104 protein-coding genes and 1 tRNA gene (2 of these 105 running past the window's edge) are annotated in these 113,027 nt (G+C 62.7%); 47 read left to right on the plus strand and 58 right to left on the minus strand.

The features are described 5' to 3' along the window. Together N6L27_RS05285 and N6L27_RS05290 are read left to right on the plus strand one after the other, a co-directional pair. Positions 1–486, plus strand: partial view of a TRAP transporter large permease gene (locus N6L27_RS05285; protein WP_271906066.1) — the 3' end only. The gene continues 825 nt to the left of window position 1, outside the view; only the last 486 of its 1,311 coding nucleotides appear in the window; the start codon falls outside the window, past its left edge; its stop codon occupies positions 484–486. Positions 487–490: 4 nt separating this feature from the next. Then, positions 491–1,429, plus strand: a complete 939-nt coding sequence (locus N6L27_RS05290; protein ID WP_271906067.1) for a hypothetical protein — start codon at positions 491–493, stop codon at positions 1,427–1,429. Here N6L27_RS05290 and N6L27_RS05295 read toward each other — a convergent pair. The 4 genes from N6L27_RS05295 to N6L27_RS05310 all read right to left on the minus strand — a co-directional run bounded on the left by N6L27_RS05295 (position 1,413) and on the right by N6L27_RS05310 (position 7,829). Continuing rightward, entirely contained in the window at positions 1,413–2,315 is a 903-nt protein-coding gene (locus N6L27_RS05295) for a hypothetical protein (protein ID WP_271906068.1), read from the minus strand. The two genes, N6L27_RS05290 and N6L27_RS05295, sit on opposite strands and share 17 nt — an antisense overlap. Before the next feature lie 73 nt (positions 2,316–2,388). After that, entirely contained in the window at positions 2,389–3,762 is a 1,374-nt protein-coding gene (locus N6L27_RS05300; protein WP_271906069.1) for a hypothetical protein, read from the minus strand. 119 nt (positions 3,763–3,881) lie between these two features. Further along, positions 3,882–5,450, minus strand: coding sequence for a class I SAM-dependent methyltransferase (locus tag N6L27_RS05305; protein ID WP_271906070.1), 1,569 nt, complete (start codon positions 5,448–5,450; stop codon positions 3,882–3,884). Positions 5,451–5,561: 111 nt separating this feature from the next. Further along, positions 5,562–7,829, minus strand: a complete 2,268-nt coding sequence (locus N6L27_RS05310) for a glycosyltransferase family 2 protein (RefSeq protein WP_271906071.1) — start codon at positions 7,827–7,829, stop codon at positions 5,562–5,564. 365 nt (positions 7,830–8,194) lie between these two features. On the opposite strand from N6L27_RS05310, the gene N6L27_RS05315 reads away from it, so the two are divergent. Next, a complete protein-coding gene (locus N6L27_RS05315; protein ID WP_271906072.1) occupies positions 8,195–9,373 on the plus strand; it encodes a tyrosine-type recombinase/integrase in 1,179 nt (392 codons plus the stop codon). A 384-nt stretch (positions 9,374–9,757) separates the two neighbouring features. On the opposite strand, the gene N6L27_RS05320 is transcribed toward N6L27_RS05315, so the two are convergent. Next, a complete protein-coding gene (locus N6L27_RS05320) occupies positions 9,758–10,699 on the minus strand; it encodes a plasmid recombination protein (RefSeq protein WP_271906073.1) in 942 nt (313 codons plus the stop codon). A gap of 406 nt (positions 10,700–11,105) precedes the next feature. On the opposite strand from N6L27_RS05320, the gene N6L27_RS05325 reads away from it, so the two are divergent. The 3 genes from N6L27_RS05325 to N6L27_RS05335 all read left to right on the plus strand — a co-directional run bounded on the left by N6L27_RS05325 (position 11,106) and on the right by N6L27_RS05335 (position 15,190). Next, the gene (locus N6L27_RS05325; protein ID WP_271906074.1) at positions 11,106–11,714 is read left to right on the plus strand and encodes a recombinase family protein; all 609 of its coding nucleotides are present in this window, start codon (positions 11,106–11,108) and stop codon (positions 11,712–11,714) included. A 222-nt stretch (positions 11,715–11,936) separates the two neighbouring features. Continuing rightward, a complete protein-coding gene (locus tag N6L27_RS05330; RefSeq protein ID WP_271906075.1) occupies positions 11,937–14,297 on the plus strand; it encodes a sensor histidine kinase in 2,361 nt (786 codons plus the stop codon). Then, complete coding sequence (locus tag N6L27_RS05335; protein ID WP_271906076.1) at positions 14,294–15,190, plus strand: response regulator; 897 nt, start codon at positions 14,294–14,296, stop codon at positions 15,188–15,190. Before N6L27_RS05330 ends, N6L27_RS05335 begins: the two co-directional genes overlap by 4 nt. On the opposite strand, the gene N6L27_RS05340 is transcribed toward N6L27_RS05335, so the two are convergent. Continuing rightward, positions 15,150–16,442: a DNA cytosine methyltransferase gene (locus tag N6L27_RS05340; protein WP_271906077.1), complete on the minus strand. Its 1,293-nt coding sequence runs from the start codon at positions 16,440–16,442 to the stop codon at positions 15,150–15,152. The two genes, N6L27_RS05335 and N6L27_RS05340, sit on opposite strands and share 41 nt — an antisense overlap. A gap of 102 nt (positions 16,443–16,544) precedes the next feature. Next, complete coding sequence (locus N6L27_RS05345) at positions 16,545–17,984, minus strand: hypothetical protein (RefSeq protein ID WP_271906078.1); 1,440 nt, start codon at positions 17,982–17,984, stop codon at positions 16,545–16,547. A gap of 462 nt (positions 17,985–18,446) precedes the next feature. Between N6L27_RS05345 and N6L27_RS05350 the strand changes: the two genes are divergently transcribed. Next, positions 18,447–18,713, plus strand: coding sequence for a hypothetical protein (locus N6L27_RS05350; protein ID WP_271906080.1), 267 nt, complete (start codon positions 18,447–18,449; stop codon positions 18,711–18,713). Positions 18,714–18,793: 80 nt separating this feature from the next. Here N6L27_RS05350 and N6L27_RS05355 read toward each other — a convergent pair. The 3 genes from N6L27_RS05355 to N6L27_RS05365 all read right to left on the minus strand — a co-directional run bounded on the left by N6L27_RS05355 (position 18,794) and on the right by N6L27_RS05365 (position 21,074). Next, positions 18,794–18,880 (minus strand) — tRNA-Leu (locus tag N6L27_RS05355). Between the two features lie 170 nt (positions 18,881–19,050). Next, positions 19,051–19,197, minus strand: a complete 147-nt coding sequence (locus N6L27_RS05360; protein ID WP_271906082.1) for a hypothetical protein — start codon at positions 19,195–19,197, stop codon at positions 19,051–19,053. 263 nt (positions 19,198–19,460) lie between these two features. After that, positions 19,461–21,074 carry a peptidoglycan-binding domain-containing protein gene (locus tag N6L27_RS05365; protein WP_271906084.1) on the minus strand — a complete coding sequence of 538 codons (1,614 nt, stop codon included), beginning with the start codon at positions 21,072–21,074 and terminating at the stop codon, positions 19,461–19,463. A gap of 96 nt (positions 21,075–21,170) precedes the next feature. Here N6L27_RS05365 and lipB point away from each other — a divergent pair, with 96 nt between their 5' ends. Then, positions 21,171–21,851 carry a lipoyl(octanoyl) transferase LipB gene (lipB, locus tag N6L27_RS05370; RefSeq protein WP_271906260.1) on the plus strand — a complete coding sequence of 227 codons (681 nt, stop codon included), beginning with the start codon at positions 21,171–21,173 and terminating at the stop codon, positions 21,849–21,851. A gap of 2 nt (positions 21,852–21,853) precedes the next feature. Here lipB and N6L27_RS05375 read toward each other — a convergent pair whose 3' ends face one another. Together N6L27_RS05375 and N6L27_RS05380 are read right to left on the minus strand one after the other, a co-directional pair. Continuing rightward, positions 21,854–23,533, minus strand: coding sequence for an alpha/beta fold hydrolase (locus tag N6L27_RS05375; protein WP_271906086.1), 1,680 nt, complete (start codon positions 23,531–23,533; stop codon positions 21,854–21,856). 375 nt (positions 23,534–23,908) lie between these two features. Beyond that, entirely contained in the window at positions 23,909–24,328 is a 420-nt protein-coding gene (locus N6L27_RS05380; RefSeq protein WP_271906088.1) for an HIT family protein, read from the minus strand. Between the two features lie 234 nt (positions 24,329–24,562). On the opposite strand from N6L27_RS05380, the gene ctaD reads away from it, so the two are divergent. Both ctaD and N6L27_RS05390 read left to right on the plus strand, forming a co-directional pair. Continuing rightward, positions 24,563–26,236 (plus strand): cytochrome c oxidase subunit I, encoded by a 1,674-nt coding sequence (gene ctaD / locus N6L27_RS05385; protein WP_271906090.1) that lies wholly within the window; start codon positions 24,563–24,565, stop codon positions 26,234–26,236. 154 nt (positions 26,237–26,390) lie between these two features. Next, the gene (locus N6L27_RS05390) at positions 26,391–26,882 is read left to right on the plus strand and encodes a DUF2244 domain-containing protein (protein WP_271906092.1); all 492 of its coding nucleotides are present in this window, start codon (positions 26,391–26,393) and stop codon (positions 26,880–26,882) included. A 91-nt stretch (positions 26,883–26,973) separates the two neighbouring features. Here the strand turns inward: N6L27_RS05390 and N6L27_RS05395 are convergent, their stop codons facing one another. Next, complete coding sequence (locus N6L27_RS05395) at positions 26,974–27,447, minus strand: GatB/YqeY domain-containing protein (RefSeq protein ID WP_039184175.1); 474 nt, start codon at positions 27,445–27,447, stop codon at positions 26,974–26,976. Between the two features lie 182 nt (positions 27,448–27,629). Between N6L27_RS05395 and carA the strand changes: the two genes are divergently transcribed. Beyond that, positions 27,630–28,790 carry a glutamine-hydrolyzing carbamoyl-phosphate synthase small subunit gene (gene carA / locus N6L27_RS05400; protein WP_271906262.1) on the plus strand — a complete coding sequence of 387 codons (1,161 nt, stop codon included), beginning with the start codon at positions 27,630–27,632 and terminating at the stop codon, positions 28,788–28,790. 110 nt (positions 28,791–28,900) lie between these two features. Continuing rightward, positions 28,901–30,832, plus strand: a complete 1,932-nt coding sequence (locus N6L27_RS05405; protein ID WP_271906096.1) for a glycosyltransferase — start codon at positions 28,901–28,903, stop codon at positions 30,830–30,832. Here the strand turns inward: N6L27_RS05405 and N6L27_RS05410 are convergent. Next, the gene (locus N6L27_RS05410) at positions 30,792–31,436 is read right to left on the minus strand and encodes a GntR family transcriptional regulator (protein WP_039184023.1); all 645 of its coding nucleotides are present in this window, start codon (positions 31,434–31,436) and stop codon (positions 30,792–30,794) included. The genes N6L27_RS05405 and N6L27_RS05410 overlap by 41 nt on opposite strands. Positions 31,437–31,578: 142 nt before the next feature. Between N6L27_RS05410 and N6L27_RS05415 the strand changes: the two genes are divergently transcribed. The 4 genes from N6L27_RS05415 (at position 31,579) to N6L27_RS05430 (ending at position 34,631) form a co-directional block, all read left to right on the plus strand. Next, positions 31,579–32,223 (plus strand): pyrimidine 5'-nucleotidase, encoded by a 645-nt coding sequence (locus N6L27_RS05415; RefSeq protein ID WP_271906098.1) that lies wholly within the window; start codon positions 31,579–31,581, stop codon positions 32,221–32,223. Between the two features lie 164 nt (positions 32,224–32,387). After that, the gene (locus N6L27_RS05420) at positions 32,388–32,636 is read left to right on the plus strand and encodes a hypothetical protein (RefSeq protein WP_039184022.1); all 249 of its coding nucleotides are present in this window, start codon (positions 32,388–32,390) and stop codon (positions 32,634–32,636) included. Positions 32,637–32,714: 78 nt separating this feature from the next. Further along, positions 32,715–33,911 carry a UbiH/UbiF family hydroxylase gene (locus N6L27_RS05425; RefSeq protein WP_271906100.1) on the plus strand — a complete coding sequence of 399 codons (1,197 nt, stop codon included), beginning with the start codon at positions 32,715–32,717 and terminating at the stop codon, positions 33,909–33,911. Positions 33,912–33,926: 15 nt separating this feature from the next. Continuing rightward, positions 33,927–34,631, plus strand: coding sequence for a M50 family metallopeptidase (locus tag N6L27_RS05430; RefSeq protein ID WP_271906102.1), 705 nt, complete (start codon positions 33,927–33,929; stop codon positions 34,629–34,631). Here N6L27_RS05430 and N6L27_RS05435 read toward each other — a convergent pair. The 4 genes from N6L27_RS05435 to N6L27_RS05450 form a co-directional block, all read right to left on the minus strand. Continuing rightward, positions 34,628–35,752, minus strand: a complete 1,125-nt coding sequence (locus N6L27_RS05435; protein ID WP_271906104.1) for an aminotransferase class V-fold PLP-dependent enzyme — start codon at positions 35,750–35,752, stop codon at positions 34,628–34,630. The two genes, N6L27_RS05430 and N6L27_RS05435, sit on opposite strands and share 4 nt — an antisense overlap. A 227-nt stretch (positions 35,753–35,979) precedes the next feature. Beyond that, on the minus strand, positions 35,980–36,756 hold the full coding sequence (locus N6L27_RS05440; protein WP_271906106.1) for a hypothetical protein: 777 nt from the start codon (positions 36,754–36,756) through the stop codon (positions 35,980–35,982). After that, the gene (locus N6L27_RS05445) at positions 36,756–37,214 is read right to left on the minus strand and encodes an Lrp/AsnC family transcriptional regulator (RefSeq protein ID WP_271906107.1); all 459 of its coding nucleotides are present in this window, start codon (positions 37,212–37,214) and stop codon (positions 36,756–36,758) included. The genes N6L27_RS05440 and N6L27_RS05445 overlap by 1 nt, the downstream gene beginning before the upstream one ends. Further along, the gene (locus N6L27_RS05450) at positions 37,211–37,666 is read right to left on the minus strand and encodes an Lrp/AsnC family transcriptional regulator (RefSeq protein WP_174145420.1); all 456 of its coding nucleotides are present in this window, start codon (positions 37,664–37,666) and stop codon (positions 37,211–37,213) included. Before N6L27_RS05450 ends, N6L27_RS05445 begins: the two co-directional genes overlap by 4 nt. A 132-nt stretch (positions 37,667–37,798) precedes the next feature. Between N6L27_RS05450 and ilvC the strand changes: the two genes are divergently transcribed. From ilvC to N6L27_RS05465, 3 genes are all read left to right on the plus strand, one after another. Next, positions 37,799–38,821, plus strand: coding sequence for a ketol-acid reductoisomerase (ilvC, locus tag N6L27_RS05455; protein WP_019298383.1), 1,023 nt, complete (start codon positions 37,799–37,801; stop codon positions 38,819–38,821). An 89-nt stretch (positions 38,822–38,910) separates the two neighbouring features. Further along, the gene (locus N6L27_RS05460; protein ID WP_039184014.1) at positions 38,911–39,819 is read left to right on the plus strand and encodes a DMT family transporter; all 909 of its coding nucleotides are present in this window, start codon (positions 38,911–38,913) and stop codon (positions 39,817–39,819) included. 93 nt (positions 39,820–39,912) lie between these two features. Further along, positions 39,913–40,818 carry a DMT family transporter gene (locus N6L27_RS05465; protein WP_271906111.1) on the plus strand — a complete coding sequence of 302 codons (906 nt, stop codon included), beginning with the start codon at positions 39,913–39,915 and terminating at the stop codon, positions 40,816–40,818. A 15-nt stretch (positions 40,819–40,833) separates the two neighbouring features. Here N6L27_RS05465 and glmM read toward each other — a convergent pair whose 3' ends face one another. From glmM to N6L27_RS05505, 8 genes are all read right to left on the minus strand, one after another. Continuing rightward, positions 40,834–42,180, minus strand: a complete 1,347-nt coding sequence (gene glmM, locus N6L27_RS05470; protein ID WP_271906112.1) for a phosphoglucosamine mutase — start codon at positions 42,178–42,180, stop codon at positions 40,834–40,836. A 23-nt stretch (positions 42,181–42,203) separates the two neighbouring features. Then, positions 42,204–43,199, minus strand: a complete 996-nt coding sequence (folP, locus tag N6L27_RS05475) for a dihydropteroate synthase (protein WP_271906113.1) — start codon at positions 43,197–43,199, stop codon at positions 42,204–42,206. After that, entirely contained in the window at positions 43,196–44,116 is a 921-nt protein-coding gene (locus tag N6L27_RS05480) for a dihydroneopterin aldolase (protein ID WP_271906114.1), read from the minus strand. Before N6L27_RS05480 ends, folP begins: the two co-directional genes overlap by 4 nt. 128 nt (positions 44,117–44,244) lie before the next feature. Continuing rightward, complete coding sequence (locus tag N6L27_RS05485) at positions 44,245–44,901, minus strand: cell wall hydrolase (RefSeq protein ID WP_271906115.1); 657 nt, start codon at positions 44,899–44,901, stop codon at positions 44,245–44,247. A 172-nt stretch (positions 44,902–45,073) separates the two neighbouring features. Next, positions 45,074–47,650: a putative PEP-binding protein gene (locus N6L27_RS05490; protein WP_271906116.1), complete on the minus strand. Its 2,577-nt coding sequence runs from the start codon at positions 47,648–47,650 to the stop codon at positions 45,074–45,076. A 177-nt stretch (positions 47,651–47,827) separates the two neighbouring features. Beyond that, on the minus strand, positions 47,828–50,017 hold the full coding sequence (gene glyS, locus N6L27_RS05495; protein ID WP_271906117.1) for a glycine--tRNA ligase subunit beta: 2,190 nt from the start codon (positions 50,015–50,017) through the stop codon (positions 47,828–47,830). Between the two features lie 73 nt (positions 50,018–50,090). Then, positions 50,091–50,627 carry a DUF6446 family protein gene (locus N6L27_RS05500; RefSeq protein ID WP_271906119.1) on the minus strand — a complete coding sequence of 179 codons (537 nt, stop codon included), beginning with the start codon at positions 50,625–50,627 and terminating at the stop codon, positions 50,091–50,093. Positions 50,628–50,644: 17 nt separating this feature from the next. Further along, entirely contained in the window at positions 50,645–51,586 is a 942-nt protein-coding gene (locus N6L27_RS05505) for a glycine--tRNA ligase subunit alpha (protein ID WP_271906120.1), read from the minus strand. A gap of 256 nt (positions 51,587–51,842) precedes the next feature. On the opposite strand from N6L27_RS05505, the gene N6L27_RS05510 reads away from it, so the two are divergent. Next, on the plus strand, positions 51,843–53,615 hold the full coding sequence (locus N6L27_RS05510; protein WP_271906121.1) for a trypsin-like peptidase domain-containing protein: 1,773 nt from the start codon (positions 51,843–51,845) through the stop codon (positions 53,613–53,615). A gap of 286 nt (positions 53,616–53,901) precedes the next feature. Here N6L27_RS05510 and N6L27_RS05515 read toward each other — a convergent pair whose 3' ends face one another. The 4 genes from N6L27_RS05515 to N6L27_RS05530 form a co-directional block, all read right to left on the minus strand. Further along, positions 53,902–54,543 carry an SDR family oxidoreductase gene (locus N6L27_RS05515; RefSeq protein WP_271906123.1) on the minus strand — a complete coding sequence of 214 codons (642 nt, stop codon included), beginning with the start codon at positions 54,541–54,543 and terminating at the stop codon, positions 53,902–53,904. A gap of 28 nt (positions 54,544–54,571) precedes the next feature. Further along, complete coding sequence (locus tag N6L27_RS05520) at positions 54,572–55,087, minus strand: DUF1178 family protein (protein ID WP_271906125.1); 516 nt, start codon at positions 55,085–55,087, stop codon at positions 54,572–54,574. 78 nt (positions 55,088–55,165) lie between these two features. Continuing rightward, positions 55,166–55,939 (minus strand): EcsC family protein, encoded by a 774-nt coding sequence (locus N6L27_RS05525; protein WP_271906127.1) that lies wholly within the window; start codon positions 55,937–55,939, stop codon positions 55,166–55,168. Between the two features lie 47 nt (positions 55,940–55,986). Continuing rightward, positions 55,987–56,475, minus strand: a complete 489-nt coding sequence (locus N6L27_RS05530; protein WP_271906128.1) for a GNAT family N-acetyltransferase — start codon at positions 56,473–56,475, stop codon at positions 55,987–55,989. A 98-nt stretch (positions 56,476–56,573) separates the two neighbouring features. On the opposite strand from N6L27_RS05530, the gene N6L27_RS05535 reads away from it, so the two are divergent. Next, positions 56,574–57,179: a flavin reductase family protein gene (locus tag N6L27_RS05535; protein WP_271906131.1), complete on the plus strand. Its 606-nt coding sequence runs from the start codon at positions 56,574–56,576 to the stop codon at positions 57,177–57,179. 10 nt (positions 57,180–57,189) lie between these two features. After that, positions 57,190–57,831: a CatB-related O-acetyltransferase gene (locus N6L27_RS05540; RefSeq protein WP_271906132.1), complete on the plus strand. Its 642-nt coding sequence runs from the start codon at positions 57,190–57,192 to the stop codon at positions 57,829–57,831. Positions 57,832–58,110: 279 nt separating this feature from the next. On the opposite strand, the gene N6L27_RS05545 is transcribed toward N6L27_RS05540, so the two are convergent. Further along, a complete protein-coding gene (locus tag N6L27_RS05545; RefSeq protein ID WP_271906133.1) occupies positions 58,111–59,757 on the minus strand; it encodes a SulP family inorganic anion transporter in 1,647 nt (548 codons plus the stop codon). 292 nt (positions 59,758–60,049) lie between these two features. Here N6L27_RS05545 and N6L27_RS05550 point away from each other — a divergent pair, with 292 nt between their 5' ends. The 4 genes from N6L27_RS05550 to N6L27_RS05565 all read left to right on the plus strand — a co-directional run bounded on the left by N6L27_RS05550 (position 60,050) and on the right by N6L27_RS05565 (position 63,624). Next, positions 60,050–60,682 carry a hypothetical protein gene (locus N6L27_RS05550; protein WP_271906135.1) on the plus strand — a complete coding sequence of 211 codons (633 nt, stop codon included), beginning with the start codon at positions 60,050–60,052 and terminating at the stop codon, positions 60,680–60,682. Between the two features lie 259 nt (positions 60,683–60,941). After that, positions 60,942–61,820, plus strand: coding sequence for an S-methyl-5'-thioadenosine phosphorylase (locus N6L27_RS05555; RefSeq protein WP_271906137.1), 879 nt, complete (start codon positions 60,942–60,944; stop codon positions 61,818–61,820). Between the two features lie 129 nt (positions 61,821–61,949). Beyond that, positions 61,950–62,960: a DUF418 domain-containing protein gene (locus N6L27_RS05560; RefSeq protein WP_271906138.1), complete on the plus strand. Its 1,011-nt coding sequence runs from the start codon at positions 61,950–61,952 to the stop codon at positions 62,958–62,960. A gap of 124 nt (positions 62,961–63,084) precedes the next feature. Continuing rightward, on the plus strand, positions 63,085–63,624 hold the full coding sequence (locus tag N6L27_RS05565) for an adenine phosphoribosyltransferase (RefSeq protein ID WP_271906139.1): 540 nt from the start codon (positions 63,085–63,087) through the stop codon (positions 63,622–63,624). Between the two features lie 215 nt (positions 63,625–63,839). Here the strand turns inward: N6L27_RS05565 and N6L27_RS05570 are convergent, their stop codons facing one another. The 11 genes from N6L27_RS05570 to coxB form a co-directional block, all read right to left on the minus strand. Further along, positions 63,840–65,258: an FAD-binding oxidoreductase gene (locus tag N6L27_RS05570; protein ID WP_271906140.1), complete on the minus strand. Its 1,419-nt coding sequence runs from the start codon at positions 65,256–65,258 to the stop codon at positions 63,840–63,842. 41 nt (positions 65,259–65,299) lie between these two features. Further along, positions 65,300–66,124: an MBL fold metallo-hydrolase gene (locus N6L27_RS05575; RefSeq protein WP_271906142.1), complete on the minus strand. Its 825-nt coding sequence runs from the start codon at positions 66,122–66,124 to the stop codon at positions 65,300–65,302. 272 nt (positions 66,125–66,396) lie between these two features. Then, the gene (locus N6L27_RS05580) at positions 66,397–66,987 is read right to left on the minus strand and encodes a GNAT family N-acetyltransferase (RefSeq protein WP_039180457.1); all 591 of its coding nucleotides are present in this window, start codon (positions 66,985–66,987) and stop codon (positions 66,397–66,399) included. Then, positions 66,987–68,249: a M16 family metallopeptidase gene (locus tag N6L27_RS05585; protein WP_271906144.1), complete on the minus strand. Its 1,263-nt coding sequence runs from the start codon at positions 68,247–68,249 to the stop codon at positions 66,987–66,989. The genes N6L27_RS05580 and N6L27_RS05585 overlap by 1 nt, the downstream gene beginning before the upstream one ends. Continuing rightward, on the minus strand, positions 68,246–69,634 hold the full coding sequence (thrC, locus tag N6L27_RS05590; protein ID WP_271906145.1) for a threonine synthase: 1,389 nt from the start codon (positions 69,632–69,634) through the stop codon (positions 68,246–68,248). The genes N6L27_RS05585 and thrC overlap by 4 nt, the downstream gene beginning before the upstream one ends. 20 nt (positions 69,635–69,654) lie before the next feature. Continuing rightward, on the minus strand, positions 69,655–70,317 hold the full coding sequence (locus tag N6L27_RS05595) for an SURF1 family protein (RefSeq protein WP_271906146.1): 663 nt from the start codon (positions 70,315–70,317) through the stop codon (positions 69,655–69,657). 101 nt (positions 70,318–70,418) lie between these two features. Continuing rightward, positions 70,419–71,228: a cytochrome c oxidase subunit 3 gene (locus N6L27_RS05600; RefSeq protein WP_271906147.1), complete on the minus strand. Its 810-nt coding sequence runs from the start codon at positions 71,226–71,228 to the stop codon at positions 70,419–70,421. 23 nt (positions 71,229–71,251) lie between these two features. Continuing rightward, a complete protein-coding gene (locus N6L27_RS05605; RefSeq protein ID WP_039180467.1) occupies positions 71,252–71,839 on the minus strand; it encodes a cytochrome c oxidase assembly protein in 588 nt (195 codons plus the stop codon). Beyond that, positions 71,839–72,018 (minus strand): hypothetical protein, encoded by a 180-nt coding sequence (locus N6L27_RS05610; RefSeq protein WP_019298350.1) that lies wholly within the window; start codon positions 72,016–72,018, stop codon positions 71,839–71,841. The genes N6L27_RS05605 and N6L27_RS05610 overlap by 1 nt, the downstream gene beginning before the upstream one ends. Position 72,019: 1 nt before the next feature. Further along, the gene (gene cyoE / locus N6L27_RS05615) at positions 72,020–72,961 is read right to left on the minus strand and encodes a heme o synthase (protein WP_271906148.1); all 942 of its coding nucleotides are present in this window, start codon (positions 72,959–72,961) and stop codon (positions 72,020–72,022) included. A 98-nt stretch (positions 72,962–73,059) separates the two neighbouring features. Continuing rightward, on the minus strand, positions 73,060–73,905 hold the full coding sequence (gene coxB / locus N6L27_RS05620; protein ID WP_271906149.1) for a cytochrome c oxidase subunit II: 846 nt from the start codon (positions 73,903–73,905) through the stop codon (positions 73,060–73,062). A 195-nt stretch (positions 73,906–74,100) separates the two neighbouring features. On the opposite strand from coxB, the gene tldD reads away from it, so the two are divergent. The 5 genes from tldD (at position 74,101) to N6L27_RS05645 (ending at position 81,529) form a co-directional block, all read left to right on the plus strand. After that, complete coding sequence (gene tldD, locus N6L27_RS05625) at positions 74,101–75,522, plus strand: metalloprotease TldD (RefSeq protein ID WP_271906150.1); 1,422 nt, start codon at positions 74,101–74,103, stop codon at positions 75,520–75,522. Positions 75,523–75,753: 231 nt separating this feature from the next. Continuing rightward, complete coding sequence (dprA, locus tag N6L27_RS05630; RefSeq protein ID WP_271906152.1) at positions 75,754–76,926, plus strand: DNA-processing protein DprA; 1,173 nt, start codon at positions 75,754–75,756, stop codon at positions 76,924–76,926. Between the two features lie 169 nt (positions 76,927–77,095). Next, the gene (topA, locus tag N6L27_RS05635) at positions 77,096–79,744 is read left to right on the plus strand and encodes a type I DNA topoisomerase (protein WP_271906153.1); all 2,649 of its coding nucleotides are present in this window, start codon (positions 77,096–77,098) and stop codon (positions 79,742–79,744) included. A 430-nt stretch (positions 79,745–80,174) separates the two neighbouring features. Beyond that, on the plus strand, positions 80,175–80,900 hold the full coding sequence (locus tag N6L27_RS05640) for a CoA transferase subunit A (RefSeq protein ID WP_271906155.1): 726 nt from the start codon (positions 80,175–80,177) through the stop codon (positions 80,898–80,900). Continuing rightward, the gene (locus tag N6L27_RS05645) at positions 80,900–81,529 is read left to right on the plus strand and encodes a 3-oxoacid CoA-transferase subunit B (RefSeq protein ID WP_271906156.1); all 630 of its coding nucleotides are present in this window, start codon (positions 80,900–80,902) and stop codon (positions 81,527–81,529) included. The genes N6L27_RS05640 and N6L27_RS05645 overlap by 1 nt, the downstream gene beginning before the upstream one ends. 489 nt (positions 81,530–82,018) lie before the next feature. Here the strand turns inward: N6L27_RS05645 and N6L27_RS05650 are convergent, their stop codons facing one another. Next, entirely contained in the window at positions 82,019–82,834 is an 816-nt protein-coding gene (locus N6L27_RS05650) for a lytic transglycosylase domain-containing protein (protein ID WP_271906158.1), read from the minus strand. A 357-nt stretch (positions 82,835–83,191) separates the two neighbouring features. On the opposite strand from N6L27_RS05650, the gene N6L27_RS05655 reads away from it, so the two are divergent. From N6L27_RS05655 to N6L27_RS05730, 16 genes are all read left to right on the plus strand, one after another. Next, positions 83,192–83,407, plus strand: coding sequence for a hypothetical protein (locus N6L27_RS05655; RefSeq protein ID WP_039180491.1), 216 nt, complete (start codon positions 83,192–83,194; stop codon positions 83,405–83,407). A gap of 98 nt (positions 83,408–83,505) precedes the next feature. Next, a complete protein-coding gene (locus tag N6L27_RS05660) occupies positions 83,506–83,715 on the plus strand; it encodes a hypothetical protein (protein WP_271906160.1) in 210 nt (69 codons plus the stop codon). Positions 83,716–83,842: 127 nt separating this feature from the next. Beyond that, positions 83,843–84,700, plus strand: a complete 858-nt coding sequence (gene cpaB, locus N6L27_RS05665) for a Flp pilus assembly protein CpaB (RefSeq protein ID WP_039180498.1) — start codon at positions 83,843–83,845, stop codon at positions 84,698–84,700. 214 nt (positions 84,701–84,914) lie between these two features. Continuing rightward, positions 84,915–86,306: a type II and III secretion system protein family protein gene (locus tag N6L27_RS05670; protein WP_271906161.1), complete on the plus strand. Its 1,392-nt coding sequence runs from the start codon at positions 84,915–84,917 to the stop codon at positions 86,304–86,306. Positions 86,307–86,324: 18 nt separating this feature from the next. Then, a complete protein-coding gene (locus N6L27_RS05675) occupies positions 86,325–86,945 on the plus strand; it encodes an OmpA family protein (protein ID WP_271906162.1) in 621 nt (206 codons plus the stop codon). A gap of 159 nt (positions 86,946–87,104) precedes the next feature. After that, positions 87,105–88,340, plus strand: coding sequence for an AAA family ATPase (locus N6L27_RS05680; RefSeq protein ID WP_271906163.1), 1,236 nt, complete (start codon positions 87,105–87,107; stop codon positions 88,338–88,340). A 24-nt stretch (positions 88,341–88,364) separates the two neighbouring features. Continuing rightward, the gene (locus tag N6L27_RS05685; protein WP_271906164.1) at positions 88,365–89,801 is read left to right on the plus strand and encodes a CpaF family protein; all 1,437 of its coding nucleotides are present in this window, start codon (positions 88,365–88,367) and stop codon (positions 89,799–89,801) included. Next, complete coding sequence (locus N6L27_RS05690) at positions 89,801–90,769, plus strand: type II secretion system F family protein (RefSeq protein WP_271906166.1); 969 nt, start codon at positions 89,801–89,803, stop codon at positions 90,767–90,769. Before N6L27_RS05685 ends, N6L27_RS05690 begins: the two co-directional genes overlap by 1 nt. 10 nt (positions 90,770–90,779) lie before the next feature. Then, positions 90,780–91,763: a type II secretion system F family protein gene (locus N6L27_RS05695; protein ID WP_039180511.1), complete on the plus strand. Its 984-nt coding sequence runs from the start codon at positions 90,780–90,782 to the stop codon at positions 91,761–91,763. Beyond that, entirely contained in the window at positions 91,763–92,353 is a 591-nt protein-coding gene (locus tag N6L27_RS05700) for a tetratricopeptide repeat protein (RefSeq protein ID WP_039180513.1), read from the plus strand. The genes N6L27_RS05695 and N6L27_RS05700 overlap by 1 nt, the downstream gene beginning before the upstream one ends. 30 nt (positions 92,354–92,383) lie before the next feature. Beyond that, on the plus strand, positions 92,384–93,232 hold the full coding sequence (locus N6L27_RS05705) for a tetratricopeptide repeat protein (protein ID WP_271906168.1): 849 nt from the start codon (positions 92,384–92,386) through the stop codon (positions 93,230–93,232). 3 nt (positions 93,233–93,235) lie between these two features. Next, positions 93,236–93,733: a prepilin peptidase gene (locus tag N6L27_RS05710; RefSeq protein WP_271906171.1), complete on the plus strand. Its 498-nt coding sequence runs from the start codon at positions 93,236–93,238 to the stop codon at positions 93,731–93,733. A gap of 177 nt (positions 93,734–93,910) precedes the next feature. Then, positions 93,911–95,218 (plus strand): ATPase, encoded by a 1,308-nt coding sequence (locus tag N6L27_RS05715; RefSeq protein WP_271906174.1) that lies wholly within the window; start codon positions 93,911–93,913, stop codon positions 95,216–95,218. A gap of 91 nt (positions 95,219–95,309) precedes the next feature. Further along, complete coding sequence (locus N6L27_RS05720) at positions 95,310–97,727, plus strand: ligase-associated DNA damage response DEXH box helicase (RefSeq protein ID WP_271906175.1); 2,418 nt, start codon at positions 95,310–95,312, stop codon at positions 97,725–97,727. 37 nt (positions 97,728–97,764) lie between these two features. Beyond that, positions 97,765–98,415 carry a ligase-associated DNA damage response endonuclease PdeM gene (gene pdeM, locus N6L27_RS05725; protein ID WP_271906176.1) on the plus strand — a complete coding sequence of 217 codons (651 nt, stop codon included), beginning with the start codon at positions 97,765–97,767 and terminating at the stop codon, positions 98,413–98,415. 75 nt (positions 98,416–98,490) lie between these two features. Next, positions 98,491–98,898, plus strand: a complete 408-nt coding sequence (locus N6L27_RS05730) for a PaaI family thioesterase (RefSeq protein WP_271906177.1) — start codon at positions 98,491–98,493, stop codon at positions 98,896–98,898. 91 nt (positions 98,899–98,989) lie between these two features. On the opposite strand, the gene folD is transcribed toward N6L27_RS05730, so the two are convergent. The 15 genes from folD to N6L27_RS05805 all read right to left on the minus strand — a co-directional run. After that, a complete protein-coding gene (gene folD / locus N6L27_RS05735) occupies positions 98,990–99,880 on the minus strand; it encodes a bifunctional methylenetetrahydrofolate dehydrogenase/methenyltetrahydrofolate cyclohydrolase FolD (protein WP_271906178.1) in 891 nt (296 codons plus the stop codon). A gap of 37 nt (positions 99,881–99,917) precedes the next feature. Beyond that, a complete protein-coding gene (locus tag N6L27_RS05740) occupies positions 99,918–100,223 on the minus strand; it encodes a chorismate mutase (protein WP_271906179.1) in 306 nt (101 codons plus the stop codon). 163 nt (positions 100,224–100,386) lie between these two features. Then, a complete protein-coding gene (locus N6L27_RS05745) occupies positions 100,387–102,063 on the minus strand; it encodes a formate--tetrahydrofolate ligase (protein ID WP_271906181.1) in 1,677 nt (558 codons plus the stop codon). Between the two features lie 188 nt (positions 102,064–102,251). Continuing rightward, positions 102,252–102,827: an MOSC domain-containing protein gene (locus tag N6L27_RS05750; protein ID WP_271906183.1), complete on the minus strand. Its 576-nt coding sequence runs from the start codon at positions 102,825–102,827 to the stop codon at positions 102,252–102,254. Between the two features lie 162 nt (positions 102,828–102,989). Continuing rightward, positions 102,990–104,903, minus strand: coding sequence for an ATP-dependent zinc metalloprotease FtsH (gene ftsH, locus N6L27_RS05755; protein ID WP_271906185.1), 1,914 nt, complete (start codon positions 104,901–104,903; stop codon positions 102,990–102,992). Between the two features lie 78 nt (positions 104,904–104,981). Beyond that, complete coding sequence (gene tilS / locus N6L27_RS05760; RefSeq protein ID WP_271906187.1) at positions 104,982–106,235, minus strand: tRNA lysidine(34) synthetase TilS; 1,254 nt, start codon at positions 106,233–106,235, stop codon at positions 104,982–104,984. Then, complete coding sequence (ybgF, locus tag N6L27_RS05765; RefSeq protein WP_442915725.1) at positions 106,232–107,086, minus strand: tol-pal system protein YbgF; 855 nt, start codon at positions 107,084–107,086, stop codon at positions 106,232–106,234. Before ybgF ends, tilS begins: the two co-directional genes overlap by 4 nt. Before the next feature lie 4 nt (positions 107,087–107,090). Then, positions 107,091–107,597 (minus strand): peptidoglycan-associated lipoprotein Pal, encoded by a 507-nt coding sequence (gene pal / locus N6L27_RS05770; RefSeq protein ID WP_271906188.1) that lies wholly within the window; start codon positions 107,595–107,597, stop codon positions 107,091–107,093. 91 nt (positions 107,598–107,688) lie between these two features. After that, on the minus strand, positions 107,689–109,014 hold the full coding sequence (gene tolB / locus N6L27_RS05775; protein ID WP_271906190.1) for a Tol-Pal system beta propeller repeat protein TolB: 1,326 nt from the start codon (positions 109,012–109,014) through the stop codon (positions 107,689–107,691). Beyond that, the gene (locus tag N6L27_RS05780) at positions 109,011–110,138 is read right to left on the minus strand and encodes an energy transducer TonB (RefSeq protein ID WP_271906191.1); all 1,128 of its coding nucleotides are present in this window, start codon (positions 110,136–110,138) and stop codon (positions 109,011–109,013) included. Before N6L27_RS05780 ends, tolB begins: the two co-directional genes overlap by 4 nt. Before the next feature lie 15 nt (positions 110,139–110,153). Beyond that, positions 110,154–110,645, minus strand: a complete 492-nt coding sequence (gene tolR / locus N6L27_RS05785; RefSeq protein WP_271906193.1) for a protein TolR — start codon at positions 110,643–110,645, stop codon at positions 110,154–110,156. A 4-nt stretch (positions 110,646–110,649) separates the two neighbouring features. Beyond that, the gene (tolQ, locus tag N6L27_RS05790; protein WP_039183467.1) at positions 110,650–111,345 is read right to left on the minus strand and encodes a protein TolQ; all 696 of its coding nucleotides are present in this window, start codon (positions 111,343–111,345) and stop codon (positions 110,650–110,652) included. Between the two features lie 108 nt (positions 111,346–111,453). Beyond that, a complete protein-coding gene (ybgC, locus tag N6L27_RS05795) occupies positions 111,454–111,837 on the minus strand; it encodes a tol-pal system-associated acyl-CoA thioesterase (RefSeq protein ID WP_271906196.1) in 384 nt (127 codons plus the stop codon). 58 nt (positions 111,838–111,895) lie between these two features. Then, positions 111,896–112,438, minus strand: coding sequence for an RNA 2',3'-cyclic phosphodiesterase (thpR, locus tag N6L27_RS05800; RefSeq protein ID WP_271906198.1), 543 nt, complete (start codon positions 112,436–112,438; stop codon positions 111,896–111,898). Further along, positions 112,438–113,027, minus strand: the 3' portion of a protein-coding gene (locus N6L27_RS05805; RefSeq protein ID WP_271906199.1) for a hypothetical protein. Its footprint extends 79 nt past the window's final position; the window shows 590 of its 669 coding nt (coding positions 80–669); its start codon lies beyond the right edge, outside the window — the gene reads right to left on this strand; the stop codon is at positions 112,438–112,440. Before N6L27_RS05805 ends, thpR begins: the two co-directional genes overlap by 1 nt.

Raw genomic sequence — 113,027 nt, forward strand, 5'->3', positions numbered from 1 at the left:
ATGGGCGCCACCCGCACCAGCGCGATGATTGCCCTGATCCTGGCAGGCGCCGCCTTCCTGTCCTTGTCGATGGGTTTTACCGGCCTGCCGCGGGGCCTCGCCGACCTGATTGCCGGCTGGGAGCTGTCGCGCCTGGAGCTGTTGATGGTCCTGCTGGTCTTCTACATCATCCTGGGCTGCTTCCTCGACGGCATCTCCTCGGTGGTGCTGACCATGGCGGTGGTAGAGCCGATGATCCGCCAGGCGGGCATTGACCTGATCTGGTTCGGCATCTTCATTGTGGTTGTGGTCGAGATGGCGCAGATCACCCCGCCGATCGGCTTCAACCTGTTTGTGATGCAGGGCATGACCAACCACGAGATGAGCTATATCGCCCGGGCCGCGATCCCGATGTTCCTGATCATGGTGCTGATGGTGTTTGTGCTGATCGCCTTCCCGGAGCTGGCGACATACCTGCCCAACAATCTCAGGCCGGGGCCGGTCTGACTTCATGCTTCGCGCGCTCGCCTTTGCCGCCCGGCACGGGCGGGCCGGTTTGGTCCTGGGGCTCTTGGCCGGGCTGCTCCTGCCCGGCCTCGCCGCCACCCTTCAGCCCTGGCTGCCGCAGATGGTGGCCGGGCTTTTGTTTCTGAACGCCTACCGGATCGGGCTGCGCAAAGCGGCTGGCGGGCTGGCGGACGGAATTGGCACACTGAAGGCCATCGCCCTGCTGCAAGTCGCCCTGCCGCTGCTGGCGCTGGGGCTTGCCGCGCTGTTCGGCGTTGCGCAGACCCCTGCCGCTGTGGCCCTGATCCTGATGCTGAGCGCGCCATCGGTGACCGGCAGCCCCAATATCACCGCGCTGATGGGGCACGCGCCGGAACCGGCTTTCCGCCTGCTGATTACCGGCACCGCGCTGATGCCAATGACAGTGCTTCCGGTGTTCCTGCTGGCGCCAAGCCTTGGCGATCTGGGAGAGGTGCTGCGCGCCGCCGGGCGGCTGATCGGCGCAATAGGCCTGACGGTTTCAGCAGCTTTTCTGCTGCGGCGCCTGTCCCTGCCGCAGATGCGCGAAGACCAGGCCAGGGCTATCGACGGGCTGACCGTGATTGCGCTGGCGGTCATTGTGATCGGGCTGATGGCCGCGCTCGGGCCTGCGCTGCGGACAAACCCAATGCTGGTCCTGCAGTGGCTGGGCTTTGCCCTGGCGGCCAACCTGGGCCTGCAGGCACTGGTGTTTGCCGTATTGCGCCGCCGCGCGGGCAGTGGCGCGGTGCCGGTTTCCGTTGTCGCCGGCAACCGAAACTTCGCTCTCTTCCTGATCGCCCTGCCCGCAGCCACGACCGATCCGCTGCTGATCTTCCTCGGCTGCTACCAGATCCCGATGTATCTGACGGCGATCCTGATGAAACCGCTCTACAACCGGGCGGCCCTCAGGACAGAAAGGTAACGCCCGGCATCCGGCGGATCAGTTCGGCATCGGCCTGATATGACTCGCTCATGTCGTCCACCAGCGCCTGCGACCAGCCGGGGAGATCGATTTCCTCCTCGATCTCCGCCGCGTCATGATAATAGCTCAGGAACAGGGCGCGCACCCTCTCCCGCTGGTCTTCGGACAGCCCGGGGCGGCCTGCCAGATAGGCTTCCAGCCGCTCATAACCTGCCTCGGAAATGATTCCGCGGGTGATGTCCAGCTCACCGCTGAACCGGAAGTTGTCCCCCAGGCCGGACACACGGCCCAGGATGCTGGGCCAGATCACCGGCGTTTCCTCGTTGCACCAGACGGTGATGCGGCAATCCGGATTGCGCTCCTGGATATCCTCAACCACTTCCGACCAGTGCAGGTTCAAAAAATCGGTATCCGCCGCGAACTCGCGCCAGGTTCTGCCGGACTGCGACTTGAACACCGGACCGATCAGGGTGGCCGGGTTGCGCAGGCCCAGGAAGAACTCGCAAGGATTGCCGGGAAACAGACCGCGCAGGGCTGCAGTATTGCTTCCTGCGTTGCGGTACAGCCGCCCGCCCTGCAGCATCCAGCCCGGCATCCCCAGAAAGCCGGAATTGGTCAGGATGATCCGCGATACCGCCTGGTCCTTGACCAGCCCTGCCAGCAGCGCCTCCCGCTCCTGATCGGTCACAAATTCCTTGTTCTGCTTGCGGATCAGCTGGTTCAGTGCCGTCAAATAGGTGCCGGGCCGGCGGATCATGACACCACGGTCCAGCAGCGGCTGCGCATCCTTGCGCAGCGACCAGATCAACTGGCCGTTGTCGGTATTGGGCGCCCCGATATGGAAGGCCAGGGAGATGTCCCGTATGTCCGTGTTCGACTGGCTCATTTTCCTGTCCGGCCTCTGCCCCGGTAACACTCAGCGGCGCGATTGCAGCCTGCCGTATGGGCTTCTGCGCATCTCATAGCCGTTCCTTCATCCGGCGGAAAAACCGGTCGTCCCTCTGACGCAAGATATAGGCGCAAACCTGTTTCGCAAGACCCGGATGGCCGCGATCCAGTGCCAGATTGGCAAGCTCGCGCTGGAACCGGGGAAAGCCGTGCCGCTTGCGCAGCAGGCGGTGGAAGCGATGCGGCGTCAGGTCCCCGGCAATGGCGCCGCGGGCAACCTCCTGCAGCACGCCCATCTGCTGCAGCGAAGACCCCAGCCGGTGCCCCAAAAGCGGGCACCGCCAGAACGTCACATTGGAGCCGGTGAACCGGGCCGCATGCGCCGCATCCGCCGCCAAGTATGGGTCGAACATGATATGCACGTCTCCTGCCCCCTGGCTGGCTTGTGCCGCGTCGCCGAAGGGGCCGGAGAAATCCCGGTCCCAAACCTTCTTGTAGCGCATTTCCCAGGGCACGAGGGACTTGTCGAGGGTGGATTGCGGGCTGATGGCAAACACCGTTGAGCCGGGCGCAGCCGCGGCAAAGGCCGCCGCCGCATAGCCGCCCATAGAGGCCCCATAGAACACCACCCGGGAAAACTGCTGGAAGAATCCGCTGTCGCGCAGCTCCTCGAACTTGCGCGAGACTTCCTGGTGGCGGAACCAGGTCCAGCCATTGGCCATCACCCCGAGCATCGACCAGCCCTGCGCCTCAATGAAGCTGAAGCCCCAGGGCCGCCGGTCATCCCGCTTGGTCATCGCGATGTCGAGGTTGTCGAAGGTGACAACCAGCGTCTCCCCGCGCGGCATGAACAGAAAGGAATGCTCCTCCAGCTCGTCAAAGAACCCTTCTTTGCCGGCCAGCCCGCGGGCCAGCTTGGACCACTCGCCGGAGGGGGGGAGAAACTCCTGAGGTTCAGCAGACAGGATTGCCAGCCCGTTGCCGTCCGGCCCGGGCGCCAGCAGCGTATTGCAGCCGCCATAGGACTTGAGAAACGGGTAACTGCCCGACCCCTTGCGGATCTCGATCACGACCCGGCTCAGCGGGTGCAGCGCGCTGTCCAGCAACGGTCTGATGTTCTGGATCTTGTGGCGCACGCCAAAGCTGTTCAGCGCAAGGATCACGTCGTACTGGCGGGCTTCATCTCCGCCCTCAGCAATTTCGATGGCCTCCCTGTCCACCCCGCCCTGTTCGAGCCGGGAAAGCCAGGTTTGCAGCTCCGATGCTTCGGGCGTTCTGGACCTGCCCTTGCGGTCAAGGCAGACCAGATCGATGCGGCAGCCGAACCTGTGATGCAGCAGGATACACAGTTCCGGCGCCTGCCCGTTGATATCTGCAACACTGCCGACGTCGTCGGCATCCAGCTCCGGCAGCACCGTCCTGAAGTCGAATTCACTGGTCAGCATGTGTCTTCATCCGCCTTCCTGTGCCCTCCAGATGCCCGTTCGCCCCTGCCTGCTGCCCGCCGCAAAACAATGCACCGCTGCCGTCTCATAACAGCAATTGGTTAACGCTCCCGTACCTTTCACACGGCCTGCCCGGCCCGGGTCAGGACCGTGGAGTATTTGCCATGTTTTGCAAGCACTTCGACCGCACCGTAGGTTTTCATCGCGCCAATGCCGCCGGATCCCTTGCGGATATCCAGAACAATGCCGCCGCCGTCATTGATCTGGCTGCGGAACAGGCTGTCATAGGTGCCGACCGGATAGTGGAACCCGCAGGAGGCAAGGCTGATCACAAGATCGAAACCGCCCAGCGCCGCCGTATCTTGCGACTTGGGATTGATGCAAGTGATCTGTTCCGCCGACACGCCGTTGCCTTCCAGGAAGGCCCGCGCGGTTTCCAGGCTGGTGTATCCCGCGCCTTCTCCCTCAAACCCGAAATGGCGGCTGTTGCCCTCTTCGATATCAATCAGGACAACGTCGCAGCCGTAACGCCGGTGCAGCACAAGGCTGGCAAAGGCGTATCCGCAGCCGATGTCTGCCGAGCGCTTCGGCGCTATGGCGTCGGCGGACTTCAGAAAGAACTGGCACTCACGCTCTGCGATGCGGATCGACTCATGCAGGATATGCTCCCGCTGCGTTCTGGCTTCTTCCAGCAGCAGCTGCTCATCGCCCGCAAGCCAGTCCCGGATGGTCTGCCCCGAACTGGCAAGCTCGCTTCGCTGCAACAGGATGTTGGCCACATCCTGGTCGCTGAACATGGAGAAATCCAGCGTTGCGGGATCGATTTCGTGTGTCATGGATACCTCAGTTCCCGGTGCGGGCTGCAGCAGATGGCGGGTTTCTTCCGCATTGATCCCGTGTTTCGCCAGCAGCTCATGCACATAGCAGCCTTCCGGCGGCACGCCGCCGTACTTGGCGGCGATATTGCGGAACCGCCGCCCCCAGAAATGGATCGACAGGGTGTCGCTGCGGATATGCTTGGCGGCCTGATTGCGGCGGTTCGGGTTCAGCACCACCCCGGCCTGTTTGAACGGCACAGGATAGATCACATGACCGGGCTTCGAGTTTGAAATCTCCCCGGTTTCCTGCAGGAACCAGGTCAGCGCATCCGGCCCCCAGACGCCCCAGGGCAGCAGCGACACATGCACCCCCTGCCCGGCATCCTTCAGCGCCTGCAGCTCTGCCTGCTTCTCAGCACTGTACCAGGGCGGGATGGGGTATTCGTCACTGGTGAACTTCAGCATCGCCTGCAGCGTCTTGGAGGTCTTTGGCAACCGCAGCACGCCATTGTTGACCATCGGTTTCTTGTCCGAGATCCAGCCATGGAAATGCTTGCCCTTGATCTCCCAGGGCTGGCAGCAATAGGCATCCGTGTCGGCCCAGACATAATCCGTCTGGCGCAGCATGTGCAGGCGGAACACATCCGCATGGTAGGCCGGGCTGCCGGTTTTGGCATGGCGGATGATGCGATCCGCAGGCAGGATATCATTGGCATCCGCAACCCGCACACCTTCCGGCACGCCCTTGACCTCATCATAAGTGAACAGAACCACCTCGTGGCCGTTGTCGGCAAAAGACTTCAGGCAAAGCTGTTCCAGCCAGCTGAGCTCAGCGCCCACCCAAAGTGATGCGATGACCGGAAGTGCCATGATACCTGCCCTTTGTTATCCTCGTTACGTCTACCGCCTGAATGCGTTATTTTGTTGGCGCAAATTAGCCTTCGACTCAAAATCCTGTCAAATTGCCCAGGGCCGGAGGCCCTAGTGCGTGGTCTCGCCGCGCGCCACCGTGAACCAGAAATCGCTGCCCGGCTCTTTCTCGGCAACTTCGTCCGGGATCACGCCCGGACCGCTAAGAAAAACATTGGCGCCAAAATGCGCATGCATCCGGGACAGTTTGCACAGCTTTTCGCTGGTCAGGTCACGGAACAGGTTCAGCATGTCATCGCGGGGTTTCAGCTCTTCGATCTTCTCGCGGTGCTTGCGGCAGGAATATTCATGCGCCGCGGCAATCTCCGGATCCGCCAGCAGCCGCGCCATTTCGGCTTCCAGCGCCGGGATCATCCGCTGGATCGAGCGCTCCTCCTCGGCGTTGTTGTTCATGCGGAACCAGTAAGACAAGCCCTGATCGCGGTCGACGTGATTGACCCGGCCGCGGTCGCGCTTGACCAGAAAGCTTTCGGCGCTGCGCACGGCGTAGTGGTTGAGCTGCACCAGGTCATATCCATAGGTGCTCATCGAAGACCGCCAGCCATTGCGGAACATCTCCCGCGGCATGTCCCGGCCGGAGCCGTTGACCCAGCGGATGTCTTCCCACAGCTGCGGCTTCAGCCCCTTAGGCCGGTGCACGCCCAGTTTCTTGAAGATGCCATTGTTGCGGAACAGCGTCTTGAAGCCCCAGGCCTGATGCGGCTTGCGGGTGACCTCATGCGCGCAGCGGGTAAACTCCCGGGTGATCAGACCGCCGCTGAAATCGCGCACGTCGTTGTTGCCGAACAGCCGCCAGGTCATCGAGATCATGTTGGCATCACCTACCGCCTCGAACAGATCCGCCAGCCGCCCTTCACCGCATTTGATGTTGATGAACTCATCCACATCCATGCAGACCAGCCAATCGGCGTTGCGGATCAACGGTTCTTCCTCCGCCGCCTGCAGCGCTGCGTGCTGCGGCTTCAGATCAGTGCCCCGGAACGGGTTTTCGCGGTGCTGCACGATCCCCTTCTCCTGCAGCATCTGCAGCATGGTATCGGTGCCATCGGAACAATCGTTGGTATAGACGAGGAAATCATCCACCCCAATCGCCCGGTGATAGGCCAGCCACTCCAGGATGAACGGCCCCTCGTTCTTCATCGTAGTGACAATCGCGGTTCTCGCCTTGCCGCCAGGGCGCTGAACCGCCTGCTCTTCGGGAATGCGGACCGGTTTGGCGTTGAAATACCCTGTTGCCAGTTCCAGCAGTTCCGGGGTCTCCACCAGGCTTGTTTTCGGCACGATCCTGGAAACCGTATCCGCCGGGTGGCGCAGCGCCATGCAGCGGTAGAACCGGGCGACGTGTTCGGGATCCGGCTCCGCGCCAACCACACGGATCAGGCGCCAGATGCAATTTGCCCCTGCCTTGGCAGGCGCCAAACACCAGCGCGGCCGCAGGCCCGCAGCGTCGAACTGGGTGCAGATATGGTCCGCAAAAGCGGGTTCATCGCCATTGCGCACCCGCCAGGGATAGGCCTGCACCCCGCCCAGGCGCAGGCAGCCGGAAGAGGCGCCCACGGCGCGATCAAACACATTCGGCCCGTCAGACGCAGCCAGCAGGTCGAAGAGATCGATGTTTGCCACCGCACGGGCCCGCGCCAGGAACCGCGCCCGCAGGATCTCGTAGATCAGGAATTCCCCCAGCGGTGCCTGCCAGGGATCCGCGGGCGGGATTTCCATCCGGTCCTTGCCCGGCGCGCCCGGCACGTTGAAAGGATGCGCCTCTGGCGGCAGCCCCGCTTTGCCCAAGGGCAGCTTGGAATGGATGACAACAACCTTGCCCAGCCCCGGGATACTGCCGGCGTGCTCGCTCAGATCCCGGATGAAACGGCGGCTGTCCTGCGGCCACGCCCGGTCAAGGATAACGGCCCCCTGCATGCCGTGCTGAGAGACATGAAAGCGCAGCCAATCCGCGGCCGTTTCAGCATTTTCCCCGTTGCGGACCGCGGCAAGGACATTCTGCCCGGCAAACAGGCCGGTCTCGTCCGGATGGAGCGGTATCGGAAGCTCCTCCCCGTCAGCAGCGAGACTTACCGCACTGCCGGCCGGAACATCCAGAACCGGAGCGCCGCCGAAATTATGCAGCACCGCTTCGGTGCGCGAGGACAAGGCTGCAACGATTTCCCGCGGCGTTCCGGACCGGAAAAACAGCCGGGCCGCGCTTGCTGCCGGACCTGCGATTTGCACAGCATCCAGCAGATCCGCTCCGGCCACTGACAGCGCGCTGAATTCACGTTCAAGGACTTGACCGCTGCACTTCCCGGGATCTGGACTGGACATACTGCTGCTTCACATCGCGATTTTCTTGGCCCCGCCCACAGATGAAGGGGCGGCTTCCTTATACTCTGCGAACCCGGGTGCCGGAACCGTCAAACGCCCCAGGCGGACTGCAAGAGACCGCATGGCTGATATAAGGGCAACAGGCATACCCCCGCAAAACACAGGGCGCCGATATACAGCAAAACATTTCAGGAAGATGATGGTGCGGTCGAGAAGACACACTCACTGTTGCAGCTTGTAGCTAGCCGCCGCAACATCTTTTTATTTTCAATGCATTAGAGTGTGAATTGTTGCTCATAGCTGCGAAGTGCTGCAGAGAAACGCATGCCCAATGTGGGGCTGATTGTGGGGCCAGAAGAGCACGAATGAGCAGAGCAAGACACAAACTAACCGCTACCAAAGTTAAGAATTGGGAAGCAGGAACCATTTACGACGGTGGCGGCTTACAACTTCAAAAGCAATCGAAGAGCCATGGCAGGTGGATCTTCCGTTACAGCTTCTTTGGTAGACGGCGAGATATGGGTCTTGGCACCTACCCCGTTGTTAGCCTTGCCGGAGCCAGAATTTCACGCGACCACTGGGAAGAAGTTAAACTCGCGGATCGCGACCCAATCGAAGTAAGGAACCAGGAGCGCGCAAAACTACTCGAGGATCGGAGCGCCTATGACCCAACATTAGAAGAGGCCGTAACAGCGTGCCTGGAGCACCGCAAGTCCACATTGAAGAAGGGCGGTTTGGCGGGCCGTTGGAGGTCTCCACTGGACATGCATGCCGTGCCTCTGTTGGGAAAAAGGCGTGTTTCAACCCTCACTACAAATGACATAAAACGTGTGATCGAACCACTTTGGGTCGATCATCATCCAACCGCAGAAAAACTGTATCAGAGGTTACGCCTGATATTGAAGCATTGCGTTGCGCACGAAATCAATGTGGATCCAGAAATCGTAGACAAAGCTCTGGGGCAACTGCCAGCAGTGGCTCACCAGACCGAAAGCATCAAAGCCACTCCCTGGCAAGACGTTCCAGCACTCTATCAAAAACTGTCTAAACCCACGTCAAGTCATATGGCTTTACGTCTCTTAATACTTACCGTTGTGCGCGCAGACAGCGTCTGCGGAGCTCGTTTCGAGGAGATTGATGGGAATGTTTGGATTGTGCCTCCTCTGCGAGTGAAGGGCAAAGAAGGTAAAACTGAGGAGTTCCGTGTACCGCTGGCTCTAGAAGCAATGAGGATTGTGGATAATTGCAGCAAGCGCAGCCGGAACAGCTATTTGTTCCCAGGTCATCGAAATAAACCTATTTGCGGCAACGCTTTACTTGAAGCGTTGAACGATCTGGATGAACCCGGTCGACCCCACGGGTTTCGAAGCAGTTTTAAAGATTGGTCGAGGGAGAATCACCCTGGACTGTATGAGATCTCAGAAACCAGCCTTGCTCACAAAATCGGAAATAAAACTGAAAGATCGTACCAAAGATCGGACCTTCTAGAGCCTCGAAGAGCACTGATGAAAGCCTGGGCAGACTACGTGACAGGCAGTAGCTAGATATCTTTGCACTCTTCAGCGCAATAGCTCCATCGACAATAACGTCTCCAGAAATGCCTTCTTTATCTTCCAAGCACACATCACTTACCCAACCAGAGAAATGGAAAAATCATGAAACCTGCATCAGGACGAAAGCCCCGCAAGATTTACAATCGCCCCATACGCGACAGCATACTAATGCGTTGCAGAATAGAACAAAGAGAACCCTTCGCAACAGAGCTCCAGCAGATTTCACAGGAACGTATAAAGATGGCTAAGTTGGGATACCATCAAAGCAGTCTACTCGAGGAAGACCACGACCTTATCGAAGGCCTTAAAGAGCCGGCAGATGGAGACGATGATGAGGATGGAGATGACGGAGCTACTTTTCCACTTAGACCTTAGTCAAAGCTTGGGAGTCGGCACGGTCGGCTCCAGCCCCTTTCCGCTTCTCTTGGTTTGAGATTTCGGTGCAGCCGGCGGGCTCTTTTCCGGTCCGCTCAGAAATTTCTTTAGATATCCAATCTGTGCCTTTAGTCGGCCTGACACTAGCTCACTTAGCGGCCAAATTTCCTTGACTACCTCCTGCATCCAAGAGTTAATCATGGTCTCACGCGCCCTCAGGTCATCTTCCCGCTTTTTGATCTGCCGCCAAACCGCAGTGAGGCGCTTATAGATATCGCCATCCGGTCGAAAATGCCGGGCACGTGTAACTTGGACAGGTCGGCCGCGCTGCACGTCAAAACCTCTAGTTTGGAGTCCATCTGCAGCCCACCGTTGAAGCCTGCTCAGATCATCGGGGCCACCGAATACTTTGTTGTGCGAGACAGCACGGCGCGGCGCGCGTTTCGTTTGTCTCTTTTTTCCCGAGTAGCTTTTTTCGTAAACTGGGATGATGAAGACGGACAAGTGCGGCGTCGTTTCATCCAAATCGAGCCTTGCTGCAACGCACATACCAGGCCAGCGTTTCTGCGCGAGCCCCAGGCACGCTTCTGCCCACGCTTTCGCCTGATCAAGGTCGATTGCCCCGCCAGCGGTCAGAAACAGTGATGGAGAAGCCGTAAACATTACTTCTGTTCCAAAGGCTCCGTTCTTCGCCCTCTTTGCCCTGAGCTGATCTCTGCGTATCTCTAACGCCTCTCTATAGTCAGGACACTCTTCCACCGATTCCAAATCTTGCGTGTCTGGGTCAAAGGACCAATGGCAATTCAAGTGCGTTCGGTCGAGGTCTATTGCCGACTTGCCGAAACTTCTCCGAGCGCGTCGGCCATGTCGGGTGGCGTTACGCGCATCCGCTGCCGTTCGGATTTTCTGCACCCGAACGCAAGAGTAAGGAACTCGTCTCATCCCACATATATTTCTGCGTCAGCGCAAAAAACAATGCGCATTCCAAAAGAAAAATGAAAATCCATAACCTACTATAGATTTTGGGGCCCACCGCTACGCGGGTCCTCCCAAAATCCCGCAACGTTCACCACATGGAGATTATGTCGGTAATACGCCTAGACACTAGTAACACCCCCCCTCTCCAGCAGAAGTTACTTTTCTCACCTCACCTACCAGTCTACAAAAACACAAACATTCACATTACTCCGAAACCCTTACTAACTTTGCAGTTCAATAAGAGTGGACGCCTACACAACAAATCCAGCTCCAAGAAAAAGCCTTCGAACGCGCCAAATTAAGGTGGGCTATACGTCTACTTAACACACTTTCGCATACTTCTAGATTCATACTGAACGGAAGAATTTTTATGTCGAGAACAATTGGATACAGGCGTGTCAGCTCAGAAGATCAAAATTTAGATCGGCAAGACTTAGCTTCATGTGACAGAGTTTTTGAAGAGAAACTTAGTGGCGGTTCCGCAAAAAGACCGGCCTTAGAACGCATGCTTGAGTTCCTATGGACCGGAGATGAAGTCCAGGTTTGGAGCATTGACCGGCTCGCCAGGTCAATGACCGACCTCTTAGCTATTGTACAGCGCATCCACGACGCTGGGGCATCAATTAGGTTCCTCAGTGAGAACCTTTCATTCACGGGCCAACCCGACAAAGACGACCCTATAATGACCTTGCAAATGCATATGCTAGGTGCATTCGCAGAGTTTGAAAGGTCAATCATCCGCAAGAGGCAAAAAGAGGGCATCGAAAAGGCAAGAGCCGCTGGAAAGTACAAGGGACGACAACCTTCAATAAATCGCGATGACGTAAGCCGACGATTAGACCTGGGGCTTCCTGTTAGCCAAATCGCAAGGGAAATGAGCATCTCCAGAACAACCGTATATAGCATAGCAAGGGAGCTTGGCTTTGCACCTGCCCCGCGGATGACGCGAAGAGGTTTTCACAAAAGCACTAGCAGGTAAGAAAACTAGCCTTCCAACGTGCTGGGAGCATGCCGTAGGACAGTTTCGGAACTACAGGGATTGAGATATAAGCTATCAGCGCCCTAAGCCATCTCTCGGGCTTAAGACAACAATGTCTTTCGCCCTCACTTTAGGTAGCACCCGAAAGCTGGTGACTCGCCTTGCCAAGGCGAGAAGAAGCTGCAAGTTTGTCCGGGGCGTTCAACTCAAGGAATACTTCGCGTGTCGACTACACAGCTCAACTTTGATGTAAGCACTGGCTTAAAAAGTGTTCTCGGCAGCGAACTGATCACAGACGATGAAGTAGCAATCTTCGAGCTTGTGAAGAACTCTTTCGATGCCGGCGCTACAGACGTAGGGCTCTACTTCTCGAAGGACAAGATTGTCGTATCGGACAATGGCTCGGGGATGAGCTATGACGACATTCAGAATAAGTGGCTTTTTGTCGCATACTCATCAAAACGCATCAGAAGCAAGGGCAAGGACTTCAGAGACATTGTTGCTGACCGTAAGCACTATGCAGGCAGCAAAGGCATTGGTCGCTTTTCTTCTGACCGGTTAGGCCGCTTTGTCAATCTTCAGACCCGCTCAAAAGACTCGCTTAGTTCAGAGGTTCATGCAGTAACAATTGACTGGGATAAGTTCGACGACGACCATAAACAAAAGTTTGAGAAAATCCCGGTGACCTACGAAGAACGCCCTTCGGCCTTCGAAGTGCCAGAACATCTATTTAGAAGTGACCTTGGCACAGTTATCACAGTAACAACTCTAAGAAAGCCATGGACTAGGGACGCACTAAAGAGCCTGAAGTCAGCGCTAGCGAAGCTAATCAATCCTTTCGGAGCAACGACTGATGACTTTCAGATTACTATGTGGGCACCGGAGGAAATAGAAGCCGACAAGAAAGAGGAAAAACGAGCGCCCAACAAAGATGAATTTAATCCAAATCTCCTTGTAAATGGAAAAGTCGGAAATTTTATCTTCGAAACACTGAAGGAGAAAACCACCTTCATAGAAGTGTATATGGATGAAAAAAATGACCTCATCGAGAGCAAACTTACGGATCGCGGTGAACTCATTTACCACATTCGGGAAGCCAACCCCTACCCCAAGCTAAGAGGATCAGGTTTTCGCTGTCAGATTTTTTTCCTGAACCACTCGGCAAAAATGACATTCGCGCGCAGAGTTGGCGTGCCGTCGGTCCAATTTGGATCGGTCTTCTTGTTTCGAAATGGCTTTCGCGTCTTTCCAATCGGTGAAAGCGGCGATGACTGGTTCGGCATGGAGCGTCGAAAGGGACAAGGTTATGCTAGGTTCCTTGGCAACCGGGATGTGATTGGGCGTCTGGATGTCTCTGGGGATGACGAAGACTTCCAGGAGGCATCTAGCCGAAACTCAGGACTTATTGCAACCGCCGCAGTTCGCGAGCTCCGTGAATGCTTTTGGGAACACTGCTTAAAAAGACTGGAAAAGTATGTCGTACCAGTCACATTCAAGGACAAAGAGGACAAAAATACTAGCGACATCTCTCGCTTATTGACTGATCCAGGCCGCGCTCGCGTGGCCAATGCGGTGGCAAAACTGGTTGACGATGATGGCATTGAACTAATCGGCTACAGTGAACGGCTTATAGGAATTCTGAGTGAACGTTCTGCACAGTTCGAAGCTTCTCTTACAAGTCTAAGAGCCATTGCGAGAAAATCCCAAGACCGGGATTTATTTGCCTCTATTGAACATGCAGAAAGGCGTTTTAAGGAGCTTCGAAAATCCGAGGAAGCAGCCAGGAAACAGGCCGATGAAGAGCGAAAGGCCAAAGAAGCTGCACAAGCAAAAGCCGAAGCTGCTCAACAGAAGGCGGTATTATACTCGGAGCAACTTGAAGAAGAAAAAAAGAGGAACCTGTTTCTCACATCTATTTCAAACCTAGATACCGACACCATTCTCAATCTTCACCATCAAGTAACTATTTACTCCGTTGATATACAGCAAAGAATCGAGAACCTCCTTGTGAGCATTGCGGGTAAAGAGGTAGTCCCCACCTCAGAAATCGTGGATGCATTGGATGGCGTATCTCTTCTAAACCGTAAAATTTCTGGGATTGCGAAGTTTGCAACAAAGGCAAACTTCCGGCTTGAGTCAGAAAAGATTGAGGCAAATCTCGCTGAGTACGTCGAGCAATATGTCAATGATGTTGCTCGTGACTTCCTTGTGGGTCCCTTCACATTGTCAGTTGAGAGAGATGGGGAAGGAGTTGTTCAACGCTTCAAGCCGATTGACGTAGCCGTGATAGTTGACAATTTGATTGCAAACGCCCGAAAGGCCCGTGCGACCAGGGTTGCGTTTGAAATCTCCCACCCTTCCAAATCATCGACACATATTCGTGTGTCTGACAATGGACGAGGATTCAGCAAGACTATAGATGAATTGACGCGAGTTTTTGAGAAGGGTTATACGACCACAGATGGATCAGGCTTGGGACTTTATCATGTCAAACAGGTTCTGGGTGAAATGAACGGTACAATTGAAGCCATGAAGAGCGAAGCGAAGCGTGGCGCAACCTTCTTGATTAGGATTTCGAAGTGAGGCTGGAATTTAACGTACTTTGGGTCGAGGACCAACAAGACCAAGTAATCGCTCAAAAAGAACGCATCTCCACGTTACTACGAAAGGAAGGATTTCGCTTCCAAGTTCAATTTGCAAATAGCGTAGAGCAGGCGTCCAGCTTCCTGAGTGATGACGTCTATGGAGATCACATCGACCTTGTTCTGATGGACTATGATCTTGGCACGGGTAAACGCGGCGATGAGGGCCTCGAAATTGTTCGTCAAGAGTTTCCTTATAAAGACATTGTCTTCTACTCTGGGCAACGTACGGCAGACCTTGCTCAAATGGTTTCAGACAAACACGTTCAAGGGGTCTTTGTTTGCCATCGCCCCGAACTGCCTGACACAGTTCACGGAGTGTTTGAGAATCTGGTTCGCAAAGTCTTGGACATCGACCATGCCAGGGGCATCGTCATGGGAGCAACCAGCGACATTGACAACGTTATAGTTGGCCTCCTTCAAAAACGATTTGACGACAGCCATGGCGAAGAGCAGGCAGCACTTCTTTCCGAGATCCCTAAACGGCTCGATCAAAAAAAGAAGGCCTTTGGGGAGAACCTAGAAACGATCCTTCAAGCCCAGCACCCAAATGACCTTCTGTCGCATCACTCAGTTTTCACGAGCGATGATAGGCTTCGCCTACTAGGCAAGCTGCTTAAAATAACTGGAAAAGATACTGAGAAATTGAAGTCCTTCACAGACTATCGAGAAAATGTTGTTCCGAAAAGAAATGATCTGGCCCATGTTACAGTTAAAGTAGAAGGCTTTTCTCGCAAACTGATTGACAGAAAGGGAATAGAATTCACCTCCGAGCAAATGAACGCACTGCGCCTTAAGCTGCTTGAATTCCAAGAGAAACTGTCGGAGCTTTAACTTCCTTCATTAAATCAGCTTCTTGAAGCAGGGATATTAGAGTTCGCCCCAGAGCTTCCGCCATAATCGGCGGAACAGCATTCGCGACCTGCGTGAATCGGGGCACCTCACTTCTTCTACGCAATCCACCTGAGGTATATTTCCCCCTGAACTCAAACCAGTCTGGAAAACTCTGTAGCCTTGCGTTTTCTCTAACCGTCAAGGTGCGAGGCTCCGAATAATGGATCAAGTCATCGGGCATACTTGTAATGGTCGGAGACGGACTATCGGGGTCCAATACACGGATTGCAGACTTTTTTAAGCCTAGGCTAGCCCTGTATTCAGAAGACAACGAAACATTGAGACGCCCTTCTGCGTGGCATCGTTCGATGATTTTGGAGAACCGCTCGACTATGTGGTCCTGGTGCCGCGCAAGACGTGTGTCAGTGAGCCGTTCGCCAACACCCTCGCGCATAAGCCTTTGGAATGTCGTCTTCGGCTGAATATATGAGATCTCCTGAAATCCCTTACTCTCCTGGCTTGGCACGGTTCCATTTCTAGAAACTTCGAGGTCGGAAATAGCCTCGCGGCTCGTTACCGGAACGCCAGGTATGCCTTTTTCACTCAGGAAAGCCTGCCTTGATTTTTCAAGCGCTACCAGAGGGTTAACTACCCCAGAAGAAACATCCCTGCGGATGCCTACGATGAAAAGCCTCATCCTCCTTTGTGGAACGCCAAAGCGGCTGACATCAATTAGCTCGTGTGAAACATCATAGTCTTCACTCAAGCGTTCGACGATCCAGTTCGCGTAGTTTCTCGTTCCTGACGGTTCAGTAGAGTCCTTGAAATCGCTCGACATTCCCCTGACGTTCTCAATCAGAACCGCCCTAGGCTGGAGAGTCTCGATGAAGCGAAGGTACTGAGACACGAGCTGATTTCGAGGATCGGCAGGGTTTCTCTTACCTGCCGACGAAAACCCCTGACATGGTGGGCCGCCAACAATGAGATCCACACTACCGCTAAGTGAGCCCAGCTTTTGTTGATACTTTTCGTTGACGTCCCCTAAGCAAGCAGCCTCCTTTGGCAACCAATCGGGCCAGTTGTAACCTAGATTACGCTCACCTGATCCCAAGTTGTGCTGAAGAGTTTCAAAAGCGAAATCATCTTTCTCAACTGCAAACAGACCACGAAATCCGGCCTGCATCAGGCCAAGGCTTAGTCCTCCGCATCCTGCAAACAGATCAATAAAACAAGGTTGGTTCGATGATTGCATCTTCCAGTGCCAATATATGCTTTTGAGACCTAGGTACACATTCATCACAGAAGTGCCAGGCAAATTTCAAGTTCAACCATAACTAAAGCCATAGATATCCATCTATGTGTGCTTTGCTGCCGATGCTAAGACACTGTCCTGCGACTTGACGGCCTCCTTGCCCGCCAGAATCTTTGAGATGGCCGCTCTCACGCCCTCACTACAAGTTATCGTGCAATATTGAACGTTACTTCGCCCCAGCATTGCCTCAGAAAGTTGCTGAGCGAATGGCTCCAGAAGCTCTAGAATATCGAACCTGCGTCCAGTGTTCCGCTCCCAAGCCACGACTGCTTCAGATTGAGCCACGTTCAAAACACTAACCGGCTGGCCTTCCATGCAACCTGTCTCACCGAGGGGTTTGAAGCCCTTCACAATCGCCCAAGCTGCAAGTTTGTCGCCCGGGATGGGTACCACATCTGAGATCCCACAAAAAACATTTGCCTGGGTAGTGACGCCGCCCTCTCGCTCACGATCAAGCTTCGGCACATCTGAGCAGATATCGTGAGGTCCCGCTCGAAGTTGCCCACTTACGACTTCAGCACCCTCAGCTCGACCAGTGCCTTTCCCACCCCCCTCCTCCATAGAGAGAAGACGATAGACAATTTGGCCCTTGTGAATAATCCTCCGGGGCTTCTGCCGCTTGCTGTCCGCTTGTTTTCGAAATTCTTGAAATCGGCCTTTGCATCTCAAGAGGCGCTTCTTCTTACCACCAATCATGAACGCTACAAATACTTCTGAGTGATCAGCGGAAGCAATCTGAAAGGCTGCGTGTGACGGCTTTACGCAGTAGTGTGCCGCCGCAGAAAAACTACTCCGAGCCACGCGCTTCAATTCGATGCTTGCCCGCTGGTAGCCGAAACGTTTTGCATGACGAAGAAGGGCGTCCATCATTTTCCCCTCAGCCATGGCACCCGCCTCGACTTTCAGCAATCCGTGAAAATGCAAAAAAAACGTCCTGTCGTCGGCCCGGTAAGGAGTTTCCATTTTCCAGATAACCGGCTCTACAGCGCCTCCTGCCGCCTGCCCCAGCTCTTCTTCGAGGTTTCTTAAGCGGCGAAAGCCTTCGTCGACTGACGCAAACAGCCCATCTATGCTAGTTCGTGATCCCACCGCGGGAACGGTAATCATCCAAAACGTCGCCCCTTGCCTGAACTCCATTTCTGCAAAGCAGTTCAAGAAGCCAGCCAACTTCGAAGCCCCAGACATTGCCACTGATGGCAAATTTTTGTCATTCCGGTAGGAAAACTTGTCTGTAATGGCCAAGAACTCGCCGGGCGGCAAGGGCATTAGAAGCTGGCTCAAGGGCTCACTGCTAGAACGCAACAAGTTGATTCCATGCTTTTGCCCATAGTCAGCGACAACCCAACTCATTTTTCTATAGTTGAGCCCTCCGTCGGAAAGTTTGAAGCCACCCCTAAACTCTGCCTGTTGACCGATCTTTTTTAACTTTGGAAAAACCCATTCCTCAGCAACTTCGCTCGTTACTTTCTCGTTTCTTGCCAATTAGTAATCCTTTCCCTGAACAAAGGATCGACAAGCAGATGAATGGTTGCGCAGCTATCAGCTGCTCCTTCTGCTTCAGGCTCTCGATCCTACTTCAATGCAGCAGCTTCGACTCGCCAAACGAAACTGAAGCCGAAGACAGCCTTGTCGAGGATCTTGCAAATGTTGGTTTCACTGAGTTTAAGTCCTCAACTCCTTGCCAGATCCAACACCTGAGATGAGGCAAGGAAGTCCCTCTTCTCGCGCATACTACGCAGAACAATTCGCCAATGTGGCGCTGCAACAGGTGCCGACAACCTATCCGGTCTGAGCGAAACTTCGCCGATCTCAATGTTGACACACCACTGATTTTATTACATAAATTGCGCACCATCGTGATTCGACTGTATTCACTCGACATGCGCTTGCTGGAGCCAAAGCTCCGAGCGGCGGCTTTCGAGAAACAGGATCAGGACGAAACACTTGCCTCACCAGAACAACATCGAGCTAGAGCAGCCTGTCGACGACAGTGACGTAACCTTCATTCGCGACGCAGCGAAAGAATGGCCTGACTTCAAACCGATTTACGTTCCGCTTATCGAAGCTCCGAAATGGTTTGGGGTTTCCCGCGACACTATTTATCGCGCCAGTAAAGCTGGTGACCTTGAAATCTACAAAGCCGGCAGCCGCTCCATCCTCAAAGTGACGGAAGTTCAAAGATGGGTAGAACGATCTGGAAGAAGCGCTTGACGATTGTGGGGCTGAATGTGGGGACAGCACATTTTCTGCCCCTTTCAACTCAATGAAATCAAGACTTTAAGTCTTGACAATGGTGCGGTCGAGAAGACTCGAACTTCCACTCCGGTTAAGGAACAGCGACCTCAACGCTGCGCGTCTACCAATTCCGCCACGACCGCACTGTCTTAGGCTTGGTGTAGCGGCGTATAGACCAGCCCGGATGCGATGTGAAGCCGAAAATCGTGTTTTTTGCGCAGAATATCGCAGCTGCGGTTTTGGGTTGCCAACTGGCGGAGAACAGCCGGTTTTTCGGGTTACCCTCCAGCTTGCAGAAGATCAAAGGGCGCACTCAGTTGCCCCGGGAAGCCATCCGGCGGCGCAGCACAATCTCGCCTGGCATCTGGTCACAACAGGCGGGGAACTGATCGTGATCCACATATGCTGCCAGATCCTGCACATCCCGGCTTGCCTGCTTGGCCAGCTGGTGCAGGGTCATGCCCGGCCCGCTCAGCCGGGGCAGCCGGACGCAGGCAAAGCGGTTTTTAATCGCAAACCCCTAATGAAACACACCCATAAACTGCATGGGGAGCACATCAAATCATGCTTTGAGGAATATCCGCAGCAAGCGGGTAGCGTCTAAAACCGCACTGCACCAAACAAACACTTGAAAATTCCGGGGGGGGGGGGTGGTGAGGCAGCACTGAAAAGGCCGGCAGAATTGCCGGCCTTCCTATCTTTTCACAATGTCAGCCCTGGCGCTCACTCGCTGTTGAAAGAGGGCAATGCAGCGGCCCCGCCAGAGGCCTGAACCGGCTGCACCCGGCCGCCGGCCAGCTCTGTTGAGGCTGCCCTGATCAGTTCCGCGCGGCCCGGCTGGCCGGGCGCGAACACAGGTTCGGCGCCGCTCTCAAGCGCAATCACCGCCATGCTGTACCATTCCTGCGCCTTCTTCACCGCATTCGGCGCGCCAAAGCCCAGCGCCAGGTGATGGCCGATCAGTTCGGCATAGGGGCGCTGGCCGGTTCCCGCCAGAATCAAGGCTGACCCCAGCGCCACATCCATGTCATCACGCCGGTACCCGGAGAACAGGCAGATCCCGGCCGTATTGGACAGCTGATCCAGCGACATGCCCGATTGCAGGACGAACTTCTGCACATCCCCCATCACTTCACCGCTGCCTGCAGTGCCCAGTTTGGCCAGATAGGGTTTCAGGGCAGGACCAAAAGCATCGCACTGGCTGTCGATCTGCGACTGCGACGCGCCTGCGACCTTGCCAGCCCGGGCTTCGCCCGCATTGATGGCATAGGTGCGGGCCAGGCAGAACTGCTCGCCCAGCGCCAGCTCAGGGTCGTTCATGCTGTCTGCCGTCATGAACCCGCCATTCGAACTGGTCAGCAGGCTCACCTTGCTGCAATAGCTGGTGAGCGATGCGCTCTGCTCCTGCTGGTCAAACAGGGTGATGCCGCCAAGGGCGGCGCTTTCCTGCCCGGCGAACGCCATGACGGTGCTGCGGTTCTGCTGCGCCGCCTGTACCGGTGCTTCTGTTCCCGCATCTGTCATCCGGCACGTGCCCTGGTGGCAGGCAAAGCTGGCCGGGGTGACGCCGCGGGCCAGGAAATCATTGCGCTGGTACCCTTGCGGCGTCGAGGCAAAGACCATCACCGAACAATTGGAGGCCCCGCACCAGAACGAGCTGCCGGAGACCGATGTGTCCAGGACATAGTCGTTGCGCCCGTCCCCGTTCAGGTCGGCAAGCTGCATGAACCCGGTGCGCTGCAGCAGCTGCTCTCCCGTCGGTTCAGAGCTGGCGGCAATCTCATCCACTGCATGGCTGACTTCTGGCGGCAGCCCGCCATAGCCGCCGCTGGCATAGGTGCTGCCCGGAGCACGGATGCCCGCAGCCTCATCCCGCCAGGTGTGCAGCACGCCGCGCACCCCCTGCGGGCCTTGCATCGCCTTGATCACCTGCGGGCCGCCAACCTGGGCCCGGTTATAGGAGCTGACCAGGAAAGTGCGTTCATAAGGCGCCAGGTGGCCGGTGGCCGGGTAGCCCATATGCACCTGATACTGGGTGATCGCCGCGCGCGACCGCCGCCCCAGCACCCCGTCCGGTGTGCCCGCGTTGAAGCCGAAGTAATTGAGCGCAACCTGGGTTTCGCGGTTCTCGGCCCGCGCAGCCGAATAGGTCGGTGCCCGCCGGTAGGTGGTCGCGGCACGGCGGCGCTGCTTATTCTTGTGAACTTCGTTGACGATGACACCGCCGATGACGGCGCCGGCAATGGCGGCCCCCAATTCGTCTGCGGCTGCAGGCCCGGTTACGGATGTCGCCAGAAATGCGGCAGTCAGGGCCGGCTTGAGCGGCTTGGAAAACATGATACTCGCCCCCTATGGATACTCGCTACGGAATCAGGATACTCCACAGGCAGCGTTAGCACCTAGGGTTTTCCCGCCAATTCCGCCGGCAAGCCCCTGACGGGATGGAAAAGGACGGCAGCAGCCATGGTTGAGTGGATCACTTCAGACGGTTTAGTCGATTATGATCAGGCGGTTGCCTTCATGGAGGAGCGCGCCGCCGCCATCGCGGCCGGATCGGCGGAGGAATGCATCTGGCTGGTTGAACATCCGCCGCTTTACACGGCTGGCACCTCGGCCAAGCGTGAAGACCTGACAGATCCCGGGCGTTTCCCGGTCTACGACAGCAAGCGCGGCGGCCAGTATACCTATCACGGGCCGGGCCAGCGCGTGGTCTATGTGATGCTGAATGTCGGCGCGCGCGGGCATGACGTGCGCCGGTTTGTTCAGCAACTGGAGACCTGGGTGATTGCCGCCCTGGATGAATTCAACATCAAAGGCCATATCCGCGAAGGCCGGGTTGGCGTTTGGGTCGAACGCCCGGAAAAACCCCTTACCCTCTCAGGCGGCACCGCCGAGGACAAGATTGCCGCCATTGGCATCCGGCTGCGCAAATGGGTCAGCTTTCACGGCATCTCGATCAACGTCGAGCCGGACCTGGAGCATTTCAACGGCATCGTGCCCTGCGGGATCACCGAATACGGGGTGACCAGTCTCGTGGACCTGGGCCTGCCGGTGACCATGGCCGACGTGGATGTCGCCCTGAGGCGCAGTTTCGAACAGGTCTTCGGAACCTGACCTCAGCCGTCAGAGGCAGATGTGAGATCCTGCAGCGCCGTCAGCACCAGGTCAGGGAAGTGGTATAGCAGCAGCGCCCCCGCATCCTGACTGATGCACAGGCGGGCATCAGGCAACCCTTTCAGCATCTCGCGGACCGCAGAAAGCGGCGAGACATGGTCTTCTCCGCCGTGCACAAAAACTGATCGCGGACCCCGGGCCGGCATGCCTGTCCGGGCCCCTTGCCGCAGCATCTGCACATCAGCCACGAACCCGGTGCCGCCCTGTTCCTGGAACAGCACCTGGCTTTGCTGAAGCAGCTGCAACAGGTCCAGCTGCGCCAGCCTGGCCCGCTCCTTGCTGCCGCTGCGGGTCTGTATATGCAACAGCGTCTTGTGCCCGTACCAGCGCAGAGCAGCCGCCCAGCCCTTCATCAGCGCAGGCAGCATCCAGTTGGCCCGCGTGGCGGCCAGCGCAACCAGCCACGCATAGCCGCTGAGACCGGAAAACTGCCGCGGCGAACTGATGGTGCAGTTTGAGGCCGCAGCCACCAGACCGGCAATCCGGCTGTCCAGGCGGCTGGCTGCGATGAAACCGTATAGCGCCCCGCCGCGATGGCACAGCAGCACCGGACGCTGCAGGTTTTCATGCGCCATCAGCGCAATCAGCTGCTGCACGAAGGCCTCCGCGGGGTCCTCTCCGCGCTTCAGCGGCACCGAACCGCCATAGCCGCGGCGCATCGGCGCATAGACCCTGAAGCCTAAAGTCCGCAACTGCGGCTGCAATCGCTGCAGCGGCGCAATCCCGTCCAGCATGCCATGCACGAAAATCACCGGCTGGCCGGTCTCCGCCCCCAGCCGGAAGTACTGGGAGCGCCGACCGGCACTGTCCTCAAAAGTTTCGGAAGGCGGCAGCACCTCGCCCCGGGACACTGCCAAATCCCGGCTGTGTTCGTTCATCAGAAAGACCGCCAGCCGGATCAGCTCTGCAGGGCCGGGCGCGCCAGCCTGCCCAGCGGCCCGTTCCAGCCTGCCATCCACCTTGCCGCCCGGGCTGTCCGCGGCGTCTTTCAAAGGCTCGAAATCCGTTTCCTCCAGGCCCAGCGCTGCGGCAACAGGGGCAGCCGCCTCCGCTGTCCACACCCCTTCCATCCTCTCCGCCATGACCGCAACAGAAGCATCAGCGCCGCTCAGACGCACCGGACGGCACAGGAACTGCTCGCCCGGGGTGCGGGAGGCCAGCAGCAGAACGTCCCGCCAGGAAAAGGTCCCGCGGCCCACGTTCTCAAGGTACGTTTGCCACAGCTCAGCCGCAGCCTGTGTCAGCCCCAGCGCTGCAGGCAGCGGAACGTTGCCGGTCAATTGGCGCGCAGCCCGCTGCGAGGCGTTCAGAAGGCCGCCATCCGCGCGTGCCTCAGCCAGCAGCCAGAACCGGCTGCAGTTGCCTGAATAGGCACCCGGATGCGGCCGCCCTGCCCGCTGCCACTGCTGCTCCTGGATCTCAGCCGCCCGTGCAAAATGCGCTTGAAGCACAGGGGCCGCCCTGGGCCGGCCTTGCAGCGTTCCGTCCGCCCCAGCCGCGCCAGGGCCGTCCTGCGCACCGGGCGTGAACCGGTCGAATTGCTCCGGCCGGATCATCGTTTCATAAATGGCGGCCACGACCTGGTCCTGCGACAAGGCCTGCCCATGGCACAAGAGTGTCACCCCTGCCCCTCCAATACAGCTTTATGACGTCAAAGAGGCACCGCACCCGGCAAGCACACGGCAAGCGCAGGGGATAGTGCAGGCCTTCTGGCCTGCATGTTTCAGGCAGACTGCCTGTAAACAGAAAATATCCGGCTGATGCCGCCCGGAACCGGGATGGCATGCACTGCCGGCCTGCCCCAATTCTTGGGGTCCCAAACACTTGGGCGCTGCCGCCCTCTCTGACCTACAACCAATTTGCGAAACAGCTATGATCAAATTCAACTAAAATTCAACATTTATTTCAGATGCACGAATTCGCATACCAAAACACCGCCGCTTCAGGCCGCGGCATTTTCACATTTCAAAAGAATCCCCCGGACGGAAAAGGCTGGTCTACGCCAGCGCCGCCCGGATTTTTCCGGCCTGTTCCTGGATCAACTCCATGTCGCCCATGGTTCCCGGCGGACGCAGCCGGTCGCCTTCATGCCGCGGCAGCACATGCATGTGCAGGTGGAACACCTCCTGCCCGCCGGCCGCCTCGTTGAACTGCTGCACGGTGACCCCATCCGCACCGAACGCGGTGATCACCGCCTGCGACAGCTTTTGCACCGTCTGCATCACCGCCGCCAGCTGCGCCGGGCTGGCATCCAGGATATTGCGGCAAGGTGTCTTGGGAATGACCAGCAGATGCCCGTCAGCCCGCGGCATGATATCCATAAAGGCCAGGGTATCGTCATCCTCATAGACGCGGGTCGACGGGATCTCGCCGCGCAGGAGCTTGGCAAAAATATTGTCGGGGTCATAGGCAGGCATGCGTCCAGGCTCCTTGTTCTGGCTTTCCCCGGTTGTGCGCGCGCGCCGCCCTCAGGTCAAGCGCTCTGAACCGGGCAATTCCCAGGGCATTCAAGCCCCTGCGGCAATAAATCTTGATCCAGATCAAACTCCGCCATTGAAGGCCCCGGCAGGCCACACTAAAACTCGCAAGGAATCCAGGCCGCCCGGAGTCCGTCTCCGGGGGCCTTTCGTTATGCAGCAGGAGGCACCTAAATGGCAGACGCAGCCATTCATGGTCACGGCCACGAGGACGAGCGGAGCTTTTTCACCCGCTGGTTCATGAGCACGAACCATAAGGATATCGGCATTCTTTACCTGATCGTTTCGGCGATTGCAGGTCTCATCTCCGTCATCTTCACCGTCTACATGCGGCTGGAGCTGATGGATCCCGGCGTTCAGTACATGTGCCTGGAAGGCGCGCGCCTGTTCGCAGACGCCGCTGCGGAATGTACCCCGAACGGCCACCTCTGGAACGTGATGATCACCGCCCACGGCATCCTGATGATGTTCTTCGTGGTGATTCCGGCCCTGTTCGGCGGTTTCGGCAACTATTTCATGCCGCTGCAGATCGGCGCGCCGGACATGGCGTTCCCGCGGATGAACAACCTGTCGTTCTGGATGTATGTCGCAGGCACCTCGCTGGCGGTCCTCTCGGTTGTCTCCCCGGGCGGCAATGACCAGCTCGGTTCCGGCGTCGGCTGGGTTCTGTACCCGCCGCTGTCCGTGAACGAGGGCGGCTACTCGATGGATCTGGCGATCTTCGCCGTGCACGTCTCGGGCGCCTCCTCGATCCTGGGTGCGATCAACATGATCACCACCTTCCTGAACATGCGTGCCCCGGGCATGACCCTGTTCAAGGTGCCGCTGTTCTCCTGGTCGATCTTCGTCACCTCCTGGCTGATCCTGCTGTCCCTGCCGGTTCTGGCAGGCGCCATCACCATGCTGCTGATGGACCGCAACTTCGGCTTCACCTTCTTTGACGCAGCCGGCGGCGGCGACCCGATCCTGTACCAGCACATCCTGTGGTTCTTCGGCCACCCGGAAGTGTACATCGTGATCCTGCCCGGCTTCGGCATCATCTCCCACGTCATCGCCACCTTCGCACGCAAGCCGGTCTTCGGTTACCTGCCGATGGTCTGGGCGATCATCGCCATCGGCGTGCTGGGCTTTGTCGTCTGGGCGCACCACATGTACACCGTCGGCATGTCGCTGAACCAGCAGGCCTACTTCATGCTGGCCACCATGGTGATCGCGGTACCTACCGGGGTTAAGGTGTTCTCCTGGATCGCCACCATGTGGGGCGGTTCGATCGAGTTCAAAGCTCCGATGATGTTTGCCTTCGGCTTCCTGTTCCTGTTCACCGTCGGCGGTGTGACCGGCGTGGTGCTGAGCCAGGCGGCTGTCGACCGCGCCTACCACGACACCTACTACGTTGTGGCTCACTTCCACTATGTGATGTCGCTTGGTGCGGTGTTTGCGATCTTCTCGGGCATCTACTTCTACTTCGGCAAGATGACCGGCCGCCAGTACAACGAGCTGGGCGCCCAGATCCACTTCTGGATGTTCTTCATCGGCGCCAACCTGACCTTCTTCCCCCAGCACTTCCTGGGCCGTCAGGGCATGCCGCGCCGCTACATCGACTATCCGGAAGGTTTCGCCTACTGGAACAAGATTTCGTCTTACGGCGCGTTCCTGTCCTTTGCATCGTTCCTGCTGTTCTTCGGCGTGGTGATCTATTCGCTGCTGCGCGGCGCCCGCGTCACCCAGAACAACTACTGGAACGAATACGCGGACACACTGGAGTGGACCCTGCCCTCTCCGCCGCCGGAGCACACCTTCGAAATCCTGCCCAAGCAGGAAGACTGGGACCGCTCGCATTCGCACTAAGCGGGTCCGGATCCTGAAATAGAGAAAGGCCCCGGCGCTGATGCTCCGGGGCCTTTTTCATGCCCTCGTGACGGGCTGAACAGCCGCAGTGGACATCCCGTCTTTCCGGCTCATCATTTTAGCAAGAGCCTTTCTTCCCAGCAGGCCCGAACCGATGCCCTATAACTGGACCCGCCCGCAGGCCGGCGCCGAGCGCGAACTGCACCTCTGGCCGCACCAATCGCTGCCGCCCAAAGGCTACGTGCGCTTCATTGGCCTCACTGCCGCTCTGATCTGCGTGCCGCTGGTGCCGCTCCTGGGGTCCTTCCTGCTGTGGGGGCTGCTGCCCTTCCTGCTGCTGGCGCTGTTCGGCATGAAATGGGCGCTGGACCGCAGCCGCCGCGACCACCAGATTCTCGAAGTGCTGACCCTCACCGCCGAGGAAGCCCGGCTGGAACGGATCAATCCGGACGGGGCCCGCCAAAGCTGGCACTGCAACCGCTACTGGACCCGTGTGGAGATGCACGACCATGACGGCCCGGTGCCCCATTACGTCACCCTGCAGGGCGGCGGCCGCGAGGTCGAGATCGGCGCCTTCCTGTCAGAGGAGGAACGGGTCGCGCTCTACAGCGACCTCAAAACCGCCCTGGCTACTGAGCAGACATGAAAAAGGCCCGCGATACGGGCCCTTCTTCTTTGCAAAACACCTGTGCCTCAGGCACCCCGCGCCAGCGCGGTATCAGCCTCACTGCAGCGGATCAGCAATCACCCTTGCTGCAGAGCTGATCCTTGACCATCGGGCCGGCTTTGCCGAAATCCATCTGGCCGGTGTATTTCGCCTTCAGCGCGGCCATCACCTTGCCCATGTCGCGAATCGATTCGGCGCCGGTGTCAGCCACCGCGGCCTTCACTGCCTCCGCAGCTTCCTCATCGCTCAGCTGCTGCGGCAGAAACTCTTCGATCACACTGATCTCGCCCAGTTCCCGCTCCGCCAGGTCCAGCCGTCCGCCTTCCTCATAGGCGCGGGCGCTTTCCTTGCGCTGCTTGGTCATCTTGCCGAGAATGGCTAGGATTTCGCCGTCGCCGATGCTGGTTTCCTCGCCATCGGCACGGGCCGCAATCTCACGGTCCTTGATGGCGGCATTGATCAGCCGCAGCGTGGCCAGCCGGGCGGCGGCCTTGTCTTTCATCGCCTGCTTCAGGGCCTGGTTGACCCGAGTGCGCGTATCCATATGCAAAAGCATCCCCATGGTTGCCGGACACCGATGGTTATCCATTCTGGCGCTTCTGCGCAAGTTTTCAGTAAACTTTCAATTCCGGACCCCGCGTCAGCCTGCCCGCCCCTTGCAGGCTTGACCCGCATGGGCGCTCCCCTTACAAGCCCATGAATTTTACCCGCATGGAGACTCGCGCAATGGCCGCTTCCGCCCCGACCAAGCCCACCGCATGCCTGGCGCTCGCTGATGGCACCGTCTTTTACGGCACCGGTTTCGGCGCGACCGGCGACACCGTGGCCGAGCTCTGCTTCAACACCGCGATGACAGGCTACCAGGAGATCATGACCGACCCCTCCTACGCGGGCCAGATCGTGACCTTCACCTTCCCGCACATCGGCAACACCGGCGTCACCCCGGAAGACGACGAAACCGGCGATCCCGTCGCCGCGGGCATGGTGGTGAAATGGGATCCGACGCTGGCCTCCAACTGGCGCGCCACCGAAGAGCTGAAGGACTGGCTCACCCGCACCGGCCGCATCGCCATCGGCGGCATCGACACCCGCCGCCTGACCCGCGCGATCCGCCAGCAGGGCGCACCGCATGTGGCACTGGCCCATGACCCCGAGGGCAACTTCGACGTCGAGGCGCTGGTCGCCAAGGCACGCGGCTGGTCCGGCCTCGTCGGCCTGGACCTCGCCAAAGACGTGACCTGCGCGCAAAGCTACCGCTGGGATGAAATGCGCTGGGCCTGGCCCGATGGCTATGCCCGCCAGGAAGCCCCCAAGCACAAGGTTGTGGCAATTGACTATGGCGCCAAGCGCAACATCCTGCGCTGCCTGGCCTCGGCCGGCTGCGACGTGACGGTGCTGCCCGCCACTGCAACAGCAGAGGAAGTGCTGGCGCACAACCCCGATGGTGTGTTCCTGTCCAACGGCCCGGGCGACCCGGCTGCCACCGGCGAATATGCGGTGCCGATGATCCAGGACGTGCTGAAAGCGGACCTGCCGGTCTTCGGCATCTGCCTCGGCCACCAGATGCTGGCACTGGCCCTGGGCGCCAAAACCGTCAAGATGAACCACGGCCACCATGGCGCCAACCACCCGGTCAAGGAGCATGCCACCGGCAAGGTGGAGATCACCTCGATGAACCACGGCTTTGCAGTCGATGCGCAAACCCTGCCGGACGGCGTCGAGGAATCGCATGTCTCGCTGTTCGACGGCTCCAACTGCGGCATCCGCATTGCCGGCAAGCCGGTCTTCTCGGTGCAGCACCACCCCGAAGCCAGCCCCGGCCCGCAGGACAGCTTCTACCTGTTCGAGCGCTTTGCAGACGCGATGGCAGAACGTAAATCTGCGTAAAAAACCGGCTGGCCATGCCGCTCTTGCGGCATGGTTAACGCCGCATTTACCAACTCTTAACCCCCTGCCGCCAGCCTGAACGCCTCTGGTTTCAACGTTGCGGGCAGACGATGGGTATTGTGTCACAGCCGCTGCGGCAGTTTCGTCTGCCGCAGCATCGAAAGCCCCCGCAGCAGGGTAAGACCGCCGGCGCTTTGCCGCCGGTCGACAGCAGCAGCATGATGAAAGCGCTGGTGCTGCGCCAGCATCAAGGGGCAGCGCTTGGCCGGGTGCTGGTCGCCGAAGGCCTGGCCAGCGAAGACCGGGTTCAGGACACCTTGTCCTGCCAGTACCGGATGCCCCGCGCGGACCTGTCCGGCCAGGTGGCCAATTCGCGGCTGCTGGCGTGCAAGCCTGCCGCTTTCTGGCTGCGCCACTGCGCTGTTCCCTGGATGCAACTGGGCCGGACCGTCACCTTGGCGGTGGCCCACCCTGACCGGTTTGAAACGCTGCAACGGGAGCTGCAGGGCGATTTCGAACGGATTACGCCTGTTCTGGCCAGTGAAGCGCAAATCACGGCTTTGCTGACGGCCCACTTCAGCCCGGCGCTGGTGCGGCAGGCAAGCTGCAGCGTGCCCCCGCGCCAAAGCTGCCGGACTCTGAGGCCGCCCCGGGGCCGCGCTCTGCTGGCCGCCTTGGCCGTTCCGGCGCTCTATCTGGCCTGGCAGGCACCTGCATTAATTCCCGCCACCCTCAGCGCAGTTGCCCTTTTGACTGTTTTCCTGTTCACCGCTCTCAAACTTTTCGGGCTCGCCTCATACTGGCACGCGCGGGCGGACAGGATATCCGCCGCGCCTGCACCTGCCCCGCCCGCCCGAACCACTTATCCCATGATTTCGATTCTGGTGCCGCTCTACCAGGAGGCGGAGATCAGCCACGCCCTGCTCAGCCGGATCCGGAAACTCAGCTATCCGCGGGCGCAGACAGACGTGATCCTGGTGCTGGAGGAGCACGACAGCGTCACCCGGGCCGCCTTGATCAGCACCCGCCTGCCGCCCTGGATCCGGGTGGTGGAGGTCCCCGCCTTCGGCGGGCTGACCACCAAGCCCCGGGCGATGAACTATGCGCTGAACTTCTGCCGGGGCGACATCATAGGGGTCTGGGACGCAGAAGACGCCCCCCAGACAGACCAGCTCAATCAGGTGGCGCAGGCTTTTGCCTCCGCCGGGGCCCGCACCGCCTGCTTCCAGGGAGTGCTGGACTACTACAATCCGGGCACAAATTGGATTTCCCGCTGCTTCACACTGGAATATGCCAGCTGGTTCCGCATCGTTCTGGACGGCATGGCCCGGCTTGGCCTTGTGGTGCCTCTGGGCGGCACCACCATGTTCGTGCGCCGGACAGTGCTGGAGGAACTGGGCGGCTGGGATGCCCACAACGTCACCGAGGACGCAGATCTGGGCGTCCGGCTGTACCGGGCAGGATACCGCACTGAAATGCTGCCCAGCACCACCTATGAGGAAGCCAATTGGCGCCCCTGGCCCTGGATCAAGCAGCGCTCCCGCTGGCTCAAGGGGTTCATGGTGACCTACCTTGTGCATATGCGCCAGCCGCTGGGGCTGCTGGCCGACTTGGGCTGGAGGCGCTTCCTTGGCTTTCAGGCCTTCTTTCTGGGCACCATCGGGCAGTTTCTGTTTGCCCCCGTTCTATGGTCGTTCTGGCTGTTCACCCTGGGTCTGCCGCACCCGGGCGCAGAGAGCCTGCCGCCGCAGCTGCTGACGCTGGCGGCGGCCACGCTGGTCTTCTTTGAAGGGCTGGGGCTGGTGATCAGCATCACCGCCGCCTTTGCCATGGGACGGCCCTGGCTGGCCGCTTGGGCGCCCGCGATGATCCTCTACTTCCCGATGGGCGCCATCGCCGTCGCCAAGGCCGCGCATGAATTGCTCGTCCGCCCGTTTTTCTGGGACAAGACCGCTCACGGCATAAAACCCGCGGCCCAGCCCCGGCGCTGGCCGTGGCGGGTTATCCCCGCCCGCTGGCGTCCTGCTTCAGCCGGGTCATGAAGGCAATCGAGATGTGCTCCTTCAGCGCCTCGCCTGCCGCGGCCTCGTCGCGGCGGCTGATCGCGTCGACAATGCCCTTGTGCTCCGACTGGGCAATCTCGCTGCGGCCCTCGGCAGCCAGCGAGGTGGTTGCCATCAGCGCCATCGTCCGGTGCACCAGATCCAGCTGCTGCACCAGATAACGGTTGTGCGAGGCCAGGTGAATCTGCTCATGAAACCGCCGGTTGGCCTTGGACAGCGCCGCCGGGTCGCCGATCAGCTTGTCGTCTGACTCGACCATCTCCTTCAGCACCTTGATCTCTTCCTCGGTGGCATGGCGCGCCGCCAGCTGCGCCGCCAGCCCCTCCAGCTCGCGCCGCACCACATAGAGCTCAGCCATCTGGTTGTGGTCCAGCGAAGCGACGATCAGCGACCGCCCGTCGCGCTCCAGCAGCGATTGCGTCTCCAGCCGCTGCAGCGCCTCTCGGATCGGGGTTCGTGATACGCCAAAGCGTTCCGCCAGATCGCTTTCCACCAGCCGGTCGCCCGGCTTGTAGATCCCGGAGTCGATGGCCTCAAGGATCAGCGCATAGGCATCTTTCTGGTTGCTGCGGCTCTGGCTCATGGTCGTCCCTGTCTGTTTTGATCCGACAATCTCTACAGCGCATCCCCCAGCAATCAACCCTGATGGCGCCAACGCGCTGAAAACCCGCAGGCAAAATGCGCTTTTGATTGCAAATACCGCTTGGGGCCCCTACTTCGGCACCATGCCCAAACATTCCTTTTCCCACGTTTGCGAATGGGTGTTCGATCTGGACAACACCCTCTATCACCCCTCCGCACGGCTGTTTGACCAGATCGAGGTCAAGATGACCGCCTATGTGATGGACGCGCTCAAGGTGGACAGGGCCGAGGCCGACCGCCTGCGCAGCCACTACTGGCGCGAGCACGGCACCACCCTGGCAGGGCTGATGCGCGAACACGATCTGGACCCGGACCCTTATCTGGTCGCGGTGCACGACATCTCTATGGACCATCTGGAGGAGGACGCGCCGCTGGCGGCCGCGATCCGCAACCTGCCGGGCAAGAAGATCGTCTATACCAACGGCTCTGCCCCCTATGCGGAACGGGTGCTGGCCGCCCGCGGTCTGTCCGGGCTGTTCGATGACGTTTACGGCGTCGAACATGCCGACTACCACCCCAAACCGGAACGCCGCGCCTTTGACCGGGTGTTTGACCGCGCCGGGATCGCCCCGCAGCAGGCCGCCATGTTCGAGGACGATCCGCGCAACCTGGCCGCCCCGCATCAGATGGGCATGCGCACCGTGCATGTGGCGCCAGAGCCGGTCCAGGCGGACCATATCCACCATCACTCCGACGATCTGGCGGGGTTCCTCGCCGCCTTGACCTGACCCCCGGAACCAGCGCCGGGACGCTTTTGCGCAGTGGTTTGCCGCATCGCGGAATGTGTGCAATTGCATTCCGGCGAAACTTCGCAACTGCGTCAAAATATACCTGTTTGCTGCATGTTTTCCTCCCTATATGCGCCGCGAAGACAAATGCAGGAGACCATTCGATGAGCGCATACACCCTCCCCGCCCGCCTGACCCTGTGGCAGCGCATCCTGTTTGCCGTGCCGCTGCTGGGACGGATCTTCAAGGAGGTCGCCTATGGCCCCGAAGAGAACATCGGCTACGCTCTGGCAACCTTTGTAAGCCTCTGGGGTTGCTCGATCCTGCTGTTCGGCATTCCGGGCCTCTACATTCCCGCGCTTTGCATGGTGCCGGTGATGTTCCTGGTTCTGCTCTCCATCACCCGCGGCTAATTCCCCGCGCGGCAGGTTGCGGCTTGTCTTCCCCCTCCGTCAAAGCCTATTTCAGGGCAACAACGGAGGGCTGAGACCATGGCCGAGACCTGCGACATCCTGATTTCCGGCGGCGGCATTGCGGGACTGACCGCAACCGCCGCGTTTGCGTCCAGCGGCTTCAGCGTGATCTGCACCGACCCGGCCCCGCCGGTCACAGAACGCGACGCCGAAGGCTCTGACCTGCGCACCACCGCCTTTCTGCAGCCCGCTCAGGCCCTGCTGGAGCGCTGCGGGATCTGGGCGCGGCTGGCGGACCACGCCGCCCCCTTGCAGATCATGCGCATCGTCGATGCCGGCGGCGACCGGCCCGAACCGCGGGTGGTCAAGGATTTCAACGCCGCCGATATCTCAGATCAGCCGTTCGGGTGGAACCTGCCCAACTGGCTCTTGCGGCGCGAGATGATTGCCCGGCTGGCGGAACTGCCCAACGTGGATCTGCGCTTTGGCACCGGCACCACCGCCCTCTTCACCCGGACCGCTGAGGCGCGCGTCAGCCTCAGCGACGGCAGCCAGGTAACGGCCAAACTGGTGGTCGCCTGCGACGGCCGCAACTCGCCGATGCGCGAGGCCGCGGGCATTCCGGTGAAAACCACCCGTTACGGGCAAAAGGCGCTGGCCTTTGCTGTCACCCACCCGGTGCCGCATGAAAACGTCTCCACCGAGATCCACCGCTCCGGCGGACCGTTCACACTGGTGCCGCTGCCGGACTATCAGGGCCAGCCCTCTTCCGCGATTGTCTGGATGGAGCGCGGACCCAGGGCGCAGGACCTCTTGAACCTGGAGCCATCCGCCTTTGAGGCCGCGATGACCGAGCGCAGCTGCGGGCTGTTCGGCGATCTGAAACTGGCGTCACGCCGCACCATCTGGCCGATCATCAGCCAGTCCGCAGAGCGGCTGAACGGCGAGCGGCTGGCGCTGATGGCCGAAGCCGCCCATGTGGTGCCGCCGATCGGCGCCCAGGGCCTCAACATGTCCCTGGGCGATCTGCGCAGCCTGCTGGAACTGGCCGAGGCCCGCCCCGAAGGACTGGGCGACGCGCAAATGCTGGCGGCCTACCACAAGGCCCGCCACAGCGAGATCCTGCTGCGCGTCAAAGGCATCGACCTCCTGAACCGCACCTCGATGCTGGCCCCCCGCCCCTTGCGCGACCTGCGCGCCTTTGGCCTCAATGCTCTGTATTCGCTGGCGCCGGTGCGCAAGACGCTCATGCAGATGGGGTTGGGTGTCAAATGATGGGCATGAAATAACATGCGGGCTGCCGCACGCTTCGTCAAAGGCCACTGGCAGCTCCTCTGCCTGACCCTGGCCATTGCCGCCCTCTGGCAGACCCCGGCACTGCTGCCCCTGCGGATCCTGACCGTGTTCCTGCATGAGCTCTCCCATGCCGCCATGACCTTGCTGACCGGCGGCGACGTGGTCAGCCTGACCATTGACCCCTACGAGGGCGGCAGGGTGGTCTCACGCGGCGGCAGCCGGTTCCTGACGCTCACGGCTGGCTACAGCGGCTCCCTGATGATCGGCTCTGCCCTGTTCGTGATTGCCCTGCGCACCGATTGGGACCGCAAGGTGCTTGCCGTCTTCGGCGCGATTACCCTCGCTGTTGCTGCCTTCTATGTCCGGGATCTCTTTGCGCTTGGTTTCACCCTTGCCACCGGCGCGCTGATGCTCGCCGCATCGCGCTACCTCAGCCTCAACATCAACGACATGATCCTTCGGGTGATCGGGGTCAGCAGCATGATCTACGCGCCGCTTGATATCTGGGACGACACCATCGCGCGGTCCTACCTGCGCTCCGACGCGCGGATGATGGCTGAGGAATTCGGCGGCGCAACCATGCTGTGGGGCGGGATTTGGCTAGCAATCAGCCTCGGGGTGATCTGGCTCACCCTGCGCCACGGGCTGGGCCGCACAAGCAATATCCCCTTGCGCAGCCCAGTCCGGATGTTGCGTTAAAGCACCTGATCCACGACCGCTTTCAGACGCGCGATGGTGGCATCCACGTCATAGAGCTTGTCTAGGCCAAACAGCCCCAGCCGGAAGGTGCGGAAATCTGCAGGCTCGTCGCACTGCAGCGGCACGCCGGCCGCGATCTGAGTGCCAAGTGCCAGGAACTTCTTGCCGTTCTGCACCTCCGGATCGCTGGTATAGCTCACCACCACGCCAGGCGCGCCGAAACCGTCGGCGGCAACCGAAGTAATGCCTTTCTCCTTCAGCATTGCCCGCACGCCGTTGCCCAGCGCCCACTGCGCATCGCGCAGTTTGCCAAAGCCGTATTCCTTGGTCTCCAGCATCGTATCGCGGAACGCCTTCAGCGCATCGGTCGGCATGGTGGCATGATAGGCGTGACCGCCGTCCTCGTACGCCTTCATGATGGTGCGCCACTGCTTCAGGTTGATGGCAAAACTGTCCGAAGTGGTCTCCTCCAGCCGCGCCAGCGCACGGTCCGAGAACATCACCAGACCCGCGGACGGAGACGCGCTCCAGCCCTTCTGCGGGGCAGAGATCAGCACGTCCACACCGGTCGCCTTCATGTCGACCCAGGCACAGCCCGACGCGATGCAGTCCAGCACCATCAGCGCGCCCACCTCATGCGCGGCTGCGGCCATCGCGGTCACATAACCGTCCGGCAGGATCACACCGGCGGCGGTCTCCACATGCGGCGCAAAGACGATGTCCGGCTTCTGCTCATGAATCGCAGCCACCACATCCGCAATCGGCGCGGGCTCAAACGGCGAGGCGCTCTCATTGCCGGTGCGGCGCGCCTTCATCACGGTCGAGGACGCGGTGAAGCCGCCGGCCTCGAAAATCTGGCTCCAGCGGTAGGAGAACCAGCCATTGCGCACGACCAGCGCATTTGCCCCGCGGGCAAACTGGCGCGCCACCGCCTCCATCGCATAAGTCCCGCCGCCCGGCACCAGCGCCACCGCCTCGGCGTTATAGACCTCTTTCAGCATCGCATTGATGTCCAGCATCACGGTCTGAAAGGTCTTGGACATGTGGTTGAGCGAGCGGTCGGTGAAAACCACCGAAAATTCATCCAGACCCTGCGGGTCCACGGTATCGAGCAGTGCCATCTGGGCCTCCCTTGTCTTCCTTTACTAACGGCTAGCCGGTGCCGCAGGCTTTGGCAAAGCCTACAATGGCATACAGCGCCGCCGCCGTTCTCCGAAGGGGGATACTGGCGAAACGGAAAGGAAAAGACAGCCCAAGCACGACAGAAAACACCCGCATTTGCGCCAAGCGGGTTTCTGATCGGCAACAAACACTCTGCTGCGGCCCGCCCATCCGGCGCAATCGCGCCTCAGCCGTCGGCGTCCCAGGCCACCGCCTGCTCGATCACCCCGGCCACCGCCAGCGCCTTTTCCGCCAGCTCTGGCGGCGTTTGCTCATCCAAGGGCAGATCCGCCATCCGCCGGTAAAGCTCCGGCGAGGTGTAAAAGGCAAAGGCATCAGAATTGCCGCCATTGTCCCAGAACGCCGTGATCCAGATCGACGGGCGCCCGATGCACCAGTCCCGCCACAGCCTCTCCGCAAGCGCATCTGCCGGAACGTCCATCACCTGCGCGAACAAATCCGCTAGCGGCCATCCAGCAATCCCGAACATGCACAGCACATCATCCAGGCAGTCCTCGCCGTGCCGGACAGCCCGGTCCACGTACATGTGCCGGAACCTGTCGAGCACCGCCCACTCCGCTGCCTTCCAGCGCGAAGCGTCTCCGGTTGGAAACCGGCTCAGGCTGACCTCAAGCCCGACATAGGCCAGCTCCTCTCCGCTGGCGAGAACCTCCAGAACCCGCGGCAGCAGGTAGCGCCAGATGGGCTGACCGAAGGCATCGGACACGGCGGCAAAATACCAGTCCTGCAGGTAGTGCAGCGGCAGGTCCGCAATATCAGGCACCAGAAAATCCGCCTCGATGGCAGGATTCATGCAGCACCCCTTGCAGACGCCGGTCTCCGCGGGCTTGGGTGCCGCAAAAACCCTGTAGGCTTCTGCAATCAGCTCCGCGAATTCATGATCTGCCGGCAGTTTCGCCTTCACCGGCTTTCCGTTCTTGCCTTGCAGATCCAGCCTCCCCATCAGCCCAGCGGCCCCGGCCGCCGCTCCTCGCTCAAGAGCACATTGGCCTCAACGTTCCCCACCCCCGGCAATGTCATCACCCGGCGGCGCAGCACGCGCTCAAAATCGGAAATATCCCGCGCCGTCACCCGCAGGCGGTAGTCATACATGCCCAGCACATGCTCCACCGTCTGCACCTCGGGGATGGCAGAGACCGCGCGTTCGAAATCTTCCAAACTGACCCGCCCCTTGGTCGCCAGCTTCACCCCCAGAAAGACGGTGACGCCGAACCCCAGCTTCTCCTTATCCAACTCCAGCCTGCGGCCAGCGATGATGCCCGCCTCCTGCAGCCGTTTGATCCGCCGCCAGGTGGCTGGCTGGCTGAGGTCCAGCTGCCGCCCCAAGGCACCTGCCGACATGGTCGCATCCTCCGACAGCGCCCGCAGAATGGCGAAGTCGAGATGATCCAAAGCACTCATACCGGCAGCACCTCATCCGACTTGATCCGCGCCACATGCATCAGCGCCTCAATGTCGGTGATATGCGGCAGGTTCAAAATGGCCGCGCGGTAGATCTGCTGGTAATGCGGCATGTCCCGCGCAATCACCGAAAGCCGCACATCCACCTGCCCCAGAAAGGTCTGGATCTCGATCACTTCGGCAATGCCGCGGGCCGCCTCGATGAACTCGTCAAAGGCGCGTGGATTGGTCTTGTCCAGCGTCACCCGCAGCGAGACCTCCACCTCATACCCCAAAGCCCGCCAGTCGATCACCGCGCGCTGGCCAAGAATCACGCGTGCCTCGCGCAGCTTCTCCAGCCGCCGCGACAGTCGCGAGGCAGTGAGGCCTAGCCGTTCGGCCAGATCCGGAATCGACTGCTCCGGGTCGCTTTGCATGTAGCGCAGAATGCGCCTGTCGAGATCATCAAGCATGATTTCACCACTATCAGCGAAATTTGCGAATGACTACCGCAAAGATACTGCGAAATTCATGCGCAACAGCAATCGCCTTCCCCGCCCACATGCCTATGATGCCTTCAAACACCAAACGAAAGGACGTGGATCATGCGCGTTTATTACGACCGCGATTGCGATGTGAACCTGATCAAGGACAAGAAAGTGGCCATCCTGGGCTATGGCTCCCAGGGCCACGCCCACGCGCTGAACCTGCGCGACAGCGGCGCCAAGAACCTTGTTGTTGCCCTGCGCGAAGGCTCCCCCTCCGCCAAGAAAGCCGAAGGCGAAGGCCTGCAGGTCATGGGCATCGCAGAAGCCGCCGCCTGGTGCGACGTGATCATGTTCACCATGCCCGACGAACTGCAGGCAGAAACCTACAAGAAGTACGTCCACGACAACATCCGTCCGGGCGCAGCCATCGCGTTTGCCCACGGCCTGAACGTGCACTTCGGCCTGATTGAGCCGAAAGAAGGCGTCGACGTCATCATGATGGCGCCCAAGGGCCCGGGCCACACCGTGCGCGGCGAATACACCAAAGGCGGCGGCGTGCCCTGCCTGGTCGCGGTTCACACCGACGCCACCGGAAAAGCGCTGGAAACCGGCCTCAGCTACTGCTCCGCCATCGGCGGCGGCCGCTCCGGCATCATTGAAACCAACTTCCGCGAAGAATGCGAAACCGACCTGTTCGGCGAGCAGGCAGTTCTCTGCGGCGGCCTGGTTGAGCTGATCCGCTGCGGTTTCGAGACCCTGGTCGAAGCCGGCTATGCACCGGAAATGGCCTACTTCGAGTGCCTGCACGAAGTGAAGCTGATCGTTGACCTGATCTATGAAGGCGGCATCGCCAACATGGACTACTCGATCTCCAACACCGCCGAGTACGGCCAGTACGTCACCGGCCCGCGCATCCTGAAGTACGACGAAACCAAAGCCCGCATGAAAGCGGTTCTGGAAGACATCCAGCAGGGCAAGTTCGTGCGCGACTTCATGCTGGAAAACCAGGTTGGCCAGCCGACACTGAAAGCGTCCCGCCGTGCCAACGACGAGCACCTGATCGAAGAAACCGGCGCCAAGCTGCGCGGCATGATGCCGTGGATCTCGGCCGGCAAGATGGTCGACAAAGAGAAGAACTAAGGCGCCCGCGGAACCATCCGCTGACCTTACCTCTGCAGGGCGCTCCGGTTTGGGGCGCCCTTTTTCATTTATTTCATTGAGGGCATCCGATGCCAGACACTCCCGGCGCCGCCAATTGGGCCAAGCTCCTCTTCCTCGGCGTGATCTGGGGCGCCTCCTTCATGGCGGTGTCGCTGGCACTCAGGGGCTTCCCGCCAATGACCATCGCCGCGCTCAGGATCTCCATCGGCGCGCTGTGCCTCCTGAGCGTGGTCTATGCCATGGGCATCGGTCTGCCTTCGCCGCGAACGCGCGAAGGCCGTATCATCTGGGCCTGCGCCATCGGCATGGGCTTCTTCACCAACGCGCTGCCCTTCACCCTGCTCAGCTGGGGGCAGACTTACGTGGCCAGCGGCTTTGCCGGGGTCTGCATGGCTGTGGTGCCGCTGTTTGTGCTGCCGCTGGCGCATCTGCTGGTGCCGGGCGAGCATATGACCCTGCGCCGCACCATCAGCTTCGTGATCGGTTTTGCCGGCGTGGTGGTGCTGATCGGGCTCGACGCCTTCCGCTCCGCCGGCACCGATTTTGAATCGCTGGCCCGGCTCGCCTGCCTCGGCGCTTCGCTCTGCTACGCCATCGGCTCGATCATCACCCGGCTCTGCCCGCAGGTGAACATGCTGTCGCTTTCCGCCGCAGCCCTCCTGTGCGGCGCCGCCATGATGACCCCCGCCGCGCTCTGGGCCGAGGGCGTGCCGGAGCTGCCCGCCGCGCTGCCGCTCGGTGCCGTTATCTACCTCGGCCTGCTGCCCACGGCGCTCGCGCAAGTCCTGCTGGTCCAAGTCGCCCGCAGCGCGGGACCGGCATTCCTGTCCACCGTGAATTACCAGGTGCCGGTCTGGTCGGTGATCTTCGGCGCGGCCCTCTTGGGCGAAACCCTGCCGCCGCAGCTGTTTGCCGCGCTGGCGCTGATCCTCGGCGGCCTCCTTCTCAGCCGCAGCCGCCGCCCGCGCGTGGCATAAAGCGCGAACTGTTCGATCGGTAACAAAGCAATTGCCATTGACCCCGCCCGCCCGGCGGGGTCTTGTCGCGCGCAGACCCGGCACGAGGACCCCATGCCCGATATCGCTCCGCGCTACTGGCTGATGATCGCCACCTTGGGCTTTGTCTGGGGCGGAACCTTTCTGCTGATCAAGCTGGCGCTGGAGGGGACCACCCCCTTCTGGCTGGCGGCCAGCCGGATTGGCTTTGCCGCGCTACTGCTTTGTGCGGTCTGGGGCTGGCGCGGGTTCAGGCTGTTCAAGGCTGAGGCCAACTGGCCCTCGCTGATCCTGATCGGCATCCTCAGCACCGCCCTGCCCTTCATGCTGATCTCCTGGGGCCAGCAGCATGTCTCCTCAGGGTTCACCGGCGTCAGCATGGCTGCCATTCCGCTGATGGTGCTGCCGCTTGCGCATTTCTTTGTCCCCGGCGAGCAGATGACCCTGCGCCGCCTCATCGGCTTCTGCATCGGTTTTGCCGGTGTCGCACTGCTGATCGGCGGCAAGGCGTTTGAAACCAGCGGCGCCGAGTTGGAAGCCTATGGCCGCGCCGCCTGCCTGTCAGCCGCCGTCTGCTACTCGGTCAGCTCCATCCTGACCCGCCGCCTGCCGCCGGTGGATCCCGTGGGTCTGGCTGCCATCCTGCTGGTGATCGGAAGCTTCATCATCTTTCCGGTCGCCTGGGCGGCCGAAGGCCCGCCGGTGATGCCGGACACAAGAACGCTTCTGATCGCCGCCGTGCTCGGCCTGATCCCCACCGCCGCCGCCAACCTGCTGCGGGTGATCGTGGTGCGCGAGGCCGGGCCGACCTTCATGACCCTCACCAACTACCAGGTGCCGGTCTGGGCGGTGGTGCTGGGCGCGGTGTTCCTGGGCGAGGAACTGCCGCCCTCAATGCTGCTGGCGATGGTGATGATCCTGGGCGGCCTCGGCCTCAGCCAGTTCGGCAGACTCAGCCGCCTTTTCAGAAAAGGGGGCTGAACGCCCCCCCCTCAGTTACTCCGCGACAGCCGCCTCAACCGCGGCAACAACACTGTCAACCGCCAGCGTCATCACTTCGGCGTCCTCGCTTTCGGCCATCACCCGCACCAGCGGCTCGGTCCCGGACTTGCGGATCAGCAGACGCCCCTGACCGTCCAGCATCTTCTCCGCCGCGGCAATCGCGTCCTGCACGCGCGCGTCCTCCAGCGGAACCTGGCCCGCCTGGAACTTCACGTTGCGCAGCCGCTGCGGCACGGTTTCAAACTGGTGCGCCAGCTCTGACGCCTTCCGGCCGGTCTGCACCATCGCCGCCAGGAAATGCAGCCCCGCCATCAGCCCGTCGCCGGTGGTGGCATAATCGCTCATCACGATATGGCCGGATTGCTCACCGCCCAGATTGAACCCGCCTTCACGCATCCGCTCGACCACATAACGGTCACCGACGGATGTGCGCTCCAGCCCCAGGCCCTTTCCCTCCAGGAACCGTTCCAGACCAAGGTTCGACATCACGGTTGCAACCAGCGCCCCTCCGGTCAAAAGGCCTTCGTCGGCCCAGCGGCTGGCTAGCAGCGCCATCAGCTGGTCGCCATCCGCAACTGTGCCGGTCTCATCGATCAGGATCACCCGGTCGGCATCGCCATCCAGGCAGATCCCGACATGCGCCCCATGCGCCACCACCGCCTCAGCCGCGGCCTGCGGATGGGTCGAACCGCAACCGCGGTTGATGTTCAGGCCATCAGGCGCAACACCCACCGGGATCACCTCGGCACCCAGCTCCCACAGGACCTCGGGCGCGGTCCGGTGCGCCGCGCCATTGGCGCAGTCGATCACCACCTTCAGCCCGTTGAGGCCCAGATTGCGCGGCAAGGAGCTTTTGACCCGCTCGCCATAGCGGAACCGGGCATCGTCAATCCGCTTGGCGCGGCCGATGTTGACAGCCTGAGCCGGTTCAACCCCTGCTTCCACCAGCGCTTCAATCTCCATCTCGGCACCGTCCGACAGTTTGAAGCCGTCAGGGCCGAAGAATTTGATACCATTGTCCTCGGACGGGTTATGGCTGGCAGAGATCATCACGCCAAGATCCGCCCGCATCGAGCGCGTCATCAGCCCCACGGCCGGCGTCGGCACCGGGCCCAGCAGCAGCACGTTCATGCCGGTCGAGGTGAGCCCCGCCGTCAGCGCGTTTTCAAACATATAGCCGGACAGCCGGGTGTCCTTGCCGATCACCACCCGGTGCACACCAGTGCCATCGCGCCGGAAATAACGCCCCACCGCCGCGCCAATGCGCAGCGCCATCTCCGCGGTCATGGGATGGATATTGGCCGTGCCGCGCACGCCATCGGTTCCAAAGAGTTTCCGCATTATGCTTTCCTGCCAATAAGGCCTTACCGGACCGCCTGCCAAAGCCGCAGGGCCTGAACCGTCTCAGCCACGTCATGCACCCGCAGGAATTGCACGCCTTGCGCCAGCGCTGCAAGCCCTACCGCAATCGACCCCGGCGCCCTTGCATCCGCGCGCGGCGCATCGCCGATGGTGCCGATGAATTTCTTGCGCGACACCCCCAGCAGCACCGGGCAGCCAAGCCCGTGAAACAGGCTGAGATTGCGCAGCAGCGTCAAATTGTGTTCCTGCGTCTTGCCGAACCCGATGCCCGGATCGACCACGATCTGCTCGCGCACCACGCCGATGGCTTCCAGCCGGTCGATCTGATTACTCAGGAAGTCATAAACATCCAGCAGCACATTTCCGTACTGCGGATCGTCCTGCATGGTGGCCGGGTCGCCCTGGGCATGCATGATGCAGACCGGCACGCTGGCCTGCGCCGCCAGCGGCGCCAGCGCCGGATCAAATGTGAAGCCCGAGACATCATTCAGCAGGTTCGCCCCCGCCTCCAGCGCCTCCATGCCGACCGTGGCCTTGCGGGTATCGATGGAGACCGGCACCGGGCTCTCGGCGCGAATTGCCGCGATCACCGGCGCCGTGCGCTCGATTTCCTCGGCCTCGGGCACTTCGGCAGCCCCGGGCCGGGTGGACTCGCCGCCCACGTCGATGATCGTGGCGCCATCAGCCACCATCTGCAGCGCCGCGGCCTTTCCAGCCTCGATACCGGCATGTTTGCCGCCGTCCGAGAAACTGTCCGGCGTCACATTCAAAATGCCCATGATCTGCGGCTGGGTCATATCCAGCCCGGCAATCGACGCGCGCCGCGCGCTCAGGCGGCGGCGCTCCATCTCAGGCACCAGACCGGCAGGCACAATCCGCGGCGGCGCATCGCGGCTCAGGATTTCGACCTCGGTGAACCACAAGGAACTGCCTGCCAGCGGAACCGCGCCTTCGGGACGCGCCTCGCCGTGCTGAACCAACGGCCGGTAATATGTCACAGTTGTGCTTGCTCCACGCTGACGGCCCGCAAGGGGACACCGGGATTATCAGGCAAATCCCCGCCAAGCACAATCATCTCGCCAGCTTCAAACGTCGCCGCAAACCAGGCCGCCAGCGCCACAGAATTCGAGGGCGGCGCCGAAGGCCCGTCCACCGCATCCAGCACGATCTTGGACGGCGCCCAGACGCAGATCTGGCCGTTCTTCATCGCCCAATCCAGCTCGGTCCGGGTCGACACCACGACGCAGCGGTCATCCTTGGCCGCCAGGCGCCAGGCATTCTGTTCAATCGCCAAAAGGTCGATCCGCCGCTGGGTCCATTTGTGTCCCGTTTCAGGCACCGCCAGCGGGTGCGTTCCGACGCACAGGATCAGCGGCCGCTTGCGGCATTCCATCTGGTCAATCCAGGCGGTCAGGTTGCCACTCTCGATGGCAGCATTGGACAGATACATCAGCCGTGGATGCGGGCGGTCCTGTTCCTCTGCCAGGTGGCTGATCTGATCCTTGGAACGGACCACCTCAACGCCCAGCGCGCCGGGGCCGCGGTCCAGCTTTTCGATCCGCACAAAGGCGCGCACCGCCTGATGCTCCAGCAAGATCCGCTCGGCCACGCGCTCCGCCAGCGTCTCCAGCAGGTTCAGCCGCTCCGCCGCCAGCTCATGGGCGATGGCTTCGGTCAGCTTGTCATAGGACAGGATCCGGTCGACATCGTCGTCCAGATCCTTTGGCAGCGGGGCAATTTCGACCACCACGTTGAAACTGATCCGCTGGGTCGAGCCGCGCTCCGCCTGGAACGCGCCGATCTCCACCTCGACGGTATGGTCGCGCAGCGAAATCCGGTCCAGCGGGCCGGGTGCGGCAGTGGCCATCGAACGTTCGGACGGATGCGCAAAGGCAAGGCGGATTTCAGAGGGCATGGGAAACGGGCCTTTGGCTGGCTGTGTCAGGTGCGGGACCCAACAATAGACTTTCAGCGGCTTCTTAACAGTCCCGCATACGCCATGCCAGTAGCAGAAAGCGGCACCGGGATGCCGCCTTCATGCCATCAGTTGCTCATCGCGGTCTGGTAGCGATCGTCGCGGTAGAACAGATGCACACCGATGCGCGTGGTGTTTGTGAAGGTGCGGCTCCAGCGCGGGCGCACCGCGGTGGTATGATAGTAGGTCGCGCCTGCAGTCAGTTCCGATTTCAGCCCGTCCAGTGCCGCGCGCGCCACCTTGGCCACCCGCTGATACGCTTTCTTCTCGCGGATCACTTCCTCGTAGCCGTCGCAGGTGTAGGTGAACTGGCACTGGTACTTGCGCCCGGTCCCCTGATTGATCACCCCGCAAGGCGTGTTCGGGAACTGTTCGCTCCGGACCCGGTTCAGGATCACTTCGGCCACCGCAAACTGGCCCTTCACGGTCTCGCCGCGTGCCTCGAAGTACAGTGCCTCGGCCAGGCAGGCGAACTGTTCGCCACCGGTCGCTTTGGGCTGGGAGTCCAGCCAGGCTTTTGAGTACTCCACCTGTTTCGTGCTGGTCTTGCGGTTCTTGAACGGATTGGAACGGAATCCGAAAAATCCGCTGAACTTCCGCGCAGGTACCGCGTTGAGACTGGCCTGCTCGCGCTCGATCAGCGCATCCAGCCCGGTTTCGGCAGCAACACTTTTACCCATCGTGATGGTGGCAGCCATCACGGCAATCATAGTCAACAATTTCATTCAGGGTTCCCCCGTCCTAGCAGCTTGCAACCGGTTGCCCCGGCCACATGCGGTCGCAGCCTTTAAAGGAAATGACCCCGAACGTCCAGCTTGCCGCCCGGGGGTGCGACAGCATGGTTAACGCACCTGCTGGCCTGCCGCCGCTCCCGGCGGCTGGCTATCGCGAATTTTCTTAATATTTAGCGTAAGTTGGCGCAACCTGTCCGGTTCTGCTGCCAATTGCCAGCTGGGCGGCGGCTAACCGCGCAACCGGAACCCGGAACGGCGAGCACGAAACGTAATCAAAGCCCGCGTCACGGCAAAAAGCAATTGATTCGGGGTTGCCGCCGTGCTCTCCGCAAATCGACAGCGTGATTTCGCCGTTCTCCGACCGGCCGCGCTGCACCCCCAGTTTCAGCAGTTCGCCGACCCCGTCGGTGTCCAGCACATGGAACGGATCCTCCGGAAACACCCCTTGGTTCACATATTCCGACATGAACCGCCCGGCATCATCCCGCGACAGGCCATAAGTCATCTGCGTGAGATCGTTGGTGCCAAAGCTGAGGAAGGCCGTATGCGGCGAAATCTCCCCCGCCCGCAGCGCGGCGCGCGGCGTTTCCACCATCACCCCCAAACGGTAGGTGAAATCCTCGCCGCGCTCCGATTTGACCGCCGCGGCCACCGCATCGATGCGGGCCTTGACCAGCTCCACCTCGCGCTTGGCCGACACCAGCGGGATCATGATCTCCGGCACCACCGGCTCGCCTTCCTGCGAGGCCTCCAGGGTGGCCTCAAAGATGGCGCGCGCCTGCATGTCGTAGATTTCCGGCACCGTCACGCCCAGCCGCACCCCGCGCAGGCCCAGCATCGGGTTGTATTCGTCCATCTCCTCCACCCGCCGGGTCACATCGCTTACCGGAATGCCCAAGGCCTCCGACAGCTCGCGCTGGCCGGTCTTGGTCGCGGGCAGGAACTCATGCAGCGGCGGGTCGAACAGCCTGATGCAGACCGGCATCCCTTCCATGATCCGGAACAATTCGCGGAAGTCGTCGCGCTGCATCGGCAGCAGCCGCTCCAGAACCGCCTCCCGGCCCGAGGGCGTCTCGGCAAAGATCATCTCGCGCATCACCGTGAGCCGCCCGGGTTCAAAGAACATATGCTCCGTCCGGCACAACCCGATGCCTTGGGCATTGAATTTGCGCGCCATTTCAGCGTCTTCCGGGGTGTCGGCATTGGCACGGATGCCGATATCGCGGACCTCGTCGGCCCAGGCCAGCAGCGTCTGCAGCGCCCCGTCCTCAGCCGCCTCCAGCATCTGCGGCTGGCCTGCCAGCACCTGGCCGCTGCTGCCGTCGATGGTGATGATGTCGCCCGCATTGAACACGCGGCCATCGGCGGACTCCAGCGTCTTGCGCTTGCTGTGGAACTTCATGTTGGAGGCGCCGACGATGCACGGCAGACCCAGACCGCGGCCAATCACCGCCGCATGGCTGGTCATGCCGCCCTTTTCCGTCAGCACACCGGCGGCGGCATGCATGCCGCGCACATCCTCCGGCGAGGTTTCCCGGCGCACCAGAATGCAAGGCTCACCGCGCGCAGCACTGGCCTGCGCCCCGGCAGCGGTGAACACCAGTTTTCCGGTCGCAGCGCCGGGGCTTGCGGCAATGCCGCGCCCGATCACGTCGCGCTCGGCATCCGGCGCCACCTGGCGGTGCAGCAGCTCATTCAGAATATGCGCATCCACGCGCATCAGCGCCTCTTCCTTGGGGATCACCCCGTCCTCAGCCAGCGCAATCGCAATCCGCACCGCTGCCTGTGACGACCGCGCCACCCGCACCCCGTCCAGGATATGCACCCGGCCGCTCTCGATGACAAACTCCAGCTGCATTTCCTCGCGCAGCTTCCGGCGCATCAGTGCCGCATGGGCCTTCAGCTCCGCAAAGGCTTCCGGCGCCAGGTCTTCCAGCGACAGTCCGCGCGCATCCTTGCCCAGGTACAGCGCCCCGGCCCCGGCCCCCAGCGCATCGCGCCCCTGGCTCTGGCTCAGATAGCGCCCGGTCAGCTGCGGCATGCCGGTGGTGGAATTCACCAGCTGCAAGACACCCGACCCGCATTCGCCCTGGCCCACGCCGGGGATCATCTCCTGCACCACCAGGCCCAGGCCCGCATCGGCCGGCGCCCCCTTGGCCTGGCGCAGCAGCCGAGCCGAGGTGCCCTCCCAGGCCCGCGCCATCGAGCGCAGCACCGCCGCCAGCTGCTCGCCCGGATCCTGCGGGAAATGCTCGTCCGTCTCCGCCTCATAGGCATGCAGGATCTCGCTCAATGCATCCGGGCCGCCGTCCTCGACATCGTCGAACACATCCGGGTCCAGCCGCGCCACATGCACCGCATAGGACTGCACGAACCGCAGATAAAGCGCCGCCGCGGCCTCCCGCCCCAGGCTGTCGCACAGGTCAACGTAGCGGGCGTCGTTCATGCCGATGTTCAGGATCGCGCCGGGACCGCCCCAATCCGGATCCTCCGAGGACGGGCGCACGCACAGCAGTGCCTCCGGGTCGAATTCGGCCAGCACCGCCTCCAGGTCCGGCATCTGGCCTTCGGCAATGGAATGCACCGCATCAAACGACAGCGCCACCGTGCGCGGCACCGGCAGGTCCAGCCGCACCAGCCGCTGCAGGCATTTCGCCCGGCCGCCATGGGTGGCGGTGGCAATGGGAGCTGTCGAAGTGATCAGCGAGGCCTGCGGGGTCTGTTCGAAATCTTTCTGCACTGCAGCACGTCTCCTTTGAAAGTCACCATAAGGCCAAGACGCGACGGCGCAAGGGTCTTGTAACGGGGCGGTAACGGATCAGGCGGGTGCAGATACGGAAAACCGGCCTTCCCTTGCGGAAAGGCCGGTGCCTCCGGCGGGAGTATTTTAGGCAAAGAAGAAGACGGGCGCTGGCGCTCAGCCCTCGACCTTGGTGAGGTCCGCCACCTGGCCGCAGACCTGGCGGATCTGGCTCAGCAGGTTCAGCCGGTTGCGGCGGACGATGTCGCTGTCGGCATTGACCTGCACCGCCTCAAAGAACGCATCGATCGGCGCGCGCAGGGCGGCCATGCCCCGCATGGCTGCCGCGAAATCTTCACCCTCGATGGCCGGAGAGATCGCCGCCCCGCCGGCCTCCAGCGCGTCGAACAGCGCTTTTTCGCTGTCGTCCTCGGCAAACTTGCGGTCGGCGCCATAGGAGTATTCCACCCCGTCCTTTTCCTCTGCCTGGGACAGGATGTTGTTGGCGCGCTTGAAGCCCTGCAGGAGGTTGGTGCCGTCCTCGGTCTTCAGGAAATCCTCCAGCGCCCGGGCGCGTTTCACTAGCAGCGTTAGGTCGTCGTTGCCGTCCATCGCGATGCAGGCGTCGATCACGTCATGGCGGATGCCTTGGTCGCGCAGGAAGACCTTGAGGCGGTCGTGGAAGAACGAGAGGAGGTCTGCTGGGGTTTTCAGCGCATGCTCCAGTTCTTCGGAGGCTTCGCTATCCGCAGTGGGCAAATCCCTAGAAACAAGTTCATTGAGATGCTCTTTGAACCTAGCAAGCAAATCAGACTCAGACCCGTCCTTGACTACGTGCTGAGAAAAGCCACGCAAGTTTAGCTTCCAAAGCGAACCACGCACATCATTCTCCAGCACCAGCCGGATCACCCCCAGCGCGGCGCGGCGCAGGGCGAACGGATCCTTTGACCCGGTGGGCTTTTCATCAATCGCCCAGAAGCCGGTCAGCGTGTCCAGCTTGTCGGCCAGCGCCACCGCAACCGAGACCGGCTCCGACGGCACATCATCGCCCGGCCCCAGCGGCGAGTAATGCTGCTCGCAGGCGTTGGCCACGGCTGAAGGCAGCCCCGCGGCCTCGGCGTAGTAGCGGCCCATCAGGCCCTGGAGTTCCGGGAATTCATAGACCATTTCCGAGCTGAGGTCGGCCTTGGCCACCCGCGCCGCCTGCTCTGCCAGATCGGCATCAGCGCCCATAACCGGCGCAATCTCCCGCGCCAGCGCGGCGATACGGTCAATCCGCGCTGCCTGGGTGCCCAGCTTGTTGTGGAAGGTCACGTTGCCCAGGTTCTCCACCCAGGACCCCATGCCTGCCTCGGACTTCGCCGTGCGCAGGTCGTTCTCCCAGAAGAATTTGGCATCGGCCAGACGTGCCGACAGGACCTTTTGGTTGCCAGCCAGGATGGTGGCGCCATTGTCCGCAGTCTCGCGGTTGGCAACGGTGATGAACCTCTCGATCCGGCCGGTCTTGGGGTTTTTCACAGAGAAGAACTTCTGATGCTCGCGCATACTGGTCTGCAGCACCTCCGGCGGCAGCGCCAGAAACTCTTCGCCGATGGCGCCCATCAGCACCACCGGCCACTCGATCAGCCCGGCAACCTCGGCCAAGAGCCCCTTGTCCTCGACCACGTCCAGCCCATTGGCAAAGGCCTGATTGGTCGCTTCCTGCCAGATCGCCTCACCCCGCTCGCGGGCATCCAGCACCACATGGGCGCGCTTCAGCTTGGCGGCATAGTCGTCAAAACCGGTGACGGTGATCTCGTCCGGCGCCATGAAGCGGTGGCCGCGGGTGGTGTTGCCGGACTTGATACCGTCGATGTCCAGATCGACCACGGCTGCGCCTGCCTCATCCGACAGGATGCAGAGGATCGAATGCAAGGGCCGCACCCAGCGCAGGGACCCCGCGCCCCAACGCATGGATTTCGGCCAGGGGAAGTTGCGGATGGTGTCTTCCAGCACTTCGGCAATGATTTCGGCTGCCGGGCGGCCCGGCTTTTCGATCATCGCGAAATAGACCGCGCCTTTCGGCGTTTCGCGCTCTTCCAGCTGATCGCGTGTGAGGCCTGCTCCGCGCAGAAAGCCTTCGATCGCCTTGTCCGGCGCGCCCACTTTCGGCCCTTTGCGCTCTTCGCAGATGGTCGGGCTTTCCGCCAGCAGGCCGTCCACTGCCAGCGTCAGGCGACGCGGCGTCGACAGCGCGGCGGCACCGGCATATGTCAGACCCGCCTCGACCAAACCATCGGTCACGCGCTTTTTCAGGTCCTCGGCGGCACGCGCCTGCATGCGGGCCGGGATTTCCTCGGAAAACAGTTCAATCAGCAGATCGGGCATCAGATATCCTCGGGCGTGGCCGCGCGGGCGGGCGCAGCGGAAAATTCAGAAAAGGCGGGCAAGATGCGGGGCACTATCCGTTGCCTCCACCGGCCTCAGGCCGGGCTGGGCATTCCTCGCCCACCACAGTGCCGTCATAGGCTTTCTGGCCGCAGTCATTCAGCTCATGCCAGACATAGCCGCGGCCCTCGTCTGTGACGGCGACAATGCGGTCGACACCATAAGAGATGTTCTTGACCGACAGGAAGGATTTGGCCGAACCCTCTGCCAGCTTGGCGCCGATGGCGGCGGCATCGAAACACTCAAACCAGTCCGGCGCATTGCGCGGCTCGGTCTTGTCCGACAGGGTAAAGACCTGCGCCAGCGCGTCCGGCGTCATCTTGGTGCTGAAGCAAGCGCGGTAGCGGATGGGCGAGCTGTCGGCGTCAATCGCCTCGAAATCCGCATAGGCAATCGGCTGGGCCTCACCGCCATCCAGCGGCACCAGCATCACTTCGCGGCCCGGCTGCAGCGCGACCTCATCATAGAAGCCATAGACCTGCAGATAATACATCGCCCCCCCAGCCGCGAGGCCGGAGACGATCAGGATCAGGGCAAGAAGTTTCCCCATAACGTGCTGTCCCCTGCTCAGGCCGCGCTCTCGGGCGCATGCCCGCCGGCCTCGGTCTGCACGAATGCATCGGCGCATTGCTTGGCCAGCGCCCGGACACGGCCAATATAGGCCTGGCGTTCTGTAACCGAAATCACCCCGCGGGCATCCAGCAGGTTGAAGATGTGGCTGGCCTTGATGCACTGGTCATAGGCCGGATGCGCCATGATGATGCGCTTGCCGGTCTTCGGGTCCTGATGTTCCTGCGCCAGGATCGCGGCGCATTCGGCCTCGGCCTCCTCGAAATGGCGCAGCAGCACTTCGGTGTTGGCCACGTCAAAGTTCCAGCGGGCGTATTCTTCCTCGGTCTGCTTGAACACATCGCCATAGGACAGCGGGATCAGCGCGTCCGGGTCGTTATAGGGCATGTCCATCACGTGATCGACGCCCAGCACATACATCGCCAGACGCTCCAAACCATAGGTCAGCTCACCCGATACCGGGTGGCAGTCATGGCCGCCGACCTGCTGGAAATAGGTGAACTGCGAAACTTCCATGCCGTCGCACCAGACCTCCCAGCCCAGGCCCCAGGCGCCCAGCGTCGGGCTTTCCCAGTCATCCTCGACAAAACGGATGTCATGCATCGCCATATCGACACCGATCGCCTCAAGGCTGCCCAGATACAGCTCCTGCAGGTTCGGCGGGCTGGGTTTGATCAGCACCTGATACTGGTAGTAATGCTGCAGCCGGTTCGGGTTCTCGCCATAGCGCCCGTCGGTCGGGCGGCGCGAGGGCTGCACATAGGCCGCGGCCCAGGCCTTGGACCCCAGCGAGCGCAGCGTGGTCGCCGGGTGGAAGGTGCCGGCGCCGACTTCCATGTCGTAGGGCTGCATCACCGCGCAACCTTTGGCGGCCCAGTAATTCTGGAGCCTCAGGATAATCTCTTGGAAGGAGCGCGGCGCGCCGTTGGTCTGGGTCATCTCTTATCCCTTTGGGGGCATCTGGGGCAGCAATTGCGGTGTTCTTCCTATGCAAGGCTCTTGGCAGGGTCAACGCCCTCTGCCTACCGAAGCCCCGTCCTTGCCCCGGTGCCCGCAGCGCATCGGCAACAAAAGTGCGGGAATGCGGCAACGGGCCGGGAATTCCCCCTGTCATGAGGAGTTCCCTTTACCGCCGCAAAATGCTTTATCTCCGCCTCAAAGAATATGAGTACTTCCGGGATACGAGGCCCTGACTATGAAAAAACTGTTTGCCGCTCTGGCCGTGCCGCTGATTGCGCTGGCCATTGCGTTCACGGCGCCTGTTTCGGCGCAAAGCAGCCGCGATGGCGTCTGGATCCAGATTGCCGCCCGCCCCTCCCTGCGCGAGGCCGAAAACGAGGCCCGCAGCTATGCCGCCCGCCTGCCCGATGTTTCCGGCTATGCGCTTGGCGGCGGCTGGTACGGCGTTGTGCTGGGGCCTTATGCCCGCGAGGACGCAGAGCGCGTGCTGCAGGTCTACCGCGCCGAGGGCCAGATCCCGCGCGACAGTTTCATCGCGTTCCAGCGCAACCTGCGCAGCCAGTTCTACCCGGTCGCCGCGGATGCCACCCAGCCCGCGGAACCTGCTCCGGCGCCCGCGCCCGCGGAACCCGCTGTCCAGCAGCCCGAACCACAGCCGCAAACCGCCCTGCAGACCACCCTGCCCGATGAAACCCCGGCCCAGGCGCGGCGCAGCGAAAGCGCGCTCAGCCGTGAACAGCGGATGGAGCTGCAAGTCGCCCTGAAGGCGGCAGGCTTCTACAATTCCGGCATCGACGGCGCTTTCGGGCGCGGTACCCGCGCCTCGATGAGCGACTGGCAGGCCGCCCGCGGCTTTGAGCCGACCGGGGTTCTGACCACCGCCCAGCGCCAGGTGCTGATGGATGAGTACAACGCGCCGCTGATCTCCGTCGGCATGGCCCGGGCCGAGGACGCCAAGGCCGGCATCGCGCTGCAGATCCCAGGCAGCGAAGTGGGTTTTGACCGCTATGAATCGCCCTTTGCCCACTACACCAGCAAAGGCGATCTGGGCGCCCAGCTGCTGCTGATCAGCCAGCCCGGCGACAAGCGCACCCTCTTCGGCCTCTACGACATCCTGCAAACGCTGGAAATCGTGCCGCTGGACGGCCCGCGCGAGCGCAGCAGCGACAGCTTCACCATCGAAGGCCGCAACAGCAAAACCGTCTCCTTCACCCAGGCCAGCCTGAAAAACGGCGAGATCAAGGGCTTCACCCTGGTCTGGCCCGCCGGCGACGAAGACCGCCGCGCCCGTGTTCTGGCCGCGATGCAGTCCAGCTTCACCCGGCTGGATGGCGTGCTGGACCCGGCAGCAGGCGGCGACGCGGTGCAAAGCGTCGACCTGGTCTCCGGCCTGGAGATCCGCAAGCCGAAGCTGTCGCGCAGCGGTTTCTTCGTGGACGGCAATGGCAGCGTCCTGACCACTTCGGACGTGGTGGCCGGCTGCACCCGGATCACCCTGGACCACGGCTATGAAGCCAGTGTCGCCGCCAAGAACACCGCCGACGGCATCGCAGTGCTCAAACCCGCACAGCCGCTGGCGCCCGCCGCTGTGGCAGGCCTCAGCACCGCTTCCCCGCGGCTGCAATCCGAGGTCGCGGTCTCCGGCTTCTCCTACGAGGGTGTGCTCGGCGCACCCAGCCTCACCTGGGGCAAGATCGCTGACGTGAAGAGCCTGGACGGCAACACCAATGTCGCCCGGCTGGAGCTGGCAGTCCAGCCGGGCGATGCCGGCGGCCCGGTGCTGGATGCAACCGGCGCGGTGCTGGGGATGCTGCTGCCGCAGCAGTCCGGCGGCAAACAGCTGCCCGAAGGCGTCAGCTTTGCAGTGAACGCCGAGGTGATCCGCGGCGCCTTGAACGATGCGGGCCTTAGCCCCGCCGCACAGCCCGCCTCCGGCGGCAGCCTGCCAAACGCGGCAATGACCCGCCTGGCCTCCGGCATGACCGTCCTGGTCAGCTGCTGGGAATAACCCCCCGCCCCGCTTGCGGGGCGCGGCACGCAAACAAGAAAGCCGGTGCGCCCAGCGCGCCGGCTTTTCTCTTTTCAGCATCCGCAGTATCCTGCGCAGCGGCGCGCTCCCGCCCGGCACCGGACCCTGCCGGGCCCTCAGCCCGTTGGGCAGGGCACCGTGCATCCGCACGGTGCCGCGCCGCGCATCCGCGCGGCGCCCGGCCCAAGGCCATCAGGGCGGCTGGCATAGCCAGGCGCCCGCGGGCGCGGGAGCGCGCCGCGAGCTCCGTTCTGGCCGTTTCGGTTCAGTAGGGGTGGATGCGGCCGTCCCAAGTATGAAAGCAGCCGGTGGTGTCCAGGGTCAGGACATCGAACTCATTGATCAGCCCGGCGACCGACTCCTGCACTGTGATATCGCCGTCATACCCGCCCATGTCGGTTTGCACCCAGCCGGGATGATAGATGCCGACAGCAATCCCTTCCGGCTTCAGGTCGGTTGCCAGGTTGCGCCCGATATTCAGCGCCGCCGCCTTTGATGCGCGGTAGGCATAGCTGCCCCCCGGCGCCCGGCTGTGGCTGGCCATCTGCGACGACATGATGGCAATCTTCGGCTCTTCCGCCAGCCGCAGGTTCGGCAGCATCGCCTGCACCGTCAGGAACACGCCGGTCACATTGGCGGCAAGGGTCTTGGTCCAAACCTCTGCCGAGTAATCCTCCAGCCCCATTGCCTTGTCGATATAGACGCCGGCATTGCAGATCAGGAGATCCACAGGGCGGCCCTTGATCTGGGCGGCAAAGCGCGCCTGCTGGCCAGGGTCAGAGACATCCAGCTTGACGCCCGAGGAATGGTCCCGCGAGGTGCCCGTCACCTCATGGCCCGCCTCCCGCAGCTGCTTTACCAGCTCCTTGCCGATCCCGCGGCTGGTTCCCGTTACAACTGCATGCATTCTGCCCTGTCCTTCAGTTTTCTGTCCCTCAATTTGATTTGCGTCCGGGACGGAAGGGCAGCGGCATCACCGGCACCCCTTCCTCGATCAGCTCCCGCGCGTCTTCCAGCCTGGCCTCGCCGTGAATCGCCCGCTCCGGCGCCTCGCCCAGATGCATGGCCCGGGCCTCGCGCACGAAATTGCCGCCCACGTAATCGGAGTTTTCCTCAACCTTCTTGCGCAGCTCGGCCAGCGCCTTTTCCACCTCGCCAGAGGGGCGGCTCAGCATGCCCGGCCCTGACGCAGAGGGCACAGCTGCGGGGGCCGCAGGCGCAGGCGCAGGCGCAGCTTTCGGAGCGGCCTGCGGTTCCGGCTCGCCGACAGCAGACACGGCCTTGCGGCCCGGGCGCACCCGCGGTGCCATGATGGCTTTTGTCACTTTGGTGCCGCCGCAGACCGCACAGGAGACCATCCCGGCTGCCGCCAGCTTGTCAAAAGCCGCCGCCGACTGAAACCAGCTGTCGAACGCATGCCCGTCCGCACATTTGAGGCTGTATTGAATCATGCTTACTCTCTTAGCAGGAAAGGCTGATTAAATCTGCCTTTCCGGCAAGCGCAAGAGGTCTCTGTGTCAACCTTGCAGCTAGCGTGCTGCATCCGGGCCCTGCAAGCGCTGCCGCAGCCGTGCCGTCAGCTCCTCCGGCGCCACATCCGCCTCGACCGCCAGCCTTCTCAGGCCGAAATGCACATGCGCCATCTCGCGGTAATATCCGGAAAACACATAGTTCACCGCCGCCCCCGCCACCGCGCCTGCAATTGGCACCGCCTGCGCGGCCAATTTCTGCCCCAGCACCGTGCCCAGCTTGGGCGCCACCTGCGCAATGAGCTTGTGCAAGCCCCCGGGCAGCCCCAGCCGGACCGAGACAAACCCCAGATCCGCCCCGTCATCCTCCGCCAGCGGCCCAGCCGCGGCAAAGACCCGGATGCAGTCAAAGGTCACGCTTTCGGCCTCGGGATCAAACCCCTCCTCTGCCGCCGCGCTCTGGATGGTGCGCAGCAGAAAGGCGGTGGTCGCCGGCAGCTCCACCAGCGCGCCCGGCAGGCCGGCAGCGCCGCCTGCGGCCCCCATCGCCGCGCTCACCATCCGGTCAACACCGGGCGTCTGATCCGGCACCAGGCGGCGCGACTGGCTGGCCCCCTTCATAGCCACCCGCAGGGCAGTTTCAGTGGCACCGGTCAGCCCGGCCCGCACCGGTTCCGGCAGCCGTTCCAGCAGGCTCTCGCCGCTGCCGCCCAGCCGGTTCAAGAGGTCAACGCCGAACCCGCCAGCCGCCCGGTACCGCGCCGCCAGCGCGTCCAGCTCGGCGTCGATCTCCTGCGGGGTATAGGCCCGCGCGTTTGTCAGAACATCTGCCACATGTGTCTCCTCTGCCCTTCTGAAGATCGGCAGCGAAAGGCACAATTTCAAGCCCGCCAGCGGCTCACCTGCCCCTGTACGCCATCCCAGGCGCCCGCCTGCAGTTCCAGCCCCAGAACCCGCTCCGGGTTGGTCGGCGGCGGCATTTCCACCCCTGTCAGCCTGGTAAAGCCGAACCGCCGGTAATAGGGCGCATCCCCCACCAGCATCACCCTGGCCCAGCCGGTTTCCTCTGCCTTGGCCAGGCTGTCGCGAATCAAAGACCCGCCCAGCCCCTCGCCCTGCCGCGTCGGGTGCACTGCCACGGGACCCAGCAGCAGCGCAGAGGCACCGCCGATCTGAACCGGCCAGTACCTGATTGCTGCGGCCAGAATGCCGTCGCTGTCGCGCGCCACTTCGCTCAGGCCCTCAACAGGCGGCACCCCGTCGCGCAGGCGGTAGGACGACAGCGCCTCGCGCCCGGGCGCGAAGCACAGGTCATAGAGCGCCTCAACCTCCCACCGGTCCTCCGGCTGCTCTGCCCTCAATTCGATCACGCCGTCCCTGCCTCCGCATTCTTCCCTGCAGGCTGGCGTTTGGCCTAGCATGGGCGTAAGCCTTGGGCAAACGTCTATGACCAGAGCAGGAAACAGAAATGTTCTACCGGCCCGAGGACGGCCACGGCCTCCCCCACAATCCATTCAACGCCATTGTCACGCCGCGCCCGATCGGCTGGATATCCAGCCGCTCGCCGGACGGGGTGAACAACCTGGCGCCCTATTCCTTCTTCAACGCCGTCGCCTATACGCCGCCGCAGGTGATGTTCGCCTCCACCAGCGCCAAGCCGGACCAGGACGGCACCAAGGATTCGGTCGCCAATATCGAGGCCACCGGCGTCTTTTGCGTCAACGTGGTGTCCTATGCGCTGCGCGATGCGATGAATGCCAGCTCCGCCGCCCTGCCCAAGGACACGGATGAGTTTGCCCATGCAGGCCTTGAATCCGCAGACTGCGAAACCATCGCCTGTTCCCGCGTCGCCGCCGCGCCTGCGGCCCTTGAGTGCAAACTGACGCAGATCGTCACCCTGCCGGGCGAAGCCAACAAGGTGGTCTTTGGCGAGGTCACCGGCGTGCACCTGCGCGACGACTGCCTGCGAGATGGCGCCTTTGACGTCACAACGTTCCAGCCGCTGGCCCGCCTCGGCTACCGCGACTATTCGGTGGTGCGCGACCTGTTCCCGCTCGCCCGCCCCGGCGAGTGAGGCCCCAAGGATGCCGCTTCCCGACCGCTCCCTCAGAAACCCCGTAACGCTGCCCGACGGCAGCCGGCATGAGGGCACCGTGATGCTGTCCCAGGTACTGGATCATCCCAATATCCAGGCCGGCGACTACAGCTATGCCTCCGATTTCGACCCGCCACAGAACTGGGCGCAGCATCTGGCCCCCTACCTGTTTCCCGGCGCCCGCGAACGGCTGCTGATCGGCCGCTTCTGCCAGATCGCCCATGGGGTCCGCTTCATCACCTCCTCGGCCAATCACGCCCAGGACGGGCTCAGCTGCTATCCTTTTCCGGTGTTCGACCCGGCCCAGATGGCAGGCTACCAGCCCGACACCCGCGACACGGTGATCGGCAATGACGTCTGGATCGGCTACGGCGCGCTGATCCTGCCCGGCGCCCGCATTGGCGACGGCGCCATCATCGGCGCAGGCGCGGTGGTGCGCGGCTCCGTCCCGCCCTATGCCATCGTCACCGGCAATCCTGGCGCAGTGCAAAGCTTCCGCTTCCCGAAACCCCAGATCGCCCGCCTTCTCAGCCTCAAATGGTGGGACTGGCCGGCCGAGCTGCTGGCCCGCGCCGAACCCGCCCTCCTCGCGGGCGACCTCGACATGCTGGAAACCCTCGCCCCGGACTAACCCCAGCACCTTGCACCTGCCGGTCCGGAGCCGCCGTCGCCTGAGACCGGGCAGCCGCGCGGGGCCTGCTGGGCCAAGGCAAATCGCCGAGGGGCCCCGCACTTTCTGCGGGGAAACGGCTATTTTCCTTGGCGCGGCGGGAACCGGGTGGCAGGCACGGATCAGGGGATGGAGGATGCGGACCAGCTTTTGCTGGTATGGTGAGCCCAAAGCCCCCTTCAAAAGAAAAAGCCCGCAGTCCTCAAAACTGCGGGCTTTTCTTTTTGTACTCCGAACCGCTCAGTGGCCGCCCAGGATCCCGGTCTTGACCGAGTAATCCACCGCGACCTCATATTCCGGGTCGTCGTCGCTATCGACCATCAGGTGGCCCGCCTTGGTCAGCAACTGGTGGCAATCCCGGCTCAGATGACGCAGCACCAGTGTCTTGCCCTCGGCTTCATACTTTCCGGCCACCGCCTCGATCGCCTGCAGCGCCGACTGGTCCACCACCCGGCTGCGGGCAAAGTCCACGATCACATGGTCCGGGTCTCCCGCCACATCAAACAGCTCGATGAACCCGTCGGTGGAGCCGAAGAACAGCGGCCCCTCGATCTCATAAACCTTGGCGCCCTTGTCGCTCTCGGACTCGCGGGTATAGGCGTGGATGCGGCGCGCGTTGTTCCAGGCATAGGCCAGGGCCGAGACGATCACCCCCACAACGACGGCAACCGCCAGGTCCGACATCACCGTCACAACCGTCACCAGAACGATCACAAAGGCATCCATCAGCGGCACCTTGGTCATGATCTTGAGGCTGTTCCAGGCGAACGTCCCGATCACCACCATGAACATCACGCCCACAAGGGCTGCCAGCGGGATCTGCTCGATCAGCGGCGAGGCCGCCACGATGAACAGCAAGAGGAACAGCGCCGCGGCAATGCCCGCAATCCGCGTCCGCCCGCCCGATTTCACATTGATCATCGACTGGCCGATCATCGCACAGCCGCCCATGCCGCCAAAGAAGCCGGTGACCACGTTGGAGGCGCCCTGCGCAATGCACTCCTGGCTGGCACCGCCGCGCTTGCCGGTGATCTCCCCCACCAGGTTCAGCGTCAGCAGGCTCTCGATCAAACCAATCGCCGCCAGAATGACCGCATAAGGCAGGATGATCCACAGCGTCTCCAGCGTGAAGGGCGCCAGCATATGCGGGGGGTACAGCCCCTCACCGGTGCCAAAAGGGTTGTGGAAGGCCGGGAAACCGCCCTCGATTGAGGCCATGTCGCCCACCCGCGGCACGTCCAGCCCCATCGCGATCACCAGAACCGCCACAATGCCAATGCCTGCCAGCGGTGCCGGAATCACAGATGTGATCTTCGGCATTCCCCAGATGATCACCATGGTCAGCGCCACCAGCCCCAGCATCATGTACAAAGATGTGCCGCTCAGCCATTCTTCGCCTTCGCTCCCCGGAACCGTAAATTGCGTCATCTGCGCCAGGAAGATCACAATCGCCAGACCGTTCACAAACCCCAGCATCACCGGATGCGGCACTAGGCGGATGAACTTGCCCCAATGCATGACCCCGGCAAAGATCTGCAAAATCCCCATCAGCACCACCGTGGCAAACAGGTATTCGACCCCGTGGTCAGCCACCAGCGCCACCATCACCACCGCCAGCGCTCCGGTTGCGCCCGAGATCATCCCAGGCCGGCCGCCGAACACCGCGGTGATCAGACCGACCATAAAGGCCGCATAAAGCCCCACCAGCGGATGCACGTCGGCAACAAAGGCAAAGGCAACCGCCTCTGGCACCAGCGCCAGTGCCACCGTCAGGCCCGACAAAAGCTCGGTGCGCACGCGGCCCACGGTAAAGCCCTCGTCCTGCATGATCGAAAGATTGGGCGGAGAAATCTGCTTGGCCAGCAAAGCCATGGCTGCGCGTCTCATGTCAGGTACCTGTGCTCGGGAGGAGGAGTGTTCGCCGCCCGCCCCTAGCGGAAATATGCCAACGGGGCAAGGGCGCGGCCCCGCAGCAGCAGGTTCCGCTGCGCCCAAAGCACGGAAAGGCCACCGGCGGGCAGTTATGACTTTTGTCAACGGTTGAAGACTTGCGCCTGCCGCCGGAACCGGGTCATGTCCCTGGCAGAAATTTCAAAACATAGCCCGGCTCTCCGCTGCACACCAACCTGCAAGCGGAACGCAATGGCAGCAAATTTCAGACAAGCATAAGGAAGCCACTATGGCGGAAGGTGATTTTTGGATCTCGGCAGTCTTGAACGATTCAAGCCGTGTGATCGGCACTGATATCGACCGCTCCGAACCGGCTTGGCAGGCCATCAGGCGGGGAGACGTGCCTGCCGAGGAGGAATTGCCAATCCGGATCTATGCCATGTACCGGAACCAGAAATTCCCCAAGAAAATGCCCGAATTGTTCGAGGGCGGCGGCGGCACAAAGGTTTCCCCGCGCCTCGCCGCAGTTTTCCGGCAATTCAACCTCGGCTCCACATGGATCTGCCCGGCCCAGCTGTACAAGTATGACCGGGAAACTCCGGTTGACCGCGACTTCTCGATCATGGCGGGCTGGGACAAACCCAATTTGCTGGTGGAGGAAGAAAGCCGGGGATTGAAGGGACGTACCGTAACGCGCCATCAGCCAAATCCACCTCCACCCGATGTGTGGCGCATGCCTTGGGACATGAAAGACGGCGACATCGCAATCGCCCCCAGACAACTCAAAGGCTTGGATCTCTGGTATGACCCAAAACTCAGGGGCGGACTGTTCTTCAGCGACAGGTTGAAGGCAGCGCTCTGCGAAGGCGGCTACGCGCGCCTGTTCAAATTCCGCAAATGCCGGGTGCTTCCGCTCCACTGACCCAAGCCGCCGCGCTCACCGCGTCTCTCTGGTACGGACAGGCTCCAGCCCCTTCATCTTTCCCCAAATACTCGCGTCCCGCTGCCCGGCAGGCGGCTTTGCCGCCGGGAGGGGAGGCTCCCCCGCCTGCGGCACCCGCCCGGTGCACAGGGGGTGCACAAGGGGTGCACGCCTGTCACCCCCTGTTTACCGCCCCGCTCTTGCCAAATCCCGCCCCGCTTGCGCATATCCAAAACCAGCAGCAACAGGAGGGCAGGATTTGACACAGGAAACCATGATCGCCGTGATCGGCGGCTCCGGCATTTATGAAATCGACGGGCTGGAGGATGCCAACTGGACCACGGTCGAAACGCCCTGGGGCGCGCCGTCGGACCAGATCCTGACCGGCACGCTCGACGGCGTCAGAATGGCCTTCCTGCCCCGCCACGGCCGCGGCCATGTGCATTCCCCGACCGAGGTCCCCTACCGCGCCAATATCGACGCGCTGAAGCGGCTGGGAGTAACGGATGTGTTCTCCGTCTCCGCTTGCGGCTCCTTCCGCGAGGAGATGGCACCGGGTGATTTTGTTGTTGTGGATCAGTTCATTGACCGCACCTTTGCACGTGAAAAAAGCTTCTTTGGCACCGGCTGCGTCGCCCATGTGAGCGTCGCGCACCCGACCTGCGCGCGGCTCTCGGATGCGGCAGAAACAGCGGCGCGGGAGGCTGGCGTCAAGGTCCACCGCGGCGGCACCTACCTGTGCATGGAGGGGCCGCAGTTCTCCTCGATGGCCGAGTCCAAACTGTACCGCGAGCAATGGGGCTGCGACGTCATCGGCATGACCAACATGCCCGAGGCCAAACTCGCCCGCGAGGCGGAACTGTGTTATGCCTCAGTCGCCATGGTCACCGATTACGACAGCTGGCACCCGGAGCATGGCGCGGTGGAAATCACGGATATCATTGCCACTTTGCAGGGCAACTCCGCCAATGCCCGGGCACTGGTGCGCCGCCTGCCCGGCCTCTTGGGCAAGGAGCGGCAGGACTGCCCGCATGGCTGCGACAAGGCGCTGGAATACGCCATCATGACCGCCCCAGAGAAACGCGATCCGGCACTGCTGGCCAGGCTGGACGCCGTGGCGGGCCGGGTTCTGGGCTGACCGGCAGCCTGTCCTTTCAGCAGCACACGGGGGGCGGTCATTTCAAACCGCCCCTTTTCTTTGCCGCCGGCAGTCCCTTTATCCTAGCAGGACAAGTTCTTTTCACATTCCTGATTTCACGGGGTTTTCATGCGTTTGCACGGATTGGACATCGCCCGCTTCCTGGCCTTCTGCGGCATGGTGCTGGTGAACTTCCGCATTGCAGCAGGGGTGACGCCGGGCACTGATACTGCATCGCTGCTCACCAACGCGCTGGAGGGGCGCGCCGCGGCGCTGTTTGTGGTGCTGGCAGGCATTGGCCTGTCGCTGGGCCGCCCAGACCGCACAACAGTCTTCCGCCGGGCCGTGTTCCTGTTTGTGATCGGGCTCTTGAACCTCACGATCTTCGAGGCCGACATCCTGCATTTCTACGCGCTCTACTTCCTGCTGGCGCTGCCGCTCCTGACCGCCCCCGGCCGGATGCTCCTGCGGGCCGCGGCCATGATCCTGCTCATCGGGTTCGTCAGCGTGATCAGCCTGGAATACGAGGCGAACTGGGATTGGAAGACCCTCACCTATGCGAACTTCTGGACCGTCGAAGGCTTCATTCGCCATTCACTCTACAACGGCTGGCACCCGGTGTTTCCCTGGGCCGCCTTCCTGTTCCTCGGCATGTGGGCCGGCCGCTTTCAGCTCTCCAGCCGCCGGGTGCAGGCGCATCTGGTCCTGTGGGGCGCTGCAGCCGCGGCGCTGGGCACCGTTCCCGGCATGCTGGTCCAGGACCCGGAACTGGCAGAGCTGTTCGGCACCAGCGCCATCCCGCCCGGCCCCTTTTACATCCTGTCGGCTTCCGGCAGCGCGCTGGCGGTCACCGGGCTGGTGCTGGCCATTACCCCGGCGCTCGACAAGGCCGGGCTGGCGGAATGGCTGGCCGCGCCGGGGCGGCAGGCGCTCAGCCTTTATGCGGCGCATATCCTTCTGGGCATGGGCACACTGGAGGCCATGGGGCAGCTGGACGGCGCGCTCAGCCCCACGCGGATCTTCGGCTTCTCGCTGGGGTTCTGCGCCCTGTCGATGGTGCTGGTGTGGTTCTGGAACCTCTTTGCAAAACGCGGGCCCTTGGAGGCGCTGATGCACTGGAGCACAAACCTGGCCCGCTAATCAGAACACCGCCGCGGGCCGCCGCCTGCTTTCCCTTGCAACAGGACCCTGGATCGTCCAAACCGCTGCTGGCCCGGCCCGTTGCCGGGCCGTGCCACCGACTTAGCCCGAGAGAGCCGCGCAGATGCCCAAGAAACAAGCCGTCAAGGACTACATCCGCACCATCGTCGATTTCCCGCATGAAGGGATCATGTTCCGCGATGTGACCACGCTGTTTGCTGACCCGCGCGGCTTCCGCATGGCCATCGACCAGATGCTGCACCCCTATGCCGGGGAACAGATCGACAAGGTTGTGGGGCTTGAGGCGCGCGGCTTTATCCTCGGCGGCGCCATCGCGCACCAGCTGGGCACCGGCTTCGTGCCGATCCGCAAGAAGGGCAAGCTGCCCGGCACGACGATCAGCCAGGACTACAAGCTGGAATACGGCGAGGCGATTGTGGAGATCCACGACGATGCGATCCAGCCCGGCGAGAAGATCCTGGTCGTGGATGACCTCCTCGCCACCGGCGGCACCGCGGGCGCGGGCATCAAGCTGATCGAACGGCTGGGCGGCGAGATCATCTCCTGCGCCTTCATCGTCGATCTGCCGGAACTGGGCGGGCGCAGGCTGCTGGAGGACATGGGCATGGACGTGCATGTGCTTTGCGAGTTCGAGGGGCTCTGAGTATCTCCCGCTGACCGCCTGTGTGCGGCCGGAAATCTCCCGCCGGTCAGGCGCCTTTCCAGAGAAAGGCTGTTCCCGTTGGGCATGGCCCCTTCAGGCCCCCTGGGCCGGAAGGGGCGCGCCGCGCGGATGCGCGGTGCCGGGCCCAAAGCCGCCAGGCGGTCCGGCGCAGCCGGGCAGCCGCGGGTGCGGGAGGACGCCGCTCACGGCACGCCTCACTCCGCGCGCAGCACCGCGCCCGGATTCATGATGCCATTGGGATCCAGCGCCTGTTTGATAGCCCGCATCGCGGCCAGCTTGGCCGGGTCGCCATAACGCTCCAGATCGCCGGTCTTCATCCGCCCCACCCCGTGCTCGGCGCTGAAGGAGCCGTCGAAGGCCTGCACCAGATCATGCACCGCTTCTTTGACCGCTGCGCGCAAATGGTCATCGTCCTCCCGCTTGCGGCCCTCGGCCGGGAACACGTTGTAATGCAGGTTGCCGTCGCCCAGATGGCCAAAGCAGTTGATGCGGAAATCCCCAAGCCGGGCCACCACCGCCCTGCCCTGTTCGATGAAGGCGGGGATCTCAGAAACCGGCACCGAAATGTCATGGCTGGACACCGATCCGATGGCCTTGTTGGCCAGCGGGATATGCTCGCGCACGGCCCACAACGCCTGCCGCTGGCTGTCCGACTGGGCAATCACCCCGTCGCTGGCCAGCCCCGCCGCCTCGGCGGCTTCAAACAGCGCGGCCAAAGTGTCCTCCGCCTCCAGCCCGCGCGGCAGACCCAGCTCGATCAGCACGCACCACTCCGGCGCCTCGGCAAAAGGCTGGCGGACCTGCGGCAGCGTCTCCGCCAGAAAGTCCAGCCCCTGCCGGTGGATCAGCTCAAAGGCACTGACACCCTCGCCCGCGTGATCGCGGGCCAGGGCCAGCAGATCAATGGCCGCCTGCGGGTCCGTCACGGTAAAGACCGCGGTGCCCTGCGACGCCGGGATGGGCGACAGTTTCAAGGCAGCAGCGGTGATCACCCCCAATGTGCCCTCCGCCCCGATCAGCAGGTTCCGGAGGTCATAGCCGGTGTTGTCTTTCCTCAGCCGCGACAGCCCGTGCCAGATTTCGCCCGTGGGCAGCACCGCCTCCAGCCCCAGGCAGAGATCGCGGGCATTGCCGTAGCGCAGGACGTTGACGCCGCCGGCATTGGTCGCAAGGTTTCCGCCGATCCGGGCCGAGCCTTCTGCCGCCAGCGACAATGGGAACAGGCGGCCCGCTGCCTGCGCCGCCGCCTGCACGTCCGCCAGAATGGCCCCGCCCTCTGCGATAAGGACATTCTCCGGGGCGTGCACCGCGCGGATCGCCGCCATCCGCTCCAGCGAGATCACCAGCGGCGCCACCCCGTCCGCCATCACCTGGCCGCCCACCAGCCCGGTGCCGCCGCCATAGGGCACCACCGGCACCCGGGCGGCATTGGCTTCGCGGACCAGGGTGGACACGTCCTCCACGCTGCGCGGCAGCGCCAGCAGCGCCGCCTGCCCCTGATACCGCCCGCGCGGCTCTTCCAGATACCGCGGTTCGGCATCCCGCAGAACGTCCTGGGGCAGAAGGTGGGAAAGACGGGCAGCAAAGGCGGGATCAGCAGGGTTCAGCGTCATGCCCTATCCATGCCGCAAGGCCCCGCGGCTGGCAAGACGGGTCACTCGCCCTCCAGCAGGTACCTTGGCCGCAGCACATGGATGGTCGGGCGGCCGGGCAGGCTGCGCAGCGACACGGTCAGTTCGCTGTTGCCTGCATCCACCACATCGAATTCCGGGCCGATCCGGGCCAGGAAACGCTCCAGCGAAGTGTCGCTGAACCAGTGCATCGGGATGATCACCGAGGACCGCAGCCGGCCCAGCACCTCCAGCATCTGATCGAGCGGCAAGGTGATGCCGCCATCCACCGCCGCCATTACAACATCGAGCCGCCCCAGCGCCGCGTATTGCTCTGGTGTCGGCACATGGTGCAGGTGGCCCAGATGGCCGATGCACAGGCCCGCGGCCTCAAAGACAAAGATCGAATTGCCGCGCGCCTCCACCCCGCCGAACATGTTGCGGATGTCTGTGGGCACATTGCGGATCAGCATCTCACCCAGGTCCAGATGATGCTCTATGCCAGCGCCAAATGGCCCCCAGCCCTCCAGCACATGCGGGATCGCGGGGTCGGGATGGGCGGTCCAATGGGTTTCATGGGCATGGTTCATGGTGACCACATCCGGGATCATCGGCGCAGCGCCGGTGAAGCCGGTGAAATCGGTGACGACATTCAGCCCGCCCGCGGTGCGCAGCAGGAAAGACGCATGCGCGATATAGCGGATTTGCACGCTGTCCTCGGCCACCGGGTCCTGCCAGCTGGCCTGCTGCAGGTACTCCATCCCCGGCGCAGACCGGGCCAGCGCGATGCAATGGCTCTGCCGCCGCTCCTGCGCCTGAAGGGCCGCGGAGCACAGAATGAAACACAGGAGAGAGGCAAACGCGCGCATGAGGCAGGTTCTAGGGCGCAAACCGGCATTGTCAGCCCTGATCCCTGAAAATTTGACCCGCAAACTCTCCCGCCTGCTGAGGCAGAATTGAAAATTCCGCCCCGCAGTTGGGCATGGCGCCCTGCTGGCGCAGGGCGCGGCACCGCCAGCCAAGGACGCCGCGCCGCACCGCAGGGGCGGCGCCCGGCCCAACGGGAGCGGCGTATCTTCTGATGCGCCAGCGACGGGCGGGAGCATCTGGTTGAGAGAATGACCGCCCTCGGGTCCTGCCCCTAGGCCTGACCGGCCAGCGTCTTGCCGCGGCGATCGTGTCGCAGCGAGGCGTAAAGCACATGGGTGCGCCAGCGTCCATTGATCTGCAGATAGGATTGGGCAACGCCCTCGTATTTGAAGCCGGATTTCTCCAGCAATCCGCGCGACGCCTGGTTTTCCGGCAGGCAGGCCGCCTCGATCCGGCTCAGGTCCAGCTTGGTGAAGGCATGATGCACCACTGCGCCGATGGCCTCGCGCATGTAGCCCTGGCGGGCAAACGGCAGCCCGGTCCAGTACCCCAGCGTGCCCGCCTGCGCCGGGCCGCGGCGGATGTTGTCGAGCGTGATCGCCCCCACCAGAACCTGATCCTCGCGCCGGATCAGGAACAGCGGCAGCGCGGTGCCGCCGGAAACCGACCGCCGCGCCCAGTAAACCCTGTTGGTAAAGCTCTTGCGGCTGAGGTGATCCGCCGCCCAGCTGGGTTCCCAGGGCGTCAGATAGGGCTGGCTCTGCAGCCTGAGCGCCGCCCAGCCGTGAAAATCCGCATGCACCGGCGGCCTGAGGGTCAGGCGCTCGGTTTCGATACGGACCTTGCGGCGGTTGAGCAGCATCAGGCGGCGCGCCTCTCCTGCAGCCGCTCCAGCGCCGGGGCATCAGCGACCGGGCCGTACAAAGCCAGCGCCGCAGGCGCCGTCACTGCCATGGTCTCTGCCAGCGCGCGCACGTCCTTGGTGGTGACGGCATTGATCCGCTCCACCGTGCGTTCCAGCGACGGCACCTTGCCCCAGATCTGCACCAGCCGCGCCAGCCGTTCGGCCCGGTTCGAGGGGCTTTCCAGCCCCATCAGCATCCCCGCCTTCATCTGGGCGCGGGCGCGCTCGACCTCGGCATCGCTCATGTCATCCGCGGCGCGCTTCATCTCGTCGATGGTGATGCCTGCCAGCTCCGTCAGCTGCTCACCGGAGGTGCCTGCATAGACCGTCATCGAGCCGGTATCGGCATAAGACCCCGCCTGCGAGAAAATCGTGTAGCAGAGGCCGCGCTTTTCGCGCACCTCCTGAAACAGCCGCGAGGACATGCCGCCGCCAAGCGCACTGGCATAGATCTGCGCGGTGTACATCGATTGATCGCGGTAGCCGGGCCCCTCAAAAGCCAGCGCGAAATGCGCCTGCTCCAGATCCTTCACCTGCCGCGCCTCGCCACCGGTGAACTGCGCGCTTTCGGCGGTGAACTCCGGCTTGGCCTCCATATGGCCGAACAGCTGCTCCGCCAGCTTGACCAGCGCGTCATGATCGACGCCGCCCGCTGCCGCCAGGATCATCTGGCCGGGGCCGTAGTGCTCGCCGACAAAGCCCTGCAGATCCTCGCGGCTGAAGCTGCGCACCCGCTCCGCAGGCCCAAGAATGGTCCGCCCCAGCGGCTGCCCGCGGTAGCTTTCCTCCTGCAGCCAGTCAAAGATCACGTCGTCCGGCGTGTCGAGCGACTGGCCGATCTCCTGCAGGATCACCCCGCGCTCAACCTCGATCTCGCGCTGGTCGAACACCGGATTGAGCAGGATATCCCCGATCACATCCACCGTCAGCGGCACATCGTCCTTCAGCACCCGGGCGTAATAGGCCGTCACCTCGCGCGAGGTGTAGGCGTTGATATAGCCGCCTACATCCTCGATTTCCTCTGCGATCTGCAGGGCCGAGCGCCGCTTGGTGCCCTTAAAGGCCATGTGCTCCAGGAAATGGGCAATGCCGTTCTGCTCCAGCCGCTCGTGGCGGCCGCCGGCGCTCACCCAGATCCCGACCGCCGCGGATTCCAGGCCCGGCATATGCTCGGAGACGATACGGAACCCGTTGGCGAGTGTGTGCTGCTGAACTGTCAATTCGCGATGTTCTTTCTGATGTGATCCTCAAGGGCAGCCAGATCGTTGGCGATCCGGGTGACCCGTTCCGGCCTCTCATACAGGTCTGCCATGCGCGCAGGCAAGGGCGGATGAATGCCGCTGGCCTCTTCCACGGCGGCCGGGAATTTCGCCGGATGCGCGGTGGCCAGCGTGATCATCGGCACGTCTGCGCTGCGATGCTCATTCGCGACCTTCACGCCAACCGCGCCATGCGGGCACAACAGCTCGCCAGAGGCCGCCAGCTCGGACTTGATGGTCGCCAGGGTTTCCTCCTCGGAGGTGCGGCCGGAGACGTAATTCTCCGCCAGCGCCTGCATTGCGCCTTGCGACACGTCAAAGCCGCCCTCCTTCAGCTCGTCCATCAGCTGTGCAATGGCCTTGCTGTCCTGGTCATAAGCATAGAACAGCGCGCGTTCGAAGTTCGAGGACACCTGAATGTCCATCGACGGCGAGATCGAGGGCTGGGTTTCCCCCTTGTAGTACCCCTGCCCCGACAGGCAGCGGTGCAGGATATCGTTCTGGTTGGTGGCAACCACCAGCTGGTCGATCGGCAGGCCCATCTGCTTGGCGATGAAGCCCGCAAAGATGTCGCCGAAATTGCCGGTCGGCACGGTAAAGCTCACCTTGCGCTGCGGCGCGCCAAGGCTCACGGCGGCGGAGAAGTAATAAACCACCTGCGCCAGCACGCGGGCGATGTTGATCGAGTTCACGCCCGCCAGCTTCACGCCGTCGCGGAAATCAAAGTCGTTGAACATGTCCTTGACGCGCGCCTGGCAGTCGTCGAAATCGCCATCGACGGCCAGCGCGTGCACATTGGCGTCCTGCGGCGTGGTCATCTGGCGGCGCTGCACCTCGGACACGCGGCCATGCGGGTACAGGATGAACACATCCACATTGCTGAGGCCGCGGAAGGCTTCCATAGCCGCCGACCCGGTATCGCCGGAGGTGGCGCCCGCAATGGTCACCCGGTCGCCGCGGCGTTCCAGTGCTGCCTGGAACAGCTGGCCGATCAGCTGCATCGCGAAATCCTTGAACGCCAGCGTGGGCCCGTGGAACAGCTCCAGCAGGAAATGGTTCGGCGACAGCTGCTTCAGCGGTGCACGCGCGGCATGGCCGAACCCCTCATAGGCGCGGTTGATGATCGCACGGAATTCCTCATCGGTGAAGCAATCGCCGATGAACGGGCGCATGACGCGAAAGGCGGTTTCCTCGTAGGACAGGCCCGCCAGCGCGGCGATGTCGCCGTGGGACATCTGCGGGATCTCAGACGGCACATAGAGGCCGCCGTCGCGCGCCAGGCCGGTCAGCATTGCGTCTTCAAAGGTCAGCTCGGGCGCTTGGCCCCGGGTCGAGATATATTTCATCGCCTTCAGCTCTTTCGGGTTCAGGGGCGGCTGCGCCGCAGGAAGTAGACGGTCATCGCACCCCAGATCAGGGCCAGCGAAAACCAGGTGATCGCATATTGCAAGTGGTTGTTCGGGATGCCCGCCGTTGTCACTGCCTGCGGAGTGACCGCGGCCTCAGGCGCTGCGCTGCGGGCGACAATCAGAACCGGTTCGGTGTTCAGGCGCTCCGCCATATAGGCAACGTCCCTGGCATAGAGGATATTGGTGTCGGCTTCCGGCGCGGGGGTCGTCCAGTCGCCCTCATCCGGCCACAGAAGATTGCCGGTGACCGTGGCCTGCCCGATGGTGAGAGATGCGGCCTTTTCAGCGGCAGGGATGAAGCCCCGGTCCAACAGGACACGCCGCCCATCGGTGGTCACGAAAGGGGCAATGACCCTGTACCCCGTCTCGGCGTCTCTGGTGACCCAGAACACATGCAGCGCATTGCCTTCGATTTCACCCTCGACGGTAACAGCCCGGTAGCGGTCTTGCTCCTTGACCGGGGCTTGCGGCAAAGCGACCGGTGCATCCGCGATGCTGGCCTCAATCGTCTGAAGCAGGTCTTCTTTCCAGGCCTTGCGCTGCAGCTGCCAGGTGCCAAGGCTGATCAGAATGGCCAGACCTGCGCCGCCGATGATCAACAGGAAGATGGCACGCTGCATCATCGCTGCTCCGCTTCAAAGTTCAGGGCGCGCAAGGTGTCCCTTGCGCGCCCCGTGTGTGGCCTCATGCCTGCGGATAATCAACCGCAAACATGTAACCGTTACAAACCAGAGGTGCCCCAGATGTAGACGGCGAAGAACAGGAACAGCCAGACAACGTCCACGAAGTGCCAGTACCAGGCGGCGGCTTCGAAACCGACGTGCTGCTCGGGGGTGAAGTCGCCCTTCATCGCGCGGATCAGGCAGACGGTCAGGAAGATGGTGCCGATGATCACGTGGAAGCCGTGGAAACCGGTTGCCATGAAGAAGTTCGAGTAGAACTCATCACCGCCGAACTGCCAGCCTTCGTGCAGCAGGTGGGCGTATTCATAGCCCTGCAGCGCGGTGAAGGCGACGCCGAAGGCGATACCGATGGCCAGGCCCTGGATCAGCGCCTTGCGGTCGTTGTTGTGCACCAGGGCGTGGTGCGCCCAGGTCACGGCACAGCCGGACAGCAGCAGGATCAGTGTGTTGATCAGCGGCAGGTGGAACGGGTCGACGGCATAGATCTCCGGCTTCACATATTCGGTGCCGATGTAGGTCTCCATCGGGTACATGGCGTGTTTGAAGAACGACCAGAACCAGGCGAAGAAGAACATCACCTCGGACATCACAAACAGAATGAAGCCATAGCGCAGGCCGATGCGGACAACCGGCGTGTGGTCGCCGACCTTGCTCTCGGCGACAACTTCCGCCCACCAGGCATAAGAGCAGTAAAGGACGGCAACAAAACCGATCCAGAAGGCCCAGGCGGTGATGTCCTTCATCCAGAACACTGCGCCAACCAGCATGACAAAGGTGCCCAGGGCAGTGGCCAGCGGCCAGATCGACGGCGGCAGAATATGATAATCGTGATTTTTAGCGTGCGCCATTTAAGTGTCCCTCACCTAGCGGCCTAGTTCGTGGTTGTTCCTGCCCCGGTGTTATCCCCGGTGTCGAGAGCGGCGACGCCCTCGGGCAGATCGATTTCATGGAACGTGTACGACAGCGTGATCGTATGCACGTATTTCGCGTCCCGGTCGTCAATGATCTCCGGGTCGACATAGAAGGTCACGGGCATCTGCACCCGCTCCCCCGGCTGAAGCACCTGCTCGGTAAAGCAGAAGCAGTCGATTTTCGAAAAGAACCCGCCGGCCTGATAAGGCGCCACATTATAGGACGCCTGCCCTGCCACGGGCCGGTCGGTCGGGTTGTAGGCCTCGTAAAAGGCCAGGCCGGTTTCACCGAGACGGATCTCCATCTCGCGCTGCATGGGCTTGAACTCCCACGGCATGCCGCGTTCCTTGGAGCCGTCAAAGCGGACCTTGATGGTCTGGTCCAGAACCGTATCCGACCCCGCGCTGGCCACGCCGGTGACGCCGCCAAAGCCGGTGACGCGGCAGAACCAGTCATAAAACGGCACCGACGCCCAGGACAGCCCGCCCATCAGGACGACCACGCCGACCAGCTGAACAACAGTCTTTTGGGGTCCTTGCAGCGCCATCAGTTCTGCTCCCCCTGTTCACCAGAAGACTGTGCATCGGGAAACTTGAAGCTGGCAGAGGTCACCTTGACCATGGTCAGCGCCATGATCAGCACCACAAAGGCCGCCAGCAGAATGCCGACGCCCTTGTTCAGGCCGGACCGGCGCTTGTGGATCTCATGTTCCTTGCGCAGCGCCATCTTACCAGCCTCCCAAGCCATAGGGCTTCAGCAGGGCCTCGGCCAGGATGGCGCCGAAATGCAGGAACAGATAGAGCAGCGACAGCTTGAAGAAGCTGCGCTCCACCTTGAAATTGTCGGCCTCGGAATCATCCTCATTGCGGCGGGTGATCTTCCAGGCGCCGTGCAGGAACAGCGCGTTCAGCACAACGGCCACGGCCAGATAGATCGGGCCGCCGATACCGGAGAACGCAGTGCCAACGGCCAGCACGGCCAGCAGCACGGTATAGGCCAGAATGTGAATGCGGGTGGCGCGGCGGCCGTGGGTCACGGTCAGCATCGGCACGCCTGCGTCGTCATAGTCAGAGCGCATGAACAGCGCCAGCGCCCAGAAATGCGGCGGCGTCCACATGAACGTCAGCAGGAACATCAGCCAGGGCTCAACCGACATGGTGCCGGTGGCCGCAATCCAGCCAATGACCGGCGGGAAGGCCCCCGCGGCCCCGCCGATGACGATGTTCTGCGGCGTCGCCCGTTTCAGCCACATGGTGTAGACCACCACGTAGAAAAAGATGGTGAAGGCCAGGAACGCGCCGGCAAAGACGTTGGCGGCCAGCGCCAGCATGATCACCGACAGGCCCGACAGCGCCAGGCCGAACGCCAGCGCCTCGCCGGCCTCAACCTTGCCGGCCGGGATCGGGCGCGACTTGGTGCGCTTCATCACCTTGTCGATGTCGGCGTCCCACCACATGTTCAGCGCGCCGGAGGCACCGCCACCGATGGCGATGAACAGGATCGCGCAGAAGCCGACAACGGGATGCACGGAAACCGGCGCGGCCAGCAGGCCGACCAGAGCGGTGAACACCACCAGCGACATGACGCGGGGCTTCAGCAGGGCGAAATAATCGCCAAAGCTGGCCTCGTCCTCATATGCCCGGCTTGCGTTGATGCTTGCGTCGCTCATCTTGGGTCCTTTGGCGGCAACGGGTGCGCAAGCTTGCGCACCCAGGTCTTGTCACTGTGCGGCACGGGCGCCCCCTCGGCCCCCATGCCGCCAGGGGATCAGTTGGAAGCGACCTGATAGGCCTGCGGGATGCCCGCGTATTCTTCCTTGGCGCCTTCCAGCCAGGCGTCATATTCGGCTTGGGTCACCACTTTGACGGTGATCGGCATATAGGCGTGGTCCTTGCCGCACAGCTCGGAGCACTGACCGAAGTAGATGCCTTCCTTGCCCTCTTCGACCTTGAACCACAGCTGTGCCAGACGGCCGGGAACCGCGTCCTGCTTCACGCCGAAGGCCGGGATGGTCCAGGAATGGATCACGTCGGCGCCGGTCACGTTCATCACGATGGTCTTGCCCGACGGCACCACGACGGCAGTGTCGGTGGCCAGCAGGTACTCGTCCTCGGCATAGCCGTTTGCGGCCAGATCTTCTTTTGCCAGCATGAAGCTCTCAAAGCCGAACTCGTGGTCCTCATACTCATAGCCCCAGTACCACTGGTAGCCGGTCACCTTGATGTTGATGTCGCCCTCGGGGATTTCCTGCTGGGCAAACAGCTGCGGCAGCGAGAAGGAGCCGATGAACACCAGCACCAGGATCGGGATCACGGTCCAGGCGATTTCGATCGGGGTGTGGTGGGTGAACTTGGCCGGGGTCGGGTTGGCGCGCTTGTTGAACCGCAGGATTGCCCACAGCAGCAGACCGGCCACGAACACGCAGATTACGGTGATGATCACCAGGATCATCCAGTCCAGCTTGTGGATCCCTTCCATCAGCGACGTCGCCGCCGGCTGGAAGTTCAGGCCGCCGTCCACCGGCTTACCAATGGTTTTCAGGCCTTCTTGCGCCATTGCTGGAAGGCTCGAAAGGCCGGCGAAAAGGCCCGAAAGCATCAAAGCGTTTTTCATGTTCTGTCCTGATCGGTTGATCGTATTGTTCCTGCGGCAGCACGAAATGCACGGGAATCAATGATTCCGCAAAACGCACCTGCCCCGTTGTCTTTGATGCAGCTTAAAACCATATTCGGACGTGCAGATAAAGAGGCAGCCAAGCGTCAAACCGTCGCTTTCTTGATTTAGATCAAAAAATCTGAGGACCGTGCCATGGAAAACCCATCCTTCCGACCCTTCGAAACCGCGCTTCCGGAGGATGAGGCGCTGGCCACCCTGCGCGATGCGCTGAACGGCGCCGAAGACGGCGAGATCTTTGCCGAACGCCGCAAGTCGGAGGCGCTCTCCTTTGATGACGGGCGGCTGCGCAGTGCCAGCTACGATGCCTCCGAAGGCTTCGGCCTGCGGGCCGTGAACGGCGATGTGGCGGGATATGCCCATTCCACAGATGTCTCCATCGCCTCGCTGCGGCGGGCGGCGGAAACCGCGAAACTGGCGGTCGGCGCGGGCGGCGGCACCTACTCGGACGCGCCGCAGGCCACCAACAAGAAGCTTTATACAGACGCCGATCCGATCAGCGCCATGCCGTTCCCGGTCAAGGTGGAGACACTGCGCGAGATCGACGGCTATGCCCGCAATCTCGACAAACGCGTGGTGCAGGTGTCTGCTTCGCTGGCTGCCTCCCTGCAGGAGGTTGAGATCCTGCGCGCCGACGGGGTGCGGGTGCGCGACACCCGTCCGATGGCGCGCCTGAACGTCTCGGTCATCGTCGAAAAGGACGGCCGCCGCGAAAGCGGTTCGGCCGGCGGCGGCGGGCGGCTGGGCCTTGACGGGCTGGTCGATCCCGCCCACTGGCAGGCCCAGGTGCAGGAGGCGCTGCGCATCGCGCTTGTTAACCTTGATGCGGTGCCAGCCCCCGCCGGCGAGATGGATGTGGTGCTTGGCCCCGGCTGGCCCGGCATCCTTCTGCACGAGGCGATCGGCCACGGGCTGGAGGGTGATTTCAACCGTAAGGGGTCCTCGGCCTTTGCCGGGCTGATGGGACAGCAGATCGCTGCCAAGGGCGTGACAGTACTGGATGACGGCACCATCCCGGACCGGCGCGGCTCCATCACCGTGGATGACGAGGGCACCCCCAGCCAGAAGACCACGCTGATCGAGGACGGTGTGCTGGTCGGCTTCATGCAGGACCGCCAGAACGCCCGGCTGATGGGAGTCGCCCCCACCGGCAACGGGCGGCGGCAAAGCTATGCCCATGCGCCGATGCCGCGGATGACCAATACCTACATGCTGGGCGGCGAGGCCGATCCCGGCGATCTGGTGGCGGGCATCAAGGACGGCATCTGGGCGGTGGGCTTTGGCGGCGGCCAAGTCGATATTACCAACGGCAAATTCGTGTTTTCCTGCACCGAGGCCTACCGCGTGAAAGACGGCAAAGTCGGCGCACCTGTTAAAGGCGCAACGCTGATCGGCGACGGCGCCACTGCGCTCAAGCAGATTCGCGGCCTCGGCAACGACATGGCGCTGGACCCCGGAATGGGCAACTGCGGCAAAGCCGGGCAATGGGTTCCTGTCGGCGTCGGCCAGCCGTCCGTGCTGATGGGCGGGCTGACAGTTGGCGGATCTGCCGCGTAAATTCCCGGCAAAACCATATGCTTGCCGCAAAATCCGGGGCCCGGGCGCACAGGCACCCGGGCCCCGCCGCTGCAAACGGCACATCGCAACCTTTGATTGAATTTGAATTTCTTTAGCAGTTATCGCAACTTAGGAAAAATTTTCAGGGCATTCCCAAAAAATTGCTGCGTGTTCACCACCTGTTAACCCCCTCAAGGTTAATTCTGGTCCTGCAAACAGGCGGAGCTGCGGATGACCGAAGAAACACTTTCTTCCACTCACCCCCCACTCCCACCCACCACGGAAGATGACCGGTATTCATGGCTTCGCCTTTTGCGCTCCAAACGGGTTGGCCCGGTGACCTTTCACCGGCTGCTCGCAGAATATGGTTCAGCGCAGAACGCGCTGGATGCGCTGCCCGAAGTGGCACGTTCCGCAGGCATCAAAGGGTATGAAACATGCCCCGCCAAGGCGGTGGACAAAGAACTCAAGACCGCAAAAGCCGCCAAAGCGCGGCTTTTGTGCTTTTCGGACCCCGAATATCCTGCCTTGCTCAAAGGTCTGAAGGATGCCCCGCCCCTCTTGTGGGCTATCGGCGACCTGTCGGTCCTGAACCGTCCGATGATCTCCATGGTCGGTGCGCGCAATGCCTCCTCGCTGGGGGTGCGGATGGCGCGGTCGCTGGCCCATTCCCTGGGCGAGGCCGGATATATAGTGGTGTCCGGCATGGCCCGAGGCATCGATACCGCAGCCCATCACGCCGCCTTGAAAACCGGTACCATTGCCGTGCTGGCGGGCGGCGCTGACGTGGTCTACCCGGCGGAAAACGCAAACCTGGCCGCTCAGATCAGCGAAACCGGGCTGCGGCTGTCGGAACAACCCATGGGCCTTGCGCCGCAGGCCCGCGACTTCCCCAAGCGAAACCGCATCATCGCCGCCCTGTCCCGCGCGCTTGTGGTGGTGGAGGCCGCCGCCAAATCCGGCAGCCTGATCACCGCCAGGGACGCACTGGACTATGGCCGCGAGGTGCTGGCGGTGCCAGGCCACCCCTTTGATGCGCGCAGCTCCGGCTGCAACCGGCTGATCCGGGACGGTGCCACGCTGATCCGCGACGCAAGCGATGTGCTGGAGGCCCTGCCGCCGCAGGACGTGCCGGCCTCAGCACCGCAGGATCTGCATCAGGCGCTTGCCGCCCTGCCGCCGCAGCCGCCGCAGCGGCGCAGCCTGGCAGAGACCCACGCCCTGCATCAGCAGATCCTCGGCAGCCTCGGCCCGTCCCCCACCTCTGAAACACAGCTGATCCGCGACCTGTCCCTGCCGCCGCAGGACCTGGCTCCGGCCCTAACCGACCTTGAGCTGGAAGGCGCGATCTGCCGCGAACCCGGCGGCCTGCTGTCCAGGGCCTACCCTGAGGACAAGGATTGACCCCGCCTGACCGAAGCCAATAACGGCAGGGCGCGGACGCCCGCAACAGGGCCGTAAAGGCAGGAATTGCGCCGCGTCCATTGAGCCCGGATTGACATTCTCCCCTTGCGCCCCACATCCTGCGCCGCCATAGAACCCGGCAAACCGGTCCGAAGAGGTATCAAAATTTATGCCAGTAGTAGTTGTCGAATCCCCGGCCAAAGCAAAAACAATCAATAAATATCTTGGCCCCGACTATACGGTTCTGGCGTCTTACGGGCATGTGCGCGACCTGCCTGCCAAGGATGGATCGGTCGACACCGACAATGATTTCGGCATGACCTGGGAGGTCGCCAACGATTCCCGCAAGCACGTCAAGGCCATCGCCGACGCGCTGAAAGACGACAATGCGCTGATTCTCGCCACCGACCCCGACCGCGAGGGAGAGGCGATCAGCTGGCACTTGCAGGAGGCTCTGACCAAGCGGCGCTCGATCAAGAAGGACACCGCCGTCAGCCGGGTGACCTTCAACGCGATCACCAAGGAAGCGGTGACCGAAGCGATGCAGAACCCGCGCCAGGTCGATATGCCGCTGGTGGAGGCCTATCTGGCACGGCGCGCGCTGGACTACCTTGTGGGCTTCAACCTGTCGCCGGTCTTGTGGCGCAAACTGCCGGGTGCGCGTTCGGCGGGCCGGGTGCAATCCGTCTGCCTGCGCCTGATCGTCGAGCGCGAGATGGAAATCGAGGCGTTCAATCCGCAGGAGTACTGGTCCGTGCGCGCCCAGATGGCCACCCCCCGCGGCCAGGAGTTCGAGGCGCGGCTGACCGTCATGGGCGGCGAAAAACTCGACAAATACAGCCTGAAGAATTCCACCTCTGCCGAACTGGCAGTGCAGGCCGTGGCCTCGCGCAAGCTGTCGGTGCTGTCGGTCGAGGCCAAGCCCGCGGCCCGCAATCCCTCTGCCCCCTTCATGACCTCGACCCTGCAGCAGGAAGCCAGCCGCAAGTTCGGCATGGGCGCGCGCCAGACCATGAACGCGGCCCAGCGTTTGTATGAGGCGGGCCTCATCACCTATATGCGGACCGACGGCATCGACATGGCGCCCGAGGCTGTGCAGGAAGCCCGCGCCGAGATCGAGAAGCGCTATGGCTCAGAATACGTTCCCAACAGCCCGCGGATCTACAAGAACAAGGCGAAGAACGCGCAGGAAGCGCACGAATGTATCCGCCCCACCGACATGAGCCGCGATGCCGCCAGCCTGAAGGTCAGCGACGACGACCAGCGCAAGCTTTATGACCTGATCTGGAAGCGGACCCTGTCCTGCCAGATGGAAGGCGCCCGGCTGGAGCGCACCACCGTCGATATCGGCTCTGCCGACAGCCAAGTTGTGCTGCGCGCCACTGGCCAGGTGGTGCTGTTTGACGGCTTCATGCGGGTTTATGAGGAAGGCCGCGACGATGTGGCGGATGAGGACGACAAGCGCCTGCCGCAGATCATGCAGGGCGAGGCGCTGAAGTTCGCATCCTCCTTGGCGGCACAGGCCGAAAAGGCCAGCAAGGACGCCTCGGTTCTGTCCGATGACGGCGCCGTGCTGGCGCTGCAGCACCACACCCAGCCGCCGCCGCGCTATACCGAGGCGACGCTGGTCAAGCGGATGGAAGAGCTGGGCATCGGCCGCCCCTCGACCTATGCGTCCGTGATCACCACGATCCAGGACCGCGAATATGTCCGCAAGGAAAAGAACCGCCTGTTCCCCGAGGACAAGGGGCGGATCGTCACCATCTTCCTGCTGAATTTCTTCCGCAAATATGTGGGGTATGAGTTCACCGCGAACCTGGAGGAAGAACTGGACGACGTGAGCGCGGGCGACGGCGACTACAAGGATCTTCTGGGCAAGTTCTGGCGGGATTTCTCGGCCGCCATCTCGGAAACCTCCGACCTGCGCATCACCGAAGTGCTGGACGTGCTGGACGACGCCCTGGCGCCGCAGCTTTACCCGCCGCGCGAGGACGGCACCGACCCGCGCACCTGCCCGAAATGCGGCGCAGGCCAGCTGCATCTCAAGACCTCGCGCACCGGCGGGTTTGTCGGCTGCGGCAACTACCCGGAGTGCAACTACACCCGGCCGATCTCCGGCGAAGGCGCCGAGGGGTATGAGCGTATTCTGGGCGAGGACGACGGGGACGAGATACACCTGAAATCCGGCCGCTTCGGGCCTTATGTCCAGCGCGGTGAGGCGACGCCCGAGAACAAGAAGCCGCCGCGCTCCTCGCTGCCGAAGCAGGGCAAGGACTTCCTGCCAGGCTGGGGCCCGAATGAGATCACCCTGGAACAGGCGCTGACCCTGCTGACCCTGCCGCGCGAGATCGGCCAGCACCCGGACGGCGGCGCCATCCAGTCCAACCTGGGCCGCTTCGGGCCGTATATCGCGCACCAGCTGCCGGACGAGGAAAAGCCGGTTTACGTGAACCTCAAGGAGACGCTGGACGTCTTTGAGATCGGCATGAACCGGGCGGTGGAGATGCTGGCCGAGAAACGCGCCAATCCGGGCCGCGGCCGCGGACGCGCCGCAGCGAAGCCGCTGAAGGAACTGGGCGAGCACCCTGAAAGCGGCGGCGCTGTCAACATTCTGGACGGGCGCTACGGGCCATATGTCAAATGGGAGAAGGTGAACGCCACCCTGCCCAAGGATGTGGAGCCCAAGGACGTGACCATGGAAATGGCAGTGCAGCTGATCGCCGAGAAATCGTCCAAAGGCGGCAAGAAGAAGACCGCGGCGAAGAAGCCCGCCGCCAAGAAGAAGGCGGCACCGAAGAAAGCTGCCGCCAAGGAGTGATCCGGGGGCGGGGTGCTCCCGCCGTTTCCGGGCGCATTAAAATGCGCCCTCACCGTTGGGCCCGGCGCCGCTGACGCGGCGCGGGCGGGTTCACTTATCCTCCGGCCTCCGGTTTGCAGCGGGTCAAGGGCGGCGCAGCCGCCGCGTCAGCGGCTTGCCTTTGAGGCGGTGCAAACCTGTAAAACAATGGCGTTTGCCCTGACAGGGCAGACCTGCCCTGTCAGAGCGTCTCAGCAAACCCCGTCTTGCGCCGCGAAGCGGCGCCACGCCCAAGCCTGCTGGCTCAATTGCCAGCGGCAATTGAGCCTGAAAGGCGCGGGAGCCCCTCCCCTCCTGCCTTCCGTAGAAATACGCATCCCTCTCCGTATTCATTGACTCTGCACCGGCTGAGCGCCAGAACTCAGCGCAACCGGCATAATGGGAGATCTCCATGAAAAAGGTATATTCCAGCGCCGCTGAAGCGCTCGACGGGCTGCTTCACGACGGCATGTTCATCGCCGCGGGCGGCTTTGGCCTCTGCGGCATTCCCGAGCTTCTGCTGCAGGCGATCAAGGACGCGGGCACCAAGGACCTGACCTTTGCCTCCAACAACGCGGGCGTTGATGACTTCGGCATCGGCATCCTGCTGCAGACCCGGCAGGTGAAGAAGATGATCTCCTCCTACGTGGGGGAAAACGCCGAGTTCATGCGCCAGTATCTGAGCGGCGAGCTGGAACTGGAATTCAACCCGCAAGGCACCCTGGCCGAGCGCATGCGCGCCGGCGGCGCGGGCATCCCCGGCTTTTTCACCAAGACCGGCGTTGGCACCGTGATTGCCGAGGGCAAGATGGAAAAGCAGTTCCCCACCGGCCCGGACGGCGCCATGGAGGACTACATCATGGAGGAAGGCATCTTTGCCGACCTCGCCATCGTCAAAGCCTGGAAGGCGGATGAAACCGGCAACCTGGTGTTCCGCAAGACCGCGCGCAACTTCAACGCGCCGGCCGCGACCTGCGGCAAGGTCTGCGTGGTGGAGGTCGAGGAGATCGTGCCCACCGGCTCGCTGGACCCGGATTCGATCCACCTGCCGGGCATCTACGTGCACCGCATCATCAAGGGCGAGCACGAGAAACGCATCGAACAGCGCACCGTCCGTCAGAAGAAGGAGCAAGCATAATGCCTTGGGACCGCAATCAGATGGCGGCACGCGCCGCGCAGGAGCTGCAGGACGGCTGGTATGTGAACCTCGGCATCGGCATTCCGACGCTGGTCTCAAACTACATTCCCGAAGGTGTGGAAGTGACCCTGCAGTCGGAAAACGGCATGCTGGGCATGGGCCCCTTCCCCTATGAGGGCGAAGAGGATGCCGACCTGATCAACGCGGGCAAGCAGACCATCACGGAATTGCCGCAGACCGCCTATTTCGACTCGGCGCAGTCGTTTGCAATGATCCGCGGCGGCAAGATCGCGATGGCGATCCTCGGCGCGATGGAAGTGGCCGAGAACGGCGACCTGGCGAACTGGATGATCCCCGGCAAGCTGGTGAAGGGCATGGGCGGCGCCATGGACCTGGTGGCGGGCGTCGGCCGTGTGGTGGTGGTGATGGACCACGCCAACAAACATGGTGACAGCAAGGTGCTGAAAGAATGCACCCTGCCGCTGACCGGCCGGGGCGTGGTCGACCGCATCATCACCAATCTGGGTGTGCTGGATGTGGTCGAGGGCGGCTTGAAAATCGTGGAATGCGCCGAGGGTGTCAGCGAAGACGAGCTGCGTGCAGCCACCGAAGCCACCATCGTCGGCTGACGCGGCGCTGTTGCCGCGGGTGTAGCCAAACGCCTGCCTCTGGCGCAGGCCTTCAAGCCGCCGGGGCGCATCTGCCCGGGCGGTTTTTTGTATTGCAGTTCTCAGTTGCTTCGTTCGTTTCGTGCCGTTTCGCGCTGTGTCCCAGTTAAGGGGGCGGCGCCGCCGGGTGGAGGTGGACAGACCCCGCCGGGGGCCTGCTCGGACAGGATATCCTGGACGACCCCCTTTTTATCAGGGCCGGTCTCCGGGGTGTCGCGCAGGCAGCCTCACAGATGCCTGCGCCTCGTATCATGGCCCATGCGCGGAGCCATGGCGGGGGATCGCGATCTTTTGAGAGTGTGGCAGAGCCAGGTGAGGATCGCGTGAAGGCACCGTACGCTGTGTGCGCAACACCCACCCCGGAGAAAGGCGCGCGGCGGCTCTGAGCGAACGCCTGCCCGGCTTCCCCTCCTCTGACACGGGCCGCTTGAACCGCCGGGCGGTGCGGCTTCAGTTCTGCATCCGGAACACACAGCCGTCGGACAGGAACATCTGCTGGGTCGTGCACAGTCCGCGTGCCACCTGATAGGCGGCCAGAACCTTGGGCACGTAGTCGCGAGTCTCGGCATAGGGCGGCACGCCCTTGTGGGTCCGCACCGCGCCCTCGCCCGCGTTATAGCCTGCCAGAACCAGCATCGGGTCACCCCCGAACTCCTTCATCAGCCAATCCAGATAGCGGACGCCGCCGGAAATGTTCTGCTTGGCCTCCAGCGCGTCGCTGACCCCGAATCGCGCAGCTGTGTCCGGCATCAGCTGCATCAGCCCCTGCGCCCCGGCAGAGCTGACCGCATCGGGTTTGCCGGCAGATTCGACGGCGATTACCGCAAGGACCAGCGCCGGCGATACCTGGGTGCCTGCGCTTTCGGTCAGAATCTGCAGGCCGCGCTCCTGAACGATGTCCTGCATCAGCTGCAACCGGGGGGCCGCCAGCCCCTTGGCGCCCTTCAGCGCCTGCATGGCATCGTCCAGCCGCCCCGGCCCGGCCCCCTCCAGCCCCGGCGCGACCTTGTCCCAGAACCAGGTGTAGCGCCCGGCGGACGGCGCAGCGGCAGGTTCCCCGGCGGCGGGTGCTGCCGGGGGGGGGCTGTCCGCCTCCGGCTCAGGCGCGGGCTCGATTTGCACGGTTATCCGCTTGCCGGACCCCGGTGCGGGCGGTTTGACCCGCTTTGCCTCGAACGCGGGAAAGGGCTTGGGCGTCTCCTGCCCTGCTGCCGCCAGGGGCAAGATGCACAGGGCTGCGGACAAAATTGCGTTTCGCACGGACATTGCTCTGCCTGCCGTTGGTTTTTATCGCCCGAGACTCGGAAAACCGGCGGGCGAATACCAGCTTTTCCACCCCAGAATCTGGCGTATTCGCCATATTTGCCCCCAACTGGCGCGAAAATACCACGGGAGTCCCGCTGGTAATGATTTTTTAACCCAGCAAAAACAGCAAGTTACCTGAGATCTTGTCGAAAAGTTAAAATTGGGCAGCGTTTTACGGCTTTCAGCCCAAATCCTGCCACGCTGCACTGGCTATATGTATTCATCCAAGCCGGACAGGAACCAAAGCTGGTGAGAGAGCAGGTTCCAGAGCGACGGCGGGATGGACCAAATTCTGAGATCCTTTGGAGGGACCAAACTATGATCAAGTTCATCAAAAACTTCCGCAAAGACGAAGACGGCGCCGTGACTGTTGACTGGGTCGTTCTGACCGCAGCTGTTGCAGCCCTGGCTGGCGTTGCCTACTCCTCGATCGGTGGCGGCATCGAAACCATCGCAGGCTCGACCGGCGACTTCCTGACCGCGGTTGACGGCGAAGTGCCGACCACCTTCGACACCGGCACCACCACTCCGTAAGCAGTGGCCGCAAACGGCGATTTCTTAAGCTGAGGGGCCGCGCATTGCGAAGATGCGCGGCCTCTTTTCCCAAGAAAAGCAGAAAGAAGGTGAAACCCATGTTTTCACTTTTTGCCAAATTCCGCTCTGAGGAACATGGAGCGGTGACAGTTGACTGGGTTGTCCTGACTGCAGTTATTGCATCAATTGCAGGTATCGCATTTGTGTCGATCGGAGCGGGCGTTGAGCAAGTCAGCACCAGCACTAAGACCTATGTCGAAAACGCTGCCGACACCATTGGGGCCCTGCAAAGCTCGGTCTTTCAATAAGCCAGGCCACAACCGCCTGATTGCGCAGTACGCCTGCATCCAGGTGCTGCTGCCCCTGTAACACTACGGCATTCCGGCGCTGACGCCCCCTGCCCGGCGGGTTGAAGACCACACGAAAGGAACAGTTATGCGCGGTATTTTTGTACTGGTACTGATTGTTGGCGTTGCCTTGGCCGGCGGCGCCGTGATGATGACGAAGAAGTATGTCAGCGCATATCAGAACGCGCTTGCGCAGGAACGCGCATCCCGGGTTGAGAACATCCCCACCGTCGACATCTTTGTTGCGACGGATACTTTGAAGTACGGCCACCGCCTGACCAAGGAAAGCGTCCGTCAGGTGCGATGGCCCAAGGAAAGCCTGCCGGAAGGCGTGTTCACCAGCCTCGAAGCGCTGTTCCCGCCGGGTTCGGATGAAGCCCCCCGCGTGATTCTGCGCACCATGGAGAAGAACGAGGCCATCATGGCCAGCAAGGTCACCCTGCCCGGGGAAGACGCGGGCATCACTTCACGGCTGGAACGCGGCATGCGGGCCTTTGCGATCCGTGTGGATGTGTCCTCTGGCGTTTCCGGCTTCCTGCGCCCCGGCGACAAGGTGGACATCTACTGGAGCGGCCAGGTGCGTCAGGCCGGCGCCACACAGGGTGACTTCACCCGCCTGATCGAGACCAATGTGGAACTGATCGCGGTGGACCAGAAGGCCAGCAACGATATCGATGGGGCCGTCATTGCCCGTACCGTCACAGTTGCAGCGCGGCCCGAACAAGTTGCCGCTCTGGCCCAGGCGCAGAGCACCGGCAAACTGACCCTGGCGCTGGTGGGTGCAGGCGATGACAGCATTGCCTCGGTCATCGAAGTGGACCAGCGCAAGCTTCTGGGCCTTGGCGCAATCGAAGCCCCGCAGGAGGTTGAACGGGAACAAGTCTGCACCATCCGCACCCGCCGCGGCGCAGAAGTTGTGGCCATTCCGATCCCCTGCACCAACTGAGCTTTCTCTTCGATTACAGCACATTACAAGGTTCAGCCGCGCCTCCTCCCGGAGCGCGGCTGAATTGCCTGTTGCTTAGGCCCCACATGCCGCGCTGCTTAAGAACGGCGCCGAAGCCATTGATTCTTGCAATAATTCGGGAACTGTCCCACAGTGCCGGAAAGAGCGGGCATAAAGACCCGAATAATGAGGCGTGATCGGAAAGGCAGGTCACATGACAATTCGTAGGTTCGTTGCGGCGGCCCTCTTGGGTCTATCGTTTATTGGCATACCGGGTGCGGATGGGGCATCGGCACAATCCTTGCGGGTGGTGAAAAAGGGCACGGCGGCAACGCTGGATGTGCCCATGAACCGCGCCGTGGTGGTTGAAAGCGAAACCCCCTTCGCGGAACTCAGCATCGCGAATCCGGGCATCGCGGACATCTCGTCCCTGTCCGACCGCACTATTTATGTCCTGGGTAAATCCCCAGGCCTGACCACATTGACGCTGCTTGACGGGTCCGGGCAGCTGATCACCAACGTGGAAGTGCGGGTGGCTGCGGATGTGACAGAGTTCAAGGAGCGCCTGCGCCAGATCCTGCCGAACGAGAAAATCGAAGTGCGCACCGCAAATGACGGCATCGTGCTGTCGGGCGTGGTGTCCAGTTCTGCCCGCCTGCAGCGGGCGCTGGACCTGGCGGAACGGTATGCGCCCGAGCGTGTCAGCAACCTGATGTCGGTTGGCGGCATTCAGCAGGTCATGCTGGAAGTCCGATTCGCCGAGATGCAGCGGTCCGTGACCAAGTCGCTCAGCGCGTCACTGGCGGCCGGTTCGAGCAACAAAGCACTTGAAACCGGCACGATGCTGTCTGCCGACAACGGCCTTAGCTCCGAAACAATCACACCTCAGGACAATATCCAGGGCGCGTTCCTGTTTGATTTCGGTGTTGGCAACGCCCGCGTGCGCCTGCTGCTGGAAGCGCTGGAGCGCAAGGGCCTGGTCCGCACCCTGGCCGAGCCGAACCTGTCTGCCCTGTCCGGGCAGGAAGCGAACTTCCTCGCAGGCGGCGAATACCCCGTCCCCACCACCGGGAACGAAGGGGAAATCAGCATTGAATACAAGCCCTTCGGCATCGAGCTCAGCTTCATTCCCCGCGTTGTCGACGGCGATCTGATCAACCTTGAGCTGGTGGCTGCGGTGTCCGCCCTGGACCCGAGCAACGGCTTCACCCTGAACAACCTGACTGTCAGCGCCTTCACCCGCCGTGAAGCCTCGACCACAGTTGAGCTGCGGGATGGCGAAAGCTTTGCCATCGCCGGCCTGATCGAAGACAACTTCCTCGACAACAATGCTCAGGTGCCCTGGCTGGGCGACGTGCCGATCCTCGGCGCCCTGTTCCGCAGCTCCGATTTCCAGCATTCGCAATCGGAGCTGGTGATCATTGTCAGCGCGCATCTGGTCACACCGACCCGCGGCGAAGCGCTGGTGCTGCCGACCGACCGGGTGAAAGCGCCCAGCGAAGGGGAGCTGTTCCTGTTCGGAAAAACGGAGCGCAATGCAAAAGGCGCCGCTGCGGAAGTTGCGCGTCAGGATTTCAACGGCTCCTACGGCTACGTGCTGGACTAAGCAGAGGGAATTGAGCGGATGATCAGAAAAATCGCCTGGGCCGGCCTGATGCTGAGTGCCGCAGCCTGCACTGACGCCACAGGCTTCAGCGCACAGCAGCAAAGGCATTTCGGAGACGCGACCACGAGCAACACCGCTGTCATGAAGGGCGACCGCAGCTATGCCATTCAGCTGGCCGGCCGGTTCGCCAAGGAAGTGCCCAACACCATCAACTTTGATTTCGACAGCGCACGACTGGATCAGGACGCCCGCGCCGTGCTGGACCGGCAGGCGCATTGGATCAAGCAGTTCCCCGAGGTGCGGTTCCGGGTGTTCGGCCACACGGATGCGGTGGGCAGCAATGCCTACAACAAATCCCTCGGCCTGCGCCGGGCGCGTGCAGCGGTCAACTATCTGGTATCGCGCGGCATCAGCCGCAACCGGCTTGAGGCGGTGGTCTCCTTCGGCGAGACGCAGCCGCTGATTCCGACGCCGGACCGCGAGCGCCGCAACCGCCGCACCGTGACAGAGGTGAGCGGCTTCCTGAAGCGGCACCCGACCCTGCTGGACGGCAAATACGCCAAGGTCATTTACCGCGAGTATATCGAGAGCGCGATACCTCCGACCTCGCTGACCATCACCACCATCGACGAAGGCTAATAAGGCGGGCCCTAGCGGCCCGTCGGTTACGAAGTAGTAACAATTCCCCATATTTGGGGATTTTTGGCCCCAATATCGCCTAGATTGCCGCCGACATTGTTTCCAAGAGGCGGACTGTGCGCAAAGCCCGGTCCGCCCAAGTGAACAAGGATGATGGCGATGAGCAGCGGTATGCCGCAAACAGAAACACCTGCGATTGTTGCCTGCACAGTCAGCCGCGACGTGCAGAATTTCGACCTCCTGATTGAAGACATGGAATCCGCATTGGGTGAGGCCTGGGGCGACCTGGGCTTTACCGAGGCGCTGGCCTTCTTTGGCCAGTCTGAGGCGGAACCGCTGCAATTCATTGCCCTGGCCATCGACAGCGCCGACGAGGGCGACCTGCCGCTGATGGGTGAGATCATTACCCAGGCCAAGGCGCGCGGCATCAAGGTGATCCTGATTGCCGAGGACGTGACTCCGGCCGCGCTGCACACGCTGCTGCGCCAGGGCGCGGACGAATTTGTCCCCTACCCGCTGCCGGAACAGGAGCTGCAGGCGGCCATCGAGCGGCTGCAGGCGCCGGCGCCTGCTCCTGCAGCGGCGCAGAATCAGAGTCAGCTGCAGTCCGGCAGCCAGCGCGAAGGCGCGGTAATCGTCTGCCACGGGCTGGCTGGCGGCACCGGCTCCACCACCATGGCGGTCAACCTGGCCTGGGAGCTTGCGGCGCTCAGCGAGCACGAAGAGCCGACCGTCTGCCTGCTGGACCTGGACTTGCAGGCGGGCTCGGCCGCAACCTATCTGGACCTGCCGCGCCGCGACGCGGTGATGGAAATGCTGGGTGAATCGGAGAACATGGACGAGGATCTGTTCGGCCAGGCGCTGATCCCGTTCCAGGAGAGGCTGCAGGTCCTGACTGCGCCGGCCGAAATGGTGCCGCTGGATCTGTTGTCGCCCGAGGACATCACCCGGGTCATCGCGCTGGCCCGCAGCCATTTCGATTTCGTCGTCATCGATATGCCGCACACGCTGGTGCAATGGACCGAAACGGTGCTGAACCTGGCACATGTTTATTTCGCGCTGATCGAGCTGGATATGCGGTCGGCCCAGAACGCGCTGCGCCTGAAGCGGGCACTGCAGGCCGAAGACCTGCCGTTCGAGAAGCTGCGGTTCGCGCTGAACCGGGCACCCAAGTTCACCGACCTGACCGGCAAGAGCCGGGTCAAGCGGATGGCCGAATCCCTTGGGATCTCGATCGACCTGCAGCTGCCTGACGGCGGCAAGCAGATCCTGCAGAGCTGCGACCACGGCCTTCCGCTGGCTGTCTCTGCCGCGAAAAACCCGTTGCGCAAGGAAATTGCCAAGCTTGCAGCCTCGCTGCACGAGCTGGGCCGCAGTGAAGCAGAAGCCGCCTGAACGGCTTGAATTGGGGGTGAGTTGATGTTTTCCAAGTACAAGAAACAGGCCGCGAAACCTGCTGCACCGGCGCCGGCCCCGGAGCCGGCCGCGGGTGCAAACGGCAAGCCTGCAGTCAGCCTGCGGCGCCCGGTCCAGCGTAAGGCAGCGGAAGCGGCCCCGATGGACAAGGAGCGCAAGCGCAAGGAGCGGCTGAACGAGATCAAGATCCAGCTGCACCGGGAGCTTCTGGAGAACCTGAACCTGGCCGCTTTGGAGCGCGCAGGGGAGTCTGAGCTGCGGTCGGAGATCTCCAACATCTCGACAGAGATCCTGGCCGAAAAGAGCATCGTGCTGAACCGCGAGGACCGGCAGACGCTGAACAAGGAGCTCTATGACGAGGTGACCGGGCTTGGTCCGCTGGAAACCCTGCTGCAGGACGAGACGGTCAGCGATATCCTGGTAAACGGCCCGCATCAGATCTTTGTCGAGCGCAGCGGTAAGCTGGAACTCAGCGACATCGGGTTCAAGGATGAGAAGCACCTGATGCGGATCATCGACAAGATCGTGTCCGCCGTGGGCCGCCGCGTCGATGAGAGCAACCCCTATGTGGACGCCCGCCTGGCCGATGGCTCGCGTTTCAACGCGATGGTGCCGCCGATTGCGGTGGACGGGTCGCTGGTGTCGATCCGGAAGTTCAAAAAGGACAAGCTGGGCATCGATGACCTGGTGCAATTCGGCGCCTTCACCGAGGAAATGGCAGCCTATCTGCAGGCCGCTGTCTCGACCCGGCTGAATGTCATCGTTTCTGGCGGTACCGGCTCCGGTAAAACCACCACGCTCAATGCGCTGTCCTCCTTCATCGACAACGCGGAGCGCATTCTGACCATCGAGGACACTGCGGAACTTCAGCTGCAGCAGACCCATGTGGGCCGGATGGAAAGCCGCCCGCCCAACGTGGAAGGCAAAGGCGAGGTTTCGCCGCGCGACTGTCTGAAAAACGCGCTGCGGATGCGCCCCGACCGCATCATCGTGGGCGAGACCCGCGGCGAGGAAGTGATCGACATGCTGCAGGCCATGAACACCGGCCACGACGGCTCGATGACCACGATCCACGCCAACTCTGCCCGCGACGGCATCTCGCGTCTGGAAAACATGATCGCCATGGCCGGCATCGAGATGCCGATCAAGGCGGTGCGCAGCCAGATTGCATCAGCTGTGAACCTGATCGTGCAGGCCTCCCGCCTGCAGGACGGCTCGCGCCGGATGACCTCGATCACCGAAATCACCGGCATGGAAGGCGACGTGATCTCGATGCAGGAAATCTTCCGGTTCCAGCGCGTCGGCCTGACCCCGGACAACAAGATCATCGGCCACTTCACCGCGACCGGCGTGCGCAGCCACTTCTCGGAGCGGTTCCGCCTGTGGGGCTACGACCTGCCGCCGTCGATCTATGAACCCACCACGATGGAGCCGCGCTGATGGAACTGAGTGCCGAACCGCTTATCTACGGCGCGATCTTCTTTGGGATCCTGGCGCTGGTCGAAGGCCTGTATCTGTTTGTCTTTGGCAAATCCATCAGCCTGAACAGCAAGGTCAACCGCCGGCTGGAGATGATGGAGAAGGGCAGCAACCGCGAGCAGGTGCTGGAGCAGCTGCGCAAGGAGATGGGCCAGCACGCCAAATCGCAGTCGATCCCGCTGTATTCCCTGCTGTCCGAACGGGCGCAGAAGGCGGCCATCGCCTTTTCCCCCAAGCAGCTGATCGTGATCATGGCGGGTTTGGCCGGGCTGGCGTTTGTCGGTCTCAGCATCGGCACTGCCGCGCCGCTGCCGGTCCGCATTCTGGGCGCCGTGATCATCGGCGTGGGCGCGGTGTTCTTCTGGGTCAACAAGAAGGCCGCCAAGCGCATGGCCCTGATCGAGGAACAGCTGCCCGACGCGGTAGAGCTGATGGTGCGCTCCCTGCGCGTCGGCCACCCGTTCACATCAGCCATTCAGATCGTCTCCAACGAGGTCGAAGATCCGCTGGCCACCGAATTCGGCGTCATTTCCGATGAATGCGCCTATGGCCGCGACGTCGGCGAGGCACTCAAGGAGATGGCAGAGCGCCTGGACATGCAGGACATGCGTTTCCTTGCGGTGGCCGTGACCATCCAGCAGCAGTCGGGCGGCAACCTGGCCGAGGTTCTGGCGGGCCTGGCCAAGGTGATCCGCGCCCGTTTCCGCCTGTTCCGCCGCGTGAAGGCGATCACCGCCGAGGCGCAATGGTCCGGCAAGTTCCTGTCGGGTTTCCCGCTGCTTTGCCTGATCGGGATCCTGGTCAAGGACCCCAACTACTATGACAACGTCACGGACCACCCCTGGTTCATCCCTGCATGTTTCGTCGTGGGCGCAATGCTGACCGCCAACCTGATCGTCATGCGCATTCTGACCAACATCAAAGTCTAAGGAGCGGACCGTGGATTTCCTGACCGGTATTGAAGGCTTCCTCACAGCGCAGTTCGGCCCGTTCGGCCCGCTTCTGGCGCTTGGCATTGCAGGTTTGTTCATGATCCTGCTGGCCATTCCCCTGCTCATGAACCAGCCCGAAGACCCGCTGAAGAAGCTGCAGAAGAACATCAAGCCGGAAACCCGGCAATCACCGCAGAAGCAGCGGCTGCGGCAGACCGGGCGCAATGAACAGCTGCAGAAGTTCGCCAATTTCCTGGAGCCGCAGAATGCTGACGAGCTGTCCGCGATGGAGCTGCGGCTGCGTCAGGCGGGCTATATCTCCAAGGACTCTGTGCGGCTGTTCCACTTTGCCCAGTTTGCCCTTGGGCTTGTCGGCCTGATGGGCGGGTTGTTCTTTGTCTATGTTCTGAAGGCGGATGTGGAGTTTGACGGCCAGCAGATGGCCATCCGCATTCTTGCGCCAGCGGCTGCGTGTTATTTCCTGCCCCGTTACTGGATCACCCGCCGCATCGCCGCCCGCAAGGAGGCAATCACGGACGCTTTCCCGGATGCGCTGGACATGATGCTGGTCTGCGTCGAGGCCGGGCAGTCGCTGGATCAGGCCATCGTCAGGGTTGCCTCGGAACTGCGCAGCTCCTACCCGGAGCTGTCGGAGGAGTTCCAGGTGGTCGCCCATGAAATGAAGGCGGGCAAGGACAAGGACAAAGTGCTGCGCGATTTCGGCACCCGCTGCGGCGTGATGGATGTCTCCTCCTTCGTGACGGTTATGATCCAATCCTCCAGCTTCGGCACTTCGATCGCTGACGCGCTGCGGGTGTATGCAGGTGAAATGCGTGACAAACGGGTCATGCGGGCGGAAGAGGCCGCAAACAAGTTGCCTGTGAAGATGACACTTGCCACAATGGGGCTGACAGTTCCGCCGCTGCTGATCATCCTGGTCGGCCCCTCGGCGCAGAACATCGCAAATCTGGGCAATCTGGGACCCCAATAATGAATTTGACAGAACGGGCACCCGCTGCCCGGCTGCTCTTGGCCCTCACCGCCGCCAGCGCTGTTGCGCTGGCGGCTTCATGTGCGCCGGGCGGTTTGAGACAGGACAAGGACAGCCCCTGGGCGCCGGGTGCGGACCTGCGCGGCGAAGAAGCCGACGCGCTGCTGGTCGGCAACCGGCTGATGGCCGCGGGAGAGTACAACCTGGCGCTTGAGGCCTTCACCCGGGCGGCGCTGGATCATGGGCTGACACCGGAAGTGCTGTCCGGCATGGGCAGCGCCCAGCTGGGCCTGCGGCGCCTGGGACAGGCCGAAGACCTGCTGCGCCAGGCCGTGGCCGCCGATCCGGAGTGGCCGGAACCGATGAACAATCTGGGTGTTACGCTGATGGAGCGCGGCAAGACGGCCGAAGCAGTGCAGGTGTTCCATCGCGCTTATGCGCTCGACAATGGCGAAAGTGACGCAATCCGCGATAATTTACGCCTGGCACTCGCAAAACTTGAAAATCCTGCGCATACTGCTCCGCAAAAAGAAGACTACAAATTGGTGCGGCAGGGCGGCGGCAGCTACCTGATTCGCCAGACACCATAACAGAGGCAGAGCAGTAAAAAGGACGCACCAATGCGCCAGCAGATTATTCTATCCGCTTCTCTGGCAGGGGCGCTGGTCCTGTCGGCCTGCGCGGATAAAGCCGATGAATCCGTCGAACGCGCCTTGCAGGAAGTGAACGTCATCGACGAAAGCAATCTCAACGATGTGATGCTGAACGTGGCCGATCCGAATGAAGCGGTGGCCCATTTCCAGCGCACCATCAGGAACAGCCCGGACCGGATCGAACTGCACCGCGGTCTGGCGCATTCGCTGACCCGCGCCAAGCGCAACACCGAAGCCGCCGTTGCCTGGAAGCAGGTTGTGTCGATGAAGGATACCACCAGCGAGGACCGCGTCCATCTGGCCGGCGCCCTGGTGCGCAGCGGCGCATGGGATGAGGCCAAGGCGGAACTGGACAAGGTGCCGCCGACCTATGAGACCTATGAGCGCTACCGGCTGGAAGCTGTTGTCGCCGACGCCAACAAGGACTGGAAGCGCGCCGACAGCTTCTATGAAATTGCGGTCGGGCTGACCACCACACCCGCCAAGATCATGAACAACTGGGGTTATTCCAAACTGACCCGCGGCGATTTCACCGGTGCCGAGCGCCTGTTCGGCGACGCGATCCGTCAGGACCAGAGCCTGTTCACCGCCAAGAACAACCTTGTTCTGGCCCGCGGCGCACAGCGCAACTACAGCCTGCCGGTCATCCCGCTGAAGCAGACCGAGCGCGCTCTGCTGCTGCACACGCTGGCGCTGTCCGCGATCAAGCAGGGCGACGTCAAGGTTGGCGAAAATCTGCTGCGCGAAGCGATTGCCACACACCCGCAGCACTTTGAAGAGGCCGCGCGCTCCCTGGCGGCGCTGGAAAACGGCTGAGCCATGCAGTTCCCGGCCCATGCCGCCCTGTGGTTTCTGCCGTTTGTGCTGCCGCTGTGCTACACGGTGGCGCTGACTGACCTGCGCGGCATGCGCATTCCCAACTGGGCCGTTGACCTGTTGGCCCTGATCTATGTGGTGATCGGGGCGCTGGTCATGCCCAGCTGGGCCGACTACGGCTGGCATCTTCTGCACTTGCCTGTCGGCATCGGCCTGGGCTTCCTGTTTTACGCCGCCGGCGCTGTCGGTGCCGGCGACGCCAAGTTTGCAGGCGCCGCGGCGCCGTTCGTTGCGCTTGGCGATCTGCGCTTTCTGATGGTGGTTTTCGCCGCCACCCTGCTGGCCGGCTTCACCGCGCACCGGATTGCCAAATACACCCGCCTGCGGCAGCTGGCGCCGCAATGGCAAAGCTGGGACACCGGCAAGAGCTTCCCGATGGGCCTGTGCCTGGGGGCAACGCTTGCCATTTACCTGGGTCTGGCCGCGCAATTCGGCAGCTGATGCCATCAGGCGCCGCGCGCCAGCGGTGCCAGCCGGAGGTTAGGCCTTTGGCGGTTTTCACGGCGCTTTCGCGGAAATGCTGCAGCTCTGCCCCGCTGTTGCCACAGTCCTGAATAGTCTGTTTCCAGAAGCCCCCGACTGCGGGGCCGGATACGGATATCAGGAACAGGCACCGCCATGAACATGCAAAACCTCGCCGTTGTGGCCCCGCCCGCCCCCAAGGGGCTGGAACAGATGCAGCTGCCGGTGGTGATGATGCGGGATATCCTGCTCAAGACCATCTTCCGCAAGAACGTGGAAAATGTGACCGAGATCGCCGAGGCGATCTGCCTGCCGTCCTCTGTCACCCAGGAGCTGGTGGACATGGCGCGCGAGCAGCGCCTGCTGGAGGCCACCGGCACCCTCAATGCCAACAGCGGCAACGAGATGGGTTACCAGCTGACCGATGCAGGCAAGTCACGCGCCCAGGATGCACTGAGCCAGTCGGAATATTTCGGTGCCATGCCGGTGCCGCTGGCGGTCTACCGCGAGCAGGTGAAGCGCCAGTCGATCCGCAACATCCAGGTGACCCGGGACCAGCTGACCAATGCGATGGGCCATCTGGTGCTGCCGGGCAGCCTGCTGGACCACCTCGGCCCCGCCGTGAGCGCCGGCCGTTCGATCCTGATGTACGGCCCGCCGGGCAACGGTAAGTCCTCGATCTCCAACGGCATCCGCGATGCGCTGGGGGATCACGTCTATGTGCCGCGCGCCATCGAATACGCGGGCCAGGTGATCACTGTCTATGACCCGATCGTGCACACCGCGGTTGAGCAGGAGCAGGAAGATCCCAACGCCCTGCGCCGCCGCCGCCGCTTTGACGAGCGTTACGTGATGTGCGAGCGCCCCACCGTGATCACCGGCGGCGAGCTGTCGCTGGACATGCTGGATCTGGTCTACAACCCGACAGCGCGCACCTATCAGGCGCCGCTGCAGCTGAAATCCACCGGCGGCATCTTCATCGTCGACGACCTTGGCCGCCAGGCAGAACCGCCACAGTCGCTGGTCAACCGCTGGATCGTTCCGCTGGAAGAAAGCAAGGACATCCTGGCGCTGCAATCGGGCGAAAAATTCGAGGTGCCCTTTGACACGCTGGTGATCTTCTCCACCAACTTCCACCCGAATGAGATCTTTGACCAGGCGGCGCTGCGCCGGATCTTCTTCAAGATCAAGATCGACGGGCCGAACCAGGAGAATTTCCTCAAGATCTTTGCCATGGTGGCGCGCAAGAAGGGCATGCCGCTGGACGAGGCGGCGCTGGTGCATCTCCTGAAGAAGAAATACCCGACGATCAACAACATCTACGCCAACTACCAGCCGGTGTTCCTGATCGACCAGATGATCTCCATCTGCGAGTTTGAGGGCATCCCCTACCAGATGTCGCCGGAGCTGATCGACCGCGCCTGGGCGAACATGTTCGTCAAGGACGAGCACATCGTGAAGTGACACGGGAACAGGCGCGGCGGCGGCAAGAGTTTTCCCAAAACTCTTGCCAAAACTTTTCGAAAAGTTTTGAGCCTTCGCCTAAAAGAAGGGGATGAGCGAACTTCCAAAGGCCATCCAAGATTGGTTCTCCGCCCGCGGCTGGACCGTCCACCCGCATCAGCACGCCATGCTGGAGCGGGCCGGGGCACCCTGCACCCTGCTGATCGCCCCGACCGGCGGCGGCAAGACAATGGCGGGGTTTCTGCCCACCCTGGCGGAGCTGGCCGATGGGTCCCACGACGGGCTGCACACGCTTTACATCTCACCGCTCAAGGCTCTGGCCGCGGATATCAAGCGCAACCTGCGCACACCGGTTGAGGAAATCGGCCTGCCCATCCGCATCGACGACCGCACCGGCGACACGCCCGCCTCCCGCAAAAGGCGCCAGCGCGCCGACCCGCCGCATATTCTGCTGACCACGCCCGAAAGCCTCGCCCTGCTCACCTCCTACGAGGATGCCGCCCGCACCTTCAAGGGGCTCAAGCGGGTGGTGGTGGACGAAATCCACGCGCTGGCCGAAAGCAAGCGCGGCGACCAGCTGATGCTGGCGCTGGCGCGGCTGCAGACGCTGTGTCCGGATCTGCGCCGGGTGGGGCTGTCGGCAACGGTGGACGACCCGGAGGCCATCGCCAGCTACCTCGCCCGCCATCCGGACCCCTGCGATATCGTGCTGGCCGATCCAGGCCCGGCGCCGGACATCCGGATGCTGGAAACCGAAGCGGCCCCGCCTTGGGCCGGCGGCGGTGCGGCTTATGCGATTCCGGCGGTGATGGCGCAGATCAAGGCGCACAAGACCACGCTGATCTTCCACAACACCCGTGCCCAGGCGGAAATCTTCTTTCACAACCTCTGGCTTGCCAATGAAGACGCGCTGCCTATCGGCATCCACCACGGCTCGCTTGACCGGGTTCAGCGCGAACGGGTGGAGGCGGCGATGGTCCGGGGAGAGCTGCGCGCCATCGTCTGCACCGGCTCCCTCGACCTCGGCATCGACTGGGGCGACGTGGATCTGGTGATCCAGATCGGCGCCCCCAAGAACGTGAAACGCCTGGTCCAGCGCATCGGCCGCGCCAACCACCGCTACAATGCGCCCTCCAAGGCGCTCCTGGTGCCTGCCAACCGGTTCGAGGTGGTCGAATGCCGTGCTGCGCTGGAAGCGGTGCGCGAAAACGATCTGGACGGCGACCCGCGCGGGCCCGGCCCCCGCGACGTGCTCTGCCAGCATATCCTGATCGCCGCCTGTTCAGGCCCGTTTGATGCGGAGGAGCTTTATGCCGAGATGACCCGGGCCGGCGCCTATGCCACCCTGACCCGCACTGCCTTTGATGCCTGCCTCACCTTTTGCGCCACCGGCGGCTATGCGCTGAAAGCTTATGATCAGTGGCAGCGGCTGCTGCAGCGCCCGGACGGCAAATGGCAGCTGCGCGACCCGCGCGCGGCCAGCCGCATCCGCATGAACCTCGGCACCATTCAGGACGCCGACCTGATCAAGGTCCGCCTGAAACGCAGCCGCGGCGGCAAGCCACTGGGCGAGGTCGAGGAGGCCTTTGCCGCCACCCTCACCCCCGGCGACACCTTTCTGATCGGCGGCCAGACCGTGCGCTATGAAGGCCTGCGCGAAATGACCGTCGAGGTCAGCCGCAACCCGGGGCGGAAGCCCAAGATCGCGGTGTTTTCCGGCACCAAATTCGCCACCTCCACCCAGCTCAGCGCCCGCATCCTCAAGATGTTCAAACAAGACAGCTGGCCCGCCCTGCCCGGCCACACCGCGGACTGGCTGGACCTGCAGCGCGCGGTCTCCGAGCTGCCCCGCGCCGGGCGGCTGCTGATCGAAAGCTTCCCGCATGACAGCCGCGAGCACATCTGCGTCTACGGCTTTGCCGGCCGCAACGCCCAGCAGACGCTGGGCCTCTTGCTGACCAAGCGGATGGAGGAACTGGGGCTGGATCCCCTGGGTTTTGTTGCCACCGACTACGCTACCTTGATCTGGGGGCTGCAAGAGGTCGCAGACCCTGCCCCGCTGTTCGACCCGGAGGCTTTGCGCGACGGGCTGGAGGGCTGGCTGGCTGGGAATGCGGTGATGAAACGCGCCTTCCGCGGTGCGGCCACCATTGCGGGCCTCATCGAGCGCAACACGCCGGGCGCACGCAAGAACGGGCGGCAGGCGACGTTCTCCTCCGACATTCTCTATGACACGCTGCGCAAGTACGACCCGGATCACCTTCTGATGGACATCACCCGCGAGGAGGCCTTGCGCGGGCTGGTGGACTTCGGCCGCATAGAGGAGATGCTGGAGCGGACCCGGGGCCGCATCACGCTCAGGCGGCTGGAGCGGATCTCCCCCCTCGCGGCGCCTTTGCTGCTGGAGGTTGGAAAGGTCCCGGTCAAGGGCGCGGCGGAGGAAAAACTGCTGCAGCAGGAAGCGGAGGAGCTGATGCGGCAGTCCGGGCTGGACCAGCTGCCGCAATAACCCTTGCCTGCGCTGCCCTGACAGATAAACCCAAGCCATGACCGGATATGACTTCACCCTCGCTGGCGCCCGCCTTACTGCCCTTGGCAGCGGCGCGCTGTGGTGGGAAGAGCACCGCCTTCTCTGCATCTCGGACCTGCACTTGGGCAAATCCGAACGCCACATCCGGCGCGGCGGCAGCGCCCTGCCGCCCTATGAGACGCGGGACACGCTCATCCGCCTTTCTGAACGGGTGTCCGCCCTGCAGCCTGACACGGTGGTCTGCCTCGGCGACAGTTTCGACGATGACGCCGCCTCGCAGGCCTTGCCGGAAGCAGAGAAATCCCAGCTGGGTGCCCTGATGCAGGGCCGCCGCTGGATCTGGATCACCGGCAACCACGATCCGGCGCCTGCGGACCTGGGCGGCGAGCAGATGGCAGAGCTGCATCTTGCCCCCCTCACCTTCCGCCACATCGCCGATCCCTTGGCGACGGCAGAGGTCTCCGGCCACTACCACCCCAAGGCACGTGTGCGCAGCACCACCCGGCCCTGCTTCCTGCTGGACCGGTCGCGGCTGATCCTGCCTGCCTTCGGCACCTATACCGGCGGCCTGCGCAGCAGTGATCCCGCGCTCACCTCGCTGATGGCGGCAGATGCGCTGGCGATCCTGACCGGTGCGCAGGCGCTGGTGGTGCCAATGCCCCGCTAAGTGGCGCAGCGTCACAGGCCCATGGCAGCTGTGCCGCCTCTATGCTGGCACTCAGCAGCAACAAGGACAGATGTGATGGACGACCGCATCCGCAGCAGTTTCGCCAAACAAAGCATGATGCAGACCCTGGGCGCTGAAATCGAAAGCGTTGCACCGGGTGAAGTGGTGATCACCGCCCCGATCCTGCCCGGCAGCCGCCAGCAGCACGGTGTGGCCCATGCCGCGCTCAGCTTCGCCATCGGCGACACGGCGGCGGGCTATGCCGCTCTCACCCTGATGCCAGAGAGCAGCGAAGTGATGACGGCGGAGATGAAGATCAACCTGCTGGCCCCGGGCGCCGGAGATTGTCTGCGCGCCACCGGCAAGGTTATCAAACCGGGCCGCAGGCTGGTGATCGTCACGGCAGAGGTCCATGCGGTGACAGGCGAAGAGGAAAAGCTGGTCGCCCTCCTGCAAGGCACCATGGTGCCCGTCTCCGCTTAAACGCCCCTCATTTCATCTTTCCGAAAAAACACCCGCCGGAGGCGATCCGGCGGGAGTGTCATTTTCAGCCGTTGCTGTTCTGCGCTGCGCTTCAGGCGGTGAGGCCTTCTGGCTCTGCGAGGTTGTTGGCGCGGCAGCAGGCGGTGACGGTGTTGGCCAGGAGACACGCGATGGTCATCGGGCCGACGCCGCCGGGAACAGGCGTGATGGCGCCGGCGCGTTCCGCGGCGGAGGCGAAGTCGACGTCGCCGACCAGCACGTTCTTGCCGTCGCGCTCGATCCGGTTGATGCCCACGTCAATCACGGTGGCGCCTTCCTTGATCCAGTCGCCCGGCACCATTTCCGGGCGGCCCACGGCGGCAACCACGATGTCGGCTCGGCGCACCACGTCGGGCAGGTCCTCGGTGCGCGAATGCGCGATGGTCACGGTGCAGCTGTCACCCAGCAGCAGCTGCGCCATCGGCTTGCCGACGATGTTGGAGCGGCCAATGACAACCGCGTCCATGCCCGAGAGGCTGCCGTGGTGGTCGCGCAGCATCATCAGGCAGCCCAAGGGCGTGCAGGGCACCATCGATTTCTGGCCGGTGCCCAACAGGCCCACGTTGGAGATGTGGAAGCCGTCCACGTCCTTCTCCGGCGCGATCGAGTTGATCACCAGATCCTCGTCCAGATGTTTCGGCAGCGGCAGCTGCACCAGGATGCCATGCACGCTTGCGTCGTTGTTCAGCTGATCGATCAGCGCCAGCAGGTCGGCCTCGGAGGTGTCCGCCTCCAGCTTGTGCTCATAGGAGTTCATGCCGACCTCGACGGTCTGCTTGCCCTTGGAGCGGACATAGACCTGGGAGGCCGGGTCCTCGCCCACCAGCACCACCGCCAGGCCCGGGGTGATGCCGTTTTGCTCTTTCAGCCGCGCCACATGTTCGGCCACCTGGCCGCGCACCTTGGCCGCAAAGGCCTTGCCGTCAATCAGAGTTGCTGCCATTGCTCTCTTCCTTTCCTGCGCAGGCATTCGGCCCGCCTTACTCTTCCCGGATCACCCGCGCCTCGCGGGCAATCGACCAGTCCACCAGCTGCCGCCACAGATGCTCGATCAGATCGGGGTCCAGCCCCTGAGCTTCTGCCGCGGCGCGGGCATTCATGACCACTTCCTCAACACGTTCCGGGATCCGCGCCGGCCAGCCGTTCTGTTGCTTCAGCTGGATCGCCCGATCGATATAGCCTGCCCGGACGGCCAGAAGTTGCACCAGCTCAATGTCCAGCCTGTCAATCTGGGCCCGCACCTCTGCCATCGACTGGCAGTCCTGCGGCGGTGTCAGCTTGGTCATGTGTCAGAGCCTCGGCTTTCATTGCTTTGGGCCATATGAGGCTCTGACCATTCTTAGTGGTCGCGCAATTCATTCCGAAAACCGGTTCCCACTTTTCGGATTGCGCTTGAAACTCTCGCGGCCCGGGGATGCCCCCGGGCCGCGAGATGACGCATTTTGCGTCTTAGAACAAGCCTTCGATCTGGCCGTCCTCGTTCAGGCGGATGGTTTCCGCCGCCGGTTTGCGCGGCAGGCCCGGCATGGTCATGATCTCGCCGCAGACCGCAACGATGAAGCCCGCACCGGCGCTGAGGCGCACTTCGCGCACCGGCACCGAGTGGCCCACCGGCGCACCGCGCAGGGACGGGTCGGTCGAGAAGGAGTACTGGGTTTTCGCCATGCAGACCGGCAGGTTGCCGTAGCCCGCGTCTTCCCATTCCTTCAGCTGGTTGCGGATCTTGTTGTCCGCCAGCACCTCGTCGGCGCGGTAGATGCGCTTGGCGATGGTCTCGATCTTCTCGAACAGCGGCATGTCGTCCGGGTAGATCGGCGAGAAGTTGGCGGAACCGGCGTCGACGATCTCGACAACCTTCTCGGCCAGCGGCGCGGAGCCCTCGGAACCCAGCTCCCAGTGGCGCGACAGCACGGCTTCAACGCCGTGGGTGGCGCAGTAGGCCTTGACCGCGTCCACTTCGGCGTCGGTGTCGGTGACGAAGTGGTTGATCGCAACCACAACCGGCACGCCGAAGGATTTGACGTTCTCGATGTGGCGGCCGAGGTTGGCACAGCCGGAGTTCACCGCGTCGACGTTCTCAGCACCGAGGTCCGCCTTGGCAACGCCGCCGTTCATCTTCATCGCGCGCACGGTGGCAACCAGCACAACCGCGGACGGTGCGATGCCTGCCTTGCGGCACTTGATGTTCATGAACTTCTCGGCGCCGAGGTCGGCACCGAAGCCTGCCTCGGTGACGACATAGTCGGCGACTTTCAAGGCGGTCTTGGTGGCAATCACGGAGTTGCAGCCGTGCGCGATGTTGGCGAAGGGGCCGCCGTGCACGAAGGCCGGGTTGTTTTCCAGGGTCTGCACCAGGTTCGGCTGCATCGCGTCTTTCAGCAGGACGGTCATTGCGCCCTCTGCCTTGATGTCGCGGCAGTAGACCGGGGTCTTGTCGCGGCGGTAGGCCACGATGATGTCGCCCAGGCGCTTTTCCAGATCCTTCAGGTCGTTGGCCAGGCACAGGATCGCCATGACTTCCGAGGCCACGGTGATGTCAAAGCCCGCTTCGCGCGGGAAGCCGTTGGACACGCCGCCCAGGGACGCGGTGATGGTGCGCAGGGCGCGGTCGTTCATGTCGACCACACGGCGCCAGGCGACGCGGCGGGTGTCGATGTCGCACTCGTTGCCCCAGTAGATGTGGTTGTCGATCATCGCCGACAGCAGCGAGTGGGCCGAGGTGATCGCGTGGAAGTCGCCGGTGAAGTGGAGGTTCATCTCCTCCATCGGCACGACCTGTGCATAGCCGCCGCCTGCAGCGCCGCCCTTCATGCCGAAGTTCGGGCCCAGCGAAGCCTCGCGGATACAGATCATCGCGTTCTTGCCGATCCGGTTCAGACCGTCGCCCAGGCCCACGGTGGTGGTGGTCTTGCCTTCGCCCGCAGGCGTCGGGTTGATCGCGGTGACCAGGATCAGCTTGCCGTCTTCCTTCGACTGCACAGAGTCGATGAACCCCTGGCTCACCTTCGCCTTGTCATGGCCGTAGGGCAGCAGGTCATCGCTGGAAATCCCGATCTTCGCGCCAATCTCCTGGATCGGCTTCTTCTGCGCCTCACGCGCAATCTCGATGTCACTCTTGTAGCTCATGGCAAGGTTCCTGCTGAGTTTGCATACAATCGCCGGCACAGGGATGCCGGTTTGGCGTTAGACTTAGCCAAAATGCGGCACAATACGCGCGTGATTTCCGACATTATCACGCCTTGATGCGGCGTGGCGTCTTTCGCAGGCCCTGCCAGAGTTCCTTAAAGGAAACGGATTTCCCCGAAAACGGCCGCCTAGGGCGTCCAGGCGCGCTGATCCGGCACAAAGAGCGTCAGTTCGCCGCCCAGCTGCAGACGGCCGGGATGTTCGACCCAGGCGGTGATTCCCCGGCGATTCTGCGCCGCCGGCTTGAAGCGGGCGCCAAAGCCCGCATGATCCTTCTCGATCTCGCGGCCCGGCAGCACGCAGGGGCGGTTTTCCATGTCCACGGTCAGCGTCACCCCATCCGGCCCCTGCAGGCGCGAAGACGGCGGCACGAAGGTGAAGTCCGGAATGCCGCGCAGCACGATGGTTGCGCCGAGATGAACGGGGTCGATGCGGTCCATCCCCATATCCGCCGCGATCAAGGCCAGTTCCTCTTCCGACAGGATGGTCAGCTGGCGCACGTTGCGGATTTCGGTGCCTTGGGGATAGAGGTTTTTCACCCGCACACAGGAGGCGCGATTTTCGCCTTCGTGGCGTCCTCCGGCAATTCCGGCAAACCCCAGGTCCAGCCGCTCCACCGGCGCGGCCCGCAAGCTGCTGCCTGCCGGAACATGTCCCAGCCACGTGATCTCGCCCGTGAATTCCGTTTTCCGCAGCACCGGCATGCCCGCTCTCCCTCGCATAACCCGTTGACGATGCGGCGAGCATACAGGCCGTGCGGGGTGGCACCAGAGGTGCCGTGATGCTTTTTTGTGGTGCTGCAATTCAGCGCCGGAAATGAAAACCCCCGGAGGCCAGCGGCATCCGGGGGTCAAAGCCTAGGGTCATCAGGCGGAGGGCTCAGGCTCCATGCCGCCCTCAGGCGGGGTCTTCTTGGGCTTCGCCTTGGGGATTGCGGTGACCGAGGCGCTGCCCTGATCCTCGCTGTCGTCCTCATCGTCGCCGGCCTGCGGCGGTTCGCCGTTCATCACCCGCTTGATCTCGTCACCGGTCAGGGTCTCGTATTCCAGAAGGCCCTGCGCCAGACGCTCCCATTCCTCGTTCTTGTCCTTGAGGATCTCCAGCGCCTGTTCATAGCCCTGCTGGATGAAGCGTTTGACCTCTTCCTCGATCAGCTCCTTGGTATGGGCTGAGACCGAGAAACCCGCGGTGTTGCCGGAATAGCCTTCGTGGGCTTCGGCATAGTCGATGTTGCCGACTTTGTCCGACATGCCCCAGCGCAGCACCATGGCGCGGGCCAGCTGGCTGGCCTGCTGGATATCGCCGGCCGGACCGTTGGAGACGTGGTCCTCGCCGTATTTGATGACTTCCGCCGCCTTGCCCGCCATGGTCATCGCCAGTTTCTGCTGGCACTCATCGCGGTGGTAGTTCAGCCGGTCCATTTCGGGCAGCGACACCACCATCCCCAGCGCGCCGCCGCGCGGAATGATTGTCGCCTTGTAGACCGGATCGCACAGCGGCAGTGCCAGGCCGACCACGGCGTGGCCAGCCTCGTGGTAAGCGGTCTTTTCCTTCTGGTCCTGGGTCAGCACCATCGAGCGGCGCTCAGCCCCCATCATCACCTTGTCCTTGGCGGATTCGAAATCTTCCATGGTGACAAAACGGCGCCCGACACGCGCGGCCATCAGTGCAGCCTCGTTCACCAGGTTGGCCAGGTCGGCACCGGAGAACCCAGGCGTGCCGCGGGCGATGATGCGCAGATCCACATCCGGACCCAGCGGGGTCTTGCGGGCGTGCACGGCCAGGATCTTTTCGCGGCCTTTGATGTCGGGGTTGCCGACGGTCACGTTGCGGTCAAAGCGGCCGGGGCGCAGCAGCGCCGGGTCCAGCACGTCCTTGCGGTTGGTGGCGGCCAGGATGATGACGCCTTCGTTGGCCTCAAATCCGTCCATTTCCACCAGCAGCTGGTTCAGGGTCTGCTCACGCTCGTCATTACCGCCGCCGTAGCCGGCGCCGCGGTGGCGGCCCACCGCGTCGATCTCGTCGATGAAGACGATGCAGGGCGCGTTCTTCTTGGCCTGCTCGAACATGTCGCGCACGCGGGAGGCGCCGACGCCGACGAACATCTCGACGAAGTCGGAGCCGGAGATGGTGAAGAAGGGCACGCCGGCTTCGCCTGCAATGGCGCGGGCCAGCAGGGTTTTACCGGTGCCCGGAGGGCCGACCAGCAGCGCGCCCTTGGGGATCTTGCCGCCGAGGCGCGAGAATTTCTGCGGATTGCGCAGGAATTCGACGATTTCTTCCAGCTCTTCCTTGGCCTCGTCGATGCCAGCGACATCGTCAAAGGTGACGCGTCCATGCTTCTCTGTCAGCATCTTGGCCTTGGATTTGCCGAATCCCATGGCGCCGCCTTTGCCGCCGCCCTGCATCCGGTTCATGAAGTAGATCCAGACGCCGATCAGCAGCAGGAACGGCAGAAGCGTGATCAGGAAGGACTGGAAGCCCGACTGCTGCTGCTTCTCAGCGCGCACCGGGATGTTCTTCTCGATCAGAAGCGAGGTGACTTCGGCGTCACCCGGCTTGATGGTGACGTAGTTCTGCCCGTCGGTCGTGGTATAGCGGACCTGTTCCCCGTCCAGAGTAACGGTGCTGACCTTGCCGGTCTCCACCGAACTCACGAAGTCCGAAAAAGTGCGTTCACGGCTCTGCATCGTGCTGCCGGAACCGCTGAACAGATTGAACAGCGCCAGAATCAGCAGAAACAGAACAACCCAAAAGGCGATATTGCGAGCGTTGCCCAAGGAAAGTTCTCCCTATCAGTTAGGCGCACCCGTCAGGCCGCCTGCGTTACGCTTAAAATAAGGATCATTCGGGCAGGTTCAATGCGATAAAAGGGATGCAAAGAACTCTTCTTCGTTTGTCACCGTTTCCGCCGACCAGCCATTGCCCATTCCGGCAACTGGAGCAGCCGTCAGTTCGGCCCCGCGCCACACCGCCGGCGAGGACTCCAGCACGGTGCCCGGCACGCCGGTTGCCCGCCAGGACGGGCATTCAAACAGGCCGTCGCGCCCCAAGGGGCGCACTTCGCAACCCTTTGCGTCACCTCCGAAAACCTTCCACCTGTCGTCCCAGATCTGGCCGGGAAGCGAGGTGACGCCTGTGACCGCCTTGGCTTCGCGGCAAATCCAGATCTGTTTGGACGTTGTCAGCAGATGGCAGCCGGACACCGTCGCTGCGCCGCCGCCGCGTGCGGCCAGCACCGCGATTTCCATCGGCACCCGGCGCGGCGGATAGGGAGTGCCCGAAACCCATTGAATCGCTTTAACCAGCAAACGGTAGCCGGTCTCGCTCGGTAAGGTGCGGAATTTGCGCTGGCACAGAACAACCGCCCCCGCCTGCACATGGGCCATGTCACGGGCCGCCAGAAACACGTACCAATCCAGCGCCTCGCGGGCCTTGTTCATGTTTTCCGCAACCCGGGACAGCACCGTTGGCGTCAGGCCCAGCGGTGCCAGATCCGCCAGTGCGCGGCGCGCCCGCACCCGTTCATAGCGCAAGTCGCTGTTGCTGGGATCCTCGCACCATTCAATGCCGCGTTCCTGCAGGAACTGGCGCAATTCGCTTCGGGTCACTTCCAGCAGGGGCCGCACCAGGGTGACGCCCTTGTGCACCCGGCGCGGCGGCATGCCCGACAGCCCGGACACGCCAGAGGCACGGGCCATGCGCATCAGCAGGGTTTCGGCCTGGTCGTCGGCAGTATGCGCCACACAGAGAGTTGTTATGCCATTGCGCCGTGCCCAGCCGCAAAGCAGGTCATAGCGCGCTTCACGGGCCTGTTTTTGCAGATTGCCCTTGCCGGGGCCATCTTGCCACCGGATCACCTCATGTGCGATCCCCAGCCCGGCAGCCGCTTCGCCAACCCAATTGGCCTCTGCCGCCGATTCCGCCCGCAAGCCATGGTCTACCGTTGCTGCCAGCAACTCGACCGGCTCGCCCGCAAATGCTTCCTTCAGAAGATGCAGCAGCGCCATAGAATCACTGCCGCCGGACACCGCAATGCCCAGCTTGCCGGTCAGCCCGGACTGGAACTGCCCGCGCAGCAGCCCCAGGATATCACGCCGCAGCCCCGTCAAGAACAGCCCAGCTTGGCCATTTCCGCCGCCGCCTCGGCCTGTTGCGCAGCACCCGGAAAGCGCACCCCGACTTCGGACAGCGTCACACAGGCCTGATCGGTCTGCCCCAGCCGGCCCAGGGCCGCGCCAAGCTCGAACAGGGCCTTGGGTGCCACCGGCCCGGCCGAGTTGCCGGTAAAGGCCGCAAGATAGGCCCGCGCCGCTTCGCGGGTATCGCCCAGCCCGTCCAGCGCCTTGCCCCGGCTGAATTCGGCGGCTGACGCCAGCGGGCTGCCCGGATAGGACTGGTTGAAGGCCGCGAATTTCTCTGCCGCGTCCTGATACGCACCGTCAGCCAGCAGCTTTTCGGCGGCATCAAAATCTGCCTGTTCGCCAATCGCCAGCTCACCGCCGCCGGTTTCGCCGCCAGCGGTGTCTGCGCCGATGGCAGGCACTGCCGCGCCGCCGGACGCAGGCAGTTCGCCGCCGCCCAGCGTCGTGGTTTCCTTCAGCGCGCCGAGATCGCCGCCTTCCAGCTCAACCAGGCGGAACTCCAGGTCCCCGATGCGGTTGGTGCCGTCGGTGACGATGCGGTCGATCCGGTGATTCATCTGCTCGGTCTGCAGGGTCAGCCGCTGCAGTTCGCTTTCGATTGCGGCGACCCGGTCCAGAACCGTATCGCCGGAAACATCCGCCGAGGGTGCCCCGGTTGTCGACATCTCCCGCTTCAGGCGCTGGATTTCCACATGCAGGACCGTCAGCTCCTGGCGGATGTCCGCCAGCGTCTGGCTGTCCTGCGCCGCCAGCGGCACCGGCAGCATCACGGGCAGCAGCATCATGGAGGCGAAAAATACGGTACGCAGCCGGCTCATGGCTTTACCCCGTCAGCCCGCCGGCCAGCACGGTGACCGCGCGGCGGTTCTTGGAATAACAGGCCTCGTTCGAGCAGATTTCCAGCGGACGCTCCTTGCCAAAGCTCACGACCTTCAGACGGTGGCCTGCAACCCCTTGCGAAATCAGGTATTCCCGCGCGGCGTTGGCACGGCGGGCCCCCAAGGCAAGGTTGTATTCGCGGGTGCCCTGCTCATCGGCGTGGCCCTCGATGGTAACAACATAGTCACCGTTCTGGGTCAGCCAGCGCGCCTGGCCCTGAAGGATGCCCTGGGCCTCAGGCGTCAGCGTCGACTGGTCCACCAGAAACAGCACACGGTCGCCGATGGACTGCTGGAAATAAGCCGGGCTTGCCGGATCCAAGGCGCCTGCCCCGGCACCCGCACCTGCGCCGGCTCCGCCGCCGTTTGCGGTGTCATCCCACCGGTTGTTGCTGCAGGCCGCAAGGCCCAGGACGGCAACAGCCGCAATTGCCAATTTCAAACCGCTCATGTTGTCTGCCTATCCCTTTTGCGTTTCTTGACCGGAAATTAACACATGCCCGGATCAGGTACCATGCGGGTATCCCGCCAATTCACTTCACTCAATTCTGCAATGGCGACCAGGCCGGATCCGAGGCCCCGTCCGGTGTTTTCACAGGTTTAAGGTTGCGCCCGGTGATGTCCACCGAATACAGCAGCGCCCGCCCGGCGCTGCCCTGGCTTTCGCGGGTGAACATGATCACCCGGCCATTGGGCGCCCAGGTCGGCCCCTCGTCCAGGAAGGAGGCCGTCAGCAGCCGCTCCTCACCGCCGTCGGTGCGCATCACACCGATGTGGAAGCGGCCCTTGTTCTGCTTGGTAAAGGCGATCATGTCGCCGCGCGGCGACCATACGGGCGTACCGTAACGGCCCTCGCCGAAGCTGATCCGCCGCGCCTCGCCGCCGCGCGCGGGCATCACATAGAGCTGCTGGCTGCCGGAGCGGTCGCTTTCGAACACGATCTGGCTGCCATCCGGGGAAAACGACGGCGCGGTCTCAATCGAGGGGGCCGAGGTCAGCCGCGACTTGGCGCCGGTTTGGATGTCCATTGAGAACAGGTCGGTATTGCCGCCCTGGGTTTGCGAATAGACGATGGTGCGCCCGTCAGGCGCAAACCGCGGTGCAAAGCTCATGGTGCCGTCGCCGCTGGACAGCACCTTGCGCTGCACCTGGCCCACGTCCAGCACATGGATCTGCGGGAAACCGCTCTCATAGCTGGTATAAAGCACCCGGTCGCCAGAGGGAGAGAACCGCGGCGCCAGCACAATGGAGGCGCTGTTGGTCAGATACTGCACGTTGGCGCCGTCGTAATCCATCACCGCCAGCCGCTTGCGGCGGTCGTTCTTGGGACCGCTTTCGGAGACATAGACAACGCGGCTGTCAAAGTAGCCGCTCTCGCCGGTGATCCGGCTGTAAACCGCATCCGCCACCTTATGCGCCATCCGGCGCCAGCCGTCGGTGGTGCCGTTGAACTGCAGCCCGGTGCCCAGCTCCTTCTCGGCAAAGACGTCATGGCCGCGGAAACGCACCGCCAGCTGGTTGCCGTTGACGCTGACCGCGCCGGTGATCAGCGCCTGCGCGTTCACCGCTTTCCAGTCGGCGTATTTCACCGGGTTGTCGAACCCCGTCACTTTGGAGATATGGGCGCTGGCCGGCACTTCCCGGAACAGCCCGGTGCCGCTCAGGTCGGCTGCAATCACCCGGGCGATCTGGGCAGCATACTCCGAGGCCGCCGGGGTCTCCGGAACGAAATCCGGTACCGCATAGGGCAAGGGTTCGATCACGCCCTGGTCGATCTCGATGCGGAGCGGGCCGTCCTGAGCCATGGCCGCGCCCGCGCCTGCCGCCGCCGCGGCACCGATCAGAAGAGCTGCCAGTATTTTCCTCATTTGATCCGCATCCTTTCAGGATTGAATGTCATCTCAATATCGCGCCATTGCGAATATTTTTCAGGGGGAAGCTGAAAGCCTGCGGACCCGCAGCGGATAATTGCCCGCCGCGCCGCCTCATAAGCCTGCTTTGCCGCCGCCGAAGACCCGCCGGTGCTCGAAAGCATCCGAATCGAGCCTGTGTCCGGCTTGCCGTCCTGCGCCAGAGAGACGCCCACGACCACGGTTGTCATCAGCGCATCCGTAGACAGCGAGCCAACGTTCCAGCAGCGCGACACCTCAACCCGCAGCGCGTCCTTCTCGCCCAGCGTCAGCGGCGGGCCGGAAGGTTCCGGCGCCTCCACATCGGCGCCCCCTGCCAGCGCCTCTGCCAGCGCATCCGCCACCGCATCGGACGTGTCCGCCTGCTCCGGCTCCGCCGGCTGGGCCGCCTCTGTCACCTGCGGTTCCGGTTCCGGCTCGGGCCGGGCTGGCCGGGTCCGGGGACGCTTGGACACCGCCGGCGCAGCCGAGGCCGCCACGTCCTCGCCCTCGTTTTCCTCGGTCACGATCCGGTCGCTGGCGGCCTCGCGTGCAGTGGCTTCCTGCGTTTCTTGCTCGGTCTCGGCGCTTTCTTCAGGCGCGACTTCAGGCTGAACGATATCGTCGATCCTGGTGTCCGGTTCCGGCGGCGCAACCGGTTCCGGTGCCACCCGGTCCACGGGGCGTGGTGCTGTTTCCGGCCGGACCTGCGGCACCAGTGAGGAGATTTCCGGCTCTTCCGCGGCAGATGGCACCTCAACCGGCACTTCGGGTTCCGGCGGCTGTTCCGGCAGGTCTGTCACCTGCGGGTCAGGCTCTGCCGGTTCCAGCGGCTCCGGCTGGGTGATCTCCGGCTCCGGGTCCGGCTGCGGCGCGGGCTCCGGTGCGGGCTGCACCGCGGCGGGCTCATTCAGCGGCGCAGGTTCCGGCGACACCTGCGGCGCCTGGCGCTGCTGGCTCAGCTTCTCGAACTGCTCCGCGGAAATCAGCGCCACCTGCTGCACGTTGGACGGCAGGGGTTCGGACGGGAACCAGGCGCCGAAGACAACCCATGTCATCAACAGCCCATGGCCTGCCAGCGAGATTTTGGTTCCGGTCTGCACCCTGTGCGTCCCCGCCTACTGCCCCGTGCCTTCGGCCTGCCGCCCGTCCAAGGCCGGGCCGCCGGTGTCAGTCACCAGCCCCACATTGGAAAAACCGCCCGCGTTCAGCGCGCCCATCACCTGCATGACGTCCGCATAGGCGATCCGCCCATCGGCGCGCAGGAACACCCGGTCCGAGGAGCGTTCTGCCGCAATCGCCCGCAGTTTGGACACAAGTTCCTCGCGCGCCACCGGCGTTGTCTGGATCTCCACCCCGCCCCCGGCGGTCATGGTGACAGTCAGCGGTTCCTCCTCATCGCCGGGCAGTGCGCCTGCGGCGGTTTTGGGCAGCTCAACCGGCACGCCCACGGTCATCAGCGGCGCCGCCACCATGAAGATGATCAGAAGCACCAGCATGACGTCCACAAATGGCGTCACGTTGATTTCGGACATCGGCGCGCCCCGGCGGCGGCGGCGGCCCCGGCGGCGGTCGCCGCCTCCCGAAGGCTGCTGGACTGCGGCGCCCATGGCCTCAGGAATCCAGCTGGCGGCTGAGGATGGTGGCGAACTCATCGGCAAAGGCCTCGTAGCCGCCGATGATGCGGTCGCTGTCCGCGCTCAGCTTGTTGTAGAAGACCACCGCCGGGATCGCCGCCAAGAGGCCCAGGCCGGTCGCCATCAGCGCCTCAGCAATGCCCGGCGCCACAACGGCGAGGTTGGTGTTCTGCTGCTCGGCAATTTCGATAAAGGCGGTCATGATGCCCCAGACGGTGCCGAAGAGGCCCACGAAGGGCGCGGTGGAACCCACGGTTGCCAGCACCGACAGCCCGCCTTGCAGGCCTTCGGTCTCCTTGGCGATGGCGACATCCATCGACCGGTCGATACGTGCTTGCGCGCCGGGGATCAGCCCGCCATCGCTGCGGTGGCTGCGGCGCCACTCGCTCATCCCGGCCGAGAAAATCCGCGCCGCCTGGCCCGAGGGTTCGGACCCCAGCCGCTCAAACAGCTCATCCAGCGGGTTGCCGGACCAGAACGCCCGGTCAAAGGCATCCGCTTCCCGGCGGGCAAGACGGTAGTTGATGGTTTTCTGGATGATGATGCCCCAGGACCAGATCGAGGCCCCCACCAGCATCAGCATCACCAGTTTCACGGTTACGGTGGCCCGCGCGAAAAGGCCCCACATGGAGAAATCAATCTCCTGCGCCAGCGCCAGAGTTTCTGCTTCCATTCGCCTGCTCTACGGTTTTTTCCCAGCCGTTTATCCGGCCTTATTTGGCAAGACGCTAGCGCAGATCAATGGCAAAGGCCATTAAAACAGGCACACGGGGGCCAAATGTTACCGCAATGCGCGAATCTCTGCCGGAAGCCGGGCCGGTTTGCCGCCCGTTGTGATGCAAACAATGGTGACCTGGGCACGGAACAGCGGCTGGCCGCCGCGGGTGACTTCCTGATTCAGGACCATCCGGGCAGGCGTTACATTGTGCATGGAGGTGGTGACCAGCAGTTCCTCGTCGAACCTGGCAGGCGCCAGGTAATCCGCTTCGATCCGGCGCACCACATAGATCAGCCCGCCCTCGCGCATGGCGTTCTGATCAACGCCAATGCCGCGCACCCAGTCGCTGCGGGCGCGCTCGATGAAGCGCAGGTAGTTGGCGTGATAGACAATCCCGCCCATGTCGGTGTCCTCGTAATAGACCCGGACGGGAAATTGGTGGTTCATTGCCTGCTCCTTGCGTTTACGCGCACCCTATGGACCGCGCCAATCCGCTGCAAGCGGCTCATCCCTGCAATGGATACTCCGCCAGCACATCATAACGCGCACCCTCTGGCGCCAGCGTCGACTGGAACAGCGCGTAACTGTCCGCTTCGCATTCCAGCTTGAAATCCGCTGCTGCAGACAGGAAACGGGCAATCTTTTCGACCTGCCCTGCCTCAAGATTCCGGGGAAAACGCGCCAGCGTCACATGGGGGCGGAAGCGTTCGCGCGGCAGGTCAATTCCGGCGGAGCGGCAGGCGCTGCGGACACGGCCGAGCAGATGGACCAGCTCCGGAGATTTCCGCACCTCAGCCGCCAGCACCCGCGGCCGCTTGCCGCCAAAGGTGCCCAGACCGCTGAAAGTGAGCATCAAAGGCGGCGCACTGATGTCTGTCAGGATCTGATGCAGCGCCTGCAGCGCAGCCTCGGGCTGGTCATCCAGGAAGGCCAGCGTCAGATGCATGTTCTCTGCCGGGATGTGCCTGCCCAGGGTCAGCCCTTCCTGCACGCGTTCCAGCGCGTCCAGGGCCGCGTCCGGCAGCTGCAGGCCGACAAAGGCGCGCATCAGGACTGAGGTTGCACCGCCGCCGGGGCCTGCAGGCGGGCAAACAGGCGCAGGGCGTGGGATTTATCCTCTGCCGCCACCGGCATCATCCGGTCGTAAGCGGCAGCAATCACGCCTGCGATTTCGGGCCGCAGAATGGTGGCGCCAGTGTCCGGCAGCACCGCCAACGGCGAGGCTTCTGCAAAGGCCGCATCGCCCCACATCAGCGCCGCCTGCACCGCCTGGGTGAGTGCCAGCGTCTCGGCCGGCATCTGCGCCATTGGTCCTTTCATCCGCAGGAACACGAAACAAGCTTTGATACCGCCCTGGTCATCAAAGCGGAAGGCACGGTACTGGCTGGCATCTGCTTCTTTCAGCCGTGCGACCAGAGGCTCCAGCCCCGGTATCAAACGGTCCAAGTCCGGCACTCCCAGGAGTTCATCCCAGCCGCGGAAGAAGAAGAACATCAGGTTCGATCCCAGCTCCGGATCGGTCTCGGCCATTTGGTGGCCCGCCAGCGTCATCACTGCCTCCAGCGCGCCCTTGACGGTCTTGAGTGTCTCGTCCTGCACCCCGAACACGATCGGCGCCACCGGCCGACCCCAGCGGG

This window comes from Leisingera sp. SS27 (genome assembly GCF_028368855.1).
Classification (GTDB): domain Bacteria; phylum Pseudomonadota; class Alphaproteobacteria; order Rhodobacterales; family Rhodobacteraceae; genus Leisingera.

What these genes read in the sequence shown, in the direction of transcription:
- pdeM (WP_271906176.1), top strand. Translation starts at nt 97,765, where the DNA reads ATGACCGGATATGACTTCACCCTCGCTGGCGCCCGCCTTACTGCCCTT.
- N6L27_RS05410 (WP_039184023.1), bottom strand. Translation starts at nt 31,436, where the DNA reads ATGAGCCAGAGCCGCAGCAACCAGAAAGATGCCTATGCGCTGATCCTT.
- N6L27_RS05715 (WP_271906174.1), top strand. Translation starts at nt 93,911, where the DNA reads ATGAACATGCAAAACCTCGCCGTTGTGGCCCCGCCCGCCCCCAAGGGG.
- topA (WP_271906153.1), top strand. Translation starts at nt 77,096, where the DNA reads ATGCCAGTAGTAGTTGTCGAATCCCCGGCCAAAGCAAAAACAATCAAT.
- N6L27_RS05505 (WP_271906120.1), bottom strand. Translation starts at nt 51,586, where the DNA reads ATGACCCAGACCAACGGCGCGCCGCGCTCCTTCCAAGAGATTATCCTG.
- N6L27_RS05680 (WP_271906163.1), top strand. Translation starts at nt 87,105, where the DNA reads ATGAGCAGCGGTATGCCGCAAACAGAAACACCTGCGATTGTTGCCTGC.
- N6L27_RS05460 (WP_039184014.1), top strand. Translation starts at nt 38,911, where the DNA reads ATGCCAGACACTCCCGGCGCCGCCAATTGGGCCAAGCTCCTCTTCCTC.
- N6L27_RS05500 (WP_271906119.1), bottom strand. Translation starts at nt 50,627, where the DNA reads ATGGGGAAACTTCTTGCCCTGATCCTGATCGTCTCCGGCCTCGCGGCT.
- N6L27_RS05685 (WP_271906164.1), top strand. Translation starts at nt 88,365, where the DNA reads ATGTTTTCCAAGTACAAGAAACAGGCCGCGAAACCTGCTGCACCGGCG.
- N6L27_RS05445 (WP_271906107.1), bottom strand. Translation starts at nt 37,214, where the DNA reads ATGAGTGCTTTGGATCATCTCGACTTCGCCATTCTGCGGGCGCTGTCG.
- N6L27_RS05730 (WP_271906177.1), top strand. Translation starts at nt 98,491, where the DNA reads ATGGACGACCGCATCCGCAGCAGTTTCGCCAAACAAAGCATGATGCAG.
- ybgC (WP_271906196.1), bottom strand. Translation starts at nt 111,837, where the DNA reads ATGAACCACCAATTTCCCGTCCGGGTCTATTACGAGGACACCGACATG.
- N6L27_RS05700 (WP_039180513.1), top strand. Translation starts at nt 91,763, where the DNA reads ATGAATTTGACAGAACGGGCACCCGCTGCCCGGCTGCTCTTGGCCCTC.
- cpaB (WP_039180498.1), top strand. Translation starts at nt 83,843, where the DNA reads ATGCGCGGTATTTTTGTACTGGTACTGATTGTTGGCGTTGCCTTGGCC.
- N6L27_RS05675 (WP_271906162.1), top strand. Translation starts at nt 86,325, where the DNA reads ATGATCAGAAAAATCGCCTGGGCCGGCCTGATGCTGAGTGCCGCAGCC.
- folD (WP_271906178.1), bottom strand. Translation starts at nt 99,880, where the DNA reads ATGGCAGCAACTCTGATTGACGGCAAGGCCTTTGCGGCCAAGGTGCGC.
- N6L27_RS05540 (WP_271906132.1), top strand. Translation starts at nt 57,190, where the DNA reads ATGCCGCTTCCCGACCGCTCCCTCAGAAACCCCGTAACGCTGCCCGAC.
- glmM (WP_271906112.1), bottom strand. Translation starts at nt 42,180, where the DNA reads ATGCGGAAACTCTTTGGAACCGATGGCGTGCGCGGCACGGCCAATATC.
- N6L27_RS05640 (WP_271906155.1), top strand. Translation starts at nt 80,175, where the DNA reads ATGAAAAAGGTATATTCCAGCGCCGCTGAAGCGCTCGACGGGCTGCTT.
- N6L27_RS05650 (WP_271906158.1), bottom strand. Translation starts at nt 82,834, where the DNA reads ATGTCCGTGCGAAACGCAATTTTGTCCGCAGCCCTGTGCATCTTGCCC.
- N6L27_RS05660 (WP_271906160.1), top strand. Translation starts at nt 83,506, where the DNA reads ATGTTTTCACTTTTTGCCAAATTCCGCTCTGAGGAACATGGAGCGGTG.
- N6L27_RS05655 (WP_039180491.1), top strand. Translation starts at nt 83,192, where the DNA reads ATGATCAAGTTCATCAAAAACTTCCGCAAAGACGAAGACGGCGCCGTG.
- tolB (WP_271906190.1), bottom strand. Translation starts at nt 109,014, where the DNA reads ATGAGGAAAATACTGGCAGCTCTTCTGATCGGTGCCGCGGCGGCGGCA.
- thrC (WP_271906145.1), bottom strand. Translation starts at nt 69,634, where the DNA reads ATGAAATATATCTCGACCCGGGGCCAAGCGCCCGAGCTGACCTTTGAA.
- N6L27_RS05510 (WP_271906121.1), top strand. Translation starts at nt 51,843, where the DNA reads ATGAAAAAACTGTTTGCCGCTCTGGCCGTGCCGCTGATTGCGCTGGCC.
- N6L27_RS05720 (WP_271906175.1), top strand. Translation starts at nt 95,310, where the DNA reads ATGAGCGAACTTCCAAAGGCCATCCAAGATTGGTTCTCCGCCCGCGGC.
- N6L27_RS05295 (WP_271906068.1), bottom strand. Translation starts at nt 2,315, where the DNA reads ATGAGCCAGTCGAACACGGACATACGGGACATCTCCCTGGCCTTCCAT.
- N6L27_RS05365 (WP_271906084.1), bottom strand. Translation starts at nt 21,074, where the DNA reads ATGTTTTCCAAGCCGCTCAAGCCGGCCCTGACTGCCGCATTTCTGGCG.
- N6L27_RS05310 (WP_271906071.1), bottom strand. Translation starts at nt 7,829, where the DNA reads ATGTCCAGTCCAGATCCCGGGAAGTGCAGCGGTCAAGTCCTTGAACGT.
- tolQ (WP_039183467.1), bottom strand. Translation starts at nt 111,345, where the DNA reads ATGGAAGCAGAAACTCTGGCGCTGGCGCAGGAGATTGATTTCTCCATG.
- N6L27_RS05605 (WP_039180467.1), bottom strand. Translation starts at nt 71,839, where the DNA reads ATGGCGCTGCAAGGACCCCAAAAGACTGTTGTTCAGCTGGTCGGCGTG.
- N6L27_RS05575 (WP_271906142.1), bottom strand. Translation starts at nt 66,124, where the DNA reads ATGCGCGCGTTTGCCTCTCTCCTGTGTTTCATTCTGTGCTCCGCGGCC.
- N6L27_RS05430 (WP_271906102.1), top strand. Translation starts at nt 33,927, where the DNA reads ATGCGGGCTGCCGCACGCTTCGTCAAAGGCCACTGGCAGCTCCTCTGC.
- N6L27_RS05325 (WP_271906074.1), top strand. Translation starts at nt 11,106, where the DNA reads ATGTCGAGAACAATTGGATACAGGCGTGTCAGCTCAGAAGATCAAAAT.
- N6L27_RS05705 (WP_271906168.1), top strand. Translation starts at nt 92,384, where the DNA reads ATGCGCCAGCAGATTATTCTATCCGCTTCTCTGGCAGGGGCGCTGGTC.
- N6L27_RS05395 (WP_039184175.1), bottom strand. Translation starts at nt 27,447, where the DNA reads ATGGATACGCGCACTCGGGTCAACCAGGCCCTGAAGCAGGCGATGAAA.
- N6L27_RS05435 (WP_271906104.1), bottom strand. Translation starts at nt 35,752, where the DNA reads ATGGCACTGCTCGATACCGTGGACCCGCAGGGTCTGGATGAATTTTCG.
- coxB (WP_271906149.1), bottom strand. Translation starts at nt 73,905, where the DNA reads ATGAAAAACGCTTTGATGCTTTCGGGCCTTTTCGCCGGCCTTTCGAGC.
- tolR (WP_271906193.1), bottom strand. Translation starts at nt 110,645, where the DNA reads ATGGGCGCCGCAGTCCAGCAGCCTTCGGGAGGCGGCGACCGCCGCCGG.
- N6L27_RS05415 (WP_271906098.1), top strand. Translation starts at nt 31,579, where the DNA reads ATGCCCAAACATTCCTTTTCCCACGTTTGCGAATGGGTGTTCGATCTG.
- N6L27_RS05465 (WP_271906111.1), top strand. Translation starts at nt 39,913, where the DNA reads ATGCCCGATATCGCTCCGCGCTACTGGCTGATGATCGCCACCTTGGGC.
- N6L27_RS05440 (WP_271906106.1), bottom strand. Translation starts at nt 36,756, where the DNA reads ATGGGGAGGCTGGATCTGCAAGGCAAGAACGGAAAGCCGGTGAAGGCG.
- N6L27_RS05535 (WP_271906131.1), top strand. Translation starts at nt 56,574, where the DNA reads ATGTTCTACCGGCCCGAGGACGGCCACGGCCTCCCCCACAATCCATTC.
- N6L27_RS05520 (WP_271906125.1), bottom strand. Translation starts at nt 55,087, where the DNA reads ATGATTCAATACAGCCTCAAATGTGCGGACGGGCATGCGTTCGACAGC.
- N6L27_RS05305 (WP_271906070.1), bottom strand. Translation starts at nt 5,450, where the DNA reads ATGGCACTTCCGGTCATCGCATCACTTTGGGTGGGCGCTGAGCTCAGC.
- N6L27_RS05550 (WP_271906135.1), top strand. Translation starts at nt 60,050, where the DNA reads ATGGCGGAAGGTGATTTTTGGATCTCGGCAGTCTTGAACGATTCAAGC.
- N6L27_RS05610 (WP_019298350.1), bottom strand. Translation starts at nt 72,018, where the DNA reads ATGGCGCTGCGCAAGGAACATGAGATCCACAAGCGCCGGTCCGGCCTG.
- N6L27_RS05670 (WP_271906161.1), top strand. Translation starts at nt 84,915, where the DNA reads ATGACAATTCGTAGGTTCGTTGCGGCGGCCCTCTTGGGTCTATCGTTT.
- N6L27_RS05745 (WP_271906181.1), bottom strand. Translation starts at nt 102,063, where the DNA reads ATGAGCTACAAGAGTGACATCGAGATTGCGCGTGAGGCGCAGAAGAAG.
- ybgF (WP_442915725.1), bottom strand. Translation starts at nt 107,086, where the DNA reads ATGAGCCGGCTGCGTACCGTATTTTTCGCCTCCATGATGCTGCTGCCC.
- N6L27_RS05690 (WP_271906166.1), top strand. Translation starts at nt 89,801, where the DNA reads ATGGAACTGAGTGCCGAACCGCTTATCTACGGCGCGATCTTCTTTGGG.
- N6L27_RS05390 (WP_271906092.1), top strand. Translation starts at nt 26,391, where the DNA reads ATGCCCTATAACTGGACCCGCCCGCAGGCCGGCGCCGAGCGCGAACTG.
- N6L27_RS05515 (WP_271906123.1), bottom strand. Translation starts at nt 54,543, where the DNA reads ATGCATGCAGTTGTAACGGGAACCAGCCGCGGGATCGGCAAGGAGCTG.
- cyoE (WP_271906148.1), bottom strand. Translation starts at nt 72,961, where the DNA reads ATGAGCGACGCAAGCATCAACGCAAGCCGGGCATATGAGGACGAGGCC.
- ilvC (WP_019298383.1), top strand. Translation starts at nt 37,799, where the DNA reads ATGCGCGTTTATTACGACCGCGATTGCGATGTGAACCTGATCAAGGAC.
- N6L27_RS05560 (WP_271906138.1), top strand. Translation starts at nt 61,950, where the DNA reads ATGCGTTTGCACGGATTGGACATCGCCCGCTTCCTGGCCTTCTGCGGC.
- N6L27_RS05320 (WP_271906073.1), bottom strand. Translation starts at nt 10,699, where the DNA reads ATGAGACGAGTTCCTTACTCTTGCGTTCGGGTGCAGAAAATCCGAACG.
- glyS (WP_271906117.1), bottom strand. Translation starts at nt 50,017, where the DNA reads ATGCCCGATCTGCTGATTGAACTGTTTTCCGAGGAAATCCCGGCCCGC.
- carA (WP_271906262.1), top strand. Translation starts at nt 27,630, where the DNA reads ATGGCCGCTTCCGCCCCGACCAAGCCCACCGCATGCCTGGCGCTCGCT.
- N6L27_RS05485 (WP_271906115.1), bottom strand. Translation starts at nt 44,901, where the DNA reads ATGAAATTGTTGACTATGATTGCCGTGATGGCTGCCACCATCACGATG.
- N6L27_RS05315 (WP_271906072.1), top strand. Translation starts at nt 8,195, where the DNA reads ATGAGCAGAGCAAGACACAAACTAACCGCTACCAAAGTTAAGAATTGG.
- N6L27_RS05450 (WP_174145420.1), bottom strand. Translation starts at nt 37,666, where the DNA reads ATGCTTGATGATCTCGACAGGCGCATTCTGCGCTACATGCAAAGCGAC.
- N6L27_RS05565 (WP_271906139.1), top strand. Translation starts at nt 63,085, where the DNA reads ATGCCCAAGAAACAAGCCGTCAAGGACTACATCCGCACCATCGTCGAT.
- N6L27_RS05740 (WP_271906179.1), bottom strand. Translation starts at nt 100,223, where the DNA reads ATGACCAAGCTGACACCGCCGCAGGACTGCCAGTCGATGGCAGAGGTG.
- N6L27_RS05360 (WP_271906082.1), bottom strand. Translation starts at nt 19,197, where the DNA reads ATGACCCTGCACCAGCTGGCCAAGCAGGCAAGCCGGGATGTGCAGGAT.
- thpR (WP_271906198.1), bottom strand. Translation starts at nt 112,438, where the DNA reads ATGCGCGCCTTTGTCGGCCTGCAGCTGCCGGACGCGGCCCTGGACGCG.
- N6L27_RS05420 (WP_039184022.1), top strand. Translation starts at nt 32,388, where the DNA reads ATGAGCGCATACACCCTCCCCGCCCGCCTGACCCTGTGGCAGCGCATC.
- N6L27_RS05645 (WP_271906156.1), top strand. Translation starts at nt 80,900, where the DNA reads ATGCCTTGGGACCGCAATCAGATGGCGGCACGCGCCGCGCAGGAGCTG.
- tldD (WP_271906150.1), top strand. Translation starts at nt 74,101, where the DNA reads ATGGAAAACCCATCCTTCCGACCCTTCGAAACCGCGCTTCCGGAGGAT.
- ctaD (WP_271906090.1), top strand. Translation starts at nt 24,563, where the DNA reads ATGGCAGACGCAGCCATTCATGGTCACGGCCACGAGGACGAGCGGAGC.
- N6L27_RS05710 (WP_271906171.1), top strand. Translation starts at nt 93,236, where the DNA reads ATGCAGTTCCCGGCCCATGCCGCCCTGTGGTTTCTGCCGTTTGTGCTG.
- N6L27_RS05425 (WP_271906100.1), top strand. Translation starts at nt 32,715, where the DNA reads ATGGCCGAGACCTGCGACATCCTGATTTCCGGCGGCGGCATTGCGGGA.
- N6L27_RS05290 (WP_271906067.1), top strand. Translation starts at nt 491, where the DNA reads ATGCTTCGCGCGCTCGCCTTTGCCGCCCGGCACGGGCGGGCCGGTTTG.
- N6L27_RS05340 (WP_271906077.1), bottom strand. Translation starts at nt 16,442, where the DNA reads ATGCAATCATCGAACCAACCTTGTTTTATTGATCTGTTTGCAGGATGC.
- N6L27_RS05600 (WP_271906147.1), bottom strand. Translation starts at nt 71,228, where the DNA reads ATGGCGCACGCTAAAAATCACGATTATCATATTCTGCCGCCGTCGATC.
- N6L27_RS05480 (WP_271906114.1), bottom strand. Translation starts at nt 44,116, where the DNA reads ATGCCCTCTGAAATCCGCCTTGCCTTTGCGCATCCGTCCGAACGTTCG.
- N6L27_RS05570 (WP_271906140.1), bottom strand. Translation starts at nt 65,258, where the DNA reads ATGACGCTGAACCCTGCTGATCCCGCCTTTGCTGCCCGTCTTTCCCAC.
- N6L27_RS05545 (WP_271906133.1), bottom strand. Translation starts at nt 59,757, where the DNA reads ATGAGACGCGCAGCCATGGCTTTGCTGGCCAAGCAGATTTCTCCGCCC.
- N6L27_RS05595 (WP_271906146.1), bottom strand. Translation starts at nt 70,317, where the DNA reads ATGCAGCGTGCCATCTTCCTGTTGATCATCGGCGGCGCAGGTCTGGCC.
- N6L27_RS05380 (WP_271906088.1), bottom strand. Translation starts at nt 24,328, where the DNA reads ATGCCTGCCTATGACCCCGACAATATTTTTGCCAAGCTCCTGCGCGGC.
- N6L27_RS05405 (WP_271906096.1), top strand. Translation starts at nt 28,901, where the DNA reads ATGGGTATTGTGTCACAGCCGCTGCGGCAGTTTCGTCTGCCGCAGCAT.
- N6L27_RS05300 (WP_271906069.1), bottom strand. Translation starts at nt 3,762, where the DNA reads ATGCTGACCAGTGAATTCGACTTCAGGACGGTGCTGCCGGAGCTGGAT.
- dprA (WP_271906152.1), top strand. Translation starts at nt 75,754, where the DNA reads ATGACCGAAGAAACACTTTCTTCCACTCACCCCCCACTCCCACCCACC.
- N6L27_RS05750 (WP_271906183.1), bottom strand. Translation starts at nt 102,827, where the DNA reads ATGCCGGTGCTGCGGAAAACGGAATTCACGGGCGAGATCACGTGGCTG.
- pal (WP_271906188.1), bottom strand. Translation starts at nt 107,597, where the DNA reads ATGAGCGGTTTGAAATTGGCAATTGCGGCTGTTGCCGTCCTGGGCCTT.
- N6L27_RS05580 (WP_039180457.1), bottom strand. Translation starts at nt 66,987, where the DNA reads ATGCTGCTCAACCGCCGCAAGGTCCGTATCGAAACCGAGCGCCTGACC.